General features: G+C 63.6%; 121 protein-coding genes, 2 tRNA genes and 2 riboswitches (1 of these 125 cut by a window edge). Of the genes, 49 read left to right on the forward strand and 74 right to left on the reverse strand.

Annotated elements, in window-relative coordinates:
- The first annotated feature begins 110 nt into the window (after nucleotides 1–110).
- Complete coding sequence (locus QKW60_RS13740; protein ID WP_282369490.1) at nucleotides 111–599, forward strand: hypothetical protein; 489 nt, start codon at nucleotides 111–113, stop codon at nucleotides 597–599.
- 16 nt (nucleotides 600–615) lie between these two features.
- Here QKW60_RS13740 and QKW60_RS13745 read toward each other — a convergent pair.
- The 4 genes from QKW60_RS13745 to QKW60_RS13760 form a co-directional block, all read right to left on the reverse strand.
- Nucleotides 616–691 (reverse strand) — tRNA-Thr (locus QKW60_RS13745).
- 178 nt (nucleotides 692–869) lie between these two features.
- Nucleotides 870–2,357 carry a heme biosynthesis protein HemY gene (locus QKW60_RS13750; protein ID WP_282369491.1) on the reverse strand — a complete coding sequence of 496 codons (1,488 nt, stop codon included), beginning with the start codon at nucleotides 2,355–2,357 and terminating at the stop codon, nucleotides 870–872.
- Between the two features lie 7 nt (nucleotides 2,358–2,364).
- Complete coding sequence (locus QKW60_RS13755; protein ID WP_282369493.1) at nucleotides 2,365–3,756, reverse strand: COG4223 family protein; 1,392 nt, start codon at nucleotides 3,754–3,756, stop codon at nucleotides 2,365–2,367.
- Between the two features lie 82 nt (nucleotides 3,757–3,838).
- Nucleotides 3,839–4,561, reverse strand: a complete 723-nt coding sequence (locus tag QKW60_RS13760; protein WP_282369494.1) for a uroporphyrinogen-III synthase — start codon at nucleotides 4,559–4,561, stop codon at nucleotides 3,839–3,841.
- A gap of 72 nt (nucleotides 4,562–4,633) precedes the next feature.
- On the opposite strand from QKW60_RS13760, the gene tsaD reads away from it, so the two are divergent.
- The 5 genes from tsaD to QKW60_RS13785 are packed head-to-tail and all read left to right on the forward strand — an operon-like array spanning nucleotide 4,634 to nucleotide 7,827.
- On the forward strand, nucleotides 4,634–5,728 hold the full coding sequence (tsaD, locus tag QKW60_RS13765; RefSeq protein WP_282369495.1) for a tRNA (adenosine(37)-N6)-threonylcarbamoyltransferase complex transferase subunit TsaD: 1,095 nt from the start codon (nucleotides 4,634–4,636) through the stop codon (nucleotides 5,726–5,728).
- Nucleotides 5,725–6,690: an NAD(P)H-dependent glycerol-3-phosphate dehydrogenase gene (locus tag QKW60_RS13770; RefSeq protein WP_282369496.1), complete on the forward strand. Its 966-nt coding sequence runs from the start codon at nucleotides 5,725–5,727 to the stop codon at nucleotides 6,688–6,690. The genes tsaD and QKW60_RS13770 overlap by 4 nt, the downstream gene beginning before the upstream one ends.
- A gap of 2 nt (nucleotides 6,691–6,692) precedes the next feature.
- Entirely contained in the window at nucleotides 6,693–6,962 is a 270-nt protein-coding gene (locus tag QKW60_RS13775) for a YciI family protein (protein ID WP_282369497.1), read from the forward strand.
- The gene (locus tag QKW60_RS13780) at nucleotides 6,962–7,375 is read left to right on the forward strand and encodes an EVE domain-containing protein (RefSeq protein WP_282369499.1); all 414 of its coding nucleotides are present in this window, start codon (nucleotides 6,962–6,964) and stop codon (nucleotides 7,373–7,375) included. The genes QKW60_RS13775 and QKW60_RS13780 overlap by 1 nt, the downstream gene beginning before the upstream one ends.
- 59 nt (nucleotides 7,376–7,434) lie before the next feature.
- Complete coding sequence (locus QKW60_RS13785) at nucleotides 7,435–7,827, forward strand: DUF1761 domain-containing protein (protein WP_282369500.1); 393 nt, start codon at nucleotides 7,435–7,437, stop codon at nucleotides 7,825–7,827.
- Nucleotides 7,828–8,043: 216 nt separating this feature from the next.
- Here the strand turns inward: QKW60_RS13785 and QKW60_RS13790 are convergent, their stop codons facing one another.
- The 3 genes from QKW60_RS13790 to QKW60_RS13800 form a co-directional block, all read right to left on the reverse strand.
- Complete coding sequence (locus tag QKW60_RS13790) at nucleotides 8,044–8,385, reverse strand: DUF2853 family protein (protein WP_282369501.1); 342 nt, start codon at nucleotides 8,383–8,385, stop codon at nucleotides 8,044–8,046.
- Nucleotides 8,386–8,554: 169 nt separating this feature from the next.
- The gene (gene ahcY / locus QKW60_RS13795) at nucleotides 8,555–9,985 is read right to left on the reverse strand and encodes an adenosylhomocysteinase (protein ID WP_419762686.1); all 1,431 of its coding nucleotides are present in this window, start codon (nucleotides 9,983–9,985) and stop codon (nucleotides 8,555–8,557) included.
- A gap of 32 nt (nucleotides 9,986–10,017) precedes the next feature.
- Nucleotides 10,018–10,440, reverse strand: coding sequence for a hypothetical protein (locus QKW60_RS13800; RefSeq protein ID WP_282369503.1), 423 nt, complete (start codon nucleotides 10,438–10,440; stop codon nucleotides 10,018–10,020).
- A gap of 115 nt (nucleotides 10,441–10,555) precedes the next feature.
- Here QKW60_RS13800 and QKW60_RS13805 point away from each other — a divergent pair, with 115 nt between their 5' ends.
- The gene (locus tag QKW60_RS13805; protein ID WP_282369504.1) at nucleotides 10,556–11,155 is read left to right on the forward strand and encodes an HD domain-containing protein; all 600 of its coding nucleotides are present in this window, start codon (nucleotides 10,556–10,558) and stop codon (nucleotides 11,153–11,155) included.
- Here the strand turns inward: QKW60_RS13805 and QKW60_RS13810 are convergent.
- On the reverse strand, nucleotides 11,144–11,359 hold the full coding sequence (locus tag QKW60_RS13810) for a hypothetical protein (protein WP_282369505.1): 216 nt from the start codon (nucleotides 11,357–11,359) through the stop codon (nucleotides 11,144–11,146). The two genes, QKW60_RS13805 and QKW60_RS13810, sit on opposite strands and share 12 nt — an antisense overlap.
- A gap of 97 nt (nucleotides 11,360–11,456) precedes the next feature.
- On the opposite strand from QKW60_RS13810, the gene QKW60_RS13815 reads away from it, so the two are divergent.
- Complete coding sequence (locus tag QKW60_RS13815; protein ID WP_282369506.1) at nucleotides 11,457–12,338, forward strand: LysR family transcriptional regulator; 882 nt, start codon at nucleotides 11,457–11,459, stop codon at nucleotides 12,336–12,338.
- Here the strand turns inward: QKW60_RS13815 and QKW60_RS13820 are convergent.
- Nucleotides 12,335–12,649: an H-NS histone family protein gene (locus QKW60_RS13820; RefSeq protein WP_282369507.1), complete on the reverse strand. Its 315-nt coding sequence runs from the start codon at nucleotides 12,647–12,649 to the stop codon at nucleotides 12,335–12,337. The genes QKW60_RS13815 and QKW60_RS13820 overlap by 4 nt on opposite strands.
- 94 nt (nucleotides 12,650–12,743) lie before the next feature.
- Nucleotides 12,744–13,298 carry an ActR/PrrA/RegA family redox response regulator transcription factor gene (locus QKW60_RS13825; RefSeq protein WP_282369508.1) on the reverse strand — a complete coding sequence of 185 codons (555 nt, stop codon included), beginning with the start codon at nucleotides 13,296–13,298 and terminating at the stop codon, nucleotides 12,744–12,746.
- Between the two features lie 214 nt (nucleotides 13,299–13,512).
- Here QKW60_RS13825 and QKW60_RS13830 point away from each other — a divergent pair, with 214 nt between their 5' ends.
- Nucleotides 13,513–14,547 (forward strand): LacI family DNA-binding transcriptional regulator, encoded by a 1,035-nt coding sequence (locus QKW60_RS13830; protein ID WP_282369509.1) that lies wholly within the window; start codon nucleotides 13,513–13,515, stop codon nucleotides 14,545–14,547.
- 4 nt (nucleotides 14,548–14,551) lie between these two features.
- On the opposite strand, the gene cobF is transcribed toward QKW60_RS13830, so the two are convergent.
- The 9 genes from cobF to cbiE all read right to left on the reverse strand — a co-directional run bounded on the left by cobF (nucleotide 14,552) and on the right by cbiE (nucleotide 21,378).
- Complete coding sequence (gene cobF, locus QKW60_RS13835) at nucleotides 14,552–15,304, reverse strand: precorrin-6A synthase (deacetylating) (RefSeq protein ID WP_282369510.1); 753 nt, start codon at nucleotides 15,302–15,304, stop codon at nucleotides 14,552–14,554.
- 70 nt (nucleotides 15,305–15,374) lie between these two features.
- Nucleotides 15,375–16,100 (reverse strand): CbtA family protein, encoded by a 726-nt coding sequence (locus QKW60_RS13840; protein ID WP_282369511.1) that lies wholly within the window; start codon nucleotides 16,098–16,100, stop codon nucleotides 15,375–15,377.
- Nucleotides 16,101–16,121: 21 nt separating this feature from the next.
- Nucleotides 16,122–16,292 (reverse strand): CbtB domain-containing protein, encoded by a 171-nt coding sequence (locus QKW60_RS13845; RefSeq protein ID WP_263739917.1) that lies wholly within the window; start codon nucleotides 16,290–16,292, stop codon nucleotides 16,122–16,124.
- A gap of 34 nt (nucleotides 16,293–16,326) precedes the next feature.
- Nucleotides 16,327–16,543: riboswitch (cobalamin riboswitch) on the reverse strand.
- A gap of 60 nt (nucleotides 16,544–16,603) precedes the next feature.
- Nucleotides 16,604–16,921: a DUF1636 domain-containing protein gene (locus QKW60_RS13850; RefSeq protein WP_282369512.1), complete on the reverse strand. Its 318-nt coding sequence runs from the start codon at nucleotides 16,919–16,921 to the stop codon at nucleotides 16,604–16,606.
- Nucleotides 16,918–17,640, reverse strand: a complete 723-nt coding sequence (cobA, locus tag QKW60_RS13855) for a uroporphyrinogen-III C-methyltransferase (RefSeq protein WP_282369513.1) — start codon at nucleotides 17,638–17,640, stop codon at nucleotides 16,918–16,920. Before cobA ends, QKW60_RS13850 begins: the two co-directional genes overlap by 4 nt.
- On the reverse strand, nucleotides 17,637–18,947 hold the full coding sequence (locus QKW60_RS13860; protein WP_282369514.1) for a cobyrinic acid a,c-diamide synthase CobB: 1,311 nt from the start codon (nucleotides 18,945–18,947) through the stop codon (nucleotides 17,637–17,639). The genes cobA and QKW60_RS13860 overlap by 4 nt, the downstream gene beginning before the upstream one ends.
- A 102-nt stretch (nucleotides 18,948–19,049) precedes the next feature.
- Nucleotides 19,050–19,835, reverse strand: coding sequence for a precorrin-4 C(11)-methyltransferase (gene cobM / locus QKW60_RS13865; RefSeq protein ID WP_282369515.1), 786 nt, complete (start codon nucleotides 19,833–19,835; stop codon nucleotides 19,050–19,052).
- A complete protein-coding gene (locus tag QKW60_RS13870) occupies nucleotides 19,832–20,194 on the reverse strand; it encodes a cobalamin biosynthesis protein (protein WP_282369517.1) in 363 nt (120 codons plus the stop codon). Before QKW60_RS13870 ends, cobM begins: the two co-directional genes overlap by 4 nt.
- Entirely contained in the window at nucleotides 20,191–21,378 is a 1,188-nt protein-coding gene (gene cbiE, locus QKW60_RS13875) for a precorrin-6y C5,15-methyltransferase (decarboxylating) subunit CbiE (protein WP_282369518.1), read from the reverse strand. The genes QKW60_RS13870 and cbiE overlap by 4 nt, the downstream gene beginning before the upstream one ends.
- Here cbiE and QKW60_RS13880 point away from each other — a divergent pair.
- Nucleotides 21,377–22,126, forward strand: a complete 750-nt coding sequence (locus tag QKW60_RS13880) for a cobalt-precorrin-6A reductase (RefSeq protein ID WP_282369520.1) — start codon at nucleotides 21,377–21,379, stop codon at nucleotides 22,124–22,126. The two genes, cbiE and QKW60_RS13880, sit on opposite strands and share 2 nt — an antisense overlap.
- On the opposite strand, the gene cobJ is transcribed toward QKW60_RS13880, so the two are convergent.
- The 7 genes from cobJ to QKW60_RS13915 are packed head-to-tail and all read right to left on the reverse strand — an operon-like array spanning nucleotide 22,102 to nucleotide 30,004.
- Nucleotides 22,102–22,836: a precorrin-3B C(17)-methyltransferase gene (cobJ, locus tag QKW60_RS13885; protein ID WP_282369522.1), complete on the reverse strand. Its 735-nt coding sequence runs from the start codon at nucleotides 22,834–22,836 to the stop codon at nucleotides 22,102–22,104. The two genes, QKW60_RS13880 and cobJ, sit on opposite strands and share 25 nt — an antisense overlap.
- Nucleotides 22,833–23,549 (reverse strand): precorrin-2 C(20)-methyltransferase, encoded by a 717-nt coding sequence (locus tag QKW60_RS13890; RefSeq protein ID WP_282369524.1) that lies wholly within the window; start codon nucleotides 23,547–23,549, stop codon nucleotides 22,833–22,835. Before QKW60_RS13890 ends, cobJ begins: the two co-directional genes overlap by 4 nt.
- 2 nt (nucleotides 23,550–23,551) lie before the next feature.
- Nucleotides 23,552–24,181, reverse strand: coding sequence for a precorrin-8X methylmutase (locus tag QKW60_RS13895; protein ID WP_282369526.1), 630 nt, complete (start codon nucleotides 24,179–24,181; stop codon nucleotides 23,552–23,554).
- Nucleotides 24,171–25,349, reverse strand: a complete 1,179-nt coding sequence (gene cobG, locus QKW60_RS13900; protein ID WP_282369527.1) for a precorrin-3B synthase — start codon at nucleotides 25,347–25,349, stop codon at nucleotides 24,171–24,173. Before cobG ends, QKW60_RS13895 begins: the two co-directional genes overlap by 11 nt.
- Entirely contained in the window at nucleotides 25,346–28,588 is a 3,243-nt protein-coding gene (gene cobN, locus QKW60_RS13905; RefSeq protein WP_282369529.1) for a cobaltochelatase subunit CobN, read from the reverse strand. The genes cobG and cobN overlap by 4 nt, the downstream gene beginning before the upstream one ends.
- 6 nt (nucleotides 28,589–28,594) lie before the next feature.
- Entirely contained in the window at nucleotides 28,595–29,644 is a 1,050-nt protein-coding gene (gene cobW / locus QKW60_RS13910) for a cobalamin biosynthesis protein CobW (protein ID WP_282369530.1), read from the reverse strand.
- Nucleotides 29,645–30,004: a DUF1636 family protein gene (locus QKW60_RS13915; RefSeq protein WP_282369532.1), complete on the reverse strand. Its 360-nt coding sequence runs from the start codon at nucleotides 30,002–30,004 to the stop codon at nucleotides 29,645–29,647.
- 89 nt (nucleotides 30,005–30,093) lie between these two features.
- A riboswitch (cobalamin riboswitch) is annotated at nucleotides 30,094–30,318 on the reverse strand.
- Nucleotides 30,319–30,355: 37 nt separating this feature from the next.
- Between QKW60_RS13915 and QKW60_RS13920 the strand changes: the two genes are divergently transcribed.
- The 5 genes from QKW60_RS13920 (at nucleotide 30,356) to QKW60_RS13940 (ending at nucleotide 34,359) form a co-directional block, all read left to right on the forward strand.
- Nucleotides 30,356–31,540, forward strand: coding sequence for an NnrS family protein (locus QKW60_RS13920; RefSeq protein ID WP_282369534.1), 1,185 nt, complete (start codon nucleotides 30,356–30,358; stop codon nucleotides 31,538–31,540).
- Between the two features lie 67 nt (nucleotides 31,541–31,607).
- Nucleotides 31,608–32,225, forward strand: coding sequence for a cob(I)yrinic acid a,c-diamide adenosyltransferase (cobO, locus tag QKW60_RS13925; protein WP_263739936.1), 618 nt, complete (start codon nucleotides 31,608–31,610; stop codon nucleotides 32,223–32,225).
- On the forward strand, nucleotides 32,225–32,569 hold the full coding sequence (locus QKW60_RS13930) for a Lin0512 family protein (protein WP_282369538.1): 345 nt from the start codon (nucleotides 32,225–32,227) through the stop codon (nucleotides 32,567–32,569). Before cobO ends, QKW60_RS13930 begins: the two co-directional genes overlap by 1 nt.
- Entirely contained in the window at nucleotides 32,566–32,910 is a 345-nt protein-coding gene (locus tag QKW60_RS13935) for a Lin0512 family protein (RefSeq protein ID WP_282369540.1), read from the forward strand. The genes QKW60_RS13930 and QKW60_RS13935 overlap by 4 nt, the downstream gene beginning before the upstream one ends.
- 3 nt (nucleotides 32,911–32,913) lie before the next feature.
- Complete coding sequence (locus tag QKW60_RS13940) at nucleotides 32,914–34,359, forward strand: cobyric acid synthase (protein ID WP_282369542.1); 1,446 nt, start codon at nucleotides 32,914–32,916, stop codon at nucleotides 34,357–34,359.
- A gap of 65 nt (nucleotides 34,360–34,424) precedes the next feature.
- On the opposite strand, the gene bluB is transcribed toward QKW60_RS13940, so the two are convergent.
- From bluB to QKW60_RS13965, 5 genes are read right to left on the reverse strand one after another with little or no spacing between them, the layout of a single operon-like run.
- Nucleotides 34,425–35,048: a 5,6-dimethylbenzimidazole synthase gene (bluB, locus tag QKW60_RS13945; RefSeq protein ID WP_282369543.1), complete on the reverse strand. Its 624-nt coding sequence runs from the start codon at nucleotides 35,046–35,048 to the stop codon at nucleotides 34,425–34,427.
- Nucleotides 35,048–36,022 (reverse strand): threonine-phosphate decarboxylase CobD, encoded by a 975-nt coding sequence (gene cobD / locus QKW60_RS13950; protein ID WP_282369545.1) that lies wholly within the window; start codon nucleotides 36,020–36,022, stop codon nucleotides 35,048–35,050. Before cobD ends, bluB begins: the two co-directional genes overlap by 1 nt.
- Nucleotides 36,023–36,036: 14 nt before the next feature.
- Nucleotides 36,037–36,960: an adenosylcobinamide-phosphate synthase CbiB gene (gene cbiB / locus QKW60_RS13955; protein WP_282369894.1), complete on the reverse strand. Its 924-nt coding sequence runs from the start codon at nucleotides 36,958–36,960 to the stop codon at nucleotides 36,037–36,039.
- 14 nt (nucleotides 36,961–36,974) lie between these two features.
- Nucleotides 36,975–37,796, reverse strand: coding sequence for a propanediol utilization protein (locus QKW60_RS13960; RefSeq protein ID WP_282369546.1), 822 nt, complete (start codon nucleotides 37,794–37,796; stop codon nucleotides 36,975–36,977).
- Entirely contained in the window at nucleotides 37,793–38,413 is a 621-nt protein-coding gene (locus tag QKW60_RS13965; RefSeq protein WP_282369547.1) for a histidine phosphatase family protein, read from the reverse strand. Before QKW60_RS13965 ends, QKW60_RS13960 begins: the two co-directional genes overlap by 4 nt.
- A 6-nt stretch (nucleotides 38,414–38,419) precedes the next feature.
- Here QKW60_RS13965 and cobU point away from each other — a divergent pair, with 6 nt between their 5' ends.
- From cobU to QKW60_RS13990, 5 genes are all read left to right on the forward strand, one after another.
- The gene (gene cobU / locus QKW60_RS13970; RefSeq protein WP_282369548.1) at nucleotides 38,420–38,926 is read left to right on the forward strand and encodes a bifunctional adenosylcobinamide kinase/adenosylcobinamide-phosphate guanylyltransferase; all 507 of its coding nucleotides are present in this window, start codon (nucleotides 38,420–38,422) and stop codon (nucleotides 38,924–38,926) included.
- Between the two features lies 1 nt (nucleotide 38,927).
- Nucleotides 38,928–39,947, forward strand: a complete 1,020-nt coding sequence (gene cobT, locus QKW60_RS13975; protein WP_282369549.1) for a nicotinate-nucleotide--dimethylbenzimidazole phosphoribosyltransferase — start codon at nucleotides 38,928–38,930, stop codon at nucleotides 39,945–39,947.
- The gene (gene cobS, locus QKW60_RS13980; protein ID WP_282369551.1) at nucleotides 39,944–40,693 is read left to right on the forward strand and encodes an adenosylcobinamide-GDP ribazoletransferase; all 750 of its coding nucleotides are present in this window, start codon (nucleotides 39,944–39,946) and stop codon (nucleotides 40,691–40,693) included. The genes cobT and cobS overlap by 4 nt, the downstream gene beginning before the upstream one ends.
- Nucleotides 40,694–40,788: 95 nt before the next feature.
- On the forward strand, nucleotides 40,789–42,162 hold the full coding sequence (locus tag QKW60_RS13985; protein WP_282369552.1) for an aspartate aminotransferase family protein: 1,374 nt from the start codon (nucleotides 40,789–40,791) through the stop codon (nucleotides 42,160–42,162).
- A gap of 8 nt (nucleotides 42,163–42,170) precedes the next feature.
- Nucleotides 42,171–43,562, forward strand: a complete 1,392-nt coding sequence (locus tag QKW60_RS13990) for a glutamine synthetase family protein (RefSeq protein ID WP_282369553.1) — start codon at nucleotides 42,171–42,173, stop codon at nucleotides 43,560–43,562.
- A 5-nt stretch (nucleotides 43,563–43,567) separates the two neighbouring features.
- On the opposite strand, the gene QKW60_RS13995 is transcribed toward QKW60_RS13990, so the two are convergent.
- Complete coding sequence (locus QKW60_RS13995; RefSeq protein WP_282369554.1) at nucleotides 43,568–44,344, reverse strand: ZIP family metal transporter; 777 nt, start codon at nucleotides 44,342–44,344, stop codon at nucleotides 43,568–43,570.
- A gap of 117 nt (nucleotides 44,345–44,461) precedes the next feature.
- On the opposite strand from QKW60_RS13995, the gene QKW60_RS14000 reads away from it, so the two are divergent.
- Entirely contained in the window at nucleotides 44,462–45,625 is a 1,164-nt protein-coding gene (locus QKW60_RS14000; protein WP_282369555.1) for an alpha-hydroxy acid oxidase, read from the forward strand.
- A gap of 45 nt (nucleotides 45,626–45,670) precedes the next feature.
- On the opposite strand, the gene QKW60_RS14005 is transcribed toward QKW60_RS14000, so the two are convergent.
- On the reverse strand, nucleotides 45,671–46,816 hold the full coding sequence (locus QKW60_RS14005; RefSeq protein ID WP_282369557.1) for an MFS transporter: 1,146 nt from the start codon (nucleotides 46,814–46,816) through the stop codon (nucleotides 45,671–45,673).
- A 187-nt stretch (nucleotides 46,817–47,003) separates the two neighbouring features.
- On the opposite strand from QKW60_RS14005, the gene QKW60_RS14010 reads away from it, so the two are divergent.
- The 4 genes from QKW60_RS14010 to QKW60_RS14025 all read left to right on the forward strand — a co-directional run bounded on the left by QKW60_RS14010 (nucleotide 47,004) and on the right by QKW60_RS14025 (nucleotide 50,075).
- Nucleotides 47,004–47,636, forward strand: a complete 633-nt coding sequence (locus tag QKW60_RS14010) for a 50S ribosomal protein L25/general stress protein Ctc (RefSeq protein WP_282369559.1) — start codon at nucleotides 47,004–47,006, stop codon at nucleotides 47,634–47,636.
- Nucleotides 47,637–47,789: 153 nt separating this feature from the next.
- Entirely contained in the window at nucleotides 47,790–48,479 is a 690-nt protein-coding gene (pth, locus tag QKW60_RS14015) for an aminoacyl-tRNA hydrolase (RefSeq protein ID WP_282369561.1), read from the forward strand.
- A gap of 56 nt (nucleotides 48,480–48,535) precedes the next feature.
- A complete protein-coding gene (locus tag QKW60_RS14020) occupies nucleotides 48,536–49,687 on the forward strand; it encodes a serine hydrolase domain-containing protein (RefSeq protein WP_282369563.1) in 1,152 nt (383 codons plus the stop codon).
- 10 nt (nucleotides 49,688–49,697) lie between these two features.
- The gene (locus QKW60_RS14025; protein ID WP_282369564.1) at nucleotides 49,698–50,075 is read left to right on the forward strand and encodes a DUF2237 family protein; all 378 of its coding nucleotides are present in this window, start codon (nucleotides 49,698–49,700) and stop codon (nucleotides 50,073–50,075) included.
- A 114-nt stretch (nucleotides 50,076–50,189) separates the two neighbouring features.
- Here QKW60_RS14025 and trpA read toward each other — a convergent pair whose 3' ends face one another.
- A complete protein-coding gene (gene trpA / locus QKW60_RS14030) occupies nucleotides 50,190–50,981 on the reverse strand; it encodes a tryptophan synthase subunit alpha (RefSeq protein WP_282369565.1) in 792 nt (263 codons plus the stop codon).
- Nucleotides 50,982–51,115: 134 nt separating this feature from the next.
- Here trpA and ychF point away from each other — a divergent pair, with 134 nt between their 5' ends.
- Nucleotides 51,116–52,213, forward strand: a complete 1,098-nt coding sequence (ychF, locus tag QKW60_RS14035) for a redox-regulated ATPase YchF (protein WP_282369567.1) — start codon at nucleotides 51,116–51,118, stop codon at nucleotides 52,211–52,213.
- Between the two features lie 47 nt (nucleotides 52,214–52,260).
- Here the strand turns inward: ychF and QKW60_RS14040 are convergent, their stop codons facing one another.
- From QKW60_RS14040 to QKW60_RS14070, 7 genes are all read right to left on the reverse strand, one after another.
- A complete protein-coding gene (locus QKW60_RS14040; protein ID WP_282369569.1) occupies nucleotides 52,261–53,457 on the reverse strand; it encodes an HlyD family secretion protein in 1,197 nt (398 codons plus the stop codon).
- Nucleotides 53,450–53,917, reverse strand: coding sequence for a hypothetical protein (locus QKW60_RS14045; protein ID WP_282369571.1), 468 nt, complete (start codon nucleotides 53,915–53,917; stop codon nucleotides 53,450–53,452). Before QKW60_RS14045 ends, QKW60_RS14040 begins: the two co-directional genes overlap by 8 nt.
- 71 nt (nucleotides 53,918–53,988) lie before the next feature.
- Nucleotides 53,989–54,333, reverse strand: coding sequence for a (4Fe-4S)-binding protein (locus QKW60_RS14050; protein ID WP_282369895.1), 345 nt, complete (start codon nucleotides 54,331–54,333; stop codon nucleotides 53,989–53,991).
- 89 nt (nucleotides 54,334–54,422) lie between these two features.
- Nucleotides 54,423–54,641 carry an HAD family hydrolase gene (locus QKW60_RS14055; RefSeq protein WP_282369573.1) on the reverse strand — a complete coding sequence of 73 codons (219 nt, stop codon included), beginning with the start codon at nucleotides 54,639–54,641 and terminating at the stop codon, nucleotides 54,423–54,425.
- Complete coding sequence (rsmD, locus tag QKW60_RS14060) at nucleotides 54,638–55,201, reverse strand: 16S rRNA (guanine(966)-N(2))-methyltransferase RsmD (RefSeq protein WP_282369575.1); 564 nt, start codon at nucleotides 55,199–55,201, stop codon at nucleotides 54,638–54,640. Before rsmD ends, QKW60_RS14055 begins: the two co-directional genes overlap by 4 nt.
- Nucleotides 55,202–55,214: 13 nt before the next feature.
- The gene (locus QKW60_RS14065) at nucleotides 55,215–55,841 is read right to left on the reverse strand and encodes a glutathione S-transferase family protein (protein WP_282369577.1); all 627 of its coding nucleotides are present in this window, start codon (nucleotides 55,839–55,841) and stop codon (nucleotides 55,215–55,217) included.
- A gap of 13 nt (nucleotides 55,842–55,854) precedes the next feature.
- A complete protein-coding gene (locus QKW60_RS14070; protein WP_282369578.1) occupies nucleotides 55,855–57,060 on the reverse strand; it encodes an NAD(P)/FAD-dependent oxidoreductase in 1,206 nt (401 codons plus the stop codon).
- Nucleotides 57,061–57,140: 80 nt separating this feature from the next.
- On the opposite strand from QKW60_RS14070, the gene QKW60_RS14075 reads away from it, so the two are divergent.
- Together QKW60_RS14075 and QKW60_RS14080 are read left to right on the forward strand one after the other, a co-directional pair.
- Nucleotides 57,141–57,626, forward strand: a complete 486-nt coding sequence (locus QKW60_RS14075) for a peroxiredoxin (RefSeq protein WP_282369579.1) — start codon at nucleotides 57,141–57,143, stop codon at nucleotides 57,624–57,626.
- Between the two features lie 3 nt (nucleotides 57,627–57,629).
- A complete protein-coding gene (locus tag QKW60_RS14080; RefSeq protein WP_282369580.1) occupies nucleotides 57,630–58,112 on the forward strand; it encodes a peroxiredoxin in 483 nt (160 codons plus the stop codon).
- A gap of 3 nt (nucleotides 58,113–58,115) precedes the next feature.
- Here QKW60_RS14080 and QKW60_RS14085 read toward each other — a convergent pair whose 3' ends face one another.
- From QKW60_RS14085 to QKW60_RS14100, 4 genes are read right to left on the reverse strand one after another with little or no spacing between them, the layout of a single operon-like run.
- Nucleotides 58,116–58,478: a 4a-hydroxytetrahydrobiopterin dehydratase gene (locus QKW60_RS14085; protein WP_336619166.1), complete on the reverse strand. Its 363-nt coding sequence runs from the start codon at nucleotides 58,476–58,478 to the stop codon at nucleotides 58,116–58,118.
- Nucleotides 58,479–58,506: 28 nt separating this feature from the next.
- Complete coding sequence (locus QKW60_RS14090) at nucleotides 58,507–59,685, reverse strand: GNAT family N-acetyltransferase (protein ID WP_282369581.1); 1,179 nt, start codon at nucleotides 59,683–59,685, stop codon at nucleotides 58,507–58,509.
- A gap of 43 nt (nucleotides 59,686–59,728) precedes the next feature.
- A complete protein-coding gene (locus QKW60_RS14095) occupies nucleotides 59,729–60,502 on the reverse strand; it encodes a glycerophosphodiester phosphodiesterase family protein (protein WP_282369582.1) in 774 nt (257 codons plus the stop codon).
- Nucleotides 60,502–60,966 carry a RidA family protein gene (locus tag QKW60_RS14100; RefSeq protein ID WP_282369584.1) on the reverse strand — a complete coding sequence of 155 codons (465 nt, stop codon included), beginning with the start codon at nucleotides 60,964–60,966 and terminating at the stop codon, nucleotides 60,502–60,504. The genes QKW60_RS14095 and QKW60_RS14100 overlap by 1 nt, the downstream gene beginning before the upstream one ends.
- 303 nt (nucleotides 60,967–61,269) lie before the next feature.
- Between QKW60_RS14100 and QKW60_RS14105 the strand changes: the two genes are divergently transcribed.
- Nucleotides 61,270–62,430 (forward strand): hypothetical protein, encoded by a 1,161-nt coding sequence (locus QKW60_RS14105; protein ID WP_282369586.1) that lies wholly within the window; start codon nucleotides 61,270–61,272, stop codon nucleotides 62,428–62,430.
- 8 nt (nucleotides 62,431–62,438) lie between these two features.
- On the opposite strand, the gene QKW60_RS14110 is transcribed toward QKW60_RS14105, so the two are convergent.
- Genes QKW60_RS14110 through QKW60_RS14135 form a run of 6 tightly spaced genes read right to left on the reverse strand, consistent with a single transcriptional unit; the run spans nucleotide 62,439 to nucleotide 66,829 of the window.
- Nucleotides 62,439–63,458: a hypothetical protein gene (locus QKW60_RS14110; RefSeq protein ID WP_282369587.1), complete on the reverse strand. Its 1,020-nt coding sequence runs from the start codon at nucleotides 63,456–63,458 to the stop codon at nucleotides 62,439–62,441.
- Nucleotides 63,455–64,528 carry a DUF2169 family type VI secretion system accessory protein gene (locus tag QKW60_RS14115; RefSeq protein WP_282369589.1) on the reverse strand — a complete coding sequence of 358 codons (1,074 nt, stop codon included), beginning with the start codon at nucleotides 64,526–64,528 and terminating at the stop codon, nucleotides 63,455–63,457. The genes QKW60_RS14110 and QKW60_RS14115 overlap by 4 nt, the downstream gene beginning before the upstream one ends.
- A 3-nt stretch (nucleotides 64,529–64,531) precedes the next feature.
- Nucleotides 64,532–65,014, reverse strand: coding sequence for a hypothetical protein (locus QKW60_RS14120; protein WP_282369590.1), 483 nt, complete (start codon nucleotides 65,012–65,014; stop codon nucleotides 64,532–64,534).
- Between the two features lies 1 nt (nucleotide 65,015).
- Nucleotides 65,016–65,429: a hypothetical protein gene (locus QKW60_RS14125; protein ID WP_282369591.1), complete on the reverse strand. Its 414-nt coding sequence runs from the start codon at nucleotides 65,427–65,429 to the stop codon at nucleotides 65,016–65,018.
- Nucleotides 65,430–65,431: 2 nt separating this feature from the next.
- Nucleotides 65,432–66,298: a DUF4150 domain-containing protein gene (locus QKW60_RS14130; protein ID WP_282369592.1), complete on the reverse strand. Its 867-nt coding sequence runs from the start codon at nucleotides 66,296–66,298 to the stop codon at nucleotides 65,432–65,434.
- Nucleotides 66,299–66,301: 3 nt separating this feature from the next.
- Nucleotides 66,302–66,829 carry a hypothetical protein gene (locus QKW60_RS14135; RefSeq protein WP_282369594.1) on the reverse strand — a complete coding sequence of 176 codons (528 nt, stop codon included), beginning with the start codon at nucleotides 66,827–66,829 and terminating at the stop codon, nucleotides 66,302–66,304.
- Nucleotides 66,830–67,017: 188 nt separating this feature from the next.
- Here QKW60_RS14135 and QKW60_RS14140 point away from each other — a divergent pair, with 188 nt between their 5' ends.
- Both QKW60_RS14140 and QKW60_RS14145 read left to right on the forward strand, forming a co-directional pair.
- Nucleotides 67,018–67,599, forward strand: coding sequence for a methylenetetrahydrofolate reductase C-terminal domain-containing protein (locus QKW60_RS14140; protein WP_282369595.1), 582 nt, complete (start codon nucleotides 67,018–67,020; stop codon nucleotides 67,597–67,599).
- Complete coding sequence (locus QKW60_RS14145; protein ID WP_282369596.1) at nucleotides 67,596–68,594, forward strand: methylenetetrahydrofolate reductase; 999 nt, start codon at nucleotides 67,596–67,598, stop codon at nucleotides 68,592–68,594. Before QKW60_RS14140 ends, QKW60_RS14145 begins: the two co-directional genes overlap by 4 nt.
- 84 nt (nucleotides 68,595–68,678) lie before the next feature.
- Here the strand turns inward: QKW60_RS14145 and QKW60_RS14150 are convergent.
- Nucleotides 68,679–68,755 (reverse strand) — tRNA-Arg (locus tag QKW60_RS14150).
- 118 nt (nucleotides 68,756–68,873) lie between these two features.
- On the opposite strand from QKW60_RS14150, the gene QKW60_RS14155 reads away from it, so the two are divergent.
- Complete coding sequence (locus QKW60_RS14155) at nucleotides 68,874–69,542, forward strand: DNA-3-methyladenine glycosylase I (RefSeq protein ID WP_282369598.1); 669 nt, start codon at nucleotides 68,874–68,876, stop codon at nucleotides 69,540–69,542.
- 3 nt (nucleotides 69,543–69,545) lie between these two features.
- Here QKW60_RS14155 and QKW60_RS14160 read toward each other — a convergent pair whose 3' ends face one another.
- Together QKW60_RS14160 and thpR are read right to left on the reverse strand one after the other, a co-directional pair.
- Nucleotides 69,546–70,007, reverse strand: a complete 462-nt coding sequence (locus QKW60_RS14160) for a GNAT family N-acetyltransferase (protein ID WP_419762687.1) — start codon at nucleotides 70,005–70,007, stop codon at nucleotides 69,546–69,548.
- 122 nt (nucleotides 70,008–70,129) lie between these two features.
- Nucleotides 70,130–70,672: an RNA 2',3'-cyclic phosphodiesterase gene (gene thpR, locus QKW60_RS14165; protein WP_282369599.1), complete on the reverse strand. Its 543-nt coding sequence runs from the start codon at nucleotides 70,670–70,672 to the stop codon at nucleotides 70,130–70,132.
- A 105-nt stretch (nucleotides 70,673–70,777) separates the two neighbouring features.
- On the opposite strand from thpR, the gene QKW60_RS14170 reads away from it, so the two are divergent.
- From QKW60_RS14170 to pseI, 4 genes are read left to right on the forward strand one after another with little or no spacing between them, the layout of a single operon-like run.
- Nucleotides 70,778–71,953: an MFS transporter gene (locus QKW60_RS14170; RefSeq protein ID WP_282369600.1), complete on the forward strand. Its 1,176-nt coding sequence runs from the start codon at nucleotides 70,778–70,780 to the stop codon at nucleotides 71,951–71,953.
- A gap of 50 nt (nucleotides 71,954–72,003) precedes the next feature.
- Complete coding sequence (pseF, locus tag QKW60_RS14175; RefSeq protein WP_282369601.1) at nucleotides 72,004–72,711, forward strand: pseudaminic acid cytidylyltransferase; 708 nt, start codon at nucleotides 72,004–72,006, stop codon at nucleotides 72,709–72,711.
- A complete protein-coding gene (gene pseG, locus QKW60_RS14180; protein WP_282369602.1) occupies nucleotides 72,689–74,224 on the forward strand; it encodes a UDP-2,4-diacetamido-2,4,6-trideoxy-beta-L-altropyranose hydrolase in 1,536 nt (511 codons plus the stop codon). The genes pseF and pseG overlap by 23 nt, the downstream gene beginning before the upstream one ends.
- Nucleotides 74,225–74,228: 4 nt before the next feature.
- Nucleotides 74,229–75,284: a pseudaminic acid synthase gene (pseI, locus tag QKW60_RS14185; RefSeq protein WP_282369604.1), complete on the forward strand. Its 1,056-nt coding sequence runs from the start codon at nucleotides 74,229–74,231 to the stop codon at nucleotides 75,282–75,284.
- On the opposite strand, the gene QKW60_RS14190 is transcribed toward pseI, so the two are convergent.
- Genes QKW60_RS14190 through pseB form a run of 3 tightly spaced genes read right to left on the reverse strand, consistent with a single transcriptional unit; the run spans nucleotide 75,275 to nucleotide 78,505 of the window.
- The gene (locus tag QKW60_RS14190) at nucleotides 75,275–76,372 is read right to left on the reverse strand and encodes a glycosyltransferase family protein (RefSeq protein WP_282369606.1); all 1,098 of its coding nucleotides are present in this window, start codon (nucleotides 76,370–76,372) and stop codon (nucleotides 75,275–75,277) included. The two genes, pseI and QKW60_RS14190, sit on opposite strands and share 10 nt — an antisense overlap.
- A complete protein-coding gene (gene pseC / locus QKW60_RS14195; RefSeq protein WP_282369607.1) occupies nucleotides 76,365–77,507 on the reverse strand; it encodes a UDP-4-amino-4,6-dideoxy-N-acetyl-beta-L-altrosamine transaminase in 1,143 nt (380 codons plus the stop codon). Before pseC ends, QKW60_RS14190 begins: the two co-directional genes overlap by 8 nt.
- Entirely contained in the window at nucleotides 77,507–78,505 is a 999-nt protein-coding gene (pseB, locus tag QKW60_RS14200; RefSeq protein ID WP_282369608.1) for a UDP-N-acetylglucosamine 4,6-dehydratase (inverting), read from the reverse strand. Before pseB ends, pseC begins: the two co-directional genes overlap by 1 nt.
- A gap of 399 nt (nucleotides 78,506–78,904) precedes the next feature.
- Between pseB and QKW60_RS14205 the strand changes: the two genes are divergently transcribed.
- From QKW60_RS14205 to QKW60_RS14215, 3 genes are all read left to right on the forward strand, one after another.
- The gene (locus QKW60_RS14205) at nucleotides 78,905–79,789 is read left to right on the forward strand and encodes a glycosyltransferase family 2 protein (RefSeq protein WP_282369610.1); all 885 of its coding nucleotides are present in this window, start codon (nucleotides 78,905–78,907) and stop codon (nucleotides 79,787–79,789) included.
- Between the two features lie 193 nt (nucleotides 79,790–79,982).
- A complete protein-coding gene (locus QKW60_RS14210; protein WP_282369612.1) occupies nucleotides 79,983–80,549 on the forward strand; it encodes a glycosyltransferase family 29 protein in 567 nt (188 codons plus the stop codon).
- A gap of 107 nt (nucleotides 80,550–80,656) precedes the next feature.
- The gene (locus QKW60_RS14215) at nucleotides 80,657–81,679 is read left to right on the forward strand and encodes an aspartate-semialdehyde dehydrogenase (protein ID WP_282369614.1); all 1,023 of its coding nucleotides are present in this window, start codon (nucleotides 80,657–80,659) and stop codon (nucleotides 81,677–81,679) included.
- A gap of 112 nt (nucleotides 81,680–81,791) precedes the next feature.
- Here QKW60_RS14215 and QKW60_RS14220 read toward each other — a convergent pair whose 3' ends face one another.
- From QKW60_RS14220 to QKW60_RS14245, 6 genes are all read right to left on the reverse strand, one after another.
- Nucleotides 81,792–83,513 (reverse strand): leucine-rich repeat domain-containing protein, encoded by a 1,722-nt coding sequence (locus tag QKW60_RS14220; protein ID WP_282369616.1) that lies wholly within the window; start codon nucleotides 83,511–83,513, stop codon nucleotides 81,792–81,794.
- Between the two features lie 101 nt (nucleotides 83,514–83,614).
- Nucleotides 83,615–84,073 (reverse strand): tetratricopeptide repeat protein, encoded by a 459-nt coding sequence (locus QKW60_RS14225; protein WP_282369617.1) that lies wholly within the window; start codon nucleotides 84,071–84,073, stop codon nucleotides 83,615–83,617.
- A gap of 78 nt (nucleotides 84,074–84,151) precedes the next feature.
- Entirely contained in the window at nucleotides 84,152–84,568 is a 417-nt protein-coding gene (locus tag QKW60_RS14230) for a hypothetical protein (RefSeq protein WP_282369620.1), read from the reverse strand.
- A 53-nt stretch (nucleotides 84,569–84,621) separates the two neighbouring features.
- On the reverse strand, nucleotides 84,622–84,933 hold the full coding sequence (locus QKW60_RS14235) for a DUF3240 family protein (RefSeq protein ID WP_282369622.1): 312 nt from the start codon (nucleotides 84,931–84,933) through the stop codon (nucleotides 84,622–84,624).
- Nucleotides 84,934–84,935: 2 nt separating this feature from the next.
- Complete coding sequence (locus tag QKW60_RS14240) at nucleotides 84,936–85,913, reverse strand: sodium-dependent bicarbonate transport family permease (RefSeq protein ID WP_282369623.1); 978 nt, start codon at nucleotides 85,911–85,913, stop codon at nucleotides 84,936–84,938.
- Nucleotides 85,914–86,015: 102 nt separating this feature from the next.
- On the reverse strand, nucleotides 86,016–86,663 hold the full coding sequence (locus QKW60_RS14245) for a carbonic anhydrase (RefSeq protein ID WP_282369897.1): 648 nt from the start codon (nucleotides 86,661–86,663) through the stop codon (nucleotides 86,016–86,018).
- 145 nt (nucleotides 86,664–86,808) lie between these two features.
- On the opposite strand from QKW60_RS14245, the gene QKW60_RS14250 reads away from it, so the two are divergent.
- The 3 genes from QKW60_RS14250 (at nucleotide 86,809) to QKW60_RS14260 (ending at nucleotide 89,480) form a co-directional block, all read left to right on the forward strand.
- Nucleotides 86,809–87,189 carry a hypothetical protein gene (locus QKW60_RS14250; protein ID WP_282369624.1) on the forward strand — a complete coding sequence of 127 codons (381 nt, stop codon included), beginning with the start codon at nucleotides 86,809–86,811 and terminating at the stop codon, nucleotides 87,187–87,189.
- Nucleotides 87,190–87,255: 66 nt separating this feature from the next.
- Nucleotides 87,256–88,641, forward strand: coding sequence for a leucyl aminopeptidase family protein (locus QKW60_RS14255; protein WP_282369625.1), 1,386 nt, complete (start codon nucleotides 87,256–87,258; stop codon nucleotides 88,639–88,641).
- Complete coding sequence (locus tag QKW60_RS14260) at nucleotides 88,638–89,480, forward strand: C40 family peptidase (RefSeq protein ID WP_282369626.1); 843 nt, start codon at nucleotides 88,638–88,640, stop codon at nucleotides 89,478–89,480. The genes QKW60_RS14255 and QKW60_RS14260 overlap by 4 nt, the downstream gene beginning before the upstream one ends.
- Here QKW60_RS14260 and QKW60_RS14265 read toward each other — a convergent pair.
- Genes QKW60_RS14265 through paaZ form a run of 3 tightly spaced genes read right to left on the reverse strand, consistent with a single transcriptional unit; the run spans nucleotide 89,461 to nucleotide 92,664 of the window.
- Nucleotides 89,461–89,808, reverse strand: coding sequence for a DUF2794 domain-containing protein (locus QKW60_RS14265; protein ID WP_263739572.1), 348 nt, complete (start codon nucleotides 89,806–89,808; stop codon nucleotides 89,461–89,463). The genes QKW60_RS14260 and QKW60_RS14265 overlap by 20 nt on opposite strands.
- A gap of 53 nt (nucleotides 89,809–89,861) precedes the next feature.
- Nucleotides 89,862–90,644 (reverse strand): PaaX family transcriptional regulator C-terminal domain-containing protein, encoded by a 783-nt coding sequence (locus tag QKW60_RS14270; RefSeq protein ID WP_282369898.1) that lies wholly within the window; start codon nucleotides 90,642–90,644, stop codon nucleotides 89,862–89,864.
- A 10-nt stretch (nucleotides 90,645–90,654) separates the two neighbouring features.
- Nucleotides 90,655–92,664: a phenylacetic acid degradation bifunctional protein PaaZ gene (gene paaZ, locus QKW60_RS14275; protein ID WP_282369627.1), complete on the reverse strand. Its 2,010-nt coding sequence runs from the start codon at nucleotides 92,662–92,664 to the stop codon at nucleotides 90,655–90,657.
- A 107-nt stretch (nucleotides 92,665–92,771) separates the two neighbouring features.
- Between paaZ and paaI the strand changes: the two genes are divergently transcribed.
- The 5 genes from paaI to QKW60_RS14300 all read left to right on the forward strand — a co-directional run bounded on the left by paaI (nucleotide 92,772) and on the right by QKW60_RS14300 (nucleotide 96,824).
- Entirely contained in the window at nucleotides 92,772–93,203 is a 432-nt protein-coding gene (gene paaI, locus QKW60_RS14280; protein WP_282369899.1) for a hydroxyphenylacetyl-CoA thioesterase PaaI, read from the forward strand.
- Nucleotides 93,200–94,399 carry a 3-oxoadipyl-CoA thiolase gene (pcaF, locus tag QKW60_RS14285; RefSeq protein ID WP_282369629.1) on the forward strand — a complete coding sequence of 400 codons (1,200 nt, stop codon included), beginning with the start codon at nucleotides 93,200–93,202 and terminating at the stop codon, nucleotides 94,397–94,399. The genes paaI and pcaF overlap by 4 nt, the downstream gene beginning before the upstream one ends.
- A gap of 9 nt (nucleotides 94,400–94,408) precedes the next feature.
- The gene (gene paaK / locus QKW60_RS14290) at nucleotides 94,409–95,719 is read left to right on the forward strand and encodes a phenylacetate--CoA ligase PaaK (RefSeq protein ID WP_282369630.1); all 1,311 of its coding nucleotides are present in this window, start codon (nucleotides 94,409–94,411) and stop codon (nucleotides 95,717–95,719) included.
- A gap of 4 nt (nucleotides 95,720–95,723) precedes the next feature.
- Nucleotides 95,724–96,311, forward strand: coding sequence for a TetR/AcrR family transcriptional regulator (locus QKW60_RS14295; RefSeq protein WP_282369632.1), 588 nt, complete (start codon nucleotides 95,724–95,726; stop codon nucleotides 96,309–96,311).
- Between the two features lie 135 nt (nucleotides 96,312–96,446).
- Nucleotides 96,447–96,824, forward strand: coding sequence for a hypothetical protein (locus QKW60_RS14300; RefSeq protein WP_282369633.1), 378 nt, complete (start codon nucleotides 96,447–96,449; stop codon nucleotides 96,822–96,824).
- A 132-nt stretch (nucleotides 96,825–96,956) separates the two neighbouring features.
- Here QKW60_RS14300 and zapE read toward each other — a convergent pair whose 3' ends face one another.
- Nucleotides 96,957–98,039 (reverse strand): cell division protein ZapE, encoded by a 1,083-nt coding sequence (gene zapE / locus QKW60_RS14305; protein WP_282369635.1) that lies wholly within the window; start codon nucleotides 98,037–98,039, stop codon nucleotides 96,957–96,959.
- Between the two features lie 152 nt (nucleotides 98,040–98,191).
- Here zapE and QKW60_RS14310 point away from each other — a divergent pair, with 152 nt between their 5' ends.
- On the forward strand, nucleotides 98,192–99,430 hold the full coding sequence (locus tag QKW60_RS14310) for an MFS transporter (protein ID WP_282369637.1): 1,239 nt from the start codon (nucleotides 98,192–98,194) through the stop codon (nucleotides 99,428–99,430).
- A gap of 65 nt (nucleotides 99,431–99,495) precedes the next feature.
- On the opposite strand, the gene QKW60_RS14315 is transcribed toward QKW60_RS14310, so the two are convergent.
- From QKW60_RS14315 to QKW60_RS14335, 5 genes are all read right to left on the reverse strand, one after another.
- Nucleotides 99,496–100,407: an ornithine cyclodeaminase family protein gene (locus QKW60_RS14315; RefSeq protein ID WP_282369638.1), complete on the reverse strand. Its 912-nt coding sequence runs from the start codon at nucleotides 100,405–100,407 to the stop codon at nucleotides 99,496–99,498.
- Nucleotides 100,404–101,024, reverse strand: coding sequence for an HAD family hydrolase (locus QKW60_RS14320; RefSeq protein WP_282369639.1), 621 nt, complete (start codon nucleotides 101,022–101,024; stop codon nucleotides 100,404–100,406). Before QKW60_RS14320 ends, QKW60_RS14315 begins: the two co-directional genes overlap by 4 nt.
- Nucleotides 101,025–101,079: 55 nt before the next feature.
- On the reverse strand, nucleotides 101,080–102,048 hold the full coding sequence (locus tag QKW60_RS14325; RefSeq protein WP_282369640.1) for a DMT family transporter: 969 nt from the start codon (nucleotides 102,046–102,048) through the stop codon (nucleotides 101,080–101,082).
- 263 nt (nucleotides 102,049–102,311) lie between these two features.
- Complete coding sequence (locus QKW60_RS14330; RefSeq protein ID WP_282369642.1) at nucleotides 102,312–103,319, reverse strand: MBL fold metallo-hydrolase; 1,008 nt, start codon at nucleotides 103,317–103,319, stop codon at nucleotides 102,312–102,314.
- 123 nt (nucleotides 103,320–103,442) lie between these two features.
- Nucleotides 103,443–104,348 (reverse strand): LysR family transcriptional regulator, encoded by a 906-nt coding sequence (locus tag QKW60_RS14335; protein ID WP_282369644.1) that lies wholly within the window; start codon nucleotides 104,346–104,348, stop codon nucleotides 103,443–103,445.
- A 117-nt stretch (nucleotides 104,349–104,465) separates the two neighbouring features.
- On the opposite strand from QKW60_RS14335, the gene QKW60_RS14340 reads away from it, so the two are divergent.
- A complete protein-coding gene (locus QKW60_RS14340; RefSeq protein WP_282369646.1) occupies nucleotides 104,466–105,446 on the forward strand; it encodes a zinc-binding alcohol dehydrogenase family protein in 981 nt (326 codons plus the stop codon).
- 95 nt (nucleotides 105,447–105,541) lie between these two features.
- On the opposite strand, the gene QKW60_RS14345 is transcribed toward QKW60_RS14340, so the two are convergent.
- Nucleotides 105,542–105,991 carry a YaiI/YqxD family protein gene (locus QKW60_RS14345; RefSeq protein WP_282369647.1) on the reverse strand — a complete coding sequence of 150 codons (450 nt, stop codon included), beginning with the start codon at nucleotides 105,989–105,991 and terminating at the stop codon, nucleotides 105,542–105,544.
- On the reverse strand, nucleotides 105,988–106,027 hold the final stretch of the coding sequence (gene sthA, locus QKW60_RS14350; RefSeq protein ID WP_282369648.1) for a Si-specific NAD(P)(+) transhydrogenase. It continues 1,385 nt past the right edge of the window; only the last 40 of its 1,425 coding nucleotides appear in the window; its start codon lies off the right edge, out of view — the gene reads right to left on this strand; it ends in the stop codon at nucleotides 105,988–105,990. The genes QKW60_RS14345 and sthA overlap by 4 nt, the downstream gene beginning before the upstream one ends.

The raw sequence follows: 106,027 nt of genomic DNA on the forward strand, positions 1-106,027 counted from the left end.
CCAGAGCCCCATCGCCTTCGAGCGAAAGGCCCGGGAAGTGAGCTAAACGCTCTCCACCAAAGCCGGGCAAGTCCACCTTTTGTGGCGTCAACCTTAGAAACTTAGCCCCGATGGGCGATCGGTGTAATTCGTCCTACAAGCTGGCGCTGGATATTTTGCACGATGGTGAGGGCAATAGGCTCGGTTGTCTTGATCCCTATGGTGACGTAGTAGCCGGTTTTTCTCTGGAAGATAGTGAAGTTCTGGGTGGTCCTGGAGGACAACAGATCTGGAGGGTGAATTTGATTCCAGACACACCGGTCGTCGCAAATTGGGATCGAGTATTCCAGATTCTACTTCGTTTGAAGGAAAGTCTAAAGGCTGAGTTCAAGGACTGGCTGGTAGATATGGGAGAATTCCTACGACAGCTTGGCTACAACTTGGATAGCATCGAAGACCTGAAGGCAGGTTTGGTGCGATACCGAAGCGCATGCAGCTTAGAAGCCTTACCCAGCATTGGCCGCTTGAAGGAAGGGGTTGCTTCTTTACTGCTGCGTGGCCTGGAAGAAGAGGCGCAACGTGAGCGCACACATAGTTTCTTGAGAGAGGCTCTCGCGTAGGTATTCTTGAGAAGGATGGTGCCGGTGAAGGGACTCGAACCCCCGACCCCATCATTACGAATGACGTGCTCTACCAGCTGAGCTACACCGGCATCCTTCTCTGTCACGGCCCTACTATGGCCCTACTAGTTACCGCGTGCCGCGCCTAACCAACTGGTCTCAAACGTAGTTTGCGAGCGGACCCGCTAATTACGAATGACGTGCTCTACCAGCTGAGCTACAGCGGCCTGGTGGCGGGCTGATAGCATCATCGGGCCCGGGTGTGTAGCCCTAATTTCGGGCTTTTTGACCGACCTCTTCATCGAGGATCAGGATGTCCTCCTCGGGCTCGGCATCCGATCCATCTGACGGTTCCCCGGTCAGTTCTGCGTTCCCGCCGGACGGTTTCCCGACGATCAGCGGAAGCATGTCTGCGCCGTTCGGCATCGGGGCTGACGCCTGTGCGGACTCGCGCCAGCTCAGCGTGTCAAAACCACCGCAATTGTCGCAGGTCGGGGTCCAGTCCGCATGAACGGCGTGGCACTTGTCGCAGATCCATTGCGGGCCCCTGCTTGCGGTAAGTGCCCGGGTCAGCCAGCCCCGCACCAGCGCGTCATCCTCGCCCTCGCCCCGCGCGATGGCCGCCATGATCGTCAGGCTGCGGGAGGTCGGATGGGTTTCGGCCAGATCGCCAAGCGCGCGGCGCGCGGCGGGGAAGTCTTCTGCCGCGATATTCAACTCAGCCCGCAGGAGACGGGATTCCTGGTGATCCGGGGTGGTAGAGAGGAGCGCCTCGAACCGCTTAAGGCGCTGGGCCGCGGTTTCATCCGGTGCGATCTCGGCGAAGGCCGCAGCAAGGTCCGGATGCGGTTGTGCCGACCATGCCTTTTTCAACACCCTGACAGCGTTCTTGGGCTTGCCGCCCTGTATGTAGCTGCGCGCGGCGAGGACTGCGGCCGGGATCAGGTCGGGTGAGAGGCGGTTCGCTTCGATCGCCGCCTCGCGGGCCTCGATTGTCGCCTCATCCGAGAAGACTTCCCGCGCCTCCTGCAGCGCCAGAACCGCGTCGCGGCGGCGATGCACATCGCGCGGCAAGAGACCCTGTTTCAACTTGGTCCCGATGACCTGCCGGGCGCCCTTCCAGTCACCGGCCGATGCCTGAAGCTGCAACAGCGTGTCCTGAACGCCCTCGTGTTTGGGTTTCAGGGAAAACGCCTTTTGCGCAAGTTTCAGTGCGGTGTCGGTGTCGCCTTCGGACAGTTTTTGCATCATCAGGCCGCGCACGCCGACGAAACGGGTGCGGTCATCGGCCAGAAGGCGTTTGTAGACCTCACCCGCCTTCCGGCTGTCGCCCGCAAGTTCGGCCGCCTGCGCCATGATCAGATTGGTCAGTTCCGGTCGCTGCAGATACTTTTCGGCCTTGGTCGCTTGTGAGATGGCGACGCGGCCCTCGCCCGAAGCCAGCGCCATCAGCCCGTCGGCCAGCGCCTGAAAGCCCTTGCGTTCACGATTACGGTCGAGGTAGCGGCTGACCGCCGTCTCATCGCCGTTCAGAAAACGCAGCACGGCGACGAGGAGGCCAAGGACCTTCAGAAGCAGCCACATCGCGACGAGCAGCAGCAGAAACGCGACGATCGCCTGGACCGGGCCGAGCGTGAATTCCATGTTGCCAAACGACATGCGGATCCCGCTACCGGTTTCGGTCAGATGCCCGATCGCAAGCGTCAGCGCCGCGACTGCGGCGACGAAAAGTACGATCTTGATGAAAGACCAGATCATGTCGCCCTCACTTCATTTCACTCGCAAGTGCAGCCACCGCATCGACAGCAGCCATCCGACGCTCCACCAGAGCCAGCCATTCCGCCATATGCGTCTGACCTGCCTCCGGCAACATTCCGACCTCACTGACCGCTGTGGCAAGGTCACCTGCGCCAAGGGCCGCCTCTGCACGGGATAGCACGGCGTCGGGATCGTCTCCTGCGCGTGGGCTGAGGGATCGCGCACCGGACTGGCTGCGCAGGAACGCTGTGATGCGCTCCATCGTACCGCCCCCCGCCGTTTCTTTCAGCGACGCCGAAAGCGCAGCCCGCGCTGCCGATGGATAGCCGTCGCGCAGCGCCGCCAGACTTGGCACGCCCTGGGCCTGATCAACAAGCACCTGTGGCGGCGCGACACCTGCTGCCTTCAGATCGGCCAGACCCTCTTCCAGCGATTTTCCGCTGTCGAGTGCAGCCTGCAAACGTCCGATGGCGGCTCTTGCCTGGGCAAGGCGGGCTGCATCGGCGGCTTCCGCGTGAAGTCGCGCCGTTTCCTCTTCAGCCGCTTCGATACGTTCAGTGGCCGAGCTGGCCGCGGCCGCGATTTGTTCCTGAGCAGCAGTTGTATCGGCCTTTTGCGCCGCGATTTCGGCGCGAAGAGCCTCCATCTCGCGCCCGAATGCTTCGAGAGCCGACGCCGACGCCGCACCGCCTTCAACGGGACGTTTCTCAATCTCCGCAAGGCGGTCATCGACGGCTGCAAGGCGCTGTGATTCGGTGTCGAGCCGGGCCGCCATGGCGTCCAGTATCCCACGAAGGGCTTGCAGGTCCTGCCCGGTCTGCTCTGCAAAGGCGGCCTGTGCATCTACTGCGGTCTGAACGGCCGGATCTGACCGGATGGCCGCAATCTCGGCGCTCAGCGCAGCGATACGATCGGTCTGAACCCTCGCGTCGGCCGCGATCGCGGCCAGTTGCTCGGCGGTAGTGTCCGCTGGCGCCCAGTAGCGCTGCAGAACGAAAGCCGACCCCGCCGCGCCAAGCCCGGCGGCTACAACACCGCCGAGCACCATTGCCCCGAAACTGCTGCGCGTCGCCGGTGCTGCGGCTTCCGAAATGGCCGGTGCGACGATTTCGGGCGCAGGGTCAAAAGGTTCCGAGCTGGATTCAGGACTGGTTTCGATCACATCTGGGCGGGCAACGTCCTCCTCGGTGGTGAGATCGGCGTCCGGGCCAACCTCCTCATCAGAGGGTGCCTCGTTCTCGATGACGGTTGCGGAGCTGTCCGGCGCTTCACCCTCTGCGTCTGAAACAGGTGGTTCGGTGGGCGTCTCTGCCCCCGTGTTCACGGCAGTTCCTTCGACCGCATCACCTTTTTCGGTATCCGTGGCCGAGTCGGATGTTTTCTTTCTTGAACGTGCCACGGAGTATTCCTTTTTCAATTCAAAGCGATGGAGGATTGGCAGCAGCCCCGTAGACTTAGCTTAGACGCCGGGGCCCGTGCTCTCAAGCTATGTTCGGTGCGTCAATAAGCGCGGCGAGTGTGTCGAGCATTGAAGATCCGTCCGGATGGGCGGCGATCTGGACGACCTCAGGGTTCAAAGCCGCCACGGCCTTGGCCACTGCCTCGCTCATTGCGGCGATACGGAGGTGGGCGGCACAACCGCCAAAGCGTTCCGCGGCGATCAGCGTTGAACGCGGTGAAAAGAGCGGCAGAAGAACCGGCGCTGGGGACGCAAGAAGTGTTACGGCCTGTGGCGTAGGGGTCAGGGTAAGTTGTTCGTATATGACAAGTGAAACAGTCTCAATTCCAGCTGAATTCAGCTCGGCTGCAACATCCCGGGCAACATGAACTCCGCGTGCAAACAGATATCGCTTTCCGCCATTTGCGGCCTTGATCGCGTTCACCAGCCCGGCCGCATCGCCGGTGCCAATCTGCACCGAAAAACCGGCGGACCGCGCAGCCTCTGCCGTTCGGCTGCCGACGCACCATGCGATTGCATTGCGCCTGTGGGTCAGTCCGGCATAGGCGGTCACCGCGTTCTGCGAGGTGAAGATGATACCATCGGTTTCGGGCGGTATGGGGCCAGGATCGCGCGTGCGGATATCCGTCAGTGGCGACACTACAACGGGCCAATCCGCCCCGAACCGGTCCCGGAACGCCTGCGCGAAGTGGCGCGACTGCTCCTCTGGCCGGGTCAGCAGAAGGGTCGGGCGGGTCTGGTCCAAAATCCCCCCGGGATTGTGCGGCATCTTTCCCGGTGTTACCTGCCCATGGAGCCTCACGCAACCGGCAGAGCCATGAACGAGACGATAACAGTGCTGGGCCTTGAGAGCAGCTGCGACGATACGGCAGCGGCGGTTGTCCGGCTGGCGGATGGGCAGGGGCAGATCCTGTCGTCGGTCGTCTATGGTCAGACGGCTTTGCACGCCGCGTTCGGTGGAGTCGTGCCCGAGATCGCCGCTCGCGCCCATGCTGAAAAGATCGACCTCTGTGTGGAAGAAGCGCTGGCAGCGGCCGGATTGGCTCTGTCGGCAATGGATGCCATCGCAGTGACTGCGGGGCCGGGTCTGATCGGCGGGGTTTTGTCGGGCGTCATGTGCGCCAAGGGGCTCGCCGCCGGAACCGGGCTGCCTCTGATCGGGGTCAATCATCTGGCCGGGCACGCGCTGACGCCGCGGCTGACCGATAGTCTGGCCTTTCCCTATCTGATGCTGCTGGTCTCCGGCGGGCATTGCCAGTTCCTGATCGCGCATGGCCCCGACAGCTTCACCCGCCTTGGCGGCACGATCGACGACGCGCCGGGCGAGGCGTTTGACAAGACCGCCAAGCTGCTCGGCCTGCCGCAGCCGGGAGGACCCGAGGTGGAACGCGCTGCGCAGGGTGGCGATCCCACGCGGTTTGCCTTTCCACGCCCGCTGCTTGATCGGACGGGCTGCGACATGTCCTTTTCCGGCCTCAAGACCGCGCTTTTGCGGACGCGGGATGCTGTGATGGCCGAAAGGGGCGGGTTGACGGTGCCGGACCGCGCTGATCTTTGCGCCGGTTTTCAGGCTGCGGTCGCCGACGTGCTGGCCGAAAAATCGCGCCGGGCCATCGCCGAGTACCTGACATTGGACCCCGCTGAACCGGTGCTGGCCGTCTCTGGCGGCGTGGCGGCAAATGCGGATATTCGGGCCGGATTAGAGACTGTTTGCGCCGCGGCCGGCCTGAAATTCGTCGCTCCGCCTCTGGCACTTTGCACCGACAACGCGGCGATGATCGCCTGGGCGGGGATCGAGCGGTTCCGGCTGGGTCTTTTCGACGGGATGGACCTTGCCGCCCGGCCGCGCTGGCCACTTGATACGTCACAACCGGCGTTGCTCGGTTCGGGCAAGAAGGGGGCCAAGGCATGAAGATCGGGGTTCTGGGGGCGGGAGCCTTTGGCACGGCGCTGGCGGTTGCATTGGCGCGCGAGGGGCGGGAGGTCGGGCTCTGGGCGCGCGACCGGGATCAGGCGGCCCGGCTTCAGACCGAACGCCGGAATGAACGGCGTTTGCCGGGTGTCGATTTGCCCGAAACAGTGTCTGTTTCTGCGGAAATCGCGTCCGTCTCGCAGGCTGAATCCCTGCTTCTGGCGGTGCCGATGCAGCAGATGGCGGGGCTTCTGATCCAGCACAGGGCTGCATTGGACGGGCGCGCGTTGATCGGCTGCGCCAAGGGGATTGACCTTGCCTCGGGCAGGGGGCCAACGCAGATCATCGGCGAAGCCTGCCCGAATGCGATGCCAGCAATCCTCACCGGGCCTAGTTTCGCCGCCGATATCGCACGGGGCTTGCCGACCGCGCTGACCCTTGCCTGCGGTGACGATGCGCGGGGGGCAGAACTGCAGGGGGCACTGTCCACTCCGGTGCTCAGGCTTTACCGCACCTCCGACACGGTCGGAGCGGAGCTTGGCGGGGCGCTGAAGAACGTGGTCGCCATTGCGGCGGGCGTCGTCATGGGGGCGGGGCTCGGCGACAGCGCACGCGCCGCGTTGATGACCCGCGGCTTCGCCGAGATGAACCGTCTGGCGCTGGCGCTTGGCGCGCGGGCAGACACGCTATCCGGCCTCTCGGGATTCGGCGACCTCGTACTTACCTGCACCTCTACCCAGTCCCGCAACTTCCGCTTCGGCCATGCGCTCGGCAAGGGAGAGGCGTTCGATCCCTCGACCACCGTGGAAGGTGCTGCGACAGCAAAAGCAGTGTCTGTTCTGGCGGAAAAGCGTGGAATTGACATGCCCATCGCGAATATGGTCGGTGCCCTTGTCGATCGGAAAATCACTGTGGCCGAAGCCGTCAGTGCGCTTCTGTCCCGCCCGCTCAGAAAGGAATGAACATGCTCTACGCCGTCATCTGCCGCGACAAGCCCGGCCACCTTCAGACCCGTCTCGATACCCGCGACGCGCATCTGGCCTATATCAAGGAAACCGGAATTGTCGCGATGGCCGGGCCCTTCATCGAAAACGGCGCGATGTGCGGGTCGCTGATCGTGCTGGAGACCGACGACCTTGCGGCGGCCGAGGCCTGGGCGGCGGGCGACCCCTATAAGGCAGCGGGGCTCTTTGAAAGCGTTACTGTGACCGAATGGAAGAAGGTGATCGGCTGATGTCTTACTGGCTTTTTAAATCCGAACCCGACACCTGGAGCTGGGACCAGCAGGTCGCGAAAGGGGACGGAGGCGAAGAATGGAATGGCGTCAGGAACTATCAGGCTCGCAACAACATGCGGGCGATGAAGATCGGCGACAGGGGGTTTTTCTACCACTCCAACATCGGCAAAGCCGTCGTGGGTGTGGTTGAGGTCTGTGCGCTCAGCCATCCGGACTCGACCACCGACGATCCGCGCTGGGACTGCGTGGACATCAAGGCCGTGGAGCCCCTGAATCGTCCTGTCACGCTGGACGAGATCAAGGCCGATCCCCGTCTGGCCGAAATGGTGCTGGTGAAAAATTCGCGCCTGTCGGTTCAGCCGGTGACAGAGGCAGAATGGAAGCTGATCCGGGAGCTTGGCGGACTGTAGACCGAATTGAAAATCAGCGGCATGATCATCTTACGTTGCGATCTTCAAAGGGGAACGCCATGGAACTCATCAGTGTGATCGTGGCCGGCGCTGCAGCTTATGCGTTCGGAGCTTTCTGGTACATGAAATGGGCGAAGCAGTGGATCGCCGCCTCGGGAATCGCCGTGGATCCTGATGGCAAACCTGCCAACAAAAGCGCGGCACCGTTCATTATCGCCGGGATCGCGATGCTGATCGTTGCCGGCATGATGCGGCATGTCTTCGGTATGGCGGGGATCGAGACGATCGGCGCCGGGCTGGTCGGCGGGTTCGGCTTTGGCGCATTCATCGCCCTGCCGTGGATCGTCACCAATTACGCCTATTCCGACCGACCGAAGACTCTGACCTATATCGACGGCGGCTATGCCGTCTTCGGCTGCACAATCATCGGTACGGTTTTGTCATTTTTCTGAAAATACAAAGGGTCCCGGCCACCCAACCGGGACCCTTTGCCACCCCACGTGCTCCCTTCGCACCACGCGTGAAACTGAAAAGGTCTCGGCCATACTGGCCTTGTTGAGATCAAGCTAGCCCTCGCGCCGGATTCGCGCAAGAAAAGCTTCCCAACAATTCCATTCAAAATCAGCACGTTATAGAAACGGGCCGTTAACATCCAGCCCGTCGACGCGTCATACGTAGACCGATTCCTTGCCGAAATGCTTCACCAGCATGTAGTAGACGACGGCGCGATACTTGTTGCGCTCGGACCGGCCGTAGGTGTCGATCACCGAGTTGATCGCCGCCATGAGCTGCGGACCGTCCTTAAGGCCCAGCTTCTTGATCAGGAAATTGTTCTTCACCGTCTCAAGTTCGCTGTCCTGACCGGCCGCCACAGTCGAGGCGTCGGCATCGTAGATCGACGGGCCGCAGCCGATCGTCACCTTCGTCAAAAGCGCCATGTCCGGCGTCATGCCGCATTTGCTCTTCAGGTCGTCCGCGTATTTCGCGATCAGTTCGTCTCTTTTGCCCACAGGTCCCTCCACTGTCACAATTTGGGTCTCAAAATGCAGGCCGCCCCCAGGACGGTCCCGAACGGGGCGAAGTAAACGACGAAACGCCCCGCCGGGTAAAGGAAAACCCGGCGGGGCGTCAGTATCGAGGGGAATTTCCGCCGAAAGCTCCCCCGGAGGGGAAGCGAATTCAATAGCGGTAGTGATCAGATTTGTAAGGCCCGGCCACCGCCACGCCGATATAGTCGGCCTGATCTTGCCGCAGTTCGGTCAGTTTGACACCGATCCGTGCGAGATGCAGGCGGGCGACTTTTTCGTCGAGATGCTTGGGCAGGATATAGACACCGGGATTGTATTCCGCACCCTTTGTCCAAAGTTCGATTTGCGCCAGAACCTGATTGGTGAACGAGGCCGACATCACGAAGCTGGGGTGACCCGTGGCGTTGCCGAGGTTCAGAAGGCGACCTTCGGACAGCAGGATGATCCGCGCGCCCGAGGGCATCTCGATCATGTCCACCTGGTCCTTGATGTTCGTCCATTTGTGGTTCTTCAGGCTCGCCACCTGAATCTCATTGTCGAAATGGCCGATATTGCCGACGATCGCCATGTCCTTCATCTCGCGCATATGCTCGATGCGGATGACGTCCTTGTTGCCTGTCGTGGTGATGAAGATGTCTGCGCTGTCGACAACATCCTCAAGCACAACCACTTCGTACCCGTCCATCGCGGCCTGAAGCGCACAGATCGGGTCGACCTCGGTCACTTTAACGCGGGCGCCCGCGCCACGCAGAGACGCGGCCGACCCCTTGCCGACGTCGCCATAACCGCAGACCACCGCGACCTTGCCCGCCATCATCGTGTCGGTGGCGCGACGGATGCCGTCGACGAGCGATTCCTTGCAGCCATACTTGTTGTCGAATTTAGACTTGGTGACGGAATCGTTCACGTTGATCGCGGGGAAGGGCAGCAGGCCCTTTTTGTGCAGGTCATAAAGGCGATGCACGCCGGTGGTGGTTTCTTCCGAAACGCCCTTGATCGCGTCGCGCTGCTTGGTGAACCAGCCTGGGCTTTCAGCTAGCCGCTTCTTGATCTGGTTGAAGAGGCAGACCTCTTCTTCCGAACCCGGCGTTTCGATCAGGCCGGTTTCGCCCGCCTCGACCCGCGCACCCATCAGGATGTAGAGCGTCGCGTCCCCGCCATCGTCGAGGATCATGTTGGCCGTGCCTTCGGGGAATTGGAAGATCTTGTCGGTGTACGCCCAGTAATCCTCCAGCGTCTCGCCCTTGATGGCAAAGACCGGCACGCCGCTTTCGGCGATCGCGGCGGCCGCGTGATCCTGGGTCGAGAAAATGTTGCACGACGCCCACCGGACATCGGCGCCAAGGGCAGTCAGCGTCTCGATCAGAACTGCCGTCTGGATCGTCATGTGCAGCGACCCGGCGATCCGCGCACCTTTCAGCGGCTTCGCGGTTCCGAACTCTTCGCGCAGAGCCATCAGGCCCGGCATTTCGGTTTCGGCGATATCAAGTTCCTTGCGGCCGTAGGACGCGAGGTTGATGTCTCTGACGATATAATCCTTGGGCACGGCGTTGCTCCTTTGCTTCGCCAGCCCGCTTATCATTGGGATGAGGCCGGAGCAACACAGCGGCGCGATCACGCGCCTTGCTGTTCGATCATATCCATCGGTACGCCGCCTGAACCATCGAATGTTCCCGTTCCCGCGACGCAGGCGATACCGTCCGAGCGCACAAAGACGCGCGTCCAAGTGCCGAGCATATCCGACCGCCACATCTCCAGTCGGCGTCCGTCACCCAGTTCGGCAGTGTCTTCGAGCGTTTCGTAAAAGTCGTAATAGAGTTTGCCGGTCAGTGTGGCATGCGTGTCGCAATAAGGTTCGGCGATATCCTGATTGTCACCGGTCGCTTCGATCATTTCGTAGACACTCAGATTGTTCGGCACAGTCGGCAGCGCGGACGGTCCTTTGAAAGATTCTGTGGGATCATTTGCCAAAGGTATTGCGGCCACCGCGATCCCGGCAGCGCTGACAAACAGTGACGCTATGATGATGCGTTTCATTGTGCCTCCTTCCGGTCAGACCGCATCCGATAACGTGCGAGTTGCGTCCGGGTTCCAACCGGCCGGTTTACTCCTGCGGCGGTCCGGCATAGGTCTCGGCTGATGGAGGACGGCGATGAAGAAACCCGCTCGCGCGTGGCAACGCATGCTTTCCGGTCGAAGGCTCGACCTGCTCGACCCGACGCCGATGGATATCGAGATTGAGGACATCGCCCATGGCCTCGCCTTCGTGGCGCGCTGGAACGGTCAGACGGTGGGGGACTGGCCCTATTCGGTTGCGGAACACTCACTTTTGGTGGAAGAGCTCTTCACCCGCGACAATCCCGATGCACCGGCCCGCTGGCGGCTGGCCGCGCTTCTGCATGACGCACCTGAATACGTGATCGGGGACATGATAAGCCCGGTGAAAGCTGCGGTCGGTCCTGGATATGGCGCGCTGGACGAACGGCTGACGGCGGCGATCCATCTGCGCTTTGGCCTACCGGCGGCGTTACCTGTTGCGATCAAGAAGAAGATCAAGCGCGCGGATCGTATATCGGCCTGGCTGGAGGCGGTTCAGATCGCGGGCTTTACCCGGCGCGAAGCCGACAAGTATTTCGGCGCGCCGGAACAGGCGATTGCGGGACTGACAATCGCACCGCGCGCACCGGCGGAGGTGCGCGCGGCCTTTCTTGAAAAGCATGCCGGCCTCATGGCCGAATGCCTACCGGGGTAACCACCGCCAGACCGGCGGGCATTCGTCGGCATCGAAATCATTTGGGTCGAGGCCGATATCGCGCAGAAGGCGGTCATCGAGGTGACGCACCTCAAAGCGTAGCTTGCGAATTTCCTCTGCCGGATCGACGCAGTGCCGCTTCGTGTCGGTCGGCCGGTGCTGGAAGGTGGCGATTCTGAAGGTGTCTGCCAGTGTCGTTAACATTTTTCTATCTCCATCTGAATTTCATGTCTTATGAATAAGCGGTTTTACGGTAATCTGAGAGTCAGAAGGATTTCATATATGGTAGCTTGAGTTACACATGGATCAGATAGACTGGCTTCATTATCCGCCTCTGCCGGCACTCCGGGCCTTTGAAGCTACAGTACGGCTCGGCGGGTTCAGCGCGGCGGGGCGATCCCTGAATGTCACGCATGCGGCCGTGTCGCAGCAGGTCCGCGCGCTGGAAGCCTTTCTTGGTTTTGCGCTGGTAAACCGAGATGGTCGTAAGCTCGCCGTCACGCCGGAGGGCGCACAACTCGCATCGGCATTGAACGAAGGGTTCGGCACGATTCAGACGACCATTTCGGCGCTGATGGCGGGAGGCGAAGACCGCCCCGTCACCATCACCGTGACACCCACCTTCGCGACAAACTGGCTTATGCCCCGCCTCGGTCAATTCTGGAGCAAGCATGCGGAGGTTCCGATCTCTCTAAGGCCGGATGCAAAAGTGCTGGATCTTCGGCGCGACCGGATCGACCTTGGGATACGTTTTGGGTTGGGCAACTGGCCGGGGGTGGAGGCCGAATACCTGACCTCCGCACGTTACGTTGTGGTCGGCGCGCCAAGGATCGTCGGCTCAGCAGGTCCCGTCGACCGGTCTGTGATGGCCGGGCTACCCTGGGTTCTGGAACCCGACTGGCCGGAACAGCGCAACTGGATTGATTGTTGTCTGGGCCTGGATCCGGCCGACCTGAACATCACCGAGTTTGCGAGTGAAGAACTGGCTTTGTCCGCCGCGCGGCAGGGCTACGGGCTTCATATTACCAGTGCCGCGCTGATCGAGGAGGATCTAAAATCGGGTGCGCTGCGTGTCGTATTCGACTCGGACGAAGACAATCCGGGATATTACATAGTTACCCCGCCCGGGCCGATCCGCCGGCCGGCCCGGCTATTCATCCGCTGGTTGCGGGACAGCGTTTAAATCGCCAGATCGTCCAGTTTTTTACCGGCTTTAAGCGCAGCTTCGACCCAACGCGGTTTGCGGCCGCGGCCGGTCCAGGTTTCAGACTTGTTGGCGGGATTGGCGTATTTCGGCTTGGCCGGTTTTCTTTTGCGAACCGTCGTCACTCCGACGAGTTCATTCAATGAAAACCCGAGCGCTTTGGCTTTTTCTTCAATAACAGCAAGCGCTTCGCGCTTTTTACGCTCTTCGAACCCTTCAATCTGACGCGCCACCTGTTTCTGAAGATCCTTCAGGTCTTTCAGCGACATTGAAGTCAGGTCGATTTTCACGGCTGCATTCCTTTTTATCGCGAATTGGCGTAGCCAGATAAAACCCGTGCACGTGGTGATGCAAGGGGCTCTGCGTATTTTTAATATTTTGACGTTATTTTGGGCTACGTTTCGCCAATATCCGCTGCAAGGTCCGCCGGTGCATGCTCAACCTGCGTGCAGTTTCCGAAATATTGCGGTCGCACAACTCGTAGACCCGTTGAATATGTTCCCAGCGGACGCGATCGGCCGACATCGGGTTTTCCGGTGGCGGTGGAAGCATATCGTCGCGCGATAACAGGGCATTCATGACATCGTCGGCATCGGCTGGTTTCGACAGGTAATCCACCGCACCGATTTTAACGGCCGCGACAGCGGTTGCGATGGCGCCATACCCTGTCAGCACCACGACACGGCAATCGGGACGCCGTTCGCGTAGGGTTTCAACAACATCGAGCCCGTTGCCATCGCCAAGCCGAAGATCGACGACCGCGAAGGCGGGTGGGCGCGCCTCGGCCTTGGCCCGCCCTTCGGCCACGCTTTCAGCGGTTTCCGGCAAGAAGCCGCGCTTTTCCATTGCGCGCGCAAGCCGATTCACGAAGGGGGCATCGTCATCGACCAGAAGCAGTGTCCGGTCCGATCCCAGTTCGGCAAATTCGTCCTCGGCCATTGATGTCCCCTCGTCAAGTTTACAACGGTTCTAAGGTGTTGCGTGGCGTGGGTCAATTTCAAGACGTGTCGGAGGACAGGCACCATTCTCCGAACGCGTCCGACACGTATGGATCATCGGCGGTTAGCGCTAAACAGCGCGGCGGTGCGTTTGCTTGGACAACCGGAATCTTTGACGCTAATCAGGAACAAGGCAAACATTCCGGGGATATCTGGTGACCAATAACGGCCTCGCTGAACCACGCAGAACCTTGACCTTACGCGACGTTTCCGAGGCGTCCGGGGTATCCGAAATGACCGTTAGCCGGGTGTTGCGCAATCGCGGCGACGTATCACCAGCCACGCGGGAAAAGGTGCTTGAGGCCGCCAAAGCGCTCGGTTACGTGCCGAACAAGATCGCGGGCGCCCTTGCCTCACAGCGTGTGAACCTCGTCGCCGTGATTATCCCGTCGCTGTCGAACCTTGTCTTTCCCGATGTCCTCAGCGGTATTTCCGCAGAATTGGAAGAAACCGGCCTGCAACCGGTTTTCGGTGTCACCAACTATTCCGCCGAAAAGGAAGAGGCGGTGCTCTATGAGATGCTGTCATGGCGTCCAACCGGCGTGATCGTGGCTGGCCTGGAGCATACCGAAGCCGCCCGTGCGATGCTCGAAAACGCTGGCATTCCGATTGTTGAGATCATGGATGTCGACGGCAACCCGGTCGATTCCGTCGTCGGTATTTCGCATAAGCGCGCGGGGCTTGAGATGGCCCGCGCCATCGTCAAGGAAGGCTATCGGAAGATCGGCTTCCTTGGCACCAAGATGCCCTACGACCACCGGGCGCGGAAACGGCTTGAAGGGTTTGAGGCCGGATTGGCAGAGGCCGGAATCGAATTGGCCGATCGTGAGTTTTATTCCGGCGGTTCTGCCTTGCAAAAAGGGCGCGAGATGACCGAGGCGATCCTCGCGCGCAATCCCGAACTCGATTTCATCTATTATTCGAACGACATGATCGGGGCGGGCGGGCTGCTCTACTGCCTGGAAAAAGGCATCGATGTGCCGGGCCAGATCGGGTTGGCAGGCTTCAATGGTGTCGATCTCTTGGATGGTCTGCCGCGCAAACTCGCGACCATGGATGCCTGCCGCCACGAAATCGGTCGCCGTGCAGCCGCCATCGTCGCCGGACGGTCGGAAACCGGACTTGTTGGCGGGGAACGGGTCGAACTGACGCCGGTTCTTGAACCCGGCGACACGATCCGCCGGAAGTGACCGGTCAGCCCCGGCGCAGGATATAGATATCCATGATCCAGCCGTGCCGGGCGCGCGCTTCGACCCTGGTCGTCACGATCCGGTCGGCCATGTCGCTAAGCGGCCCCGCCAGAATGATCTGCTCTTCCATACCGACATAGGCGCCCCACCAGATATCGACGCCCTCCGGTGCGATTGACTGGAACGAACATTCGCCGTCGAGCATGATCGCGAGCGTATCAACTCCCTCCGGCCAGCCTTCATCGCGCAAGCGCCGCCCGGTCGTCACGGTAAAGGGCGCGCCAATCTCGTTGATCGGGATCGCATGGGCGGCTGTCAGCGCCTGAAGCGAGGTGATGCCGGGGATTACGGTCATCCGCATTGGCAGGGTCCTCTCGACCCGACCCGCGATTCTCAGCGTGCTGTCGTAAAGCGACGGATCGCCCCAAACCAGCAGCGCAACGCGACCTGAATTGCCGATTTCCGCCTGAATAGTCTCTGTCCAGACCTCCGCGATCGCATCGTGCCAGGCATCGACCCGCGCCCGGTAATCGGCAATCGCCGGGTCGCGCACAGGCAGGTCGAATTCGACGAACCGCGTAGCCGGGTTGGTCACAACCTCGGCGCAGATCGAACGTCTGAGTTCGGCCAGATCCTCTTTCGCCTCACCCTTTCGGGGGATGAGAATCAGATCGGCCGAATTCAGCGCCTTGACCGCCTGAAGCGTCAGGTGATCGGGATTGCCCGTACCGATACCGATGAGAAGAAGCTCGATCATGATCCCCCAGATGGCAGAAGGCCCCGCGCGAGTCCATCGCACGGGGCCACTTAGTTTACTTCGGCAAGACTCAGGCCGTGTCTCGCGCCCAGATCCGCCCGGCGAGCCAGCCCATCACTGCCCAGACCGCCAGACCGACTCCCAACACGCGGGCGGAAAATGCGGCAGCAACCTCCGGTGGGGCTGAGCCGAAGAACTCACCCAGCTCAGGCGCCCCGATAACGTGGGGAGCAGCAAGCAGGGCGCCCGCGACCACCCAAACCAATAGGTTCCGGCCGTAAGCCAGCAGGGCAAGACCGGTTCCCGTGGCAAGGACCGTGCCCCACCACCAAACCTGTCGCGCGCCAAGATCGGCGGCAATGGTGCCCGGCAGTTCCGGCGCAAGCCCCATGGCCGGGGCAAGCTGGAACGCGACAAAGGCCCCGATTCCCCAGAGGATACCGTCCTGCGCCCTGATCTGGCGGCCAAAATGCTCGGCGAGCGCAAAGCCCGCGACCAATATCAGGCCATAACCCGCATAGATCAGCCCGGTGAACAGCACCGTGAGCCCGTTGCGCATCAGGGCCGAGCCATCGCCCCCTTCGTCGGTGTGATCTTGCGCGCCCTCACCCTCTGCGTGGTCGTGGCCTGCTTCGGCAGTGCCCTCGCCAACCCCGGCGAAATGCACCAGCGCACCCGTTTCATATTCTTCGCCCAGAAGGATCAACTCCTGCACGAATGCGAAATGCAGCAGGGCGCCAAGCAACCCCGCTGCAAAGCCGGCGATCAGCCCGCCGGCCAGCATACGTTGAATCATCAGTTGGACCGTCAGCCCGCCTTAGTGGCAGGGGAACCCGGTCGCGTGGCGCATGTCATGCGCGGCGTCGTGCAGCGTCGCCGACTGGGCATGGCCCGCGACGAACATCACGGTGGCGCCGATCAGGGCCACGAACAGAATGGACATGAGACCCGTGGAGGTCTTGGCGGCGGTTTGGTTCAGCGCGTTCATCTTTCTCTCCTTGCCGTCACACCCGACGGCGTTCGCGTTGCCTTCACGCATGGCCGGTCTCCTGACTTGCGGGTCTTCACAGCTTTCCGCCTTCCCGGAGATGACCCCCAGTGGCCGTTGGAAAGCCGCTCGCCGCTCACAGTCGCGGGGGCGGTTGGGGCTTTGGGTGCCGCCTTTGGTCCACCCTTCCCCATTCCCGTTTCGGTCCGGACGCTTTGCGCCTGTCGGACACCATGCATATCCCATGTGCCAGCAAGCATGCCGTCCGGTCAAGGCGGATTAACGCCATGAAGGGTGCGGATTGCGACCTTTCAACCCGGAATGCGCGCGATCGCCTTTTCCCGCAGCGACCCGAGCGGGCGCGCATCGGCAAGATTGCCGTCCTGCGATGCGGAATAGAGCCGCAGAAAGACCACAAGATTCGGGATATCCGCTTCGGTAATTTCTCCGAAAAGGTAGGCCGTCTTGCCTGCCGCCCGGAACGAGACCGTCGAGGGTCGCATACAGCCCGACATGCAGTCGACCTCTTGCAGGTCCGCATTGTTGCCGATTGCCGCCCGCATGCGTTTGGCCAATCCGCTCTGCCCCGCTGGGCAGGAGCGGCAGACAGTGACGGTAACGCCGCTCATCGTCCCTCGGCCAAGGGCCCGAGCAGGATCAGCGCCGGACCATCGGCCGCCTCTTCGGCGATCAGAGCCTCCATCGTTGCCAGTGTGCCACGTACGATCATTTCCGCAGGCGTAGAGACGCTTTCGGCCAGAAGTGCCGGAGTTTCAGCCGACATGCCCGCCCCCTGCAACCGGTGTGCCAGTTCGGCGAACGTGCGCTTGCCCATGAAGATCACGGTCGTCGCCGTCGGATCGGCAAGGGCGGCAAGGTTCAGGTCCTCCGGCAAGGCGCCCGTCACGTCGTGCCCGGTCACGAATTGCACCCGCCGCGCCGTCAGTCGCCGCGTCAGTGGGATACCCGCCGCCGCCGCCGCTGCCATGGCCGAGGTCACGCCGGGGATGATCTCATAATCGATCCCTGCCTCGCGGCAGGCGATGATCTCTTCTTCCAGCCGACCGAACAGCCCGCTATCGCCGGATTTTAATCGCACAACCCTCGCGCCGGATTTCGCATAGTCGACCAGAAGGCGGCTCACATGGTCCTGCTTGGGCGAGGCGCGGCCAGCGCGCTTGCCGACGCCGACCATATCCGCCCCCTCGCGCGCCTTGGCAAGGATCGGGCCAGAGGAGAGATCGTCGAACAGGACCGCATCGGCCCTTTGCAACCGATCGACCGCCTTTAGCGTCAGGAGTTCCGGATCGCCGGGCCCGGATGACACGAAACTCACGAACCCCGTCATGTCGCCTCCGCGATCAGATGAAAGAAGGTGCCGGTGGCATGGCCCCGGCGCGACCCGGTTTCGGGCACGGTATCGCCATTCGCATCGACGACCCGCGCCAGCGCCATATCGGGCTGGTCGAGAATCGTCGAGTAGTGAAATTCATGGCCACGCAGCCGCGCGCCCGGCCCGTGCCCGGGCACGGGCGCGGACAGTTCGGCCAAGCGGTAACCGAGATGCATCTTGCGTTTCTCGTATGAGGTGACGAGACCTAACAGCCCGGCCATTTCATGCCGCACACCTTCACGGTCGATGATCGCGGCCCCCATGGCCATGTAGCCACCGCATTCGCCATGCACTGGCCGGGTTTCGGAGAACTGTCTCAAACCTTGCCGAAACCGCGCTGCCGCTGCCAGTTCACCACCATGCAGTTCTGGATATCCACCCGGTAGCCAGCAGCAATCAGCACTCTCATCCGGCGCTTCATCGGCCAGCGGCGAGAACGGCAGAATCTCAGCCCCCGCCGCCCGCCAGCCGTCGAGAAGATGCGGGTAGACGAAGGAGAACGCAGCATCGCGGGCCAAGGCAATCCGTTGCCCCGGAGGTATGACCGCAACCGGTCCAGAGCCGACGAGCCGCGTGCCAGCTGCGGCCACCCGTATTGCGTCAAGATCGACATGCGCCGCCACGAACTCAGCCGCGTCGGCGATGATCCGGTCCAGTTCCGGCGTCTCTTCGGCCTGCACCAGCCCCAGATGCCGCTCCGGCACTTCGATCGAGGCCCGGCGCGGCAAGGCTCCAAAGACACGGATGCCCACCGCTTCCATCCCCACCCGCACCAGGGCCTCATGCCGGGGCGAGGCGACGCGGTTCAGCACCACCCCCGCCACGCTCACATCCTGCCGCATCTGCGAAAACCCAAGCGCCACGGCGGCGGCCGACTGTGCCTGACCCGACACATCCAGAACCAGCACGACCGGCCAGCCGGTCAGCGCCGAAAGATCCGCCGAGGCGCCGGTGCCGGATTCGCCGGCCTGCGCGACCCCGTCAAAAAGCCCCATCGAGCCCTCGGCCAGCACCAGATCGGCGCCATCCGCCGCCCCGATAAGCCCGGAAATCCGGTCTTCGCCCATCGCCCAGGTATCAAGGTTCACTGAAAACCGGCCTGACGCTGCGCGGTGAAAAGCAGGGTCTATATAGTCCGGCCCGGACTTGAAGGGCTGCACCTCAAGTCCGGCAGCCCGGAACGCCCCCAGAAGCCCCAGCATTAGCGTCGTCTTGCCGGTCCCCGACGCAGGAGCAGAAATGATCAGCCCGTCAGGTATCACCACGCCTCCCACTTTCTGTCTGGAAATACTCTCGGGGGGTACGGGGGGCAGACAGCCCCCCGCTTCGGTCGGCCCGCCCCAGGCGGGACGAAATCAAAGGGGTCACGTCCCCGTCTCCGGAAAGCGCGGATCAGTACCGACGGGCCTATAACGGCGATCGTAATCGCCCGCATAGAGCCTGCTTTCGTCAAAATCTTCCGCACCGATGGAGCGGCCGACAAAGATCAGCGCCGTGCGCTCCATCTCGGTGCCGACCGCCGTTTCCAGCGTCTCCAAAGTCGCCCGCACGATGCGCTGATCGGGCCAGCTTGCCCGCCAGATCACCGCGACCGGGCAGTCGGCACCGTAATGCGGGGTCAGCTCGGCCACCACCTTCTCCAGCACATGGACAGACAGATGGATCGCCAGCACCGCGCCGGTCCGGGCGAAGTTTTCCAGCGTCTCGCCCGGTGGCATAGAGGTCGCCCGGCCCGAGGTCCGGGTCAGCACGACCGACTGCACCACGCCCGGCAGGGTCAGTTCCGCGCCCAAAGCCGCCGCGCCCGCAGCGAAAGACGGCACGCCCGGCGTCACGTCATAGGGAATATCCAGCTCACGCAACCGGCGCAGCTGCTCACCCATCGCCGACCAGACCGACAGGTCCCCCGAATGCAGCCGCGCCACATCATGGCCCGCCTCATGCGCCGCGCTGATCTCGGCAATGATCTCATCGAGTGACAAGGGGGCCGTATTGACAATTTTCGCCCCCTCGGGGCAATGGCCCAGCACCGCCTCGGGCACCAAAGATCCGGCATAGAGACAGACCGGGCAAGACGCGATCAGGTCGCGGCCGCGCAGTGTCAGAAGGTCGGGGGCGCCCGGTCCGGCGCCGATGAAATGCACAGTCATTCGTCTCTCCCCATTGCGATGGCGGCCGTGGCCAGCCCGTCGCCAGATACCACACGCGGCCCCAGAAGCCGTGCCCCCGGCCCGGCGGCAGCCAGAGCCGCCGCCTCGGCCACCGATCCCGTGCCAAAGCGTTCGGCCACTTTCGCCGATTGTGTCAGCACCACTTCTGCCGCCAGTGCCTCACGTCCAAAACCGCAGATCACAAGCCCCAGTTCGGCGGCCAAAGCCTGCGCCACCGGCGCATCGACCTTGACCGAAGCGCTCGCCAACAGCTCTGCCCCGCCGCCCGCGCGTTCCAGCGCATCCATGAGCGAGGCCACGGTCGCCGCCCCGCGAAATCCGATCCCCGCAACCCTCATCTGGTGACACTCCACTGCACCACGGGCCGCGCCGGTTCCCAGCCGCGCAGGCGGCCTAGCGGCGCCGCGCTGGCAATCTCGATCCGCATCAGACTGCCGCCCTTTTCGGCATGGTAACGGGCCAGCAAGGCCTCGGACTCGATCGTCACCGCGTTGACGACCAGCCGCGAGCCTTCGGGCATCGCTGTCCATACAGTCTCTATTCGAGCCGAATTCGCCCCGCCGCCGATGAAAACCGCATCCGGTTTCGGCAGGTCTGCCAAGGCGGCGGGCCAATCCGCCTCTGTCACCTTCAGCCGGTGGCCGATCCCGAAGGCCGTCGCATTCGCCCGCACATTGGCCGCTCGGTCCGCCCGGCTTTCCACGGCCTCGGCCCGCGCCCCGGCTGCGGCAAGGCACCATTCGACCGCGACCGACCCCGAGCCCGCGCCCAGATCCCACAGCACCTCACCCGGACCCGGCGCCAGCGCCGACAGCGTCAGCGCCCGGACCGGACGCTTGGTCATCACCCCGTCCGAGGCGAAGAGTTCATCCGGTAGGCCCGAGGCACGCGGCAGGCCCGCCGCTCCCTCAGCGGCAATCGCCACCGCGACCGGATAGGCGGCGTCTGCGATGTCGAACCCCTCCGCAGTTGCCGCGCGGATGCGTTCCGAAGGCCCGCCGAGCGATTCCAGCACCGTCACGTGCGACGCCCCGAACCCCTTTGTCACCAGCCAGTCGGCCAGCGCCGTCACCGCCGCCCCGTCCCGCAGCAGACAGATCGCCCGCACCCCACGTGCCAGAACCGGGACCAACCGTTCGAACGGGGCGGCGTGAAGGCCAAGGCAAATCGCCTCTTCCAACCGCCAGCCCAGTCGCGACGCGGCCAGCGCAAAGGTCGAGGGCGCCGGATGCGACACCCATTCGCCGGACGAAAGATGCGCAGACAGCGACCCGCCCGCGCCGAACCAGAACGGATCGCCTGAGGCCAGAACTACGACTTTTCTGCTCTTTTCCGCCAAAACAGGGTCTATTTTGAGCGGCACCGGCCATTCCCGGCCACGCGAACCCGCACCGACCAGTTCCAGATGCCGCGGCCCGCCAAAGATGATTTCGGCCGTGTCCAGCGCGACACGACTTGCATCGGAAAGCCCGGCATGACCATCTGCGCCCAGACCAATGATCGTCAACCACGGATCAGACATGACGCGCGTCCTTCTTCTCGGCGGCACCAGCGAGGCGAGCCAGTTGTCCCGTCATTTCGCCACCCATAGGGTGGACGCGGTCTTTTCCTATGCCGGGCGCACCGATACCCCCGTCGAACAGCCGCTGCCGACCCGAGTCGGCGGCTTTGGCGGCGCTGACGGCCTTGCTGCCTATCTGAGCGCTGAAAGCATAACCCATGTGGTAGATGCGACCCATCCCTTCGCGGCTCAGATGAGCCGGAATGCAATTTCTGCCTGTGCAGACACGAACACGCCGCTTTGCGCCTTCGAGCGTAAGCCGTGGGAAGCGGGCGAGGGTGATGATTGGACCCATGTCCCCGACCTCGCCGGTGCGGTCGCCGCTTTGCCCGAGGAACCCTCGTGCATTTTCCTCGCCATCGGCCGCCAGAACCTTGGGGCTTTCGCCGTGAAGCCCTGGCATCACTACGTCCTGCGGCTGGTCGATGCGCCGCAGGGCAAGCTGCCCCTGCCGGATGCCGAGGCGGTGATCGCGCGCGGCCCCTTCACAGAGGATGGCGACCGGAAGCTGCTGAAATCCCGCCGGGTGAACCTGATCGTGGCGAAGAACTCGGGCGGCAGCGGGGCGCGGGCCAAGCTCGATGCCGCGCGCAGCCTCGGCCTGCCGGTGATCCTGATCGACCGGCCAGCCCTGCCGCCGCGCCGCACCGCGCGGAGCGTGGCGGAGGTTATGGCCTTTCTCGCTCACCGCGCCGACCTCGGCGTATAGACGAAGCGGCCGATACGGCGCGTGTCGCGGTTGCCGACGATCACGACCGTGCGCATGTCGGCCATCTCAGGCGTTGCCTCGGCAAGCGTCACGGTGTTCAGCGCCTCATCCGGTGTCGTGACGGCGCGGGCGAAGGAAATCAGCGTTTCGCCGCCCGCCTCTTCGCGCAGGATCTCCAGCGCGCGGGCGAATTGATGCGGGCGGCTTTTGGAGCGCGGGTTGTAGAAGGCCATGGCGAACCCGGCCTGCACCGCGAGGCGCAGGCGGTGTTCGACCAGATCCCACGGCTTGAGATTGTCCGAAAGATTAATCGCGCAGAAGTCGTGGCCCAGAGGCGCCCCAAGCCGCGCGGCGGCGGCCAGCATCGCGGTGATGCCGGGCAGAATACGGATGTCGTAGATCCCGGGGTCCGGGCGCTGTTCCAGCGCCTCGAAAAGCGCGGACGCCATGGCAAAGACGCCGGGATCGCCGGAGGAGACGATTACCACCCGCTTGCCCTCCGCCGCCATGTCGAGCGCATGACCGGCGCGGTCCAGTTCCACCCGGTTATCGGACGGGTGCAGGGTCAGCCCCTCGCGCGGGGCCACGCGGGCGACATAGGGAATGTAGCCGACCACATCGGTTGCCCCGGCGAGGGCCGCGCGGACCTCATCGGTCACAAGCGCCTCGTCCCCCGGGCCAAGGCCCGCAACCGCGATCCAACCGCTCATGGCCGCCGCCCCTGTCCGTGCACCACCGCGATGGAGAAATAGGGTACCTTGGCGGGCGCCTCGCTGATCCGATGAACGCGCTGGTCGGTCATCGTGCCGCGTTCCACCAGCCAGGCGGTCTCCAGCCGCCCGGCAGCGGTCAGGCAACGCTTCAGCTTGTCCAGATTGCGGCCGATCTTCATCACCACCAAAGCATCGGTGTCGCGGATGCGGCGGGTCAGTTCCTCCTCGCCCATCGTCGCCGTCACCACGGTCAGCACGTCATCGCCCCAGGTGATCGGCTCGCCGGTCGCGGTCCAGCAGCCGGACATGCCGGTGATGCCGGGAATGACCTCCACGGTGCTGGCTTCGCGCAGCCGCGTGTAGAGATGCATGAAGCTGCCATAGAAGAACGGATCGCCCTCGCAGAGGACCAGAACCGTCTCTGTTTCGGCCAAAACGGCCAATTTTTCGGCCCAGACCTCGTAGAACTCCGCCATCACCCGGTTGTATTCGGGATCGGAGAAATGGATTTCGGTCGTCACCGGGTATTCCATCGGATATTCGATGGCATCCGGGCGCAACATGCCATTGACGATCTTGCGCGCCTGGCCCTCATAGCCCGCCTTGCGGAAATAGGCGATATGGGTCGAAGAGCGCACAAGCCGGTCGGCCTTCACACTCATCAGATCGGGGTCGCCAGGACCGAGGCCGACGCAGATGACCTTGCCCATGCTCATTCCTTCCGGCTGGCGAGCGCGTTGACGGCGGCGACCGTGATCGCCGATCCGCCAAGTCGGCCCTTCACGATGACGGAAGGTACGGGCAGGACCGCCATCAGCGCATCCTTGGATTCGGCAGCGCCCACAAAGCCGACCGGGCAGCCGATGATCGCCGCCGGGCGCGGGCAGGCGGGGTCTTCCAGCATGTTGAGAAGGTGGAAGAGTGCTGTCGGCGCATTGCCGATGGCGACGACGGCCCCCTCCAGATGCGGCCGCCACAGTTCCAGCGCGGCGGCAGAGCGGGTATTGCCCATCTCCTTCGCCATCCCCGGCACGCGCGGGTCTTGCAACGTACAGATCACCTCGTTACCGGCGGGCAGACGGGGCCGAGTGATCCCCTCGCTGACCATGCGCGCATCGCAAAGGATCGGCGCACCGGCTTCAAGCGCTGCCCGGGCGGCGATGGCCATGCCGGGGGAGAAGCGGACATGTTCCTCAAGTCCCACCATCCCGGCGGCATGGATCATGCGGACGACGACGACCTCCTCTTCGGGGGTGAAGCGGGCAAGGTCGGCCTCGGCCCGGATCGTGGCGAAGCTTTCAAGGTAAATCGCGGCGCCGTCGGTCTGGTAGCTATGTGGCATGTTCGGTCTCGGTCAGAAGGGCGGGATTGGCAGTAAGCGTCGCGGGGATTAGTCCGGTCAGCGACGGGGTATCGGCGGCGGTGCCCATCCGGATCAGATCGACGCTGCCATCGGCCCGCCCGACCAGCACCAGCGGTGCGGGCGTGGGATGGGCGCAGCCCTTGGCGCAGCCCGAAACATGCAGCCGCGTGCCGGGCGCCAGCGAAGGGCAAAGCGCCTGCGCCAGCGGCCGTGTGGCGATCAGCGCCTGCGGACAGCCGGGCGCACCGGTGCAGGCGGTCACGCGCAGCATCGGGTCGGCGGGATCGGTGATCAGGCCGGGAATGCGCGGCGCTTCTGCCGCACCTTCGATCAGGATCATGCGCCAGGGCGTGACACGGAGTGGACCGATTTCAGCAAGAACAGACACTGTTTCGGCGGTCATCTGGCCGAATTCGAACCCGACGAGGAAACCCTGCGGCAACAGCCCTGGCAGGGGGGCCGCAGCAGCGGCGCGCGGCAGCGCCGGGATCTCGGTGAAGGCGTCCGGCAGCGTGGCACCCCGGGCAAGATGCGCCGCCATGCGGCCGCGGCCTTCGGGTGCACCGCCGGTTTCTAGGAACCATTCCGCGAGCCGGAGTGCCAGCCGCGCCGCCGTCGCGGGCGTCGCCTCGGTGCCGGTGGCAGCACCATCGGCGCGCACCAAAAGCCCGCCGCCGGGGCCGCGTTCGATGCGGATATCGGCGGAGGTCTCGGACAGGACCGGCTCGGCACCGCAATCGACGGCATAACCGAACTTGCCGGGCGTTGCCGGGGCGTCCGGGTGGCTAAGCGCCTCGGTCAGCGACCGGACGACCTCCTGCACCCCGTCGTCTTCCTGCCAATAGGGCGTGACGGTGATGTTGCGGCGGCTCTCGGCCTCGGTCGTCTCGTCGATCACGCCGAGGGCGGAAAGGCCCTCAATCAGCGGTCCGTGCGACGCCTCGGCGACTCCGCGGAGCTGGACATTGGCGCGGGCGGAAAGGTCGATGAGCCCGTTGCCAAAGCGCGCCGACAGGTCCGCGATGCCCTTGGCCTGTTCCGGCGTCAGCCGGCCGCCGCGCGGGCGCACGCGGACGACGAGGCCATCGCCCGACATCATCGGACGCAGGGCGCCGGGGCACCAGCCCTTGATGACCGGATCGCTCACTGCCCCGCCTCCATCGCGATAGAGTTGCGGCGGGTGATCCAGAGCCCGGCATCGCGGAGCGCCGCGAAACGGTCGCGCATCGCCTGCAGGGCGGCGGGGTTCTCGGTTTCCATGAAGGCCACGACCTCGTCGCGGCCCAAGGTCGCCTCGTGGTAGAGGTCGAAGAGATGCGCCGGAACCGCGCGGGCGAGATGGGCGAAGGCCGCCATATGATCGAGCGTTGCCGCAATCTCGGCCGCGCCGCGGAAGCCGTGGCGCATCATGCCATCGGCCCAGTTCGGGTTCGCCGCGCGGGCCCGGACGACACGGCCGATCTCTTCCGGCAGGGTCCGCGCACGGGGCGCATCTGGCCTTGTCGCGTCGAGATGGTAGAGCGCGGGCGCCGCGCCGCCGAGCCGTGCCACGGCGGCAGCGAACCCGCCCTCATGCGCGGCATAGTCGGAGGCCAAGAGCAGGTCGGTCTCGGCCAGGTCCTGGACATGGACGAAGCCGTTCGCGCCCTTCACCTTTTCTTCCAGCGCCGCGCGGGCGTGTTGCGCGGTGCCGGTCGCGTCAATGGCCCATTCGGAGCCCGCAAGCCAGGCCTCGCCGGCAGCCGCTTGTCCTTCGGGACCGTAATCCTCGATCGCCTCGCCCATGGCGAGGCCATAAAGCCCCGGCTTCGGTCCGAAGACGCGGGGTGTGGCGCGCAGATAGGGGTTGTCCTCGGGCGCTTCCTCGCGCTCCGCCAATGCGCCCGCAGCGGCTTCGAAAAGCTGGGCCAACCCTGGAAATACGTCTCTGAACAGGCCGGAAACGCGTAAAGTCACGTCGATCCGCGGGCGGCGGAGAAGGGCGAGGGGGATGACCTCGAAGCCCGAAACACGCTCGGATCCCTCGTCCCATTTCGGGGCGAGGCCCGCAAGATGCAGGGCCATCGCGAATTCCTCGCCCGCCGTGCGCATCGTCGCTGATCCCCAAAGGTCGATGACCAGCGATTTCGGCCAGTCGCCGTGGTTCTGCAGGTGGCGGCGCAAAAGCTCCTCCGCCAGTTTCACGCCCTGCGCATGGGCGGCGCGCGACGGTACGGCGCGGGGATCGGTGGTGAAGAGGTTGCGGCCCGTGGGCAGCACGTCGGAGCGGCCACGGAAGGGGGAGCCGGAGGGGCCGGCCTCGACACGGGCCCCGTTCAGCGCTGCGATCAGGCCCGCGCGTTCCTCGGCGCCGCATTGGCCGGTACCGAAGATGTGGAGGCCATCGCCATATTGGCTTTCCTTGATGTCGCAGACGAAGCGGTCGATGCGGGTGATCGCCTCGGCGGGCGAGGCATCCTCGGGGATGCCGAGATCGTCCTCGACGCCGCGTCCCTTCGCCTCATCCCGGATCGCGGCGATCAGCCGGTCGCGGCGGGCGGGGTCGAGCCCGTCGGCGGTGGAGTATTCGTCAAGCAGCCGTTCGAGCCGGGTCAGATCCTCCGGCACAGCGCTGTCCACCAGAGGCGGAGGCAGGTGGCCTATGGTGACAGCGCCGATCCGGCGCTTGGCTTGCGCGGCCTCGCCCGGGTCGTTGACGATAAAGGGGTAGATGACCGGCAGGGCGCCGGTCAGCGCCTCGGGCCAGCAATCGGCGGATAGAGCGACCGATTTGCCCGGCAGCCATTCGAGCGTGCCATGCGCGCCGATGTGAACGAGCGCATGGAGGCTCTGCGACCGGAGCCAGAGGTAGAAGGCGACATAGGCATGTCGCGGTGTGCGCGAAAGGTCGTGGTAATCGTCGGCCCGTGTCGTGACCTCTCCGCGTTCGGGTTGCAGGGCGACGACTGCCTTGCCCCTTCGGATCGCGTGAAAACGGAAATGGCCGTCCGTGACCGAAGGGTCGGTGGCAGGATCGCCCCAGGCGGCAAATAGGGCATCCTTCAGCGGGGCAGGTAGGGACAAAACAGTGTCTATATAAGCCGAAACGGACCATTCCAGCGTTTCCGCCGTAAGGGACTGACCAAGGTCCTTGCCCGCTTTCACGTCAAGGTTTCCGTCGGCAAGGGCCGAAAGGATGCCTTCTGCTGAGGCCAGCGCATCGAGGCCCACAGCATGGGCCAACTGATGCACCTTGCCGGGATAGGTAGAGAGGATCAGCGCGACGTTGCGGTCAGGCGCGGGCGTCATCGAAAGACGGTGCCAGCCCGCCACGCGGTCGGCCACGGCGGTAATGCGGTTCGGGTCGGCGCGGTGGGCGAAGCGAGAGAATTGCAGGTCCGGGTCGCGGCGCCCGGGGCTCTTGAAGCTGGCGATGCCCGCGAAGATCCGGCCATCGACCTCGGGCAGGACGACATGCATGGCGAGATCGGCGGGCGAGAGCCCGCGTTCCGCCTCGGCCCAGTCCTTTTTCCGCGCCGTCGAGAGGGCGACCTGAAAGACCGGGCAGCCCGGCGCGTCGAGCGGCGAGGCGGAGCCATCCGCACCTTTCGCCGAAAAGGCCGTCGCATTGACGATGGCGGCGGGAGCCAGCCGGGTGAGTTCGGCGCGCAGCCACGCGGCGGCGGAAGGGTCCTTCAGCGAGGCGGCATAGGCGCCGATGGCGGTAAAGCCGCGTTCCTCCAGCGCCGCGATCAGCGCGTCGACCGGGTCGGTATCGGCGGAGGTCAGGTAGGAGCGGTAGAAGGTGACAACAGCCAAGGGCCGGTCGGAAGTTTCGGGTGCCGGGGCAACGCCCTTGCCGGGCAGGTACCAGCCGAAAGCGGGCACCGTCTTGTCGCCGATCACCGGGCCGGCATAAAGGCCCGCCGCCAGCGCCATCTGCTGCAGGGCCGCCTGCGCTGCCACCGCACCGCCTGCGTCGCAAAGCGCTTGCAGCCGGCGCAGGGTCGATTTCGGCAGGGTGGACAACTCATCGAGCCGCGCGTCTTCCCGTCCGTCTGCGGGCAGCACCGCGAGTGCGATACCGTTGCGCCGGGCGAGGTCCTGCACCTGGGCCAGGCCATATGGCCAGTAGCTTTCGCCGCCGATCAGGCGGATGAGAATGCCCTTGGCGCCGGACAGGGTCTGTTCGGCATAGGTGTCGACCGACAGGGGATGTCGCAGGGCCACAAGGTTTGCCATCCGCACGGTCGGCAGACCGCCCGCCGCCCGATGCCAGCCCGCCGCGAAAGCGCCAAGGTCGCTGTCGGAAAAGGACAGCACCACCAGTTCGGCCGGGTCCTGACCCAGGTCGAACGGGGTGTCTGTTTCCTCCAGCCCATGGCTTTCGCGGAAGACGACATGCATGACAGATCAGGCCCCTACGGTTTCCGGCAGCAGAACCGCGCGGATCGCCGCCGGATCGACATCGTCATGCTCGCCAATCACCACGAGTTTTGATGCACGAGGCGTATCTCCCCAGGGTTTGTCGTACTGGGCACGGATGCGCGTCCCCACGGCCTGCACCAGCATCCGCATCGGCTTGCCGGTGACGGCAACATAGCCCTTTACCCGCAGGATGTTCTGTTCCCGCGCCAGCCGCACGATGGCGGCTTGCAACGCCTCGGGATTGGCCACCTCGGGCAGGTCGATGACCACCGTATCGAAATCGTCGTGTTCGTGGTCGTCATGCCCGTCGTGATGCGAGGGGCGGGCGTCGAGGTCGTCCTCGGCGGCCGCATTCAGCCCGAGGATCACGGCGGGGTCGATGCGGCCTTCCTCCATCGCAAGGATCGGCAGCTTGCGCGGCGCCTCGGCCTCGATCGCCGCACGGGCGGCGGCAAGGCCGGCCTCGCCCGCCAGATCGGCCTTCGACAGAAGCACGATATCGGCGCAGGAGATCTGGTCCTCGAAAACTTCCGACAGAGGCGTCTCGTGGTCGATGCTGTCATCGGCCTCGCGCTGGGCCTGAACCGCATCGACATCGGGCGCGAACCGGCCCGCCGCGACCGCCTCGGCATCGGCCAAAGCGATGACGCCGTCGACGGTGATGCGCGAGCGGATCGCAGGCCAGTCGAAGGCCTTCAGAAGCGGCTTCGGCAATGCGAGGCCCGAGGTTTCGATCAGGATATGATCGGGGCGCTCTGGCAGGGCCATCAGAGCCTCGATCGTCGGGATGAAATCGTCGGCGACGGTGCAGCAGATGCAGCCATTGGCCAGCTCGACGATATTCTCGGCCGGGCAGTTCTCATCGGCGCAAGATTTCAGGATATCGCCATCGACGCCCACGGTGCCGAATTCGTTGACCAGCACGGCCAGACGCTTGCCCTGCGGGTTCTGCATCAGGTGACGGATCAGCGTGGTCTTGCCCGCGCCGAGAAAGCCGGTGATGACGGTGACGGGGATCTTGTTGAGGTCGGACATTCAGGACTCCATCGGGGGAATGCGGGCAAGGCTTTGTTTGCGGAAGATCACCGGACGGTCCCGCCATGGCACGATACCGTCGGTCGTTGCGGCATAGGCGGCGACACCGGAGAGGATATCGGCGACATGTTCGTCCGGATTGAGCCCGCGATAGACATAGGACCAGCGACCGGGGCCGGAAATCGCGATGTTGCAGCCGTGATCGCAGGCCGACAGGCATTCGACCGGCACGATGCGGACGCCATCCGGCGCGCCTTCGGCCTGAAGCGCCTCCAGAAGCCGGGCGCCGGGGCGTACCTCGTCATCCGGGATGGACTGACCCATCCGGCAGGTCGTGCAGACATGAAGTGTTACGGTCACGGGTCGCCGGTCCTTCCATTTCGCGGAAAGGGGCGGGCCTGCGGGGGGCGTCACATTGCCCCGAGCCGGTCGCGGAATCCCCCGTCCGCCGTCACATTCCTTCGCTGGCAGGTCTCCCGGCTTGCGGATGTCGGAGCCTGACGGCCCCGGCGGCCCCACCCCCTTCCCGGCGTCCTGCCAGTGGGATCGGGGGGCCTCTCCGGTCACGGTCGCGGGGGCGGCTGCGCTTCGGCCCCGGACCATGTGTGGTCGCAAAGCCTGTCGCATTCCCTCTTCGCCTGCCTTAGGCAGGAACCAGCGCACCTCTCCTGAGGCATTGACGCGCATCTTGTCAAGCAAACACGGGCAGACATGGACGACAGCGAAGCCCCGACGCACAGGAACGACCCGGCAGGCGCCACCGGCGGCATCTTCGCGACCGCGCACCGGCCGATGTTTCTGCTGGCGGCCCTTTGGGCCGTTACCGTGATCGTCTGGCGCTACCGGGGCGAATCGGGTGGGCCGGTAGCAGATGCGCTGGGTTCGCCCGTTCTCTGGCACGCGCATGAGATGATTTTCGGCTTCGCGGGCGCGGCCTTTGCCGGTTACACGCTGACCGCCGCGCCAAGCTGGAGTCGCCGCGCCCCCGCCTCAGGTTTGCCCGTCGCCGTGTTGACCGTGCTCTGGATCGTGACCCGGATCGCGATTGCCGGAGTGACCGGGCTACCGCTGATGCCGATCGCCCTGATCGCCACCGCCTTCTTCGTCTGGCTTGCAGCACTTCTCGCGGGTGAGGCGATTTCGGGCCGGTCGGCCAAGGGCGCGCTTCAGGCTGTGTTCGCGGTGCTGCTCGGCGTGGCCGATCTGGCCATGATCCTCGGTCTGGCCGAACCCCGCGCCGCCATCCTGATCTTCGCGCTGGTCCTGTCGGTGATAGGGGGGCGTATGGTTCGAGCCCTTACCGAGAACCGGGTTCTGTCCGAAGGGGCGGCCCCGATCCCGCAGGCGGCGATCGCCGGGTATCTGGGCGCGACCGGCATTGTCGCCGCGCTGGTTGCGGACGCCACCGGCGCAGCGGCGATTGCCGGCGCCGCGCTGGTGATCGCGGCGGGGGCAGAGGCGCTGCGGTTGTTCCAGTGGCAGCGGGCAGCGGTGCGCCACGATGCGCTGGTCCTGATGCTGCATCTCGGCTTTGTCTGGCTGCCGGTTGGCCTCGCACTGACCGGTCTGGCGCTGCTGGGCGTTGAGGTTCTTGCCGCGCCCGATGCCCTTCACGCGCTGACCGCAGGGGCGATGTCCTGCCTGATCCACGCCGTCGCTGCCCGCGCCGTCGCCCGGCGGACTCCGGAACGGTTGGTCGCGCGATGGCCCGGCATCATTGCCTTTGCCTTTGTCTGGCTCGCGGCCTGCCTGCGTCTGGCGGAAGGGAGCTTTCTTGCGCTCAGCCCGTCGGCGGCGATGCTTTGGGTGGTGGGATGGTCCACTTATCTGATCACGCTGATCCCGAGCCTGCGCGGTGCACCACAGCGCCCGGTCTTCAGCGGGCCGCGTGCATGATGCAGCTCTCGCCATTGTCCGCACAATCGCCTATTGAACCCCGACCCGAGACCAGAAGGGACATGCCATGACCACGCCAGTGAATGACGCCGAACGCCACGCCCAGAAGATGGCCAAGAAGAAGGCCGCGCGCGACAAGATCATGGCGACGAAGGAGGGCGAGAAGGGCCTTATCATCGTCCATACAGGGGCCGGCAAGGGCAAGTCCTCATCCGGTTTCGGAATGATTCTGCGCTGCATCGCGCATGAGATGCCCAGTGCGGTCGTGCAGTTCATCAAGGGCGCGTGGTCCACCGGCGAACGCACGCTGATCGAGGCCAACTTCGGCCATCTCTGTCAGTTCTACGCGATGGGCGAGGGCTTTACCTGGGAAACCCAGGACAAGACCCGCGACATCGCTGCCGCCCGCAAGGGTTGGGAGAAGGCCAAGGAACTGATCCGGGATGAGAGGAACCGGATGGTGCTGCTCGATGAGATCAACATCGCGCTCCGCTACGATTATCTGGATGTGGCCGAGGTGGTGGCCTTCCTGAAAGATGAAAAGCCGGCAATGACCCATGTCGTGCTGACGGGCCGCAACGCCAAGGAGGAACTGATCGAGATCGCTGACCTCGTGACCGAGATGACGCTGATCAAGCATCCGTTCCGTTCGGGGATCAAGGGCCAGAAAGGGGTCGAGTTCTGATGGCGCCCAAACGTCTTCTGACCGAGTTCGGCATGGGCACCAGCCTGCGCCGACAGGACTATACCGAGGCCGCAGTACGGGCCGTGAAAGACGCGCTCTGGCACAATTCGATCAATTTGGCCGAGCTGTTCGGGCGACCCAAGGGTGACATGCTGATTGATGTCGAGATCGGCGTTCAGGCCCCGGACAGGGTCGATTCCACCGCAATCCTTGCGGTTTTCCCCTATGGCCAGCCGAAGGTAACGGTGGTGAAGGGTGGGCTTGATGTCCCCCGTGCCGATGGCCGCAATCCAACGGTGATCGCCAATGCCGCCATTTCCGTTTCGCTGGAGATGGGCGCATGAGCGATCAACGGTTCATCATTGAAATGGGCATGGGCAACGATCAGTACGGGCAGGATTACCAGAAGGCCGCCCGACGCGCGATCGAGGATGCGATCCGCCATTCCTCGATCCCCTTGTTCGACGCGCTCGACCTCGACCATGCAGCGATGCGGGTTCAGGTCACGGTCGGTGTGCAGAACCCCGATGCGATCGACTGTGCAGCTCTCACTGCTTGCCTGCCCCGCGGCAGAGTGACAGTTACAACCGCGCATGGCGGTCTCAATGTTACCAATCCCGACAGCGGCAATGTGATCGTAATCGCCACCGCCGCTGTCGAGGCCTTCCTGCCGCATCAGGGCTAAGGCATGACACGGGCGCTGATGATCCAGGGCTGCGGCTCGAACGTCGGAAAGTCGCTTCTGGTTGCGGGGCTTTGCCGGGTGGCGAAACGCCGGGGTCTCACGGTTGCGCCGTTCAAGCCGCAGAACATGTCGAACAATGCTGCCGTCACCATGGACGGGGGTGAGATCGGGCGGGCGCAGGCCTTGCAGGCACTGGCCTGCGGGCTGGAGCCGCATACCGACATGAACCCTGTCCTTCTGAAGCCTGAAACAGATACCGGCGCGCAGGTCGTGGTACAGGGCAAAAGGCTGACCACCGTCCGGGCTAGAGACTATTCTGCCCTGAAACCCCAACTTCTGCACTCTGTGCTTGAGAGTTTCCAGCGCCTGAAAACCGCCCACGACCTCGTCATTGTCGAAGGTGCTGGCAGCCCGGCCGAGGTCAATCTGCGCGCGGGCGACATCGCCAATATGGGCTTTGCACGTGCCGCCAACGTGCCTGTGGTGCTGGCGGGCGATATCGACCGGGGCGGGGTGATCGCCCAGATCGTCGGCACGCAGGCGGTTCTGGACCCCGAGGATGCGGAGATGGTCGCGGGGTTCCTGATCAACAAGTTCCGCGGCGACCCCAGCCTATTCGACGACGGCTACCGGCTGATCGAGGACCGCACAGGCTGGCGCGGTTTTGGCGTGCTGCCCTATTTCAAGGATGCCGCAAAACTGCCCGCCGAGGATGCGCTTGACCTTCGCGGAACCGCCGATGGCGGCCCCCTCAAAATCGCCTGCCTCGCCCTCAGCCGTATCGCCAATTTCGACGACCTCGATCCTTTGAAACTGGAGCCTTCCGTCAGCCTGACCATGGTCCGCGCGGGTGAGCCTCTTCCCGGCGACACGACCCTCGTAATCATCCCCGGTTCCAAATCCACGCGCGGCGACCTCGCCTTCCTTCGCGAACAGGGCTGGGACCTTGACCTTGGCGGCCATATCCGGCGCGGGGGTCATGTTCTGGGGATTTGCGGCGGGTACCAGATGCTTGGGCAAAGCATCGCGGACCCGGAGGGGATCGAAGGCCCGGCAGGCGAAGATAAGGGCCTTGGCCTTCTTGACGTCGCAACCGTGATGACACCGGACAAACGCCTGACCCGCACCCGCGCCATCCACGCGGTGAGCGGTGCGCCGATGGAGGGCTATGAGATCCATATCGGCCGGACTGAGGGACCGGACCGCGCCCGCCCGTTCGCCGTGGTAGACGGCATGCCGGAAGGCGCAACCTCTTCCGATGGTCGCATCTCCGGCAGTTACCTGCACGGCATGTTCACGGGCGATGCGTTCCGCGCCGCGTTTCTCGAACGCCTTGGGGCAGCCTCGACTGCCAGCTACGGAACCGGTGTCGAGGCGACGCTCGACGCACTGGCCGATCACATGGAGGCGCATCTGGATGTCGATGGTCTCCTCGCGCTCGCGCGCTGATCACTTTTTGTCTGAAAATACTCCGGGGGAATTGCCCGGAACGGGCAATGGGCGCAGCGCCCCCACTACCTGTCCAACCAATCCGTTGGCTGGTTTTCCTGCCAGCCAACCCGGTGCAGGAGCGGCGTGTCATCGGTGAATTCCGGCCAGCCAAGGCAAAGATAGGCGCTGAACTCCCACCCTACCGGCACCGCAAACAGGCGCTCTATCTCGGCAGGTTCCAGAATGGACACCATTCCTAACCCGAGGTTTTCCACCCGTGCGGCCAGCCAGAGCGTGTGGATCGCCATCGCGGTCGACTGGTGCAGCGTCTCGGGCATGGTGCGTCGGCCAAGGCCGCGCCCGGCCTTCGGATCGGTCACGGTGAAGACGGCAAGGTGTTCGGGTGCCGCATCGAGGCCCGCGAGTTTTAGCCGCATATATTCCGAGCGGGCGGCATCATCATACTCTGCGGCGGCATTGGCATTGCAGCGTTCGAACTCGTCTCGAATTGCACGGCGTAGTGCCAGATCCTGAACCCGTAAAACGCGCCAGGGTCTCGCATTTCCAACCGAAGGTGCAGCCGACATCGCCATTTTCAGGCGAGACAGGGTCGTTTCAGGCACAGGATCAGTTTTGAAATGCCGCACGTCGCGGCGCCATTTCAGGATACGCTCCAGCGTTCCCGCCTCATCGGTGGTGAACTGCATCAGTCTCCTCCCGCCATCAGGGCGTTGGCGACGCGCGCCCATTCTGCCTCACCTCCCGGCAGGCCGAGACGTATCCAGCCGGTCGAGTAGGGGAATATCCGCGACCAGATATGCGCAAGCGCCAGTCGCTCCTGTGCGACCTGCGCGTCGCCGGTATCATAGAGCCGGAACAGCGCCGTCCCGCCCTGAAAGGTCCAGCCCGCCACTTCGGCCAGCGCGTCCAGTCGCGCGGTTTCTGTCATCAGGCGTGCAGTCGTTTCCAGCGCCCATTGCCGATCGGCCAGTGCGGCGCTTCCCACTTCGATCGCAACACCGGACACCGGCCAAGGCCCGGCCATGTCAGACAGCGCCGCGATATCGGCATCGGCACCCAACACGAAGCCGAGCCTCAGACCCGCCAGCCCGTAGAACTTGCCAAAGGAGCGCAGCACGATCATGCCTTCATGCCCGGCCTGAGACGCCACGGACATCGCGGGATAGGGATCGGCGAAGCTTTCATCGACGATCAGGCGTCCGACACGGGACGCAAGCGCCAGCACATCCAAGGGCGGCAGATAGCGACCGTCGGGGTTGTTGGGATTGACCAGAACCGCCAGATCGGCCCCGGCAAGGTCTCCCGGTTCTGCAACCTCCTCGACCTGCCAACCTGCCGACCTCAGGGCGGCCGCGTGCTCGTTATAAGTGGGTGCCAGAACCCGCGCGTGACCCGGCGGGTCAAGACGCGGGACTATCTGGATTGCGGCCTGTGCGCCCGCGACAGGCAGGATCGCCGTCTTCGTGCCATAGGCACGCGCGGCGGCGATGCGCAGCCTCTCCATCGCTGCCTTCGTCGGCAAGGTGGTCCATGCGGCAGGGGACAGCCCCGGCAACGGATACGGCACCCGGTTGATGCCGGTAGAAAGGTCGATCCATCCGGCCGCCTGGCCGCCGAACCGCCCGATGGCCCCGTCGAGATTGCCGCCGTGATCTCGCATTGCCCCCATCCCCATCAGATCGACGCCGATACTGCGACCATCAGCGCCAGCGCAATCATCGCATAGCGGTAAGAGGCAAGGCCGCGCGAAATGTCCTCTGGCGTGGGATCGGGCGCGCCTTCGTTTACCCAGGACTCATCAGCAACACGGTCGCCGTAGATTCGCGGTCCCGAAAGCCTTATGCCAAGAGCGGCGGCAAGCGCCGCCTCGGGCCACCCGGCATTGGGCGACCGGTGATGGCCCGCATCGCGCCACATCGTCGCCAGCGCTTCCTTCGGCCGATTTGACGTCAGGGCGAACAGCAAGCCGGTCAGCCGGGCGGGAATGAGGTTCACCAGATCGTCGATCCGGGCCGAGGCCCAGCCAAAGGCCTCGTGGCGGGGTGTCCGGTGGCCGATCATCGAATCGAGCGTGTTGATCGCCTTGTAGGCGGCGATGCCGGGCAGGCCGAGGAGGACACCCCAGAAAACCGGTGCGACGATACCGTCCGAAGTGTTCTCAGCGAGGCTCTCAAGTGACGCGCGGGCCACCCCGGCCTCGTCGAGCCGCGAGGGGTCGCGCCCGACGATCATCGACACTTCGTGTCGCGCGTGCTCCAGATCGCCCGCAGCCAGCGGGCGCTCCACCGCAGCGACGTGATCATGCATCGATCGCATCGCCACGAAGGGCCACGCAAGTACACCGCCCAGAAGAACCCCAACCCAACCAGCTGGCAGAAACCAGGTCGCGATCCAGGCGAGTTCACCAACCAGTGCGGTAACCGCCAAAGCCGTGATGACACCCGCCAGCCTCCGCTGACCTGGGTCGACCTCATCGAGGTTGAGCCAGATATCGAGCCGCGAGATCAGCGCGCCAATCCATGTGACCGGATGGCCGATTGCGGCAAAGAAGGGCTTCGGCCAGCCGAGGACGGCATCCAGCGCGAGTGCCACAAGCATGATCAGCGCTCCCGTCACTTTTGCCCCCCGGCCGCAAACTGGACGATACCGCTGAATCCCATACGCCGCAGGCGGGTGGTGACATTTTCGGGCACGGTTCCGGGGCGAAACAGGAAAGCCCGGGCCGAACCGGTATGGGCAATGGCGAAGCCGAGTGCGCCGAAGGAGTCCGCGAGTCTTGCCGTCGGATCGCCTACCGGGCCGCGCAGCGCCAGCGTACGTTCGGCCGAGGTCGAGGCGATCCGCGCCAGGGCTGCCGCATCTCGGGCCCGCGCCGCCGCCCGCCAAGGTGAGATCAGGTCGGCGATGTCGGGGAAATCCATGTCGCGCGGATCGGTGCGGCGGTGTTCGCCAAAGAACCCGCCCACGACATCAAAGCGCGGGATCGGCGGCAGTCGGCTCAGCACTTCAGCCCGGCGAGAGGCCCAGAGAAGGCGCTCAGGCATTCCGAACATCAAGGGATCGCTTGCGCCTTCGGCCATGACGCAGGCGCGGGCAAGGTCGGGCGGCGGTACGTCCGCACCCGCGAGCAGGGCCAATGCCACGAGCGATGCGGTCGAAGCTCCTGCGCCGCCACCTGCTGGCATGCTTGCCGACAGGACGACCCGCCCCGAAAGCTTCAGCCCAAGCCGGTCGAGGAGGTCGAGCGCCCGCGTCGGTGTCAGCAATCTTTGCCCCGATCCGTGGATCGACAGGCCCGGCCCCGGCAGATGCCATGCCTCGACCGCGAGCGCGGGGCAGGGCAGCGAGATCAGCACAACGGGTCCCGAAGGCCCAAGCCGCCCCTGAATGAGTTCCCCAAGATGCCCGGCAACCCGGACCACGCCCTGTTTCATGCCGCCACCCAGTTCACCGTGCCAACCGACCAGCGGCCATCACCGAGAGGGGTCATGCGGGTCAGCGACAGTGGCGCGACCTCGAATCCAAGTGCCGCCGGGACGGAGCCAAGTGCCAGCGCCAGGCCCGCGCGGACCACCCCGGCATGGGCAACGATGGCGACACGCCCGCCCTGTGCCGAGCTCAGAACCGGCGCGATCCGGGTGCAGAGATCGGCGAAGCTCTCGCCCCCCGGCGGGCGATGCTTGGCAAGGTCGTCAGGTGGCATTGGCCCAAGATCGGGAAGATCGGCGAAGGCCATGCCTTCCCAGTGACCGAAATCCTGCTCCCAGAGCGTCGCGTCAGTCTGAGGCTCACCCAGATCGGGCCAGAGTGCGCCCGCCGTCTGGCGGCAGCGCAAGGCCGGGCTGACCAAAATCCGGTCGGGCCGCCCGATCCGGTCGCGCAGCGCCGCGATGCGGGGCGTATCCGAACAATCGGCGGGAACATCCATGCGGCCGCACAAGCGACCGCCGTGAAGCGCGGGCGCATGCCGGATCAGCATCAGCTCTGTCGCCGCATGGCCATTCACCGTCGGATTCTCCCTTTCACGCGCCGCCCGTTTCTGCTTTGTCATCGCGCCATGGGCAAGACGATACTCATCACTGGCGGCGCGCGATCCGGCAAAAGCGGCATCGCCGAGACGAAGACGCTCGGTCTCGGGCCACGCGCCGTCTATATCGCCACCGCCGAGGCGCATGACAGCGAAATGTCGGACCGCATCGCCGCCCATCAGGCGCGGCGCGGGGCGGAATGGGTGACCCATGCAGAGCCGCTGGATGTTGTCGGGGTGCTGAAGGCGACCGACGGGCAGGGGCCGCGCCTTCTCGACTGCCTGACCCTGTGGCTCTCGAACCTGATGTTTGCCGGGCGCGACTGGCAGGCTGCGGGGCACGATCTGGTCGCGGCGTTGCCTGCGCAGCGCGACCCGGTGGTCATCGTCACCAACGAGGTCGGCGGCGGCATCGTTCCCGAAAACAAACTGGCCCGGGAGTTCCGCGATGCGGCCGGGCTTCTCAATCAATGGGTGGCGGCAGAGGCGGACGAAGTCTGGCTCGCCGTTGCCGGACTTCCCCTGAAAGTGAAATGACATGAGCCTGCCGCGCATCGCCGCCCTATCCGACATCGCCAAAATTGCCGACCGGCTGCCCGAGGGCGACACTACAGCCGCCGAAGCGGCGCGCGCGCGGCAGAATTCGCTGACGAAGCCGCCGGGATCGCTGGGACGGCTGGAGGCTTTGGCCGAGTTCATGGCAACATGGCGCGGTACGGCGCGGCCCGAGATCTGGCGCGCGCAGGCGCTGGTCTTCGCGGGCAATCACGGCATCTGCGCGCAGGGCGTGAACCCCTATCCGCAGGAAGTGACCGCCCAGATGGTCGCGAATTTCGAAAACGGTGGGGCGGCGATCAACCAGCTATGTGCGGTCAATGGGGCCGATCTGTCAGTGATCGCGCTGGAACTGGACCGGCCGACGGGCGACTTCACCGAAGGCCCGGCGATGTCGGAAACCGACTGCCTCGACGCGCTCTGGCAGGGTGCTTCGGCGGTAGATGAGGGCGCCGATATCCTGATCCTCGGCGAAATGGGGATCGGCAATTCCACCGTCGCGGCAGCGTTGGCGGCAGCCTGCTTCGGTGGTGACGTCGCTGAATGGACGGGACCCGGAACAGGCTCTGACAAGGCCGGAATCGCCCGAAAAATTGATGCGATCGGGCGCGGGTTGAAGCGGCATGAGGGTGTCATCGGCAACGCGCCCGTAATCCTCGCCGCCCTTGGGGGGCGCGAACAGGCGGCGATCTGCGGCGCGGTTCTGGCGGCACGGGCGGCACGCATCCCGGTCATCCTCGACGGCTTCATCTGCACAGCCGCCGCCGCCGTTCTTTACGCGACCGACAAGCGGCTTCTGGATCACTGCCTTGTCGGCCATGCCTCGGCCGAGCCGGGCCACCGCAAGCTCCTCGCAGCGATCCACAAGCGCCCGGTGCTGGAGTTCGACATGCGGCTCGGCGAAGGCTCCGGCGCGGCATTGGCGCTGGGCATCGTGCGATCTGCCCTTGCCTGCCACAACGGCATGGCGACCTTCGGTGAGGCTGGGGTTTCGGAGGCATGAGCCCTTCGCGCACCGACGAGGTCCGGCTGGCTTTCATGCTGCTCAGCCGTCTGCCCGCCGGGCGGATAGACGGCGCTGCACCGCCGATGGCGGCCTCCTCGTGGGCATGGCCCCTCGTCGGCCTCGCGGTCGGGACCATTACCGCTATGATCTGTGGCCTCAGTCTCTGGCTCGGCCTGCCGCCCGTAATGGCCGCGTTTCTGGCGCTGGCCGCAGGCGCACTGGCCACCGGCGCGATGCATGAGGATGGGCTTGCCGATCTTGCCGATGGCTTCGGCGGCGGCGCTGACCGGGCGCGCAAACTGGAAATCATGCGCGACAGCCGGATCGGTTCTTACGGTGTTGTCGCCTTGATTCTCGCCCTGGGCTTCCGCGCCACGGGCATCACAACACTGGCAGAGGCTGGTTCGGCCAGCGCCGCGCTCATCGGAATCGCAGCGGCGAGCCGGGCGGTTCTGCCCACCGCACTGGTTCTGATGCCCGCCGCGCGCAGCGATGGGCTTGGGCAATCGGCGGCGAGCGATGACCCGATGCCCGCTATGATCGCCTTGGGCATCGGGTTCCTGTGCCTTCTGCCGCTTGGTTTTGGCACTGCGCTTCTTACCGCTGTTGTTATTGCATTGGCTGCGCTCATCCTCGCCGCGATCGCCATGCGCCAGATTGGTGGGCAGACCGGCGATGTGATGGGCGCGATGCAGCAAGTGACAGAGATAGCAGGTTGGGCGGTCTTGGTTGCAATGGTTTGATCAAATGAGCGCCTAACAGTGGCTAGAGACCTCATTTCTCCACTTCCAATTTGATCAAATTTAAGAGATAAGGGCGCGTCATTAGGAGTGACGTCATGGCCCGCAAACCCGTCCTTATCGCCGGTATCGACAAATCCAAACTGAAGAGCATCGCCAAACGCGAGGCGGAAGCCTTTGCCGCCGCCCGGCCAAAGACGAAAGCCGCGCTGGATGCGGGCGCGGGCACCTATCTCGATTCGGTGCCGATGCACTGGATGAAGGATTGGCCGATGCCCTTCCCGATGCTGGTCGCCAAAGCCGAAGGGGCAAGGCTGACCGATATCGACGGGCATGAGGTGGACGATTTCTGCCTTGGCGATACCGGGTCGATGTTCGGCCATTCTCCCGCTCCGGTTGCCAGGGCGATCCGCAAACAGGCGCGGAACGGGCTGACCTATATGCTGCCGACCGAGGCTGCGCTGGAGGCGGGCCGCCTGCTGACCAAGCGATTCGGCGACTTTAAATGGCAGATCGCCACGACCGCGACCGACGCCAACCGCTTTGCAATCCGGGTCGCCCGCGCGGTGACCGGTAAGCCCAAGATTCTGGTCTTCAACGGTTGCTATCACGGCACCGTCGATGACGCGATGGTGGAACTGTCGAACGGCCAGACGATCACCCGCCCCGGCCTGACCGGGCAGGTCACCGACCTGACGACGCTCGCTGCCTGCGCCGAGTTCAATGACCTTGCAAGTGTAGAGGCGGCGCTGAAGACGGGGGAGATTGCCGCGATCCTGACCGAGCCCGTAATGACCAATTCCTGCATGGTGCTGCCTGATCCGGGTTTCCACGACGGTTTGCGCAAGCTGGCCACCCAATACGGCGCGCTGCTGATCATCGACGAAACCCACACGATTTCCTCGGGCCTTGGCGGTTACACTGGCGTTCACGGGCTGAACCCCGATATCTTCGTCGTCGGCAAATGCGTGGCGGGCGGGATGCCGACTGCTGTCTGGGGGCTCAGACCGAAACTGGCCAGGGATTACATCCGCTACAATGCCGGTCGCGCCTCGGGTCATTCCGGCATGGGCACCACGCTGTCGGCCAACCCGATGCAGTTCGCCTGCCTGACCGCCAACCTGGTCGAGGTAATGACGTCCAAGAACTACGCGCGCATGGAGAAGGGCGCGGAAAGGCTCTATTCCGGCCTGAAACGGGTGATTGAGGCGCATGGCGCGCCCTGGCATGTCGTCCGCGTCGGCGCCCGGGTGGAGTTCATTTGCGCCCCCGGAGCGCTGAAAAACGGAACCGAAGCGGGTATGGCGCATATGCCCGAGGTCGAGGCGACCTTGCATACCTCGCTTCTCAATCGCGGTTGCCTGATCGCGCCCTTCCACAACATGATGCTGGTCAGCCCGGCGACGAAAAAGCGCCAGATCGACCGCCTCATCGCCGCCTTTGACGACATCCTGACCGAGCTTTTTGCCTGAGGACCATCATGACCAATACCTGCCCCTCGGGCGCGACCCTTGCCGAGGCTGAAGACTTTCTGGCCGCCCATCCGGAGATCGAGGCCGTGGACATCGTGCTGCACGATTCCAACGGCATCGGCCGCGGCAAGATCATCCGGCGTCACGAACTGCCCTCGCTCTATAAATCCGGGCGGCATATGCCGATCTCGATCCTCGGTCTCGATATCTGCGGCGAGGATGTGGATGAAACCGGCCTCATCTGGGATCAGGGCGACGGCGACCTGCGCGCCTGGCCTATCCCCGGCACTTTGAAGGTTCTGCACAACACCACCCCGCCCCGCGCCGAGGTGCTGATGTCGCTTTACGAGCTTGACGGGCAACCGATGACCTCGGACCCCCGTCATGCGCTTCAGCGGCAGGTCGATGCATTCGCCAAGCGGGGCCTGAAGCCCGCCGGTGCGTTTGAGCTTGAATTCTTCCTGCTCGCGAAGGATCGCGGCCCCGATGGTAAGGTCCGCCCCGCCGCCGACGTGCTTGACGGCCGCGACAGCCACAAGACCGAGGTCTATTCCGTCGACCACCTGCACGGGATGCTGCCGCTTTTCTCCGACATCTACGCTGCCGCCGGAAAAGCCGGGATCACGGCCGAGACGATGATCTCGGAATATGCACCGGGCCAGTATGAACTGACGCTTCACTACCGCGAGGATGTGATGCAGGCGGCCGACGACCTGATGCGGTTGAAGCGGATCGTCCGGGCGCAGGCCCGCGCGCATGGGGTTGTTGCCTGTTTTATGGCCAAGCCCATCGCCGACTACGCCGGATCGGGCATGCATTTCCACGTCTCGCTGATGAACGACAAGGGCGACAATGTCTTTGCCGAAAAGCCGAATTCAGGTTGGACAGACACGCTTTTGCATGCTCTCGGGGGGCTTCGCGCAACAATGGGCGAGGCGATGCTGGTTTTTGCTCCGCACCTGAACTCCTGGCGCCGCTTCGCCAATCAAAGCTATGCGCCCGTCTCGACAAGCTGGGGTGTCAACAACCGCTCCGTCGCCCTGCGTGTGCCCGCAGGCGAGGTGAAAGCAAGGCGGATCGAACATCGCCCCTCGGGCGTCGATGCCAATCCATATCTGGTGGCGGCGACGGTGCTTGCGGGTATCCTCCACGGGCTCGCCAACAAGATGGATCCCGGTCCTGAAACCACCGGCAACGGCTATGCCGAGGACGAGGGCGGCCCAACGATCCCACGCGACTGGAAATCCGCCATCGAGGCGGCGCAGGGCTCGGAGTTCCTTAAAGCGGCTTTGGGCGAGGACATGCACCGCACGTTCACCGCCGTGAAAGCCGCCGAATATGCCCGCGTGGCGCGCACGATTTCCGAGGTCGATTACGACCTTTACCTGCACACGGTCTGACCGGCTCAGCCGAGCGTCACGTCCAGAACCATCATCAGGATCAGGCCGAAGATCAGCCCTGCTGTCGCCCGGTCCTGGTGACCGTTCCGGTGCGTCTCGGGCAGGATCTCATGACTGATGATGTAGAGCATCGCACCCGCGGCAAAGGTCAGCCCCCAGGGCAGGAGGCCGGAAGAAACCGACACGGCCGCCGCGCCGAGGAAGGCACCTATCGGTTCGACCAGACCACTCAGAAATGCCGCGAAGAACGCCTTGCCCCGCGAATAGCCCCGACCCACAAGGGCGACGGCGACCGCCAGCCCTTCCGGCATGTCCTGAAGCGAGATACCGGTCATCACCGAGACCCCGTTGGTCACGTCCCCGCCGCCGAAAGCAACGCCGATCGAAAGGCCCTCGGGGAAATTGTGGATGGTGATGGCGATGACGAATAGCCAGATGCGTGCAAGCGCCGCAGCATCGCCGCCGCCCTCGGTTCCGGTGAAGAAATGCTCATGCGGCAGTGTTGCGTTCAGCCATGCGACGAAACCGGCACCCAGAGCAATTCCTGCCCCTGCGACAAGCGCTGCGATGACGAGTGAGCCGTAAAGTCCCTCGGCTGCCTCGATTCCGGGCAGAATCAGTGAAAAATACGCGGCCGACAGCATCACGCCGGCTGCAAAGCCCAGCATCGTGTCGCTGGTACGCTGCGACATGGTCCGTCCGATCAGGACTGGAATTGCCCCGACAGTTGTCGCCGCCATGGCGACAAGACCGCCGAGAAGTCCCCACCAGACCGCGTCCATACCTGCCCTCCAATTTCGCCGACACTCGAACCCGCAGTCGCGCCAAGTGCAAGTTGAAAACGCGTTGCATTGCGATGCGTAAATTGGTAAATAAAAATGACCAATTTTGAGGTACCCATGCCCGTCATCACCTGTATCGAGGATCTGAAACGCCTCTATCGCCGCCGGGCGCCACGCATGTTCTACGATTATGCGGAATCCGGAAGTTGGACGGAACAGACATTTCGGGAAAATGTCAGTGATTTTGCTGAGATCCGTCTGCGGCAGCGCATTGCAGTCGATATGACCGGTCGCAGTACCGCAGGACAGATGATCGGCCAGGATGTGGCAATGCCCGTTGCGCTTGCCCCGGTCGGCCTGACCGGCATGCAGAACGCCGATGGTGAGATCAAGGCGGCGCGTGCGGCGGAAAAGTTCGGCGTGCCCTTCACGCTGTCAACCATGTCGATCTGTTCGATCGAGGACGTGGCCGATCACGTCACGAAGCCATTCTGGTTTCAGATCTATACGCTCAACGATGACGATTTTAACCAGAAGATCATCAACCGCGCCAAGGCGGCGGGTTGCTCTGCCCTCGTGATCACGGTCGATCTTCAGATCCTTGGGCAACGGCATAAGGATCTGAAGAACGGCCTGTCGGCGCCGCCGAAATTCACCATTCCGACGATGCTGAACCTTGCTACCAAATGGGCCTGGGGCATCGAGATGCTGCAAACCAAGCGCCGTTTCTTCGGTAATATCGTTGGCCATGTCGAAGGCGTTTCCGATCCCTCGTCGCTTTCCGCCTGGACGGCGGAGAAGTTCGACCACGCCTTGAACTGGGACAAGATCCGCAAGCTCATGGATATGTGGGGCGGCAAGGTGATCCTGAAAGGTGTGATGGAGGCCGAGGACGCGCAGAAAGCAGCCGAGATCGGCGCCGATGCCATCGTCGTTTCGAACCATGGCGGACGGCAGCTTGACGGTGCGCTTTCCTCAATCCGGATGGTCCCCGAAATCGCGGCGGCGGTCGGCGACAAGACTGAGGTTTGGATGGATGGCGGTATCCGGTCGGGCCAGGACGTGTTGAAGGCGGTGGCGCTGGGAGCCAAGGGTGTGATGATCGGTCGGGCCTTCGTCTACGGGCTTGGCGCGATGGGCGAGGCGGGCGTGACCAAGGCGCTGGAGGTCATCCACAAGGAACTGGACACCTCGATGGCGCTTTGCGGGGAAACGCGGCTTGGAAGCGTTGGAAAACACAATGTTCTGATTCCGAAGGATTTCCACGACCGCTATCTCTGACCTGGTTTCAGGCAAAGTGGTTTGGAGCCCAACTTGGGAATTGCTTCACCCGCCGCGCTGCCGCAATGCCAGAACACAGGGCAGGATCGTCGCCATGACGATTGCCAGCATTGCAAAGGCAACGCGCAGCCCGGCCGCTTCGGCCACTACACCCATGATCGACGGGCCGATGAAAAAGGCAGAAAAGCCGACCATCCAGGCGCGTGAAATTGCGAGGCCGCGCTGATCAGGCCTCACCAGACGACCAAGGATCGAATTTGCTGAGGGCACCACGACCGCGACACCGAGCCCGAGGAGGCCAACCCCCATGACGCCGATTGACGGCGTTGGGGCGAGCGCCAGAACCAACGCGCCAGCGATCCCGGCGACTGCTGACCAAAAGACCAGCCGCACCTCGCCCAACCGCTCTGCCGCGACCTGACCCAGAAGGCGACCGATACCCATCATCAGACCAAAAGCTGCCGGACCGAAGCCGCCCTCGCCGGGCGGGCCGCCAAGCGTGCGTTCGATATGCAGCGCCGACCAGGTTTCGGTCGCGTTCTCGCTGATGAAAGACGCCATGAGCACGGCTGCGACGAGCAGGATCGGCCCCCAGGGTGTTCGCCCGTCCACCCCGTCCGGCGCGGGGTCAGCATCGCGCCAGTTCCGGTCTTCGTACATCAAAATGGCGAGCAGAAGCCCGACAGCCGCCGACCACGGCAAGACCTCTGTCGGACCGTATCCCGCCTTTCGCGCCAAGCTGACGGCAAATGCAGTGGCCGCGAAGGCCAGCGAGAACATCGCATGGCTGAGATTCATCAGATGCAGACGGTGGCGGTCCTCCAGCACGGAAAGCCGCATATTGGCGCCGATATCCAGAAGTGAAACGCTTGCCCCGATCACCGCCATGGCACAGCCGAAGCCGACGACGCCCCTTGGCCAAAGCGGGGCAAGCATGGCGGCAGCAAGAAGGGACCCCGCAACCGGAAGACCCCAGCGACCGAGAAGACACATGATGCGGGGCGCGAGCGCCATCGCCAGAATCCCGCCCGCTGCCGCCATCATCAGCGCAAGACCGAAGGCGGCATCAGATGCGCCGATGCCGGATTTGATATCCGGCACAAGCGCGGCGAAACTGCCCCAGAACACCCCGACCGCCGCCAGCGCGAGATGCTGTGCACGTGCAACCGAGATGACTGTTCCCACCGACATGACCGCCCTTCCTCCGCGCATCGGGCTAACATGGCGGCGTGGGGCCGGACAGTCACGAAATATTGCCATCCGTCAGCAGACCGGCGGGCAGAAGAATCTGCTTTTCATCCTGGCCGATCCGCTCTATACGCCCGCCTTCATGGGCATGCACCCTTGGAGGATGCCCGATTAACCTATGGAGAGACCAATGGCTGGTGAGATCCCCGATCTTATCGCCGCGGTACGGACGGGGACAGGCAAGGGGGCCGCTCGTCAAGCTCGTCGTGAGGGCAACGTACCCGGCATCGTTTATGGCGGCGGAAAAGATCCGATCGCGATCAACGTGAACTACAACATGCTTCTTAAGAAGCTTAAGGCAGGCCGCTTCCTTCAGACGCTCTTCAACCTCAAGGTTGAGGGCCAGGAAGACGTCCGCGTCATCTGCCGCAACGTCCAGCGCGACGTTGTGAAGGACCTGCCGACCCATCTCGACCTGATGCGGCTGAAGCGCACCTCGCGGATCGCGCTCTACATCCACGTCACCTTCGAGAACCAGGACAAGGCGCCGGGCTTCCGCAAAGGCGGCACGCTGGTTGTCGTGCGTCCGGAAGTCGAGCTGGAAGTGACCGCGGGCGATATCCCCGATCACATCACCGTCGACCTGACGGGCCGTGAAATCGGCGACGTTATCCATATCGGTGACATCGAACTGCCGGCCGGTGCCAAGCCGACCATCCAGCGGAACTTTGTCATCGCCAACATCGCAGCCCCGTCGGGTCTGCGTTCGGCCGACGCCGAAGGCGACGATGAAGGCGACGATGCCGAGGGCGACGAAGAATAATTCCTGTCTCTTCGCGGGACATATTAAATGGCGCGGGACCCTCGGGTCCCGCGTTTTCTATTTCATGCGCTGCTAAACCATGAGCCCCTCGGGCACATGGTTGCGCGGGTCAAAGTCGGGTTCTAGGGTGGCGGCGCAAGCAGAGAGGGTGTCATGCGGCTGATGGTCGGACTCGGTAATCCCGGGGCCAAATATTCGGGGAACCGTCACAATATCGGCTTCATGGCCGTCGATCGGATCGCTGCCGATCACGGTTTTGCCCCATGGCGCAGCAAGTTTCAGGGCTCGGTCAGCGAGGGGCGTCTTGGTTCCGAACGTGTGATTTTGCTGAAACCCGAGACCTTCATGAACCTTTCCGGCCAGTCGGTTGGTGAGGCGATGCGGTTTTACAAACTCGAACCGACGGATGTGACGGTCTTTCATGACGAACTGGACCTCGCCCCCGGCAAGTGCCGGGTGAAGGAGGGGGGAGGTCATGCCGGGCATAACGGGCTCCGCTCGCTCCACCAGCATATTGGCGAGGCCTATCAGCGGGTGAGGCTGGGCATCGGCCATCCCGGCCACAAGGATCGCGTCGCACCCTATGTGCTGTCTGATTTCGCCAAGTCCGATCAGGACTGGCTGGACGATCTTCTGCGCGGCATATCCGATGGGGCGGTCGCGCTCGCCTCTGGCGATGCTGCACGGTTCGCCAACGCCGTTGCCTTGCGAACCGCTCCGCCGCGCTCATCAAAGACGCCTGCTCCGTCCGACCCCGACGGGAAGGCGCCGGTGGCCGAAGAAACCGCGCCGGACGGCGATGTCCGTTCGCCCCTGCAACGCCTGCTGGACCGGTTCCGTTAGGTTACGCTTGCCTGCCGGGTGAACGGGTGGTTCGCTGCGCACCGGACGGAGGGCCTATGCGGAAGTTTCTGAGAATTGCAGGCAAGATTGCCGCTCTGGTACTGGTCGTGGCGCTTGCCGTCGCCATCTGGAAGCGCGAGGAAATCACCCGGCTGATGGCGGTGAACTCGCTCTTCACCGCCGAAAAGATCACCCGCAATTTCAGCCATATGAACGAGCTTTTCCTGACCCGGCCATTGTCGCGAGGCGATGGTCCGGTTTCGCCATTACCCGAAGGCCCCACGATGAAATTGCCGGAGGGGACCGCAAAATGGATCGAGGACCGGGCTGTCACTGCTCTTCTGGTGCTGAAGGGCGGCCGCATCGTCCATGAAAGCTACTATCGCGGCACCGGGGCCGGGGACCTGCGGATCAGTTGGTCGATGGCCAAGAGCTTTTTGTCGGTCCTGTTCGGGACGGTGCTTGAAGAGGGCGCCATCGCCTCGCTCGACGATCCGGTGCTGCGCTACGTGCCTGTACTGAAGGACACGGCTTATGATGGGACGACGATCCGGCAGGTCCTGAACATGACCACGGGCGTGAAGTTCGATGAAGATTATCTGGACTTTCATTCCGACATAAACCGGATGGGACGGGTATTGGCGCTTGGCGGGTCGATGGATGAGTTCGCCGCCAGCCTGCGGGAGCGGGAAGCGGAGCCCGGCTCACGCTGGGAATATGTTTCGATCGACACCCATGTCCTTGGGATGATCATTGCCGGAGCGACGGGACGCGACCCTGCAGATCTGATGGACGAGCGGATCATCCGGCCCATGGGATTCGAGGCAGAGCCATACTTTCTGACCGATGGCGATGGCACGGCCTTCGTCCTCGGGGGGCTCAACATGCGGACGCGGGACTATGCGCGATTCGGCCAGATGATCCTGCAAGGTGGTGAATGGCAGGGACGGCGGATCGTGGCCGGAGACTGGATCGCGGCGTCGATCAGACCTTCCGCACCGAATGGCGCGCTTTACGGCTATCAGTGGTGGATACCCGAGGATGCCTGGGGCGATGTCATGGCGCGGGGCATCTATGGCCAGTATATCTATATCTCACCCCGCCATGATACGGTGATCGTGGTCAATGCTGCCGACCGCAACTTCCGCGAGGACGAGGTCGAGGCGGAGAACGAGGCGATGTTCAAGGCGATTGCCGCGAGCAGATAGGGGTCGGGTGATGGAAAAGGACGCTGCGCTGAATGTGATGGGCGGTCGGCTTGAGCCCTGTTCGACCAATCCGATGACGGGCTTTTTCCGCGACGGCCATTGCAATACCTGCGCCGAGGATCAGGGCAGCCACACGGTCTGCGTGGTGATGACGGCCGAATTCCTCGCCTGGTCGAAATATGTCGGCAATGACCTGTCGACGCCGCGCCCTGAATTCCGATTTCCCGGGCTGAAGCCGGGCGACCGCTGGTGCCTTTGCGCGTCGCGGTTCCTGCAGGCCCATGACGAGGGCTGCGCGCCGCAGGTGCACCTCTCGGCAACGCACCGGCGCGCGACCGAGATCGTTCCGCTGCCGGTTCTGATGGAGAGCGCGGTCGGCCCGGTCTGATCTAATGGAGCGCCCGTTCCGGGCGCGAGACTTTCTCTCGCGGTTTCCGGTTCCCGGAAACCACTCGGATTGCCTCCGGCGGGAGGTATTTCTGAACAGAAGAAGTGGGGACGGTCAGGCGCTGTGGGCGCCGTCGGCCAGACCTTTGACGACGGCGAGGATCTCCGCGACCGGTTTTTTTTCCTCGACCATCTTGACGATGGCGGAGCCGACGACCGCGCCGTCGGCGACCGAGGCGATGGCTTTGGCGGTTTCGGGTGAACGGATGCCGAAGCCGACGATCACCGGAAGATCGGTCGCGGCCTTGATCCGCGCAACCTCGGGGCCGACATCGGTGGCCTCTGCTGCGGCGGCGCCGGTGATGCCGGTGATCGAGACGTAATAGACGAATCCGCTGGTGTTTTGCAGCACCTTGGGCAGACGCCTGTCATCGGTCGTGGGCGTCGCAAGGCGGATGAAGTTGAGGCCGGCTTTCTGGGCAGGGATGCAAAGCTCGTCATCCTCTTCCGGCGGCAAATCGACGACGATGAGACCGTCGACGCCCGCCGCTTTGGCATCGGCAAGAAACTTGTCCACGCCGCGCGAATAGATCGGGTTGTAATATCCCATCATCACGATGGGGGTTTCATCGTCGCCCTTCCGGAACGCGGCCGCCATGTCGAGCGTCTTCTGCAAAGTCTGCCCGCCTTCCAATGCGCGCTGACCGGCAAGCTGGATCGTCGGGCCATCGGCCATCGGGTCGGTGAAGGGCATCCCGAGTTCGATGACGTCGACGCCTGCGCGTGGCAGGCCCTTCATGAGCTCAAGGGATGTCTTTAGGTCCGGATCGCCCGCCATGATGTAAGAGACGAAGGCCTTCCGGCCCTCGGCTTTCAGCGCAGCGAATTTCTTTTCGATCCGGGTCATGGGGCTCTCCTACTCCGTTCCGCCGGTCTTGCAGAAAAGTCGCGGCGGAATCAATGGGGCATGGTTGTGTAGGGCTTGACCCCGTGCTGCCTTCCCCCATAGATGCGCCGGATTTCAACGGAAGGTGCGTGATCATGGGTTTCAGGATGGGTATCGTCGGGCTGCCGAATGTCGGCAAGTCGACCCTTTTCAACGCGCTGACCCGCACCGCCGCCGCGCAGGCCGCGAATTTCCCCTTCTGCACCATCGAACCGAATGTGGGCGACGTGGCCGTGCCCGATCCGCGGCTGGAAAAACTGGCGGCCATTGCCGGGTCGAAGCAGATTATCCCGACGCGGATCACCTTTGTCGATATCGCAGGCCTCGTGCGCGGGGCGTCGAAGGGTGAAGGCCTCGGCAACCAGTTCCTTGCCAATATCCGTGAGGTTGACGCCATTGCCCATGTGCTGCGCTGTTTCGAGGACGGCGATGTGACCCATGTCGAGGGCAAGATCGACCCGATCGCCGATGCCGAGACCATCGAGACAGAACTGATGATCGCCGATATGGAGAGCATTGAGCGGCGGCTGGCCAATATCGCTCGCAAGATCAAGGGTGGCGACAAGGAGGCGGCGGCGCAGGAGCGGCTGATGAAGCAGGCGCTGACGGCGCTTGAAAGCGGCAAGCCCGCCCGGACGATTGCCGTGGCCGATGAGGACCGCAAGGCCTGGGAGATGCTGCAGCTTCTGACCTCGAAGCCCGTTCTGTTCGTCTGCAATGTGGAGGAAGCTTCGGCGGCCTCTGGCAACTCTCTATCGGCCAAAGTGGCCGAGATGGCCGCCGCGCAGGGGGCAGGCTCCGTCGTGATTTCGGCAAAGATCGAGGAAGAACTGGCGCAGATGGATGCGGACGACGCGGCCATGTTCCTTGAGGAAATGGGGCTGGAGGAAGCGGGTCTCGACCGGCTGATCCGGGCGGGTTACGACCTTCTGGGCCTTCAGACCTATTTCACCGTCGGCCCGAAGGAAGCCCGCGCCTGGACCATCGAAAAGGGCACGCTCGCCCCGCAGGCCGCCGGTGTTATCCACGGCGATTTCGAACGCGGCTTCATCCGCGCCGAGACCATCGCCTACAATGACTACATCGCTGGCAACGGCGAGGCAGGCGCGCGCGAGGCGGGCAAGTTCCGCGTTGAGGGCAAGACCTATGAGGTCAAGGACGGAGACGTCCTGCATTTCCTCTTCAACGCCTGACACGCATCAACCGGAAACCCAATCTGTAAATGCACGCCGGTGACGGGTCAGTGACCCCCGCCACCCGCAAGGCCGATCCCCGAAAGCAGGGTACCCCAGACCTTCAGCCGCAGCCCGACCGCCTTGACGACGCCGGTGGCGGCGATGATGTGTCCGGTAAAGCCGCTCAGGTTGTTGGTGTAAGTCTGTATGATGCAGCCACTGCCATCGAGCATGATTTCCTCATGCTCGGGGTGCTCAAGCTCAAAATAGACCAGCAGCGATCCCCTGAACCTGAGGTTGGTGACATCCAGCAATCTGCCCCCCGGCACGACCTGACCCGCGGAAATGGCGGGCTGAATCTGCACGACGTGGGCAGGCAGGACCGCCCCGCGGAATGACAGGCCGACATTGCTGTCACACGCGATTTCGGCCGGCATTCCTTCGTAAAGCGTGGACCGCGCAACCTGCGAGAACCCCGCAACAATCCTGACCGGAACATTGTCCGGCCGGTCCGGGATGATCACCATGGCCGGGCTCACGATCAGTTGGGAGGCGGGGCTGCCCACACTCATCGCCAGTTGGGTCACGACACCATCGGTGAAGGAGTGCACCTCGGTATGATTCAAAGCGACCTTTGCGCTGGCGACGGCGGTTTCCGCCGATTTCCTCTGTGCGGGAATGGTCTGCTCGATATCCGTCTTTGCAAGGTCGATACCGGCCTGAGCAGCCGCGACACCTGCCTCGGCAATGGCGACGGCGGATTCCAGTTCACGCACCGCGTCCTGCGTGCCGACATTCCGGTCGCGCAGCGTTTTCGCGTTCTCAAGATTGATCTTCTGCAGAGTCAGCCCTGCCTCGGCCTCCGCCAGACCGGCTTCTGCGGCTTTCAGCGTTTCGCCTGCCTTGACTTCGGCGGCGGCGATCTTGTCAAGCTCGGCCTCCGCCTGCTTCAAGGCGGCTGCCTGGGCACCATTTTCGATCCGGAACAACAGATCGCCGGCGGCCACTCTCTGGCCGTTCTCCACGGCCAGTTCGGTCACGGGGCCGCTGGTCTGTGCCACGACCGACACGGTCCGGAACGGCAACAGCCCGGAATAGGATTTCGGATGAAAGTAGAAGATTACCGCAAACAGCAGGAATGCGAGAACGGCCCAGATGAACACGGCAGTACGCATGTTCCAGACTGTCATCGCCTCACCCCGGCGCTTCAGCTGGAAATAGCGGATGATGACGGGAAACGACGTGAACAGAAGCTCAAACATTCTGGGCTTCCTCCGATCCGGCAGAACTCTTGGGCGCCGCGTCAACGGATGGCCCTTCTGACGCCTCCGGCAACACGTCGACGGGTGCCGGTTCAGCAAGCGGTTCGTTTCTCAAATGGAACCGCGACCAGTCAGCCATCAGGGCCAGCAAGATCGCGCTGAGAGGCAGAAGAACGTGGAAATGATCAAGTGGGAAAATCTCGTAGAGCAGCGCGATGGTCAGCATGGTCGGAATGGTCTTTGCCAGTGGCGTTCCCTTCGCCTGGTGTTCGGCCCAGCGATCGAACGCGGCGTAGAGCGTCACAATTCCATAGATAGCCAGGCAAACGAATCCAAAGGCCACCCATGCCAGCACATCGCCGTCACCGGGAGCCACAAACCACGACGGAGAATCGTGGCCAAGACCCTGCTCATTCGCCATAAACCAGCCTTCCCAATAGACAAATGTAGAAAGCCACATCTAGCTTCACGCGAGTGTGAAGTCCATTTTTTTCAGCAGCACTGATTGCGCGCGCCAAGTCGCAAAGCGGATCAATCCCCGCTTTTCCAGCCTTGATCGCGGTGGCTGCCATCGCAATACGGCTTGATCCCTGACTTGCTGCAGCGGCAGAGGAGGAATTTACGGCGGCAGGCGCCCTGCCCCGGATGCGGCTCGGCGACCTCGGCCTCGCGCACGTAATAGGGACGGTCTCGGGCGACTTCGATGCGGGCGCGGTCGGCGACAAGATGCGTGACCGTATCGCCCAGCGCCAGCGCCAACGCGCCTGAGGGGCAATGGGCAATCACCGACTCCACAGCGTTGCGGCTGCCCTTGTACGGCTGCACCCATGGATTTTGGTTCGGATTGAAGACATCGGGCGCGATCTGGTCGCACAGGGAATGCCGGTCGCGTCGAGCGCGTCGAGAAAGGCTTCGATGCCGGGGATAAGCGGCGTGCCCTCGGCGAGGCGGGCGAAGATTTCATCTTAGATCTGCGGGACCCAGTCATCGGGCAGGACTTTACCGCGCGCCCGGACGGTTTCAGCAACCCCGCCGATTGTGCCGCCGAGGAAAAGGGTCGAGACCTCGGCATGTGTAATCTCGAAACCATGGCGGGCGAGGTTCGCCGCAATCACCCGGTCGGTGATGGGCTCGCTGTCGACGATCACCCCGTCGCAGTCGAAGAGGACGGCGGCTGGCCTCATGCGGCGGCTTCAAGAATGGTGATGACTGTCTCGCCATAACGGCGCTGGTCGCGCTGGGTAAACCCGTCGGGCGGGGTGGGGGCGACGTTTTCCTCCCAGACGATGAGCGCACCGGGGGCGAGCCAACCGCCCTCAAACAGCGAGGCCAGAGCCTTTTCGCCCAACCCCTTGCCATAGGGCGGGTCGAGGAAGACGAGGGTATAGCCGGGCCCGCGATTGGGGCCCATCCGGGTGGCATCACGACGCCAGACATCCGTCGTGCCCATCGCCTGCATCTTCTCGATATTCTGCCTGAGAAGCGCGCGGGCGGTGGTGCCGTCATCGACGAAGGCCACGCGGGCGGCGCCGCGCGACAGGGCCTCCAGCCCCAGCGCCCCGGTCCCGGCAAAGAGGTCCAGGACCCGGGCATCCTGCACCGGGTTGCCGTAAGGCCCGTTCATCAGGAGGTTGAAGATCGCCTCGCGCACCCGGTCCGAGGTGGGGCGCAGATGTGCGGCTGCGTCGCCCGACCCGACATCGGCGAGCTTCAAACCGCGTCTTTGGCCTCCGATGATGCGCATCACCTCTCCTCTCTCAACCCGCCCAGGGTCGGGGAGTTGTTTCCGCGAAGCTGTCGCGCGCAGCCATGCGGCCGACCATTGCCTCGATGCCGGGCCGGCCCCGCCAGGCGATCGGGCCACGCGACTCGGTCCAGAGCAGGAGACAGACAAGCGCGATGTCGGCAAGGCAGATATCGTCATCGCTGAAGCCCGTTGCGCCGATCCGCGCTTCGAGCCAATCCAAAGTCGCCGCTATCCGTTCCAAGGCACGTTTATCAAGATCGAAGCCAAGCCGGTTCGGGCCGGACGGCGCGAGGCCAGCCCAATCGCGGTACCGCAACGATGCGATCTGGTCGCCAAGGGCCAGGATCACAGAAAGGGTCTGCCTGTCAGCAAGACTGGGGTTGCGGTCACTGCCCCAGGATGATGGTCTGGTCCTTTGTTGAAGCAATGCGGCAAGTGCGATCTCAGTCGGGAACAGGGCCGTGCCGTCGCGCATGACGACAGGGACCTGACCGAGCGGATTAAGATCGAAGAATCCCGGCGGAGGCGGAAAATCCGTTACTTCGATCTCTTCCATGTCGAGCGCGAGTTCGCGCGACAACACGCGGACCATCCGCGCGAAGGGCGAGCCATCGACATAGTGGCAGATCAGGCTCATCGGACCGCCCGCGCTATTTCAGAAGCGGTTTGAGATCAGCCGAGGGGTCTGCAATCACCGCCGGATCGGGGGACTTGCCCGCCTCGATCAGACGTTTGCCGATCATATAGGCGCGGGCATCGTTCATCGCGTCGAGCGCGAGCAACTGATCGCCTTTGTAGTACCAGAAGCTGATGGCATTGCCCTCACCCTGCCGCGTGACGATCCGGTCGTAACCGGTATTCAGCCCCGCGATCTGCAGTTTCACGTCATATTGGTCGGACCAGAACCACGGTTTCGCCTCATAGGGTTTTTCCGCGCCCAGCATGTTTTCAGCGACGATCTCGGCCTGATCAATGGCGTTGCCAACGCTTTCCAGCCGGATACGGCCGCCTCGATGCGGGAAGGAGGCGCAGTCGCCCGCCGCCCAGATCGAAGGGTCCGAGGTTCGGCCAAGCGCGTCGGTGCGGATGCCGTTCTCGATCTCCAAGCCCGCCTCCTCGGCGAGGATCGTCATCGGCGTGATGCCGACACCGACGATGACGAAATCAACGGCGATTTCGGTGCCGTCCGACAGACGAGCGCCCGAGACATGGCCTTCGCCCGTCAGCCGGTCGAGGCCGGTGTTTTCGAGGATCTTCACGCCATGCTCGGCATGGGCCTTGCGGAAATAGTCCGAGGTTTCAGGCGCGGCGACGCGCTGCAGGATGCGCGGGGCCATTTCGATGAGCGTCACCGAAAGCCCAAGTTTCGCGCCGACCGCCGCAGCCTCCAGCCCGATATAACCGCCGCCGACGATCAAGAGCTTGCGGCCTGCACTGAATTCCGGCGCCATTGCGTCGACATCGGCCAGCGTCCGGACGGTGTAGACGCCTTTCAACTCGCCGCCGACCGCCGCTGGCAGGCGGCGCGGGCGTGAGCCGGTGGTGAGCGCGAGATGATCGTAAGAGATGCTTTCGCCATCCACGCGCACTGTCTTTGCGGTGCGGTCGATCGCGGTCGCCTGAGCGCCGAGCTTCAGCGTGACGTTCTGGTCCGCCCAGAAGGACGGCGCGCGCAGATAAAGCCGGTCGAGCTCCATCTCGCCAAGCAGGTAGCCTTTCGAGAGCGGCGGGCGCTGATAGGGCGGGGCCGGTTCCTCGCCGATCATGGTGATCGCCCCGTCATAGCCAAGCGAACGAAGCTTCGCCGCAAGCGATGCCCCGGCCTGGCCCGCGCCGATGATCACGATCCCGCCCATCTGCATTCTCCCTCTGGTCGCCGGTTGCGGCGACCCTATATCGTGGGTTCAGGGAAACGCAACGCGAGAGGACGACACATATGGCACTTTCCAAGGGCGACAGGCTGCCGGAAGCGACATTCGTTGAAATGGGTAAGGATGGCCCGAAGGAGGTGAACCTGTCCGAGCGATTGAAGGGCCGCAAGGTCGTCGTGTTCGGCCTGCCGGGCGCTTATACCGGCCCCTGCTCGACCATCCATATTCCGAGCTTCATCAAGACCGCCGCGGATTTCCGTGCAAAGGGCGTTGACGAGATCATCTGCATCGCGGTGAACGATCCCTTTGTTCTGAAAGCCTGGGGGGAATCGACAGGCGCGACGGCGGCCGGGATCAGCTTCCTTGGCGATGCCGATGGCAGCTTTACCAAGGCGCTGGGCATGGACTTCACCGCGCCGCAGATCGGCCTGATCGGACGGTCGAACCGTTACGCGCTGGTACTGGATGACGGTGTCATCACGGCGTCGAAAGTGGACAAGCCCGGCGTCTGCGATATCTCGACCGGTGAACACCTTCTGGCGGAGCTCTGATCCATGATCGAGACCGGCATGCGCCTGCCCGAGGCGCGGTTTCTTCGCATAGGCGCAGGCGGACCGGAAGAGGTTCTTCTGTCCTCGCTGGTCCGGGGCCGCAAGGTCGTGATCTTTGCGGTGCCGGGCGCGTTCACCCCGACCTGCGATTCCGCGCATGTGCCGAGCTTCATCCGCTCCATGGACGCCTATCGCGCCAAGGGCGTGGACGAGGTCATCTGCCTGTCGGTCAATGACGCGCATGTGATGCGGTACTGGGGCGAGACGACCGGTGCTGCTGCGGCGGGGATCACGATGCTCGCGGATGCCGATGGTGCCTTCGCCCGGGCGATGGGTCTTGCCTATGACAACCCCGCCGCAGGGATGTTCGGGCGGTCGCGCCGCTACGCGATGGCGGTCGAAGATGGCGTCGTCACGGCATTTGAACTGGACCCGCTCGGCCAGTGCAGCCTGTCGACGGGTGAGGCGCTGCTGGAAAAGCTCTGAGAGCTATTTGCGGGAGTGGATCTGGCAGAGGCAGGCGACCGGCTCACCGTGGTCGCGCTGCACCTCGGCCGCGCCCGCGAGCTTGTCCATGCGTTTCGCGAGCGTGACATCCAGCGCGGACAGCCCCGCGCAATCATGCGTGGTCAGCGTTACATCGACGACGTTGTAAATGTTTGACCATTCCGGATGGTGGTTCAGCTTTTCGGCCTGAAGTGCCGCGCGGGACATGAAGCCCCAGGCCTCGGAGAAGCTCTTGAACTTCCAGATCTTGCGGATCGCGTCGCGGTTTTCGACTGCGTTCCAGCCGGTTTCACCAAGGGCAGGCAGAGCGGTCTGGCGTTCGGCATCGGTCAGAAGTTCGGCCATGGCGGATTCCTTTTAATGTCTGTCGATATCACGTTCCGGTATTCGGTTTCCGGAACGGGCCGTAATCGGTGAGGATTTCAATCTCCTCGCCCACAGCACGGCTCTCGGCCTCAAGATAGCGGGCGACGGCCGCGCGGAAAGAGGGTTCGGCGATCCAGTGCAGCGAATGGGTTTCGACCGGCAGATAGCCGCGCGCCAGCTTGTGTTCGCCCTGCGCACCCGCCTCGACGCGGGCAAGGCCATGGGCGATGGCATGGTCGATGGCGCGGTAGTAACAGCATTCGAAATGCAGAAAAGGGTGATCCTCGATGGCACCCCAATAGCGGCCATAAAGCGTATCGCGGCCAAGGAAGTTCAGCGCGCCCGCGACGAGGTGGCCATCTCGTTCGGCAAGGATCAGAAGGACGTCGTCGCGCATCGCCTCCTGCACCTCATCGAAGAAGGCGCGGGTCAGGTAGGGGCGGCCCCATTTACGGCTGCCGGTATCCTGATAGAAGGCCCAGAAGGCATCCCAGTGGCCGGGTTCCAGCGCGTCGCCGGTCAGCGCCCGGATGGTGCCGCCGAACCCCATCGCTCCTGCCCGTTCCTTGCGGATCGCCTTGCGTTTGCGGGATGAAAGTTGGGCGAGGAAGGCGTCAAAATCGGCGTAGCCCCGGTTTTCCCAGTGAAACTGCTGGGTGACGCGGTGCAGAAGGCCCATCCGCGATCCGGCCTCCGCCTCCACACTCGTGCAGAAGGTGATATGAGCCGAAGACAGGCCATTGTCAGCGGCGATCTGGACCATCCCTTGCGTGAGCGCTGCAATGCCCGTCCCCTCCCATCCCGGACGGGTCAGAAAACGGCGACCGGTGGCGGGGGTGAAGGGCACGGCGGATTGCAGTTTAGGGTAGTAATTTCCCCCCGCCCGATGCAGTGCATCGGCCCAGCCGTGATCAAAGATGTATTCGCCTTGGCTGTGGTTTTTCGCATAGAGCGGCATCACGGCGATGATCTGTCCATCGGCCCGCGCGACAAGGTGATGTGGTTGCCAGCCTGTGCCCTGACCGACCGATCCCGACCGTTCCAGAGCCGAAAGAAACCGGTAGGTGGTAAAGGGGTCGATGGCGCGGCCATCCGTCGCTTCCGGGCAAGCGCAGGCATCCCAGTCGGCCCCGGCGATGTCGCCAAGGCCGGAGAGCGCGGTGATTTCGATGGCTGTCTGATCCATGGCCCTGCCTTCCACCTGACTTGGGGGCGGGGCCTGTCCTTCGTCAAGTCGTCAGCGCGGCATTGTACCCTTCGAAGGTGATGTTTCCGGCGATACGGCGGGCTTCCGCCTCTGCCTGTGTGGAACGGATTGTCCAGCAGAGCACCTCGGCGCCCAAGGCCTTCAGCTCGGCCACACGCGGGCGGTTGAGGTCGGCGGCCTCGTGCGAGATGAAGCTGGCGCCCACCCGGTCGTAATCCGGAATGTCCCGCAACCGGTCCCGCACGGCGGGGGGCAGAAGCGGCCAGTCTTCGGCTGTATAGGCCGAGGTGACGATGCCGCGCGCAATCTGTGGCGCGGCCTTGGCCAGTGCGGCCACCGAATGTGGGTTGAAGGACATCAGCGCGACGGGGCCATCATAGTCCCTAAGGGTATCAGCCACGGCCCGTTCCAGCGGCCCGACATCGGGGCCCATCGCGCCGTCCTGATCCTTGATCTCGATCAGCAGCGGCACCCGGCCCGCAACCAGATCGAGCATCTCCGCCAAAGTCGGGATACCCTCGTCCCCGCCGGTCAGGGGAAGCGCCCCAAGCTCTGCCGCCGTCCTGCCGCGGATGCGGCCCGGCTTGCCGGTCAGGCGCTTCAGGTCGTAGTCGTGAAAGACCATCGGCACACCGTCGGCCGATGGCTGGATATCGCATTCGATCCCGTATCCCGCCGCGATGGCCGCGCGGAAGGCGGCAAGCGAATTTTCAGGTTTTCCCAAGGCCTTGTCATGAAAGCCCCGATGCGCGATAGGGGCTTTCAGGAAGGCTTCCGGCAGGCGAACCGGCGTCATTACCGAACCTGGATGACCGCGTCGATTTCGACCGCGACACCCAGCGGCAGCGAGGGCGTGGAGACGGCGGCGCGGGCGTGGCGACCGGCATCGCCGAGCACCTCGACCATGAGGTCTGAGCAGCCGTTGATGACCTTCGGCTGATCGGTGAAATCGGCTGTCGAATTGACGAAACCACCAAGCTTCACCACCCGCACGATGCGATCGAGATCGCCGCCGAGAGCCGCCCGAGCCTGCGCCAGAATGGCGATCCCGCATTGCCGCGCGGCCTTGGCGCCGCCGTCGACATCCATATTGCCGCCGAGGCAACCCTTGATCAGACCGTCCGGCCCGGCGCTGATCTGGCCCGAGATGAAGAGCATGTCACCGGCCAGCACATAGGGCACGTAGTTGGCTGCGGGCGCGGGGGCGTCCGGCAGGGTGATGCCCAGTTCTGCAAGGCGTGCGTCGATCTTTCCGGCCATGATATACTCCTGTTCCGTTCGGCGCGGAAGCTAGCGGCGCGGCGGGTTCAAGGAAAGGGCAAAAGCGACCGCCCGGAACCCGGGTCAGCAGGCGCCGTATGGCGGCTGAAAGCGCAGCCAGTTGGCCCGTCGGCAAAGTGTCTGCGCTCTGTCGGCAAAACGTATGGCAACCGACCCGACGGACGCGGCAGACGAATGGCGGAAGCTGCGGGTATATCCCGGTGCTGGTCGGGTCGGGAAATCGGCACTGCCCTGTGGGGTCGATCCGGGCTATGCTGCCAGAATTGCAACCAATCTTTCACCATGCCCGTTCACGAGACGATTTCAGTCATTCCTCCGATCCTGCGCCAGCACGCTGAGGGCGCGGCGTTCCTCTGGTCGCAGCGGGTGCGGATGTTCCACGACCCGGCCTTTGGCGAGGTCGAGCTTGGCCGTCTTGACCGCCGCCTTGGCGCGCATATCGACGGGCTTCTCGCCTCCGGGATTGCCGCGCTGGGCGAAGCGGCGGCGCGGTTCGAGGATTTCCCCGAACCGGGCGAGATGTTCGCATGGTTCTTGGTGGCGCTGCTGGGTGGCGGGCCTGAGGATATTGCGGCGGCGCTGGAGAAGGTGGCGGACCATCCCGATTGCCGGAGCGGTCTGTCCGGTGCGATTGCCTGGGCCGGAGCCGGTGCCGTGCGCCCGCATGTGAAGCCGTGGTTCACCAGCACCGATCCCCTATTGCGCCTCTTGGCCATGACGGCCTGTTCGCATCACCGGGCCGATCCCGGCGACTGGCTGGACCGCTGCCTTGCCGATGAGGATCCGCAGGTCCGGGACCGCGCCTTGCGGCTATTGGGAGAGATTGGACGGGTGGACCGGCTGGGTATGGCGGTCGAGGCGCTGGAGGGGCCGCGCGGGCCCGGCCAGTTCGCCGCCGCCCGTTCGGCATTGCTGTTGGGCCGGTCTGGCCCCGCCCTTCCGGTGCTGCGGCGACTTGCCGCCGAGACCGGCCGAGTGGCGGATGCGGCGCTGGAACTTGCCGTTCTTGGCGGGCAGGGGGCCGAGGCGCGCGGCTGGCTCGGCGATCTGATGCGACGGCCGGAACGCGCCGGGGCGGCGCTGATGGCCGCCGGGGCGATCCGCGATCCGGGCGTGCTGGACTGGCTGATCGGCATGTGTGCCGATCCGGCCCATGCGGCGGGGGCGGGCCGCGCGATCCGGGCGCGGCTGGACTTCGATCTCGACGATACCGATGCGTTCGAGGCCGACCCGGCAAAACTCGCCCCCGGGTTCGCGGGACGCGATGACGGGCCATGGCCGGTGGCGGAGCGTGTCCGGGACGCAATCAAGACGCTTGCGGGCAAGGGGCGGTTCACCAGCCTGATCGCGCTGCGCCGCGACTGCCTTGTGGCGGCGATCGCCGCGCCGGGGCGGACGCTGGCAGACTGGCGGCATCGCCGTTCGTATCCAGCCTGGTCCTGAGAGTTTTCTCAGCCCGGCCCGCCGGTCAGGCAGGCGGCCGCCCTGAGACCGTCTTCCGAGGCGATCTCAAGCATGGCGCAGCGTCCCGGCGCATAGTCCTTGCCGAAGGCATCCGCCGCGACAGCGAGCGCGAGCGCGGCGGATGCCGAGCCGGTATCGCCGAAACTCATCGCCGGATAGGCTGTCGCCATATACTCGCGATGCGTCCGGTAGAAGCGGGCGCGGAAGATCAGCGCCTCCAGCGCGCCGTAGCGCTCGCCGTTAAAATTGCTGACGACGAATTCGACCGCGCTTTCGCCGTAACCCTCGGCGCTCGACGCGGCCTCCAGCGCCTTTTGCATCGCACGGCCCTGGCTTTGACGTTCGCCGAGCACATTTTCGGGTTCGTCGGCAAGGCCGGTCATGAGGATCTGCATCCCGGGCCCCGGGGTCGTTGTCAGCAGGACCGCGCCCGCCGCTTCGCCGGGTACCAGACCCTGCGCCGACCCGCCGTGCAGCCGTCCGGCCGCCCGGAAGCGGGCCATGTCGCTGGTGTTGATGAGGGAATCGACGCCCAGCAGAAGAATCCGATCCGCCTCGCCCCGCGCCAGTCGGGTGGCGGCGTCGGGCAGCGCGCCGATCAGCGCGGCGGGGCCTCCATCGACCAGCCGCGATCCCGTCGCGAAGGGCCCACCGAGCTTGTCATTCAGCGCGGCCCTGAAGCGGCGCGGGTCGCTTTCCTGCCAGCAGGGATGTCCGCGTTTCGACGAGGGCGGCGTGCAGAGCAGCAGCGTGCCCGCCCGGTCACCGTCCCCAAGCGCCTCGTTCCCCGCCCGGGCGGCGAGGTTCTGAAGCCATGTCGCGGGGTCGGGACGCAGCCGCCAGTCGGTCGGGATTTCGGCCACGATCTGCGGTGTGCCAAACTCGTCGGGCGAAGTGATCTCGCGGAAACCGTCGATCCCCGCGACGAAGGCGGCGGCGGATTGCGGCAGGGTCAGCCCGGCAGCCGTGACTGCGCCCGATCCGATGATGCGCAGGGCAGGCGTCATGGCAGCCAGACCGGTTCGCCGCTCAGAGTGCCGTCGCCGCCCAGCGGATTGACATAGGTCTTGCCCTTGCGCCGCGCGTTCAGCCAGACCGGCGAGACATGGCCGAGCGCGATCTCGGTCAGGCGCGGCACGTTGCGCAGCAGCCGGATCGGGTGCCGCGCCTTGAGCGTGACACGCCCCAGATCCGGTTCGAGAATGAGCGTATCGGGCGCGAGCGGGATCCGCTCCACCCGGTCGGCATGGATCAGGTGCAGCGGCGCGGCGAGGCGGGGCAGATGGAAGGACCAGCGCCCTTCGGGTGTCATGTTGATCAGCGTGACCGGGGTCCCGGGCGGCAGGCTGTCGGCCCATTGGTCTGGCGGCGCTAAGAGGTTGTGGCGCGGGTCGAAATCCGTGGGCGGCAGCGGCCACTGGCGGGCAAGCCATGCGGCGTCATAGGTTCCAGCCAGCGCCAGACGCGGCTGCCAGCCCCGGCCGACGGGGCCAAATCCGGCCGGGCGGGTTGCCCTGGCATCGCCCTTGTAGGCGATGTTCGCCAGATCGGTCCTGACCCGGGGATCGGCGGAACGCGCGCCTTTCCACCCGATTCCCACTGGATTGCGCGGTTCGCAGTCGCCGTCTTCGAGCGAGCCGCCAAAGCTCCGTTCCCAGACGATCGGCATGGTCCGGAACGGAACCGGCGCGCTTTCGCCACCCGCAATTGTGGCGCGGTCGCCGGTCACGGTCAGGACCTTGCGGACCGGTCCGGCCTGCAAACCGACATCGACGCGTTCGGCAGGCTTGCCGCCGGGCGCATGGGCTGCACCCAGCACGATCACCTCGCAGCCCGGCTTTTCCGGCGCGATGTCGGCCTCGTGCCGGACCGACGAGAGTGGCCTGTCGGCGTAGGGTTCGTCGGAAAAGGCGACGGGCAATTGTATCTCGGCGATCCGCAGCGCCCCGTTCCGTTCCGGGTCCTCGAAACTGGCCGAGATCATGATGAGAAGTACCTCCTGCCCCTCGGCATCGAACTGGACATGGGTCGCCGCCGCGAAGGGGGTCCGATTTTCCAGCCAGATGTCAAAGCCCATGGGTCAGCACCAGTTGCCGTCTTCATCAAGGCCGATGGGCCAGTAGGGCATGGCGGTAAGCAATGTGACGGCGTCGTCGCGGCGATCCTCGATCAGCCAGCCCAGCAGGAACGTTTCCGGGCGAACGGCATCCGGTTTCCCTGTGCCGATCCGGGCGCATTCGAGCCAGTATTTGCGCACCAGCCAGACGACTGCGGGATGGGACGCCGGACCGGCAACGCCGTTGGTTTCGATGACGTCAAGAATCGCTTCATCGACGGTCAGTCCGCTGGCCTGACGGTCTTCGACCTCTGCATTCCAGGTCTCGCCCGCGATCGCCAGAACCTCTTCAAGGTCACGCAGATAGTCGTGGTAGAGCTGAATATATCCGGGCGGTGCAGCCGCCTTTGACAGGTCTTTGGCTCCACCGTCCGGTCGCAGGTCGCGCGGCTGGTTCGTCAGCCTCCAAACGCCGTTTTTGATATTGTGATTGGCGATGAGCCGCATCTCAGCACGTCTCCAGATCGAGGTCTTCACCCACGGGAATGAAGTCAAAGTAACGAAGGAACTCGGCCGCGTCCGGGGCTTCACCGGCGATCATCTGAAGCAGCAGAACGATCGGGGGAACCGGCCCGGCCAGCGCATCTGGCGTGTCCTGCCCCCAGCCCGCCCCTTCAGCCGGTTCGGATTCCTCGATCGTATGATTCAGCGCCTCAACGCGAAAGTAGTAGTCACGAAACAGGCTGATGACGCGGGGATGGCTCGCGGGTCCGGAAGGCCACCGCGCCCGCACGATGCGGTCTCCGCCCGGACCGGCGTCCCGGACCATCTGGTCCCACCAATCTTGCAGCTCCGGCATCACCCGGCGCAGATCGGCGATCCATTCTTCGAGCAATTTGGCGTGGGCCGTGCTTACGTTCATCGTCAGATACTCAATCCAGGAATGTTCGCATTCATCGTGTCGTAGAGGTCGCGGCGGTCAAGCCGGCGCATATCATGCGCCTGCTGGTTGCTGTGCGCCTGACAATGAGGACTCACCGGCAGGTCTTTCATCCGATCCGCGAATTTTCCGGGCGCGTGGCACCCGCCCATCTCCCACGCGACCTTCTGAGGGGGCTGGTGGTCGGCAATCATGGTGACCTTGCCGGCTTTCTGCCGGGCGATCTTCTTGTCGATCCGCGCCAGTGCGCGGATGTTTTCGGGCGTTTGGACGCGCCGTGCGATATTGGCCCGGTCCTTCTTGCAGTTCCAGCAGGCCTGATTCTGAACCGCGCGGCGTTGCGCACCGGTCGTCGGCGTATAGTCCTGGCTGTAATCATAGTCACGCGGGCAATCGGCCTTCATGGCCGCCTTGCCGACAACTTTGCCAAAATCGACCATGGCCGAGAGGTCCACCGTGTTGGGCAAGGGGCTGGCGGTGTTCTGTTCCATCGGGTCGCCGTGACGGCAGACGCCCTTGCCCTCGGCCTTCACCACAAAGGACCACAGCTTGAAGCTGCCTTTGCCCTTGGTTTTGTGGGTGACGACGCCGCCGCCCTGTGTCCCCGCCTCGTTACCGGTGCTGGTCGAGACATGGGAGGCGTTTTCGAGCGCCGTAGGCGTACCCATGATCTTGACCGTCTTGCTGCCCTGCGCGAGGTCGGAGGCCTGCAGCATGTTCACGTAAGGAACCGGCACCGGCCCGGCAGGCGGGGGCGGGGGCGACAGGCAGACATCGCCGGGTGCTACGCCCTTGCCGCCACTGGCCTTGTGGAAGAACCCCATGTTCTCGGCATAGACGCTGTTGCCCATTGCCTAGCCCTCCTCGACAACGGGACGGGGGGCGAGCATCCGGGCAAAGCCGTTCCCGGCAAGGTCGTGGATGTCGGTGAAGCGAAGCTCGTGCACCTCCCAGTCATCGAGCCAGAAGACCGCAGCAGTGGAGGGCGGGGCAGGGGCAAAACCGGGCAGATCGGGTATCGCCCGTTTCACCCGGTTCGCGGTCCAGTTCGCGTCGATCGCCCGATCAAGCAGCAGAGAGGCCGCGTCGAACCAGGGATCGCCGGGCGCCGGGGTCTGGCCGGCGATCAGCGCGGCGGGCAGTGGGGTGCCGGTTTGGCTGCGGCTTAGCCGCCAGACACCGGCGGTTGGCGTGTCGTCGAATATCCCGGGGGCGGCGATGAGGCGCCAGCATCTGTGTTCGCCGGGACTGGCATCGGCGAAAAGGTGTCGCGACAGGGAAAGCCATTGTGACCAGCGTTGCCACAGCCGGTCAGTCCCCCCCAGTCGGATGGGCTCCGGCTCGGCCGGAAGGGCGCCAAAAAGGGCGACCGGTGGTGTCATCAAACAACCTGCGAAAAATCAGGGCGCAATGGTGGGCCCGCTGCCCCGTGTCGTCAAGTCCGGGAAACCGGCATCGCGGCGCTGAGGAAATTTCTTTGAAGACTCAGCCCATTCGTCTTGCATTCGCCTTGCGTGGCGGGAATTCTGGATGTGTCGCGGGCCCGCCCGCCGTCAGATGAGGAGCCGCCATGTATCGTGCCCGCCTCTTCGCGATCCGCCATTCACGCAAGTTCGAGTGGATATACAAACGCGTCGAGCAGGTCATGGTCGCACTGGACCCGGTCTTTGCGAAGATCGGGTACGGGCGGGTGGAGCGACCCATCGCGCTGGTCGAGCAGGGCATCAAGACGGTGCTCTTTGATTGCAAGATGTGCGGGCAATGCGTTCTATCGTCGACCGGCATGTCCTGCCCGATGAACTGCCCGAAGGAACTTCGGAACGGCCCCTGCGGCGGTGTGCGGGAGGGCGGCTATTGCGAAGTGAAGCCCTGGATGAAATGCGTCTGGTCGCTGGCCTGGGACGGTGCCGCGCGCATGAAGGACGGTGACAAGATCCGCGAGGTGCTGCCGCCGGTGGACCGCAGCCTGAAAGGGTCATCGTCCTGGCTGCGGGTCAGCCGCGAGAAGGCGGCAAAGCTGCGGGAGGCGCGTGAAGCGTCCCGCACCGCCGTCGCCGAGGCGTTCCCCGAGGCGCGGGCGATTGAACCCTCTTCCGCGCCCCTTGCCGAGGAACCGGCGAGCGCCGTCAACCGGGAGGTGCTGAAGAAATGAGCCCGTCCGACTATACCGATCAGGTCCCGGTCTATGCCCCGCCGCCCGAAGGCCATGTCTCGCATTCCCGCTTGGAACGCGTTTTGCGCGCGGGCCGGTTCGCGGTGACGGCGGAGTTGAACCCGCCCGACAGCGCCGACCCGTCCGATGTGTTTGACGCGGCCCAGCCTCTGGGTGAGGTGGCCGATGCCATCAACGCGACCGATGCCTCGGGCGCCAACTGCCACATGTCCTCCATCGGAATATCGGCACTTCTGACCCGGGCGGGCTATTCGACCGTCTATCAGATTTCCTGCCGCGACCGGAACCGGATCGCCATTCAGGGCGACGTGCTGGGGGCCGCCGCGATGGGGGTAACGAACGTCCTTTGCCTGACCGGCGACGGCGTCGGTGTCGGCGATCAGCCGGGCGCGAAACCGGTTTTCGATTTCGATTCGCTCACGCTACTCCGCACGATCCGCACCATGCGCGATCAGGGCATGTTCCTGTCGGGCCGCAAGATCACGCGGCCGCCGCAGATGTTTCTTGGTGCTGCCGAGAACCCCTGTATTCATCCCCAAGACTGGCGTCCCGACCGGCTGGCCAAGAAGGTGGAAGCGGGTGCAGAGTTCATCCAGACCAATTACATCTACGACATCCCGCTTTTCGAGAAATTCATGGCCCGCGTGCGTGACATGGGGCTCGACAAGCGTGTCTATATCCTCGCCGGTGTCGGCCCCTTGGCCTCGGCCAAGGCGGCGCGCTGGATGCGGTCGAACGTGCCCGGCATCCATGTGCCTGATCCGTTGATCGACCGGATGGAGAAGGCCGAAAAGCCCGGCGCGGAGGGCAAGAAGATCTGTATCGAACTCATTCAGCAGATCCGCGAGATCAAGGGCGTCGCGGGGGTTCACGTGATGGCCTACCGGCGCGAGCATCAGGTTTCCGAGATCATCCTGGAATCGGGCGTGCTGGAGGGCCGCAAATCACGGAGGCGGGCGGCGGGTCCGGAGTGATGTGCTTTGGCGACGGCTCGGCAGACACGAAATATGTGTTGCAGCAAACGTGGTGCAACCCAACGTGTCGAAACGCAAAAGCCGTGGCGATCCCGGAAGGACTCGAACCCTCAACCTGCTGATTAGAAGTCAGCTGCTCTATCCAGTTGAGCTACGGGACCGCTTCGCCTCCTTTACCGGCATAAACCCACCCCGCGCAAGGCTCACGCGGTGGTGTGTTGACCCTGATGCCAGGCCCGGCGATGACTGGGGGAAGGGCCCGGAAGGAGGGATCGGAAGTTGCGCAGTTTTGACGAGATTTTCGCCATCTCCGCCACCCGAAAAGGCGGCGCGGACACGCTGGAAGCGCTGTTGGACCGACCGCTTCCACCGGAAGAAATAGCGCGGTCAGGCGATGACCGATGGCTCGCCGCGATGGTCAAGTGCCTGTTTCAGGCCGGGTTTCACTGGAAGGTGATCGAGGCGAAGTGGGACGGGTTCGAGTCCGCTTTCGGGGGCTTTGTCCCCGCCAAGGTTGCGCTTTACGGCGATGCCGATATGGACCGGTTGCTGGCCGACGAGGGCGTCGTCCGCAATGGCGCGAAACTTGCGGCGGTCATCTCGAACGCGGTGTTCCTCACCGATCTGGCCCGCGATCACGGCAGCGCCGCCCGCTTTTTCGCGGACTGGCCGGATGCAGATTATGTCGGGCTGCTGGACCTTCTGGCCAAACGCGGCGCGCGGTTGGGTGGCGTCACCGGCCAGCGTGTGCTGCGGATGATGGGCAAATCCGCCTTCATCCTGTCAAGCGACGTCACCGCCCGCCTGATCGCCGAGGGGGTCGTCGACAAGGCACCGACATCGAAGCGCGACCTTGCCGCCGTTCAGGCGGCATTCAACGACTGGCAGGCCCAGTCGGGCCGCAGCCTGACCGAGATCAGCCAGGTGCTGGCCATGAGCATCGGCTGAGATTCAGTCGAGAGCGAGCGTCATGAAGACCGAATTCGGATCGGGCGTATAGCCTTCGAAGGGCGGGCATTCGGTAAAACCTGCGCGTTCGTAAAGCCCCCGCGCCGCCGAGAAGCCCGGCTGGGACCCGGTTTCAAGGCTCATGCGCGCATAGCCCGCCGCGCGGGCCTCGGCGATCAGATGTTCCAGCATCGTCCATGCCAGCCGGCGGCCCCGCATCTCGGCGAGGATGTGCATCGACTTGATCTCGGCATGGCGCCCGTCGATCCGTTTCAGCGCCCCCATGCCGACAGGCGCACCGTTGTCGCGCATGACGTAAAAGTCGATCCCCGGTGTGGCCAGCGCCCCGGCATCCATCATGTGCATGCTTTCGGGTGGCGTATCGGCATGCATCGCCTCGGTATGACGCTCCATCAGCAAAGCCAGTTCCGGCAGCAGCGGATTGTCGCGGGCGATGGTGATCATGTGGCCTCTGGGTGTCATTTGGTGTGGCGTGGCTTCGCCTGCGCGCAGCGCGAAAGACGGGTGTCGGATCGCGGTCACGCTAGAGCGGCGGCCGGGGGAAGTGCAAGGCGGGTTCTTGCGTTTCAGCCAAGATCGTAGCGCGCGAGTTCGTCGTAAATCGGCCCGCCCTTGCCAATGGTCGAGCGGAACAAACAGAAATGATCGACCCGGAACGGTGCGACGCGTGAACCCCCATATTTGGCGAGGAAGTTGCCCAGCCGTGCGAGATCGGTTGCGGACAGGTTCTTTCCGAAACGGACCAGCGTCACATGCGGCAGGAACCGTTCGCGCGGCAGCATCAGTCCCGCCCCATGCAACCGGCCCCGAATGCGCTGGTGAAGCTCTTTCAGCGGGGGGCACGGGGAGGTGCCGATATAGGCAAGCGCGGGTGCGCGGCCGCCGATCGCCCCAATCCCGGCAAGTTCAAGCTCAAAACCCGGCAGGGTGATTGTGCCTAAGGCTTCGTGAGCCGCCTCGAGAACAGGCTCTGGCTGATCGCCGAGAAAGGCGAGGGTCAGGTGCAAGTTCTCAATGGGCACGGTGCGGCCAACCGGGCATTCGGCTTGCAGATCGGACAGGGCATCGGCGGTGGTTTCCGGCAGGGGAATGGCAAGAAAGGCGCGCATTGAGGCTCACTTAGGAATACGGGGACGATCCAATCACAAACCGCCCCCCTTGTGCAGGGATTCGTTCTGACGCAGGGTCTGCGCCGGGCGGATACGGGCAGGAAAATGAAAGCAGGGCTGGCATTCTTGGTGGCGGGCTATGTGCTCAGCCAGTTCTACCGGGCCTTCCTGGCGGTGCTGACGCCGGTTCTGGGCCGCGAGATCGGCGCGAGCCCCGGCGACCTCGCCATTTCATCGGGCATCTGGTTCCTGATCTTCGCCGTGATGCAGATGCCGGTCGGGGCCGCGCTGGACCGGGTCGGGCCGCGTCTGACGGCGTCACTGCTTCTTGGTATCGGCGGCGGATGCGGGGCGCTGGTCTTTGCCGCCGCCGAGGGGCCTTGGGCGGTTCATGTCGCCATGGCACTGATCGGAATCGGCTGTTCGCCGGTCCTGATGGCATCCTACTACATCTTCGCGCGGATCTATTCCCCGGCGGTCTTCGGCACACTTGCAGGCGCCATCATCGGTGTCGGATCGCTCGGCAATATCGCGGGGGCCGCGCCGCTGGCATGGCTGGTTGCCGCCGTCGGCTGGCGCCCGGCGCTGATCGGGCTTGCGGCTGTCACCTTCGTCATCGCACTTGCCCTGTGGGTCTTCGTCCGTGATCCGGAACGGGCCGAGACACCGACGGCGGGGCGCGGTTCGGTTCTAGATATTCTCCGGCAACCGGGGCTTTGGGCGATCCTGCCCCTGATGGCGGTCGCCTATGCGCCTGCGGCGGCGATACGGGGGCTTTGGGCCGGCCCGTATCTTGCCGAGGTCTTCGGCGCGGACGGGCTGACAATCGGACGCGTGACGCTTCTGATGGCGCTGGCGATGGTCGCGGGCAACTTCGCCTACGGTCCGCTTGACCGGATATTCGGCACCCGGAAATGGGTGGTCTTCGCGGGCAACCTTGCCGCGGCCGTTTGCCTTCTGATCCTCGCCCTTTACCCCGGCGGCGGCATCTGGACGGCGGCGTTTCTGTTGTCGGCGCTTGGCCTATTCGGGGCATCTTTCCCCGCAATCATGGCGCATGGGCGGGCGTTCTTTCCGGCGCATCTGACCGGCCGGGGGGTGACATTCCTGAACATGTTCGGGATCGGCGGGGCGGGCATCCTGCAATTCGCCTCGCGGCCGGTCTATGAAAACGCCTCCGGTGCGCCGGAAGAGGTGTTCCGGCTGTTGTTCCTGTTCTTCCTTGTGCCGCTTGTCATCGGCATCGTGCTTTACCTGTTCAGCCACGACCGCACTGACTGAGGCTTTGCGCTATCTGCCCGGGCATCGTAACAGAGGGGAAAGGAGACCTCATGAGCGCCATCGCCATCCTTCCTGCCCGGGGCGGATCAAAACGCATTCCGCGCAAGAATATCCGCCCCTTCGTCGGGCGCCCGGCCATCGGCTGGCCAATCCATGCAGCACGGGACAGCGGATGTTTTTCGCGGATCGTGGTGACGACCGATGACGAGGAGATTGCCGAGGTCGCGCGGGCGGCGGGCGCAGAGGTACCATTTCTGCGCGATGCCGCGCTCGCGGATGATCATGCCGGCACGACCGAGGTGATCCGCGATGCAGTGCAGAGGCTTGGGCTTGGGCCCGACGCGCCCGTCTGCTGCATCTACCCAACGGCGTTCTTCGTGACGGCCGAGGATCTGCGCGTTGGGTATGACAGGTTGGCGGACGGTGCCGACTGGTGCCTGTCGGTTGGCGAATACCGCACCCCGATCGACCGGGCCTACCGGCGCGACGGGGCGCGGCTTGTGGCGCGCGATCCGGCCAAGATGCCGATGCGCTCACAGGATCTGGATCCCGCTTTTTTCGATGCTGGTCAGTTCTACTGGGCGCGGGCCGCGACGTGGTCGGACCCTGGGGCGCGGGTCTGGGACGGCGCGGCGGGCGTTATCCTGCCCGCAGAACGGTGCATCGACATCGACACCGAGGCCGACTGGCGGCTGGCCGAAAAGATGTTTGCGGTTCTGGGGCTTGGGGGCGGTGATGCGGTTCCTGATCCGCGCTGACGGTGATCTGAGGATCGGCGGTGGCCATGTGATGCGCTGCCTGACGCTGGCGGCCGAGGCGCGGCGGCGTGGGCATGACGTGGCCTTTGTCACCGCTGGCACATCGGGTTCAATGGTGGGCCGCATCCGCAGCGAAGGGTTTGAAGTGACCGAGATCACCCCGGTTCCGCGCGCCCCGGAGGACGATCCGTTGGCGCCTGCACATGCCGGATGGCTCGCTGCGCCGTGGCAGATGGATGCCGACATTACCGCGCGGGCTGCGCAGGCGTTTGGCACGGACTGGGTGGTCGCGGATCACTACGGGCTGGACGCGCGATGGGCCGGAAAGCTGCGGCAGGCTCGGCCCGGTCTTCGCATCCTCGCATTGGATGACCTCGACGACCGGTCACTGGGCGCTGATCTGGTGCTTGATCAGACACGGCTTGACGGAGCGCGACGCCATCCGGGCCCGGCGCAGATGATCGGCCCGGATTTCGCATTGTTGCGGCGGGAATTTGCCAGTGCCCGAAAGGGCGCACTTCACCGGCGGGGCGGTTCGGTGAAGCGCGTTCTGATCGCGCCGGGAATGGGCGACGCCGCCGGACTCGCCCCGCTCGCGCTCGATGCGCTGGCGGGTTTTCCCAATCTTGCCGTCGACGTGGTCATGGGATCGGCAAGTCAGAGCCGCGCCGAGGTCGAGGCACGGGTCGCCGGGCGACGGGGCGCGGCATTGCATCTCGACGCAACCGATATGGCAGGCCTGATGACCGACGCCGATCTTTGTATCGGTGCGGGCGGCATGACAAGCTGGGAACGCTGCTGCCTTGGTCTGCCGACGGTCGCGGTTGCGGTAGCCGACAACCAGAAACCCGCGCTTGCAGGACTGGCCGGGGCCGGGGCGGTCATCGCCCTTGATCTGGAGACAGCGCGGAGCGGCGGGCTCGAACCCGCAATTGCGCGGGCCATCGCGGAGGCATCCGCTCTCTCTTCTGCCGCGTCCCGCCTTTGCGATGGCGCGGGTGCGGTGCGTGTCACCGATGCGCTGGAAGGTGCGTTCCGGCCGGTGACGAAGGGTGATGCACGTCTTCTGTTCGACTGGCGCAACCGGCCCGATATCCGGGCCGTTAGCTTGAATACCGGAGAGCTGGTCTGGGACGAGCATGTCAACTGGCTTGAGCGCGCCCTGACCCGAACCGATGCCCTGTTCCTGATCTGGTCCGAGGGCGGCCGCGATCTTGGCCATGCCAGCGCCCGCGACCTTGGTGGCGGGATCTGGCAATGGAGCTTCTATATCGGTGCCGAAGACGCGCCGAAGGGCGCGGGCGGAAGGATGATGGCAACCTTCGCCCGAACACTGTTCGCAAAACCTGGCATCAATTCGCTGCGCGCCGAGGTGGTGGCGGACAATGCGGCCTCGGCGGCCCTGCATTGCCGTCTTGGCTTCCGCGAGACGGGCCGAGATGGCGGCGCGCTTGTCTTCACGCTCAGCAGATGCGATCACGAGGCGCTGCTGGGACTTGGCAATGAAGGGTAACGGGATGGCTGAGACATTCGTGATCGCGGGCCGGGCCATCGGGGCGGAGCATTCGCCCTATATTATCGCCGAACTCTCGGGCAATCATAACGGCGATCTCGGCCGCGCGCTGGCGCTGGTCGATGCCGCCGCCTCGACCGGCGCCGATGCGGTGAAGTTGCAGACCTATACCGCCGATACGATCACGCTGGATGTCGACCGGCCTGAATTCCACATCCATGGCGGGCTTTGGGACGGGCGGTCATTGCATGAACTATATCAGGAGGCTTCGACCCCCTGGGACTGGCATGAAGCCCTCTTTGAACGGGCGCGCGGCCACGGGCTTCATTGCTTTTCTTCGCCCTTCGATCCGACGGCGGTGGATTTCCTCGAAACGCTCGACGCGCCGGCCTACAAGATCGCGTCCTTCGAACTTGTCGATACACCCTTGATCCGCAAGGCGGCGGGCACGGGCAAACCGCTGATCATGTCCACCGGCATCGCCAACTATGCCGAAATTGAGGATGCAGCCCGTGCCGCGCGCGAGGGCGGCGCTGACGGCTTCGCGCTTCTGCACTGCATCTCGGCCTATCCGGCGAAGCCCGAGGAGATGCGGCTGGGCACAATCGAGGCTCTGTCACAGGCCTTCGGCGTGCCCATTGGCCTCTCGGACCACACGCTCGGCTCGGCCGTCGCTGTCGCGGCGATTGCGCGGGGGGCATGCATCATCGAGAAACACATGACGCTGGCGCGCGCCGATGGCGGGCCGGATGCCGAGTTTTCGCTGGAACCGGACGAGTTCCGCCAGCTTGTCGCCGATTGCCGGATGGCGCATGCCGCGCTTGGCCCCGCAAAACACGACCGCAAAGGCGTTGGCGGGGCGAATGCGCAGTTCCGCCGGTCGCTTTACGTGACCGCCGATGTCGCCAAGGGCGAGGTTTTGACCGAGGCCAATGTGCGGTCCGTCCGCCCGGGTCTGGGCCTTGCACCGAAACATCTGCCGGGTGTTCTTGGCCGACGTGCCGCCCGGTCGCTGAAGCGCGGCGAGCCGGTCGACTGGAGTATGCTCGCTCAGGACTGAGACTGGCGGGTGAGCATTCGGGTTTCGATGGCCTCAGCCGCGCGGTCGAGATTGTTATCGAGATCACCGAACCGGGCGCGCACCGCGTCATAGACCGGGTCGGGCCTGCCGATGCTGTCGATGAAAGCCTCCAGCGCCGCCAGATCGCCGATCTGCGGCAGTTCGGCAAAAAGCGGCAGGTTCTCGGCGAACACCGCAGCAGGCTTGCCGGAATAGAGGCAGTCGAGTGTCGTCGTCGAGGTCGGCGAGACCATCGCATGGGTCAGGTCCAGCGCATCGTGGATCGTCGCCTTGGCCAATGGCCCGGCGTAATAATGCGAGAACATGACGTTCGGATGCTTCCGCGCCAGCGCCTTGTCATGCGCCCGGTGATTGCGCCGCACCTTGCCGCGATGCGAACGGATGATGATGCCGAGATCTTTGTGACGGCTCAGCGCCTGATCCATCAGGTCGTAGAAATGGCCGATATGATCCTTTGTGTAACGTCCCGCGCCCCAACGGAAGGATTGGCAGACCAAGAGTCGCTTCGGGTAGCGGGCAACCCAATCGTTGACCTCTTTCCCCCAGCGGTTCTGGGGCAGGATATTCTGCTTCGTGAAACCCACGACCTCGACCCGCGCCGCGGTTTCAGGCGTGAAAAGGTCGCGGTTGTCGCCCATAGGTTCCCAGAAAAGCAGCTGCTGGGAATAGTACTCCATCGGCCCTTCGATCTTCCGGGCATTAACCCCGACCTGGTAGGCGCCGTGCTGAAGGAATATCGACTGCTGGCCGATCTTGGCCATATAGGTTCCGCGCTGCTTGCGCGTCGTCGTGTCCCAATAAGGATCGGCAATGGTCAGAACCGCGTCCGCCTCGCGGATGTCGCGCTGGTAGAGGAGCTTCATGCGAAGTTTCGAGGCGGGTTCGGGTGCGAAACCCTCACGCTCGAACACGCCGCGCAGGCGAATTTCCTTGCGCAGGAGCTTGGAGTAGACGAGCGCGCGAACCGTGACACGTCCCCGGCGGTGCAGACGCGCCAATACCGGATAGGTGCTCTCAAAATCCGGCATCCCGTTCAGATAGGCCAGCAGGAGGGGCTTTTCAGCCATCGAGCGCCCCGGCGAGCGCGGCCACGACCCGGTCCTGGTCGGCCTCGGTCAGGCCGGGATAGAGCGGCAGGCTGATGGCCCGGTCATAATAAGCTTCGGCCACCGGGAAATCGCCCCGGGCAAAGCCGCGCTTTTTCCAGAAGGGCTGGGTATGGACCGGGATGTAGTGGACGTTCACACCGATGCCCGCTTCGCGCAGGCGGGCGAAGACACGGGCGCGGTCCTCGACCTGAACCGGATAAAGATGCAGCGCCGAATGGCTGTCCGGGCTCTGGCGCGGCAGGGTCAACGCCATATTGCCCAGAAGCCGGTCGTAGCGGCGGGCAATCTCGTGCCGTTTCGCGACGAATTCAGTCAGCCGCGTCATCTGAGATGCGCCAAGCGCCGCCTGCAACTCCGTCATGCGGTAGTTGTATCCGAGCGCAACCTGCTCGTAATACCAGCCGCCCTCGGACATGCTTTCCATCAGCGACGGTTCGCGGGTGACGCCGTGCGAGCGGTGCAGCTCCATCCGGCTTGCCAATGCGGCATCGTTCGTCGTGGCGCAGCCACCCTCGGCAGTGGTGACGATCTTGACCGGATGGAAGGAAAACACGCAGATGTCGGAATGGGCGCAGTCACCGACCTGGCGGTCGCGGTAGCTGGCGCCAATCGCATGCGAGGCATCCTCGATCACCCGGAACCCGTAGCGCGTCGCCAACGCGCCGATGGCGGCCATGTCCGCGCTCTGACCGGCGAAATGAACCGGGATCACGATTTTTGGCAGCCTGCCCGCCGCCTCGGCGCGGATCAGCTTCGCCTCCAGCGCCTTGGGGCACATGACATAGGTCTCAGGGTCGATATCGACGAAATCGACGTCAGCGCCACAATAGAGCCCGACATTCGCCGAGGCGACAAAGGTATTGGGCACGGTCCAGAGCCAGTCACCCGGCCCGAGATCAAGCGCCATGCAGGCGATGTGCAGGGCCGAGGTTGCCGAGTTTACCGCGATGGCATGTCCGGCCCCGGTCGCCGCGCGGATTGCCGCCTCGAAACGCGGCACGGCGGGGCCCTGCGTCAGGAAGTCAGAGCGCAGGACGGCTTTGACGGCTTCGACGTCCTGATCCGAAATGTCCTGCCGACCGTAGGGGATCATCAATAGGTCCCGATCTTCTCGGCGTTCTTTGCGATCCACTTCTGCAGCGCCTCGACACTCATCCAGTCGGGATTGTTGTCCGACGCATAGTGGAAGCCTTCGGCAACCTTGCGCCCGTCCTTGATCCGCACGGGATCGCGCGACCAGTTGTGGATCGCCGGGATGATCTTGAAATGATCATCGTATTCGAACGTGTGGTCGGCATCTTCCGGCCCGATCATCTGCTCATGCATCTTTTCGCCGGGGCGGGCGCCGACAATGTCATGCGCCGCCTCGGGTGCCACCGCGCGGGCGATGTCGAGGATGTTCATCGAGGGGATCTTGCGCACATAGATCTCGCCGCCGACCATATCCTCCATCGCGTGCCACACCAGTTCCACACCCTGTTCCAGCGTGATCATGAACCGGGTCATGCGCGGATCGGTGATCGGCAGCTTGCCCTTGGATTTCAGCGACTGGAACAGCGGAATGACCGAGCCGCGCGACCCCATGACATTGCCATAGCGCACCACGGAAAAGCGGCACTTGTCAGCGCCGGAATAGGAGTTGCCGGCAACGAAGAGCTTGTCCGAGGCGAGCTTGGAGGCGCCGTAGAGGTTGATCGGGCTCGACGCCTTGTCAGTCGAGAGCGCGACGCAGCGCTTTACACCCTTGTCGATACAGGCGTCGATGATGTTCATCGCGCCGTTCACGTTGGTCTTGATGCATTCGAACGGGTTGTATTCCGCCGTCGGCACGATCTTGGTCGCGGCGGCATGGACGACATAGTCGATCCCGTCCATCGCCCGGTACAAGCGTTCACGATCGCGCACATCGCCGATGAAGAACCGCACTTCGGGCAGGTGGCCGTAAAGCTTGGCCATCTCCCACTGTTTCATCTCATCGCGGGAATAGATGATGATGCGAGCGGGTTTGTACCGCGCGAGCGTCATCGGCACGAACTGCGACCCGAAAGAGCCGGTACCGCCGGTCAGAAGAATTTTGGAACCCGTCAGCATGGCCTTGCTCCTTCGGAAAGTCCTGCGGCCTGACCCTGAAGCCCTGCATACCGCGTGACCCGTTTCCTAGCCCGGCCCATCTGCCTTGTCCACTGCCCGACGTTGGCGTCCGCAGGCTTTCACATATCGGCACCCCCGCCCCGACCGAGTTACGAAACAGGACCGACCCGTCCTACTCCGGCGCATCTTGCAATGGCTTCTTGTAAGCCTTAAGCGACGGCGTGTAGTCAGCGTAATTTCCAATGGTCCAGTCGAGGATCGCCGTGTCGATAGCCTTTGCGGTACAATGAATTTATGACCTGTATGACCCCGGTTGAGCTTTATTTCTCGCTCTACCGCGCCTCCGCCCAGCCGCGAGACCTAGGTGCCGCTCGGCACGATTTGGATTGAAGGCATGCCATGAAGATCAGCGTGGTTATCACTTGCTACAATAAGGCGAAGTATATCGCGCAGGCGATCCAGTCGGCTTGCGAGCAGGCGGGCGTGCATGAGATTATTGTCGTCGATGATTGCTCCACCGACCGCTCCGTCGCCATTGCCAGCGCAATTGGCGGTATTAAGCTCATTCCCAATGCTGCAAACAAAGGAGTGAGCGCCAGCACCCGGATCGGGGTCGAACATGCCCGGGCCGGTGGCGCCGAATACGTTATCCTACTTGATGGCGACGATGTGCTTGCAGTGGATTCTGTAAGGTATTTTTCAAAAGTGATCGAGCAGTCCGGCGTACCCGCCGTTTATTCGTCGGTCGCCCGCGACCGGGTCGATGACATGCGGCTGAAAGCTCAACCCTGTGACGTCGATGCTCGCTATCAGGTGGAAAGCGCTCCGCTCGATCTTTACATGAGCCGTCTGAGCCGACCGCTGGCAACCACCGCTTTATGTGCCCACCCTGACCTGATTGTCCGACATCTGGCTGACGGCGCGCGCGTGCAAGATCATCAGATTGCGTTCTCGATCTGTTACAACGCCGATCGGATCGCAGTCTCGGACGCTGTCACGCACTACTGTTCCCCCGCGCGTCCTGGCGACAACCTCAGTGAGGATGCGGTTGCAATTCTGACTGCCAGCGTCATCGTTTATGCCAATACCTTCGCGCTGGTTAAGTGTCACACTCTGTTCAAGTCCTACCAGAAGCGCGCATATACCCGTGGCCTGCGGCTCCGTCACTATGGTGTTCTGCCAATGTCCCTCTCGCTGATGTTATATGCTTTGACGCCATTCAAGGAGCTACTGCCGGTTCAAGTGCGACATGCTGTTATCATGAAAATCAGCCAATACGTGTGAATGGGGCAGTGGTATCGAGGGCGAAGTCCGTGGGCACCGCAATGCTGGACACCTTTCGTAAGACCCTGTCATCTTAAACACCGGAATGCTATCTCTTCGGTCCGCAAGATCGGGAGCGATACACTTGACCAAGCCGCGCACATCTCGAGGGAGGTTCCATATCGCGCGCCTGTTGCGGAGAGAAGCTCCTCTCATGGCCATGTCGGGCGCGCGCGAGGATCTGATGTCAAACCTCCTCGACAAGCGCGTGGCCCTCGTCGGAAATGCGCGGTCGCTGGCCGAGCGTGATGAAGGGGCCGAGATTGACGCCGCCGATCTGGTGGTCCGTATCAACCGGGCGCCGATGCCCGCCTCGCGGACGCATGGGACACGGACCGACTGGCTGGCGCTTGCAACCTCCATCGGGGCCGATGATCTCGACCGTATCAAACCTGACCGCATCCTGTGGATGTCGCACAAGCGCAAACGCCTGCCATGGACGGTCGCCACGTCCGACGGGTTCTACCTGCACCCGCTGGCCGACTGGGAATCCCTTCGCGACCGGCTTGGCGCACCGCCGACGACCGGGTTGATGATGATCGACCTGCTTGCATCCAGCGGCCTCGCATCCCTGCGCCTTCACGGCTTCGACTTCTTCGCCTCGCTCTCGCTGACCGGCTCACGCCGCGCCGATCAGGTGCCGCATGACTTCGCCGCTGAAAAGCGGTTTGCGGAGGCGCTGATGAACCGCGATCCGCGCGTCACACAGGCGGGGACGTGATACGCCTGCCGCAGCCGCGTTTTTCCTGCGCCGCGCCGCAGCAAGGCCTTTAACTGAGACGAGCAATAAGCTAAGGGGCCACGTCCTTAACGCAAGGAGACCCCGAGATGGGCTACAGAGTCGTTGTCGCCGGCGCCACGGGGAATGTGGGCCGCGAAATGCTGAACATCCTCGCCGAGCGGGAATTCCCCGTCGACGAGATCACCGCACTGGCGTCGCGCCGGTCGCTCGGCACCGAAGTTTCGTTCGGCGACAAGACCGTGAAGACCAAGGACATCGAGGGCTTCGACTTCACCGGCTGGGACATCGCGCTTTTCGCCATCGGCTCGGATGCGACCAAGAAATACGCGCCCATCGCCGCCTCGCAGGGCTGCGTCGTGATCGATAACTCCTCGCTTTACCGCTACGATCCGGAAATTCCGCTGGTCGTGCCCGAGGTGAACCCCGAGGCGGTGGAGCAGTACAAAAAGAAGATGATCATCGCCAACCCCAACTGCTCGACCGCGCAGATGGTGGTGGCGCTGAAGCCGCTGCATGACCGGGCGCGGATCAAGCGCGTCGTGGTGTCGACCTATCAGTCGGTCTCGGGTGCCGGCAAGGAAGGCATCGACGAGCTTTGGGACCAGACCAAGGGCATGTATGTGCCGGGTCAGGAAGTCGCGCCGAAGAAGTTCACCAAACAGATCGCCTTCAACGTCATTCCGCATATCGACGTCTTCATGGAAGACGGCCAGACCAAGGAAGAATGGAAGATGGTCGCCGAGACCAAGAAGATCCTCGACAAGACGATCAAGGTCACCGCGACCTGCGTCCGCGTCCCGGTCTTCGTCGGCCATTCCGAGGCGGTGAACATCGAGTTCGAGGACTTCCTCGACGAAGACGAGGCGCGCGACATCCTGCGCGAGGCGCCGGGCGTCATGGTCGTCGACAAGCGCGAGCCGGGCGGCTACGTGACGCCGGTCGAATGCGTCGGCGACTACGCCACCTTCATCAGCCGCATCCGCCAGGACGGCACGATCGAGAACGGGCTGAACCTCTGGTGCGTGTCGGACAACCTGCGCAAGGGCGCGGCGCTGAACGCGGTGCAGATCGCCGAGACCCTGGGCAATCGTTGCCTGAAGAAAGGCTGATCCCGAGGCCCACTAGGATGCGTGTTCACACGCAACGTGTAGATTTCTAACTGGCCGGACCCGTCGTTGGCTGGCCAGTATTCGTTTCGAGATAGTCTGTAGCCCGAGATACCTAGTTTTTGGGTAAGCCCAGGTAGTCCAGAATAGCAACCATCCACCCCATGGACTTGGGAAACTTCTTGGCGAGTCGGCGCAGCGACGGGCTCATTCGGCTCAGAATGTCGATGGTCCAACCGCCCAGCCAATAGGTCGCTTTCGGGAGTTCCGTTTCCCCTGTCTTTTGCATCCGGGCGGCAAAGGCCTTTGCCTTCACGCCGTTCCTAGCCTCCGTGAGGGCATTTTCTGATAAGGTCCGGACTACGTCGCGGGTGGAGGCGACCAGTCCCTTTGCCGAAACCTCGCTCATGCCCGGTCCTGTAGCGGCCGCAACCTCTTCGTGGTATTCGATCTTAATCTCGTCTGAAGCTTCTGGGGCGTCTGCGAGGATCTGATCTATCTCAATGAACGTAGTGCGCTCCTCAACGACTAAAGCTGCCGCAGGTTCCGCCATCGCAGCCTCAGCCTGATATTCGAGCCAATCTGGAAACCGGTTGATAAACGTTGAAATGGCGGCTGCAAACCCTTTCAACTCCGTTTCCGCCCCAGTTGGTAGCGTTTCGACAAAGGCACTGTCGAAGGACAACGCGACAATCCGCTGCCCATGTATGCCAAGGGCGATCTGGCGGCTTGCATCGTAGTGATCGCCAAGCGCCCGGTCAAATGCCCTAAGGACCGATGGTAAGGGGGCGTAGTTGGCGATATGAAAGCTTTCCCCGAAGCTCTCGCGAAACTCCTTCAAAACCTTCCAGCCCTGCTCGGCACGAGAAATGGCACCGGTACTGTGCAGTTTCGTGTGGGAGTTAATGAGAACGAGTTTCCCGGCCGTGATGGTAGTTTCGATCGGTGCGGAGTGTTTAAGGGGCAAGTTGGGCAAGAGCAGGTTCTCCCGCGGCTCGCTTTCATCTGCTTGCCCGATGGGTTGGTTAGTATCTTTTAGGTATTCTACTAGCCTTTTTGCACGGTCTCTTTCATCGCGAAGCTCAGATATTTCACCGATTTTGGGATCGATCCGGGCAGCAAGACAGTTGTCAAATGTAAGTCCGGTGCCGTTTGGGCTGACAGCCAGCCTCCGCAATTTCAGGATCGGTAGCAAGTTAGCAGCGGCAGTATCTCGAAGATCCAGTTTTGCGATATTTGTCAATTGAGCGAGAGGTCTGATATCCGCTACTGGTGTCTTACTAATGTCTAACTCCTGTAGTGCTCTCAACTCTGAAAGTGGATCGACGCGATCAATTAGAGTGTTCCTAAGGTTGAGCTTTGTCAATCGCTTAAGAAATAGGAGTGGAGATATGTCGAATACTCGAGTATCTGCTAGATTTAGATCATTAAGTTCATGCATCATTGAAAGCGGGTGAAGTTCCGCGACTTTGGTTCCGGCGAGTGAAAGATATTGAAGTCTCGTCAGTCTGGAAATCGCCGACAGATCATCGATATCTGAGCCGCTGAGATCGAGGTGGGTCAACCAAGTCAAATCAGATAATGCGTTGGATCTCCACAGCCGTGCGTTGCGAATATGAAGATGAGTTAACTGGCGCATCTCTTTTAGTGGGCTGATGTCGACAGGTAGGTTGTCGAGGTAGAGATGCTTGAGTTTTGTGAGGCCGACTATTTCTTGGGGGAGTAAATCGAGAAAGCGAAAACTACCTCCACTAAACGAAAGGCTGTCTAAACTCCCCCGCTTTGCCTCAGTGATCAACTTTCTCGCGGCCTGGAAAGCCTCGCCTGCCGCACTCATCCCTGCCTCCGCTTCGACACGCCTTCAAGATGGGGGGACAGTGACGGGCGGGCAAGGGGAATGATGATCTGATCGGCAGGGGCATTGCCGTGTGTGGAACTTCAGCTCTGCCCTTTCGCGTCCAGCGCGGCCCGGAGGTCGATCACCTCGTCGCAGGCTCCACAGATCGCAGCGATCAGTTTCAGGTTCTGCCGGGCGCGGTCGTAGTCGCCCATTTCCACAAAAAGTTCGCCCTGATATTCCAGCGCGCCGATATGTTTCGGGTTCACCTTCAGCGCGGCATCGTAGTAGCGTGCGGCCTCGGTCAGACGGTTCATCTTGCGGTTGGAATAGCCCATCAGGTTCAGGGCGTCGGCATTGCGCGGTTCGGTCTTTATGACCCCGGCGAGCAGTTTCAGCGCCTCGGGGTAGCGGCCGGCATCGACGGCGGCCTGCGCCTCGTTCATTCCGGCAGGGGCGGCCGATCCGGCAGTGTCACTGCTGCCTGCGGCAAAGGCAGGCGAGCAGGCCAACGCGGCTGCGATGGCGAGCGGTAATAGCGGCAAGCGGTTCAGGATCATGACGGGGTCTCCTTCTGCCCTTGCCGCGATCCTAGCACAGACTGGCGCGATGGCCATTCACGATCGGTGGCGCGAGGGTCAGGCGGCGGGTGGCGGCGCAAGGCGGGCGCGGCGCGCACCGCTCAGGTCGCCGGGAAACGCGGCGCCGAATTTCAGCACCAGTCCGGCGGGGCTGTATCCCAGATCCTCGACCCGCAGGATCGCCCGATCGCGGGGCCAGGTGTGTACGGCCAGCCCGCCATCCGGTACCCGGCGCAGGACATAGCCGCGTGCCCGCAATCTGCGTTGCAGTTCCAACCAGTCGGAGGATTGGTGAATCTCCCTGCGGATCACCTCCCGCTCTCCGCCGGCGCGGGTCGGGGCGTCCGACAGAACGATACGCAGCACTGCGTTGAGATAGTCGGATGGCTGACACCCGGCAGCGTCTGCGGCGCTGCCGAGAGCGGCAAGGACATCGTCGGGAAGATCGAGGGAAACGGAGCGATACTGTGTCATACCGCCAGATTCCGCGAATCTGGTTAACAGAAGATTGACCGTCTTTCGCGATGTCAGAACCGCTCGGCCCTAAGCACTTTGCAATCTGCAAGTGAGACGACGCCAATATGGCGCTCCACGACATTGAAGGCGGCATCGAGCAGGGCATCGACGCGTTCCGGCCGCACGATGCAGACCACCGCGACCATGCCGCCCGCGACCGAGACCTGACCATCGCGGCTCCACTGGCCCGATCGGCCCGATCCGCCAAGAACCGGCAGGACCGTAAAGCCCGTCACACCGGCCTCAACAATAGCGTCGGTCAGGCGGCGTTCGAGAGGCGCCTCGATAATGATCTCAACACGTTTGGCGTCATGGGTTTGCATTGTCAGCCTCCGGTCACTAATCCGGCGACGGTGACATAAAGCGGAATGCCGAGCGCCAGATTGAAGGGGAATGTCACGCCAAGCGACAGCGTCAGATAGATCGATGGATTAGCCTCAGGCAGGGCAACCCGCATTGCCGCGGGCACGGCGATGTAGGATGCGGAGGCGGCGAGCGTCATGAAGAGCGCGGTGCCGCCCGTGGAAAAGCCCAGCATCACGGCGACTGGAAGTGCGATGGCCGCGCCGATCATCGGCATGAGGCCCGCGAACACGACGGCACCGGCCGAGAGAAGCCCGCGCGACTGTTTCAGTCCGCGTCCCGCGACCAGCCCCATATCGAGAAGAAAAAGGCAGAGCACACCCTTGAATGGCGAGACGATGAAGCTTTCGATTTCGGCCATTCCGCGGTCGCCAGTGATGGCGCCGATCAGGAAGGCGCCGATCAACAGCACGATGGAGCCGTTCAACAGCACTTCGCGCCACAATTCCGCATCCATCCTCACGCCCGACTCGCTGCGCGCTGCAAGCCAGAGTGCCGCGACGATGGCCGGTGCCTCCATTGCGGCGGCGACGGCGACCATGTAGCCCTCGTATTCCATTCCACGGCTGGTCAGGATCGCCGTCGCTGAAACAAAGGTGACGATCGAGATCGAACCGTAGTGACCCGCGACCGCAGCGGCATCGACGCGCGACAGGCGTGTCAGTCCGCGCAGCAGCGCGAAGGCCACGACCGGGATGGCGAAGCTAAGGGCGATCCCTGCAACCAGGGCAAGGCCAAGCCGTGCATCCAGCCCATGTGCAGCGACGCTGACGCCGCCTTTGAAGCCGATGGCAAACAGCAGGTAGATCGACAGTGCCTTTGCCGCGGCTTCGGGCACCGAAAGGCTTGATCGCGCCAGCGCGGCAGCAAGGCCAAGTGCAAAGCTCAGGATGATCGGGGACAGCAGGTTCTGTCCCATGACCGAAAGAATCGCGTCCACCGTCACCGCCCCATGGCACGTTTGTGCCTAAATAGTCGGCCTTTTGGCCGAGACAAGAGGACGCCTGCAACAGGACGCTGATTACTGCCCGGAATACTTGTGTCAGATCGCCACGAACCGACCGCTCGCCGGGTCGAACTGTTCCAGCCCGCCTTCGCCGATATCGTTCCAGAGCCCGTGCAGGCTGATCTCGCCCGCCTCAACGGCGGAACGGACGAAGGGGAAGGTCATGAGGTTTTCCAGGCTGACCAGAACCGCCTGTTTCTCCAGCGCAGTCAGCCGTTCGGCTTCGGGCAGATCCTTGATCCGCTCATAGCCCGGGCGCAGGATGTCCATCCAACGACCGACAAAGCTCGTCTTTTCCTCCAGCGCCGGGGCGTGGCCCGAACACATGTCATGGCAGCCCTTGACCCCGCCGCAATAGGAATGACCGACGATGATCACATGTGCGACCTTCAGTGCGGTCACCGCGAATTCCAGTGCCGCCGACGTGCCATGCGCCTCTCCGTCGGGCTCGTAGGGCGGTACCAGATTGGCGACATTGCGGTGGATGAAGAACTCACCCTGATCGGCACCGAAAATCGAGGTCACATGAACCCGGCTGTCACAGCATGAGATGACCATGGCGCGCGGACGCTGGCCCTCTTCGGCCAGGCGGCGGTACCATGACCGGTTCTCTTCCCAGGTCGTCGCCTTCCAGCCGTGATAGCGTTGCACCAGGTAGGTGGGCAGCGGTTTCGCGTGATCCATGTCCCTCGCCTCGCAGTTGGTTCCGCCCGACATAGCGACCAGACGTATCGAATTCGAGGGGTTTTTTCCGCTGACCATCAAGATTTTCTTGAGAGGTGGCGTCCAGGCTGAACCAGCGCGTGGGGCGTGAAGTGGAGGGTGAAGGGTGGCGAAACTTGCCGTTTTGCACCACGAGGAAGGGGTTCGCGTGAATCCCGATTGCCTCGTGGCATTATACGCGGAACTGGGCGAAGCCGGGGCCGAGCGGGTCGTGGCGCGCGCAATGGAGGAGATGAATGCACGCTTGTCAGAGATGCAGCGCTTCGCCGATGACGGTGACCTCGTTGGGCTGATGCGCAGCGCACGGATCGTTGTGAAAATGGCCGATCAGATCGGGCTGACGAGTTTCACGATGGTTGCCTTGGATGTCATCGCCGCCACGCATGCCGGAGACCATGCCGGGCAGGCCGCAACGTTGGCCCGGCTTCTCAGAATCGGGGATCGTTCCCTCAATGCTGTATGGGATCTGCGCGACATGACGATCTGAGCATGACGGGGGTTGCGGGCACCGCGCGGGCGGATAGTCTGGCGCGGCAACTAACCCGAGCCCACCATGCCCTTTGCCTTTGCCGATCCAGACCAACCGTCACGCCCTGTCCATATCGTTGCGCAAAGTGATGCAGAAGCATTCCTTGCGGCGCGGGCTTCAAAAGAGCGCGCCTGGCTGAACGCCTCCGGGTTCGAGGGAAAACTCGGCCAGATTTGCCTGTTGCCGGGTCCCGATGGCAGCCCTGCCGCGGCCGTCCTTGGCTGGGGTTCACCGGCAGCCCGCCAGCGCGGCCGGTTCCATGCCGCGAAGGTCGTGGCCGATCTGCCGGACGGCAACTGGCATCTGGAAGGATCGCTGGACAGGACCGAGTTGGAAGAGGCCGCCCTCGGCTGGCTGCTCGCCGCCTACCGCTTCGACCGTTACAAATCCGCGAAAGCCCCGTCGGCCCGGCTGAAAGCTCCGGATGGGATCGATACGGCCCGCATTCTGGCGATCGCCGAAGGCGAGGCGCTGACCCGCGACCTGATCAACACACCGGCCGCTGATATGGGGCCGGGCGAATTGGAGAACGCTTTTCTGGCGCTGGCGGAAAGGTTCGGGGCGCAAACACGTGTAGTGCGTGGCGATGACCTGCTGGCGGAAGGCTTTCCGATGATCCACACGGTTGGCCGCGCCTCCAGCCGGGTGCCCCGGCTTCTTGATCTGCGCTGGGGGGGCGAGGGGCCGACCCTGACGCTCGTTGGCAAGGGGGTCTGCTTTGACACAGGCGGGCTCGACATCAAGCCAGCCTCTTCGATGGGACTGATGAAGAAGGATATGGGCGGGGCCGCGACCGTCATGGGGCTCGCACAGATGATCATGGCGATGGGGCTGAAGCTGAAGCTTCGGGTCCTCGTCCCCGCGGTGGAGAACGCGGTCGGCGGCAACGCGTTCCGGCCGCAGGACATCCTGGCCAGTCGCAAGGGGCTGACGGTCGAGGTCAACAACACCGACGCCGAGGGCCGTCTGGTGCTCGCCGACGCGCTGGCGCTTGCGGACGAAGAAAAGCCGGACCTGATCATCTCCATGGCCACGCTGACCGGTGCTGCTCGCGTCGCAGTCGGACCCGATCTGGCGCCGTTCTATTGCGACGATGGTGCCGTGGCGGCGGCGCTGGCGGCGGGAGGGGCGGTCGTCGCCGACCCACTGTGGCGGATGCCGTTCTGGGAGCCCTATGAGACGATGATCGAGCCGGGCATCGCCGATCTCGACAATGCGCCGTCGGGTGGCATGGCCGGGTCGATCACCGCCGCGCTCTTCCTGCGGCGGTTCGTGACCGAAAGCCCGCGCTACGTTCATTTCGACATCTACGGATGGCAGCCAAAATCCGAACCGGCCCGCCCCAAGGGGGGTGTCGGTCAGGGCGCCCGCGCGATCCTTGCGGCCCTGCCGAAGATGCTGCCGCTATGACCGACCGCCGTCTCACCCCAGCGAACGAACGCGTCGCGCATGTATCGCTGAAAGGCAAGGTCGAGGCGGCGCATTATGAAACGGGTGAGCCCGCACGGATCGTCGTCCCCCGTGCGGACCTTCTGGTTCAACCGCTGGGCGCGCGCGACCGGCAAGTGCTGATGGGGGAAAGCGTTCTGGTGCTTGAACGGCACAAGGGCTTTGCCTTCATCCTCGCCGACAAGGACCGCTATTGCGGCTACCTGCCGGAACCGGTCCTTGGCCCGCCGGTGGCCGCGACGCATTGGGTCTCAGCCCCCGCGACGCATCTTTACCGAGCGGCAGATATCAAATCGCCCGAGGCGGCGATGCTGAGCCTTGGCGCAAGGCTGACGGTCACCAAAACACACGAACGGTTTTTCGAGACCGCCGAAGGCCTCTTCGTTCCGCGCCCGCATCTGAGGGAGATCGAGGATTGGGCTGAAGACCCGGTCTCGGTCGCCGAAAGTCTTGTCGGCACGCCGTATCTGTGGGGTGGGAATTCACGCAGCGGGATCGATTGTTCCGGCCTTGTTCAGGCCGCGATGACCGCCTGTGGCATCGCCTGTCCCGGTGACAGCGACATGCAGGAGAACGCATTGGGCAAACGGCTCGGTTCGGGTTCCGACCGTCGGCGCGGGGATCTGGTTTTCTGGAGGGGCCATGTCGCCATGGCGGTCGATGACAAACGGCTGATCCATGCCAATGCCCACCACATGGCCGTTGCCTATGAAGGGATCGACGAGGCGATCGTACGCATCGCCAAGCAGGGTGATGGTGCTGTCACCTCTGTCCGGCGGCTCAGTCTACAGGACGTATGAGCTTGCGTTCGAGGATGCGCAGGACCGTCGGCAGGTCATGGCCGCGTTTCAGCACCTGTCCGTCCATACCCACGACCGCATACATTCCCTGACGGCTGCGCAGGCGCGGCCGTTTTTCAATCCGGTAAAGCGGGTGTTCCGCAGCCCGGCGAAAGACCGAAAAGACCGCCATGTCGCTGAGGAAGGAAAGCGCATAATCGCGCCATTCGCCCGCCGCCACCATGCGTCCGTAGAGACCAAGGATAGTGCCGAGTTCCAGACGGTCGAAGGCAACCTGCTCGGGCGGGGTTGCGGAGGCGCGAAACGGGATCGGCGGCTGGACCGTCATAGGCGAATCTTACCGCGCTTTTGCCGCAAATCAAGCGCCGGGATTGTTTGGGCTCAGGCGACCGGCTTTCCGGCGAAGCGATGGGCGAGCCCGGTATCCGCTGCCGGCAGCGGCGCATCACCGGTTTCCAGCCAGCGTTCAGATGTTGGCAGAAGCGCGTGATAGACGGTGCCGACACGGGACCGGAGCCCGCTCAGCCGCGCCGGAAGCACGGCATCGGGAAGGTCCCCATGGCGCAGCACGATCCGTCGCCAGCGATGGATCAGAATGATCCGCGCCGCCATCGCGTCCTGAGGGTCGAGGCGCGCGCCTTCCAACGCATCGAGGTCTGTGGCGAGCCGTTCGAGCGTCGCGAGACGGTCGGGAGGGCAAAGCGTTTCGCGCATTTCGGCACTCACCGTCAGCGCACCCGAAACGGCAAGTGCTGCCTCTGCCGGGACGTTCCCCGCCACCAGCCACAGCCCGCCGCCAAGAGATATCCCGCCCACATCATCGCCAAGCGCAATCGTCCAGCATTCTGGCTCTGCCCCGGGCGCGGCATAGATGGCCGCTGCCGCCGGACCGTATTCCGCCTGCCCTTGCCCGCTCAGCCGGTAATGGCTGGTCCTGCCATTTCGCTCGCGGATCAGCCAGCCATCAGCGACAAGCCGCGACAGGGCGGTGCGCAGGGCGCCCGGCTCCACCCCGATCCGCCCCAAGAGGTCCTGAAGCCGGGCCGCCGCGATCCGGCCGCCACGCGGCTGAACGGCATCGCCCATGACGGTGACGACCAGCGACCAGACCCTGAGGCGGCCTTCGGCATGCAGAGCGTCGATAAGGGGCGCAAGCGGGTCCATGGACACGGGTCTAACCTGACCGTGCCACCATCGTCAAAAGCTCGTATTCCGCGACAGGTTCACCGTTCTGGTTGGTGACGGTCGCGGCCCAGGCGACCTCGCCAAATTCAGCAGTCCGCCGCGTCTTGCGCTTGACCACGAGCCGCACCCGGATCGCGTCGCCGGGGTTGACCGGTTTCAGGAAGCGAAGGTGGTTCAACCCGGTATTGGCGAGGACCGGCCCCGGCGCCGGGTCGACGAACAGCCCAGCGGCGAAGGAGAGGATCAGATATCCATGCGCGACACGGCCCGGGAAGAAAGGATTGGCGCGGGCGGCCTCGTCGTCCATATGGGCATAGAAGGTGTCGCCGGTGAATTCGGCAAAATGTTCGATATCTGCTAGGGTTACGGTCCGGAACGGGGTTTCGATACCCTGACCGATCTCCAGATTGTCGAAATTCTGCTGGAATGGATGTGATCTACAATTCTTGAGTGCATTTGAATAAGCATACTCTCTCTGAACGCGAGACAAGATAGCCGGGCTGCCCTGTACCGCCACCCGCGCCATGTAATGCAGGATGCCCCGCACCCCGCCCAGTTCCTCGCCGCCACCCGCGCGGCCAGGTCCGCCATGGACCATATGCGGCAGAGGGGAGCCGTGGCCGGTCGCCTCGGCCGCACTGTCCCGGTCGTTGATATAGATGCGTCCATGCCAGGCCCCGGCTTCGGTCACATAGGCGCGTGCCACGTCGGGGTCGTGGGTGAAAAGCGATGAGACGAGGCTGCCGCCGCCGCGATTTGCAAGCTGCGCCGCATGGGAGACATCGCGGGACGGCAGGATCGTAGCGACGGGGCCAAAGGCTTCGACCTCATGTATGGCGCGTGCCGTATTGGGGTCATCGCAGAGGTAGATTTCTGGCGCGGCGAAGGCGCCTTCGGCAGGCGTGTCGGCATGACGGAACACCAGACGTGTCTCACTCGCAATTTCGGCGGCGCGGGCCGCGACATCGGCTTTCTGAGCCATCGAGACCAATGGCCCCATCCGCACCTTGGGATCGGCGGGGTCGCCGATACTCACCTGACTGAGCCGCGCGGATAGGGCGCCGACCACATCCTGCGCCATGGCTTCTGGCACGATCATCCGACGGACCGCCGTGCATTTCTGGCCTGCCTTTACGGTCATCTCGGTTGCAACTTCTTTGACGAAGAGATCGAATTCCGGTGTTCCCAGAACCGCGTCAGGGCCAAGGACGGCGGCGTTCAGACTGTCCTGCTCGGCGATGAAACGCGTGCCCGCCACCAAGTGGCGCGGGTTAGACCGCAGCGCCAACGCCGTCGCGGCCGAGCCGGTGAAGCTGACCACGTCCTGTGGGCCGAGCTGTTCAAGCAGGTCGCCCGTGCGCCCGACGACCAGCTGCACCGCACCTTCCGGCAACAACCCGCTTTCAACGATCATGCGGAACGCGGCTTCGGCCAGATAGCTCGTCTGGGTCGCGGGTTTCACGATGACAGGCATGCCGCCCAGCAATGCGGGGGCGAGTTTTTCCAGCATGCCCCAGACAGGGAAGTTGAAGGCGTTGATCTGCACCGCGACTCCCCGCATCGGCACCGCGACATGGCGGCCAAGGAAGGTGCCGTCGCGCGACAGCCGCTCTACCGGTCCGTCAAGATACATGTCCCCATCCGGCATTTCGCGCCGCGCCTTTGACGCCATCGTCAGCGCGGTCATGATGCCACCTTCGATGTCGATCCAGCCGTCCTTGCGTGTAGCGCCGGTCAGGGGATTGAGTGCGTAAAGCTCCTCCTTCCGCGCCTGCAGCATCAGCGCCATTGCTTTCACCATTCGCGCCCGGTCATGGATGTTCATCGCCCGCAATGCGGGGCCGCCGGTGCCCGTCGCCCAGTCGATTGCCGCGCCAAAGTCGATCCCCTCGGACCCGGCCCGCGCGATCGGTTCGCCCGTCACCGGGCTGTCGATCCGCGCCGCATTGGCCGAAGGGCCGATCCACTTCCCAGCGATGTAGGAGGATGGGGTGAGCATGGCTGGTCTCCTCTCGCCATCACTCTAGCGCAGCCAGGCGCGCGCGCAACACTCTTGACCGAGCGGTCGGATATGTAGCAGCATCGCGAAGAACCGGAGGGGCCATGATGACACCACAGGAACGGGCGGAGAAAAGTGCTGCCGCGATGTGGGCGGGCGATGCGGCCTCGAAACATCTCGGCATGCGCCTCGATGCGGTCGGGCCGGGGCGGGCGGTCCTGTCCTTCACGGTCGGACCTGAGCATCTGAACGGTCACGGCATCTGCCATGGCGGCTATATCTTCACGCTGGCCGACAGCGCCTTTGCCTTTGCCTGCAACAGCCATAACCGGCTGGTCGTGGCGCAGCAGAATTCCATCACATACCTCTCGCCGGGACGGGAGGGGGAGCGTTTGACTGCCGAGGCGGTTGAGGTCAGCCTGACCGGACGGTCGGGCATCTACGACGTCACCGTCACCGGCGGCGATGGCCGCAGGGTGGCCCTGTTCCGGGGATTGTCGCGGCAGATCGACGGCACGCATTTCGAGGAAGAGACATGAGAGAGGCATATCTCTGTGAAGGGCTCAGAACGCCCATCGGTCGCTACGGTGGCGCGCTGGCCCCGGTCCGCCCCGACGATTTGCTGGCGGGCGTGATCCGCGCAGTCATGCAGGCAACGGGCCTGCCGGGCGCGGCGGTTGATGAGGTCATGGCGGGCTGCGCCAACCAGGCGGGCGAAGACAATCGCAATGTCGCGCGCATGGCCGCGTTGCTGGCGGGCCTGCCCGACACCGTGCCGGGAGTCACTCTGAACCGGTTGTGTGGATCAGGGCTCGATGCGATTGGACAGGCGGCGCGCGCGGTACGGCTCGGCGAGGCGGAGCTGGTGCTCGCCTGTGGCGTCGAAAGCATGAGCCGCGCGCCCTTCGTGATGCCGAAGGCAGAGTCCGGGTTTTCGCGGAACGCCGAGATATTCGACACGACCATTGGCTGGCGCTTCGTCAACCCGGTGCTGAAATCGCAGTATGGCATCGACTCGATGCCCGAGACGGCCGAGAATGTGGCTGAAGAGTTTGGCATCGCCCGCGCTGATCAGGACGCATTCGCACTCAGGTCCCAGACCCGCGCACTTTCCGCCATCGCCTCGGGCCGTCTGGCCGAAGAAATCACGCCGGTGGCGATCCGGCAAAGGCGTGGCGATCCGGTGGTGGTCGCTGAGGATGAACACCCGCGTGAGACGACAGCTGAAAAACTTGCCGCGTTGCACACGCCGTTCCGCGACAATGGCAGCGTGACGGCGGGCAATGCCAGTGGTGTGAATGACGGCGCGGCGGCGCTGATCGTAGCCTCGGCGGAGGCGGTGAAGCGCCATGGCCTGACGCCAAAGGCGCGGATCAGCGGCATGGCCACGGCGGGCGTCGCCCCCCGTATCATGGGCATCGGCCCGGTTCCCGCCACGCAGAAACTGCTCGCCCGCCACGGCCTGACCATGGCCGATATCGGGCTGGTCGAACTCAACGAGGCCTTCGCCGCACAGGCGCTTGCCGTGATGCGCCAGCTAGGCCTGCCGGATGACGCAGAGCATGTGAACCCGAATGGCGGGGCCATCGCCCTTGGCCATCCCCTTGGCATGTCCGGCGCGCGGCTGGCGCTGACTGCGGGGACCGAGATGGGCAGGCGCGGTGCGGCGCGTGCGCTTTGCACCATGTGCGTAGGGGTCGGGCAGGGAATATCACTCCTGCTCGAAGCCCCCTGAGGAGGGGTGATGAAAGACCTGACACCGGACCGCAAGACGCTGGACCCGATCGAGATCGCAAGCCGCGACGAGATCGCCACGCTGCAACTGAGCCGGATGAAATGGTCGCTGAAACACGCCTATGACAATGTGCCCTTCTACCGGCAGGGCTTCGATGCGGCGGGGGTGCATCCCGACGATCTGAAAAATCTCTCTGACCTTTCAAAATTCCCCTTTACCGCCAAGGCCGACCTGCGCGCGAACTATCCATTCGGCATGTTCGCCGTGCCGCGCGAAAAGGTCGTCCGTGTCCACGTGTCCTCCGGCACGACCGGCAAGCCGACCGTCGTTGGCTACACACAGAAGGATATCGGAACTTGGGCGGAGTGCGTTGCCCGCTCGTTGCGCGCGGCGGGGACGCGGACGGGAGATGTCGTCCATGTCTCCTACGGATACGGGCTTTTCACCGGGGGATTGGGCGCGCATTACGGGGCCGAGCGGCTCGGTTGCACGGTGGTGCCGATATCGGGCGGGATGACGCCACGGCAGGTGCAACTGATCGAGGATTTCGGGGCGTCGACCATCATGGTCACGCCGTCCTACATGCTGGCGATCCTTGACGAATACAGGGCGCAGGGCCGCGATCCGCGCCAAAGCCCGCTACAGGTCGGCGTCTTCGGGGCGGAGCCGTGGACCAACGCGATGCGGGCAGAGATCGAGGCGGCCTTCGACATGCATGCGGTCGATATCTACGGGTTGTCAGAAGTCATCGGGCCGGGCGTGGCCAACGAATGCGTGGAAACCAAGGACGGGCTGCATATCTGGGAGGATCATTTCTACCCCGAGATCATCGACCCCGAAACCGGCGCGGTGCTGCCCGAGGGCGAGAAGGGCGAACTGGTCTTCACCTCGCTGACGAAAGAGGCGATGCCGGTCATCCGCTACCGCACTCGCGACCTGACGCGGCTGCTGCCGGGGACGGCGCGCACGATGCGGCGGATGGAGAAGGTGACGGGCCGCTCGGACGATCTGATCATCCTGAGGGGCGTCAACATCTTCCCCACCCAGATCGAAGAGCAGATCCTGAAGATCCGCACCTTCGCCCCGCATTTCCAGATTGAGCTTAAGCGCGAGGGACGTCTGGATGAGATGACGGTGCTGGTCGAGGCGGCGGAGGGGCATTCCGATGCGACCGAACGGCTGCAGGCCGCTGCTGCACTGAAAAAGGCCGTGCGCGATACGTCGGGGCTGAACATCGCGGTCAGCGTCGCCGACCCCGGTGGCATCGCGCGCAGTCAAGGCAAGGCGGTCCGCATCGTCGACATGCGACCGAAGGGCTGAGAATATGCCACGGGGACTGGCCCGCGATCACGACGACAAGCGCGCCGCAATCCGCGAAGGCGCGGCGGCCTATTTCGCGGCGCATGGTTTTGATCGCGCCTCGATGGCCGGGGCGGCAAAGGCCTGCGGCGTGTCGAAGGCGCTGCTTTACCACTATCATGCGTCGAAAGAGGCGCTGCTCTTTGACATCCTCTACGCGCATCTCTCCGGTCTGGTCGCGGTGGTCGACGCGGTGCCCGAAGGGCAGCCGGAAGCGCGGCTGCGGGGGCTTATCCGCGCGATCCTCATGAAATACCGGTACGCTGATGCCGAACACCGGTTACAACTCGATGCGCTGAAGGCACTTGCGCCAGACCAGCAGGCCGCGCTGCGAGGGCACCAGCGCCGCCTCGTCGGCACCCTTGCCGAAACGATCGACCTGCTGCGCCCCGGGCTGGCGGAGGACCGGCTGCAGGCCGCGACGATGTCGGTCTTCGGCATGCTCAACTGGTTCTTCCTCTGGCACCGGCCGGGCAAGGGGATCGGGCGCGAGGCCTATGCCGATCTGGTTGCCGATCTTGTGATCGGCGGGTTGCCCGGCATCGCAGATTGACGGTCTTCATCGCATGGCCGGCAATGTGGCATCCTCCACGTGATCTTTGCCCAGACTAAAAGCTCAAAACGAATCCGCGACGGGAACGAGAAACAGGATTAAAATGGCGAAAAATGCTTTGGGGGATTGTTTGTCATGACCAAGACGTTTGCCATTGTTTTTGGGATCAGTTCGGTTCTGGCGATGGGCGCTTATGCGCAGGAAGCAATGACAACCGAAGAACTCCTGACCCTCACCGACGGGGGCAAAGAGATCATTCTCGGCGGGGAAGGTCACGGATATAGCGGGACTCTGATGCTGAATGTCGACGGTACTGGCATTGGCAATGCAACGACCGACGCTGGCGATAAGCTGACGATCACGGGTACCTGGCATGTCGCGGATGGAAAATTTTGCCGGACATGGAAGGAATTTGACGGCGGCTCAGAGGTCTGTGAGGTCTGGAAAAAGACATCTGCCAGTTCGGTCGACGTCTACAAGGGCGACGCAAAACTCGGCGTCAATTCCTGGTGAAACTCTTCTCCTGACCTCTGCTGTCCCGAAATGCTTGGCTACTCAAGCCTGCAGGTCAAGGCTTGTACTGCGGACATAAATAGGGCAGCGACCCGGACAAGCCCGAGACTTAAGTCGGAACAGCGAGCGGCGTCATCGTCCCCACTCGACCCCCTGCATCTCCCGCAACCGGCTCGCCGTGCGTTCGAATTCGAAACTTCCGGTGCCCTCGACATAAAGCCGCTCCGGCTCGTCCGCGGCGGAGCAGATGAGGCGCACCTTGCCTTCGTAAAGCGCGTCGATGAGGGTAACGAAGCGTTTCGCCTCGTTGTAGTTCTCGGACGACAGATGCGGGATGTCTTCGAGGATCAGCACCCGGACCGCGCCCGCGACGGCGAGGTAGTCGGCGGGGCCGAGGGGGCGGCCGCAGAGATCCCAGAAGCCCGCCCGCGCGACCCCGGCATGGTAGTCGGGCAAGATCACCTCTCTGCCTTTTACGGTCAGCTTCAGCTCCGCATCGCCGCCGCCGCCTGTCAGTTCGGTCCAGATTTGCGCGAGCGCGGATTTGGCCCTTGCATCGGCGGGGGTGAAATAGACCTGTGCGCCTTCCAGCCTGTGCTGGCGGTAATCCGTCTCGCTCTCAATCTCGCGGACCTCCATCCGGTCCTTCAGAAGCTGGATGAAGGGCAGGAAGAGGGGCCGGTTGAGCCCGTCCTTGTAAAGATCGTCCGGCACGCGGTTCGAGGTGGTGACCACCGTCACCCCCCGGTCGAAGAGCATCTGGAAGAGCCGGCCCACGATCATCGCGTCGGCAATGTCGGTGATCTGCATCTCGTCGAAAGACAGAAGCCTGAGATCCTCGGCGATCTTCTCGGCCACGGGTCGGATTGCGTCGTCGACGCCGGTCTTGCGGGCCTCGTGCAAAGCCGCCTGCACTTCCTGCATGAAAGCGTGGAAATGAACACGGCGCTTGGCCTCGATATTCACATGGGCGTGGAAGAGGTCCATCAGCATCGACTTGCCGCGCCCGACCCCGCCCCAGAGGTAGAGCCCCTTCACGCCCTCAGGGGCCTTGGCAAAGAGCCCGCCGAGAAGCCCCTTCTTGCGGCCGTTCCCCGCCTCAAGCTCCTCGCGGATGCGCTGCAGTTCAGGTAATAGAGCGCGTTGGGCGGCGTCCTGCTTGAGCCCGCCCTCGTGCGTCATCCGGTCGTAGATTTCGGTCAATGTTTCGCCCATGGCCTTCGATAGCGTGGGCGCCAGTCGAGGGGAAGTCTGGTTGCGGTTTCTGTGGCCTACCGATCCATCGCGAACCGTAATTGTTCGGGTCACAATTCTCGATTTGACCGTTTTACGGCACTCGGCGAAAGTGCCGGCCCACAGGAGACGTCATGCAAAAGCGCGCCCAGATCCTCTTTCCGGCCCTGATTGCCGGGATCATCGTTCTCATGGTCTCGAACGCGATCCGGTCAAGCTTCGGTGTGTTCCAGATCCCGATTGCCGACGAGTTCGGCTGGCCGCGCGCCGATTTCAGCTTTGCCATCGCGGTCCAGAACCTCGCCTGGGGCATCGGTGCGCCGATATTCGGGGCCATCGCCGAGCGGTTTGGCGACAGGAAGGCCATCGTGCTCGGCGCGATCTGCTATGCGGCGGGGCTGGTCCTGTCGGCCTATGCAATGACACCGGGCCAACATCAGCTCCTGGAGATCCTCGTGGGCTTCGGCATCGCCGGAACCGGGTTTGGCGTCGTGCTGGCGGTTGTCGGGCGCGCGGCCTCCGACGAGAACCGGTCACTCTCGCTTGGCATTGCCTCGGCAGCGGGCTCGCTCGGGCAGGTCTTCTCGGCTCCGGTGGCAGAAATCTTGCTCGGGATCCTTCCATGGCAGATCGTCTTCATGATTTTCGCGGCGGCGATCCTGACGGTCATCGCCGTCCTGCCGCTGATGCGCGCACCGGAACGGTCGGACGGTCCGGTGGCGGAGGTGTCGATGGGCGCGGCGCTCAGGCAGGCGTTTCGCGATCCGAGCTTCACGCTGATCTTTCTGGGGTTCTTTTCCTGCGGCTATCAGCTTGGCTTCATGGTCGCGCATTTCCCGGCAATGGTGACCGAGATGTGCGGCCCGATCTCGCCCTCGGGACCGCTGGCCGCGATCGGCATCTCGTCGACCTCCGCCTTGGGCGCGGCGGCGATCTCGCTGATCGGGCTTGCCAATATCGCGGGCACGCTGACCGCCGGGTGGCTCGGCAAGATCTTCCCTAAGAAGTATGTACTGGCCGCGATCTATACCGGGCGGACGCTCTTTGCCGCGATGTTCATCCTGTTCCCGATCACGCCACTCACCGTGGTTCTGTTCTCGATCGGCATGGGGTCGCTCTGGCTTGCCACGGTGCCGCTGACTTCCGGCCTCGTCGGCCATATCTACGGGCTGCGCTATATGGGTACGCTCTACGGGATCGTGTTTCTGTCACATCAGATTGGATCGTTCATGGGCGTCTGGCTCGGCGGGCGTCTTTACGATGCCTATGGCGACTACACGCTCGTCTGGTGGATCGGCGTCGCGGTAGGGGCGTTCTCGGCCATCGTACACCTGCCGGTGCGCGAGCGGCGCATGACCCCTCTGCCTGCATGAACGTCTCGCATGTGTGTCTGGCCCCGGACGCCGCCAAGGTGTGAACTGGGGGCGGAAACTCCCGATCAGGTACGCGCGGCGTCAAGAATGTAGCGGGCCGTCATCAGGTCGAGATGCGCGCCGCCGCCGTTCTTGGCGATGGTGATTTCGTCGTCGGATGTACGCGTGAAGCTGCCTGCGGCGATGTCGTAGAAATCGGCGAGGATATCACCCTCGGCGATTGCGCCCGAGGCGATCGGGTCCATGATCTCGCCGATATGATGGATCGTCGTGGCGCGGGCATCGACAAAGACCCGGGCGCGCCGCATGGCTTCGTCATCCACTTCGCGCATGTCCGGCCGGTAAGCACCGATCAGGTCAAGATGGGTGCCGGGTTTCAGCCATTCGCCCTTGATCATCGGTGAGGTCGCCATCGTTGCCGTGGCGATCACGTCGGCCTTGCCGACGGCCGCTTGCAGATCGGGCTCGACCATCGCACCGGTCGCCTCGGCGAAGGCTTGGGCGGTTGCGGGCGTCCGGGTCCAGACATGGAAGCGCGCATTGGGGAAGGCCGCGGAGTAAGCCTCCACCATCGACTGGGCGACAGTTCCCGCGCCGACGAGGAGGAAGGTTTCCGCGTCCCTGCGGGCGAGGCGGCGGGCCGAGAGCAGGCTGTCGGCGGCGGTCTTCCACTTCGTCACCAGCGCGAAGTCGAGATAGGCCTCGGGGATGCCGGTCTGATCGGCAAAAAGCGCCACGGCGCCGTGCAGGTTCGGCACGTTGAAGCGCTGGTTGCCGGGATAGATCGTGGCGGCCTTCACAGCGAGACCCATGCCATCGATCCAAGCCGAGCGGGTCAGGAGCGTGTCGTCGCCGCGCCTGAGGACCGTATCGCCGACCTCTGCCTTCGGCAGCAGGTGGCCTGCCTCCAGCGCCTCGGTCAGCGCGAGCCAGTCCAGCTTCGCCTCGGCTTCAGGTCCGACGATATCAATGCTCATGCAGCTTCCCCTTCGTTCAACAATCCTTCGGCGACCAGGCGAGCGGCAAAGCCCTCCGGCCCTTCGAAATGATGCACCTGCCAGCCGCGCGCGGAAGCGGCGGCGATGTTGTCTGCCTTGTCGTCGGTGAAAAGGAGCCCGCCCGGCGGCAGGCCGCAATCCTCCTCGACGATCTCGTAGATGCGCGGTTCCGGCTTCAACACGCCCAGATGCGCCGAGACATAGGCGCGGTCGAATTCCGCGAAGAAGGGGTAGGGGCCTTTGGCGATCTCGAATGTCTCAGCCCCGAAATTCGTGAGCGCAAAGACCGGCACCCCCCGGGCCTTCAGCGCCCGAAGCAGCCTGACCGAATGCGGGATGACTGGCTGCGCCATGTCGGTCCAGTTGTGGTGCCACTTCACGATCATGTCGGCCCATTCGGGATGTCGTTCGGCAAGGGCGAAGATGGTTTCGCGGAAAGGTGCGCCCCGGTCTATCGACAGGTTTACATCGTCGATCCCGGTCTCGGAAAACATGCGCTCCCGCTCGGCACGCGGCATCAGCCGGTCGTAGAACCCTTCCGGGTCCCAGCCGATCAGCACACGGCCGATATCGAATATGACTGCTTGGATGGTCACTTCTCGTCCCTTTCGGCACATCTAGATCACAGGCTCTGCCGGTGCGAAACCCCTCTCAGCGGCGATAGCGTGGCGTGTCAGGAACGTCGGCATAACTGCTTTCCGCCTCGCGCCAGACCATGAAGAGGCCCGAACCGATGATCAGCGCGATGCCCGCCATTGCGACCAGATCCGGCCAGTCGCCGAAGACGAGAACGCCCCAGATCACGGCAAGCGGCATGGCGACATATTCGAACGGCGCAACCACGGCGGCCTCGGCGACGCGGTAGGCCTGACTGATCAGGAATCCACCAAAGGCAGAGGTGGCGCCAACGGCGAAAAGAATCCACCAGTCACGGCCCGAAGGCATCACCCATTCGCGGAAGAGAAAGTCGAGCGAGGCATTGCCGGTTCCAGCAAGGTGGCCATCGCCGATGGCGATCCCGGTCAGGCCCGAAATCACGATGAAGGTGAACTGGATGTAGAAGGACATCGACAGCGCGTTCTCGGTCCGGCCGATATAGCGGGTCAACATATGGAGCGTGGCATAGCCGAAAGCGGCGGCAATGGGCAGAAGGGCGGCGGGCTGAAAGACCGACGTGCCCGGGCGCAGGATGATGAGAACGCCGACAAGACCGACGGCTATCGCCGCCCAGCGTCTTGGCCCGACCTTCTCGCCAAGGAAGATCACCGAGAAGACTGTGATGATCAGCGGCGAGACGAAGAAGATCGCGACGCCATCGGCCAGAGGCAGCGACGCGAGGCCGAGAAAGAAGGTCATGTTGGCGAAGACGACGCATGCGCCCCGCGCCAGATGCAATGCCAGTCGCCGCGTCCTGAGGGCTGCGAAACCGCCCGACACCGGCAGGAGTACCGTCAGAAGCACGGCCATTCCGATCAAAGAGCGGAACAGCACAACCTCGTGCAGCGCATAGCCGTCCGACAGGAACTTGATCGCCATGTCATTGACCGAAAAGCAGAAGACCGCGCCAAGGGCGCAGAGGGCTCCGAGAAGCGTGGGGGTTTCGGATATCGTCTTCAGCATGGCGGGCATCTGATAGAGAAGTTTGGACGGGCGCAAGCGGGGATGCGCACTGGGCCGCGCTATGCCGCTGAGAGTCCATTGTGGCGGAATTCTGCGACGCAGCCAAAGGCCGCTTTGCCCGGTCCTACTTGTGACCGGGATACTCATAAATTCGGACTGAGCGACGCGCGCAGAGCGATTGCTGTGCCGCGAAATGAGACGGGCGCATTGTCCGCGCCCGCCCAATGTCACACAGAATACTCAAGACAGCCGCGTATTCAGCGTCAGTCGTCCCAACGGATATAGATCAACGCGGTGCGGACGTGGTCTTCCATCCAAACGTCAGCTCCGGCCAGACGATCGACCCAACGCTCCTCCAGTTCCGCGGTCGCCCGTTCGGCGACGACATCCAGGAACCGCTTGAACAGCAAATACTTATTGTCAAATCCGCCGATTTCTCCGGCCGTCTCGACAAAGATGCCCATCAAGTCTGTTTCGGCATGAACGCGTTTGACGGTATCATAGACGTCTTGCGTGAATTCTTGCGTTTCGACAACGTCCTGCCGGGTACCGGGATGCGACAGGTGGCCGCCGACGAACACGTCGAAATCGTAGGCGAGCAAAGTCTCAAAGACGTTCCGGTATTCGTGGAAGTTTGACGTGATGTCGAAACCCATGAACGGAACGTAACCTGGTGCGATCGTATCGACCGCCATCAGGAATTTGGCGTGGGGGATGTAGGCGATGACGTCGCCTTCGTCGGAATGGTAGTTGGCTTTTCTGAGCTCAATATGCAGGCCACCTTGTTCGAGAACCAGCTCGTCTTGAAACGTGGTGGTCGGCAAAAGCCGGTTCGGGTCGTTTTTCTCTGACAGGAACGCCGCAACCCCTGTCAAGGCGACGATATTCAAACCCTCGATCCCCGCGAATGCGGCAGACCCGCCGATATGGTCCTTGTGCGCGTGAGTATAGACGAGGCTGTTGATAGGCTGATCGGTAACTGCGGCGATCTCGCCCGGGATCTTGGCTGCGTAGGACTCGGGCGCATCAAGAACGACCACGCCAGCATCGGTCACCACAAAGGCTGATTGCCACACGCCGTCGGTCACCACATAGACACCGTCGGCGACTTCCCGCGTCTCAACGCCCTTGTCCGGATCAATCGCCCAGGCACGCTCAAGCGTTGCGGGCAGGACCGGCGCGTATTCGGATAACTCCTGCGCCTCCGCAGAGATTGACAGGCCGGTGAAGACGCTGAGTGTCATTGACGTGATCTTGGCAGATACTGTCATGGGATGTTCCTTTCTCGACGAAGTGATTGCGAATGCCGTAAACATAGAAGTTCCCGCATTCGGTAATTAGCGCGCTCGTTTGGAAATAACTTTTCCGTATTTGGGATGAATTGCTTCGCATCGTTACACCGGCAAATCCGGGAAGAGGGACACTGCCATCTGCACTGAGAATTCCTTGAACAGGCGCAGGGGACGAGAGATATGGCGGTTCCCAAGATGAAGAATGGACAGGTCGTCGGGGGTGAGGTGCCATTCAGGCAAGACCTCGACCAGTGATCCATCCTCGTAAAGCTGCGGTGAAACGATGGGGGGAAGCTCGCCAATCCCTGATCCGGATTTCAAGGCATTGGCCAGACCCGCATAGTCGTTCATGGTGATGTGGGGGCGAAAGGTTACCATTTTCGTCGTGGATCGGTTTTTTAGCAGCCAGCTGGCCTCGCGCTGCAAGAGCCCGAAAGTAAGCAACCGGTGCTGGCACAGATCATCCGGCGTCGCCGGGGCTGCATACCGCTCGAGGTACGCAGGGCTGGCCAGCAAACGGCAGCGATACCGAAGTAATCGTTTCGCAATCAGTCTGGAGTCGTTCAGTCGCCCAACGCGGAACGCCAGATCGATACCATCGGCAATATGATCGACAAAACGATCCGTTACGACGACCTGTATGTTGACGGCGGGATAGGATGCTTGAAAGCCGCTGATCAAGGGGGCGATCAGAGAGTCCGCGATGTTTGGCGGACAGGACAGCCTCAGGGTGCCGGACACCTCCGTCAACCGGTTCAACACGACCGCATCCACCGCGTCATGAACTTCTGCACCCTGCTGTGCAAATTGCAATATCTCTGCGCCGATATCCGTCAGGCGCAAATGCCGGGTCGATCTTTCCAGGAGTCGGACGCCAAGCTGGTTTTCCAGTTCGGCCACTTTCCGGCTGACGGTAGACAGAGGTATGCGCAGCCTGCGCGAGGCCTCGGAAAAGCTTTGGGTCTCGACGACGCGGGCGAAAATCATGAGTGCGTTAAGGTCATGCATAGCTGCCTCCCGAATTTGGGATAATGATTTCCGATCATACCGACTTATCGGAGAGGGCCAAGTGTTCGATACTGCCAAAGAGGCAGCGCGCTTGCTGCACAACTCGGGAGCAGATGTATGCCTGACACCATGAAAGCCGCCGTGATCTACGAAGCGGGAGGGCCTGAAGTTCTCAAACTCGAAGAGCGGCCCATTCCGACGCCCCAGATCGGTCAGGTCCTAATCAAGGTAAGGGCGTTCGGGCTTAACAGATCCGAGCTTTTCACCCGCCAAGGGCATTCGCCAAACGTGGCGTTCCCCCGCATTCTCGGCATCGAGGCCGTCGGCACTGTTGAACATGCCCCCGGTGGTGAATTCGAAGCCGGAGACGTCGTTGCAACCGCAATGGGCGGGATGGGGCGCGCGTTTGATGGTGGCTACGCGGAATACACGATGGTCCCTGCAAGCCAGGTTCAGAAGATTGACGTTGATCTTGGTTGGGACGTGCTTGGTGCCGCGCCAGAGATGCTGCAGACGGCATGGGGGTCGCTCTTCACGGCGCTGCAACTCAAGGAAGGCGATACTCTTCTGGTCAGAGGTGGCACAACCTCAGTCGGATTGGCGGCGGCCGCAATTGCCAGGAAACATGGTGCCATCGTCGCTGCCACAACGCGCAATCCCACGCGTGAAGCCATGTTGCGCGACAACGGAGCAGATCAGGTGTTCATTGACACGGGCCAGATCGCACAGCAGGTCCGCGAAGTCTTCCCCCGTGGGGTCAACAAGGTCCTCGAACTGGTCGGAGCCACGACTTTGGCGGATTCACTGCACGCGACGAGGCAGAACGGCACGGTTTGCATGACGGGAATGGTCGGCAACAAGTGGTCTTTTGACGACTTTAGCCCAATGGGCGTCATCCCGACTGCTGTGAACCTGACGACCTACTCGGGCGGCTCCGAAGATTTCACGCGCACGCCGCTCAATGAGCTTCTGGAGGACATCAAGGCCGGGACACTTCCGCTAAGAATAGGCAGGACCTTCGCTCTTGACGAAATCGTGGACGCACATCGTACGATGGAAAGTAACGATGCCGGAGGCAAGATCGTTGTCCTAACCTGAATGGTAATCTGGGCGGAAGCGGACGTTCCGATAGGAAAGCTGGACGTCAGCTTCGTCTGCTTGCTGCCGCTTGTAGCCGAAGCACGCCGTCCCTATCACCCCTGTCCCACCGCTCTCAGCAGCCGGTCGAGAGCCGAGGAAAACCGCGCCCGGTCCTGTTTGGAAAACGCCTTGCCGCCGCCCTGCCGGAACGGGTCGGCTGCGCGCAGGTCGGCCATCAGGTCGCGGGTGGCCAGCGCGTTGCCGATATTGGCGGAGGTCAGCGCCTCGCCATTGTGCTTCAGCACCAGCGCCCCGGCCTCCACGCATTTCGCGGCCAAGGGGATGTCGCCGGTGATCACAACATCGCCCTTGCCCGCCCGTTCGGCGATCCATTTGTCGGCCTCGTCCGGCCCCTCGGTGACAAAGATCGTCTCGACCAGCGGATGCGCGGACGGCCGGATGCCGCCGTTGCAGACCATCTTGACCGGCACCTTCAGCCGGTCGGCGGCGCGGATGCATTCCTCCTTCACCGGGCAGGCATCGGCATCGACGTAGAGCGTCATGCCTTGCCCTTGCGCTTGACCTTGAACTCCTCGGGG

Source organism: Albidovulum aestuarii, from assembly GCF_029961185.1.
Taxonomy (GTDB): domain Bacteria; phylum Pseudomonadota; class Alphaproteobacteria; order Rhodobacterales; family Rhodobacteraceae; genus Albidovulum; species Albidovulum aestuarii.

What these genes read in the sequence shown, in the direction of transcription:
- QKW60_RS13810 (WP_282369505.1), bottom strand. Translation starts at nt 11,359, where the DNA reads ATGTTAACGACACTGGCAGACACCTTCAGAATCGCCACCTTCCAGCAC.
- cobU (WP_282369548.1), top strand. Translation starts at nt 38,420, where the DNA reads ATGGGCAAGACGATACTCATCACTGGCGGCGCGCGATCCGGCAAAAGC.
- QKW60_RS14040 (WP_282369569.1), bottom strand. Translation starts at nt 53,457, where the DNA reads ATGTTTGAGCTTCTGTTCACGTCGTTTCCCGTCATCATCCGCTATTTC.
- QKW60_RS14115 (WP_282369589.1), bottom strand. Translation starts at nt 64,528, where the DNA reads ATGGGCTTTGACATCTGGCTGGAAAATCGGACCCCCTTCGCGGCGGCG.
- QKW60_RS14055 (WP_282369573.1), bottom strand. Translation starts at nt 54,641, where the DNA reads ATGAGGCCAGCCGCCGTCCTCTTCGACTGCGACGGGGTGATCGTCGAC.
- cobD (WP_282369545.1), bottom strand. Translation starts at nt 36,022, where the DNA reads ATGCGAGATCACGGCGGCAATCTCGACGGGGCCATCGGGCGGTTCGGC.
- QKW60_RS14255 (WP_282369625.1), top strand. Translation starts at nt 87,256, where the DNA reads ATGCCCTTTGCCTTTGCCGATCCAGACCAACCGTCACGCCCTGTCCAT.
- QKW60_RS13880 (WP_282369520.1), top strand. Translation starts at nt 21,377, where the DNA reads ATGACGCGCGTCCTTCTTCTCGGCGGCACCAGCGAGGCGAGCCAGTTG.
- QKW60_RS14295 (WP_282369632.1), top strand. Translation starts at nt 95,724, where the DNA reads ATGCCACGGGGACTGGCCCGCGATCACGACGACAAGCGCGCCGCAATC.
- QKW60_RS13985 (WP_282369552.1), top strand. Translation starts at nt 40,789, where the DNA reads ATGGCCCGCAAACCCGTCCTTATCGCCGGTATCGACAAATCCAAACTG.
- QKW60_RS13845 (WP_263739917.1), bottom strand. Translation starts at nt 16,292, where the DNA reads ATGAACGCGCTGAACCAAACCGCCGCCAAGACCTCCACGGGTCTCATG.
- cobA (WP_282369513.1), bottom strand. Translation starts at nt 17,640, where the DNA reads ATGACGGGGTTCGTGAGTTTCGTGTCATCCGGGCCCGGCGATCCGGAA.
- QKW60_RS14190 (WP_282369606.1), bottom strand. Translation starts at nt 76,372, where the DNA reads ATGGCTGAAAAGCCCCTCCTGCTGGCCTATCTGAACGGGATGCCGGAT.
- QKW60_RS14085 (WP_336619166.1), bottom strand. Translation starts at nt 58,478, where the DNA reads ATGGCCGAACTTCTGACCGATGCCGAACGCCAGACCGCTCTGCCTGCC.
- bluB (WP_282369543.1), bottom strand. Translation starts at nt 35,048, where the DNA reads ATGCAGTTCACCACCGATGAGGCGGGAACGCTGGAGCGTATCCTGAAA.
- QKW60_RS13840 (WP_282369511.1), bottom strand. Translation starts at nt 16,100, where the DNA reads ATGATTCAACGTATGCTGGCCGGCGGGCTGATCGCCGGCTTTGCAGCG.
- QKW60_RS13850 (WP_282369512.1), bottom strand. Translation starts at nt 16,921, where the DNA reads ATGAGCGGCGTTACCGTCACTGTCTGCCGCTCCTGCCCAGCGGGGCAG.
- QKW60_RS13785 (WP_282369500.1), top strand. Translation starts at nt 7,435, where the DNA reads ATGGAACTCATCAGTGTGATCGTGGCCGGCGCTGCAGCTTATGCGTTC.
- QKW60_RS14130 (WP_282369592.1), bottom strand. Translation starts at nt 66,298, where the DNA reads ATGGGCAACAGCGTCTATGCCGAGAACATGGGGTTCTTCCACAAGGCC.
- pth (WP_282369561.1), top strand. Translation starts at nt 47,790, where the DNA reads ATGCGGCTGATGGTCGGACTCGGTAATCCCGGGGCCAAATATTCGGGG.
- QKW60_RS14005 (WP_282369557.1), bottom strand. Translation starts at nt 46,816, where the DNA reads ATGTCGGTGGGAACAGTCATCTCGGTTGCACGTGCACAGCATCTCGCG.
- pcaF (WP_282369629.1), top strand. Translation starts at nt 93,200, where the DNA reads ATGAGAGAGGCATATCTCTGTGAAGGGCTCAGAACGCCCATCGGTCGC.
- pseG (WP_282369602.1), top strand. Translation starts at nt 72,689, where the DNA reads ATGCGGTTCCTGATCCGCGCTGACGGTGATCTGAGGATCGGCGGTGGC.
- trpA (WP_282369565.1), bottom strand. Translation starts at nt 50,981, where the DNA reads ATGACCCGGATCGAAAAGAAATTCGCTGCGCTGAAAGCCGAGGGCCGG.
- QKW60_RS14225 (WP_282369617.1), bottom strand. Translation starts at nt 84,073, where the DNA reads ATGATCCTGAACCGCTTGCCGCTATTACCGCTCGCCATCGCAGCCGCG.
- QKW60_RS13775 (WP_282369497.1), top strand. Translation starts at nt 6,693, where the DNA reads ATGCTCTACGCCGTCATCTGCCGCGACAAGCCCGGCCACCTTCAGACC.
- QKW60_RS13770 (WP_282369496.1), top strand. Translation starts at nt 5,725, where the DNA reads ATGAAGATCGGGGTTCTGGGGGCGGGAGCCTTTGGCACGGCGCTGGCG.
- QKW60_RS13920 (WP_282369534.1), top strand. Translation starts at nt 30,356, where the DNA reads ATGGACGACAGCGAAGCCCCGACGCACAGGAACGACCCGGCAGGCGCC.
- QKW60_RS14230 (WP_282369620.1), bottom strand. Translation starts at nt 84,568, where the DNA reads ATGACACAGTATCGCTCCGTTTCCCTCGATCTTCCCGACGATGTCCTT.
- QKW60_RS14270 (WP_282369898.1), bottom strand. Translation starts at nt 90,644, where the DNA reads ATGGACCCGCTTGCGCCCCTTATCGACGCTCTGCATGCCGAAGGCCGC.
- cobN (WP_282369529.1), bottom strand. Translation starts at nt 28,588, where the DNA reads ATGCATGTCGTCTTCCGCGAAAGCCATGGGCTGGAGGAAACAGACACC.
- QKW60_RS14125 (WP_282369591.1), bottom strand. Translation starts at nt 65,429, where the DNA reads ATGAACGTAAGCACGGCCCACGCCAAATTGCTCGAAGAATGGATCGCC.
- QKW60_RS14070 (WP_282369578.1), bottom strand. Translation starts at nt 57,060, where the DNA reads ATGGGCGGGATCGTGATCATCGGCGCGGGCCAGGCCGGGGCATCGCTT.
- QKW60_RS14310 (WP_282369637.1), top strand. Translation starts at nt 98,192, where the DNA reads ATGCAAAAGCGCGCCCAGATCCTCTTTCCGGCCCTGATTGCCGGGATC.
- QKW60_RS13780 (WP_282369499.1), top strand. Translation starts at nt 6,962, where the DNA reads ATGTCTTACTGGCTTTTTAAATCCGAACCCGACACCTGGAGCTGGGAC.
- cbiE (WP_282369518.1), bottom strand. Translation starts at nt 21,378, where the DNA reads ATGTCTGATCCGTGGTTGACGATCATTGGTCTGGGCGCAGATGGTCAT.
- QKW60_RS14105 (WP_282369586.1), top strand. Translation starts at nt 61,270, where the DNA reads ATGCCCGTTCACGAGACGATTTCAGTCATTCCTCCGATCCTGCGCCAG.
- QKW60_RS14325 (WP_282369640.1), bottom strand. Translation starts at nt 102,048, where the DNA reads ATGCTGAAGACGATATCCGAAACCCCCACGCTTCTCGGAGCCCTCTGC.
- QKW60_RS14120 (WP_282369590.1), bottom strand. Translation starts at nt 65,014, where the DNA reads ATGCGGCTCATCGCCAATCACAATATCAAAAACGGCGTTTGGAGGCTG.
- QKW60_RS14010 (WP_282369559.1), top strand. Translation starts at nt 47,004, where the DNA reads ATGGCTGGTGAGATCCCCGATCTTATCGCCGCGGTACGGACGGGGACA.
- QKW60_RS13990 (WP_282369553.1), top strand. Translation starts at nt 42,171, where the DNA reads ATGACCAATACCTGCCCCTCGGGCGCGACCCTTGCCGAGGCTGAAGAC.
- QKW60_RS13935 (WP_282369540.1), top strand. Translation starts at nt 32,566, where the DNA reads ATGAGCGATCAACGGTTCATCATTGAAATGGGCATGGGCAACGATCAG.
- QKW60_RS14210 (WP_282369612.1), top strand. Translation starts at nt 79,983, where the DNA reads ATGGCCATGTCGGGCGCGCGCGAGGATCTGATGTCAAACCTCCTCGAC.
- QKW60_RS14205 (WP_282369610.1), top strand. Translation starts at nt 78,905, where the DNA reads ATGAAGATCAGCGTGGTTATCACTTGCTACAATAAGGCGAAGTATATC.
- cbiB (WP_282369894.1), bottom strand. Translation starts at nt 36,960, where the DNA reads ATGCTTGTGGCACTCGCGCTGGATGCCGTCCTCGGCTGGCCGAAGCCC.
- cobO (WP_263739936.1), top strand. Translation starts at nt 31,608, where the DNA reads ATGACCACGCCAGTGAATGACGCCGAACGCCACGCCCAGAAGATGGCC.
- cobW (WP_282369530.1), bottom strand. Translation starts at nt 29,644, where the DNA reads ATGTCCGACCTCAACAAGATCCCCGTCACCGTCATCACCGGCTTTCTC.
- QKW60_RS14065 (WP_282369577.1), bottom strand. Translation starts at nt 55,841, where the DNA reads ATGAGCCTGATCTGCCACTATGTCGATGGCTCGCCCTTCGCGCGGATG.
- QKW60_RS14000 (WP_282369555.1), top strand. Translation starts at nt 44,462, where the DNA reads ATGCCCGTCATCACCTGTATCGAGGATCTGAAACGCCTCTATCGCCGC.
- tsaD (WP_282369495.1), top strand. Translation starts at nt 4,634, where the DNA reads ATGAACGAGACGATAACAGTGCTGGGCCTTGAGAGCAGCTGCGACGAT.
- QKW60_RS14340 (WP_282369646.1), top strand. Translation starts at nt 104,466, where the DNA reads ATGCCTGACACCATGAAAGCCGCCGTGATCTACGAAGCGGGAGGGCCT.
- QKW60_RS14160 (WP_419762687.1), bottom strand. Translation starts at nt 70,007, where the DNA reads ATGATCACCATCGCCCGCGACAATCCGCTGCTGCCGGAACTGGCTTTG.
- QKW60_RS14335 (WP_282369644.1), bottom strand. Translation starts at nt 104,348, where the DNA reads ATGCATGACCTTAACGCACTCATGATTTTCGCCCGCGTCGTCGAGACC.
- QKW60_RS14245 (WP_282369897.1), bottom strand. Translation starts at nt 86,663, where the DNA reads ATGGATCACGCGAAACCGCTGCCCACCTACCTGGTGCAACGCTATCAC.
- QKW60_RS14265 (WP_263739572.1), bottom strand. Translation starts at nt 89,808, where the DNA reads ATGACGGTCCAGCCGCCGATCCCGTTTCGCGCCTCCGCAACCCCGCCC.
- ahcY (WP_419762686.1), bottom strand. Translation starts at nt 9,985, where the DNA reads ATGATAAGCGGGCTGGCGAAGCAAAGGAGCAACGCCGTGCCCAAGGAT.
- QKW60_RS14300 (WP_282369633.1), top strand. Translation starts at nt 96,447, where the DNA reads ATGACCAAGACGTTTGCCATTGTTTTTGGGATCAGTTCGGTTCTGGCG.
- cobM (WP_282369515.1), bottom strand. Translation starts at nt 19,835, where the DNA reads ATGACTGTGCATTTCATCGGCGCCGGACCGGGCGCCCCCGACCTTCTG.
- QKW60_RS13815 (WP_282369506.1), top strand. Translation starts at nt 11,457, where the DNA reads ATGGATCAGATAGACTGGCTTCATTATCCGCCTCTGCCGGCACTCCGG.
- QKW60_RS14135 (WP_282369594.1), bottom strand. Translation starts at nt 66,829, where the DNA reads ATGACACCACCGGTCGCCCTTTTTGGCGCCCTTCCGGCCGAGCCGGAG.
- QKW60_RS14095 (WP_282369582.1), bottom strand. Translation starts at nt 60,502, where the DNA reads ATGACGCCGGTTCGCCTGCCGGAAGCCTTCCTGAAAGCCCCTATCGCG.
- QKW60_RS14020 (WP_282369563.1), top strand. Translation starts at nt 48,536, where the DNA reads ATGCGGAAGTTTCTGAGAATTGCAGGCAAGATTGCCGCTCTGGTACTG.
- QKW60_RS14075 (WP_282369579.1), top strand. Translation starts at nt 57,141, where the DNA reads ATGGCACTTTCCAAGGGCGACAGGCTGCCGGAAGCGACATTCGTTGAA.
- pseF (WP_282369601.1), top strand. Translation starts at nt 72,004, where the DNA reads ATGAGCGCCATCGCCATCCTTCCTGCCCGGGGCGGATCAAAACGCATT.
- QKW60_RS14090 (WP_282369581.1), bottom strand. Translation starts at nt 59,685, where the DNA reads ATGGATCAGACAGCCATCGAAATCACCGCGCTCTCCGGCCTTGGCGAC.
- paaI (WP_282369899.1), top strand. Translation starts at nt 92,772, where the DNA reads ATGACACCACAGGAACGGGCGGAGAAAAGTGCTGCCGCGATGTGGGCG.
- rsmD (WP_282369575.1), bottom strand. Translation starts at nt 55,201, where the DNA reads ATGCGCATCATCGGAGGCCAAAGACGCGGTTTGAAGCTCGCCGATGTC.
- QKW60_RS14170 (WP_282369600.1), top strand. Translation starts at nt 70,778, where the DNA reads ATGAAAGCAGGGCTGGCATTCTTGGTGGCGGGCTATGTGCTCAGCCAG.
- QKW60_RS14235 (WP_282369622.1), bottom strand. Translation starts at nt 84,933, where the DNA reads ATGCAAACCCATGACGCCAAACGTGTTGAGATCATTATCGAGGCGCCT.
- QKW60_RS13740 (WP_282369490.1), top strand. Translation starts at nt 111, where the DNA reads ATGGGCGATCGGTGTAATTCGTCCTACAAGCTGGCGCTGGATATTTTG.
- QKW60_RS14110 (WP_282369587.1), bottom strand. Translation starts at nt 63,458, where the DNA reads ATGACGCCTGCCCTGCGCATCATCGGATCGGGCGCAGTCACGGCTGCC.
- cobT (WP_282369549.1), top strand. Translation starts at nt 38,928, where the DNA reads ATGAGCCTGCCGCGCATCGCCGCCCTATCCGACATCGCCAAAATTGCC.
- QKW60_RS14220 (WP_282369616.1), bottom strand. Translation starts at nt 83,513, where the DNA reads ATGAGTGCGGCAGGCGAGGCTTTCCAGGCCGCGAGAAAGTTGATCACT.
- QKW60_RS14215 (WP_282369614.1), top strand. Translation starts at nt 80,657, where the DNA reads ATGGGCTACAGAGTCGTTGTCGCCGGCGCCACGGGGAATGTGGGCCGC.
- QKW60_RS13960 (WP_282369546.1), bottom strand. Translation starts at nt 37,796, where the DNA reads ATGAAACAGGGCGTGGTCCGGGTTGCCGGGCATCTTGGGGAACTCATT.
- QKW60_RS13995 (WP_282369554.1), bottom strand. Translation starts at nt 44,344, where the DNA reads ATGGACGCGGTCTGGTGGGGACTTCTCGGCGGTCTTGTCGCCATGGCG.
- paaZ (WP_282369627.1), bottom strand. Translation starts at nt 92,664, where the DNA reads ATGCTCACCCCATCCTCCTACATCGCTGGGAAGTGGATCGGCCCTTCG.
- ychF (WP_282369567.1), top strand. Translation starts at nt 51,116, where the DNA reads ATGGGTTTCAGGATGGGTATCGTCGGGCTGCCGAATGTCGGCAAGTCG.
- QKW60_RS14140 (WP_282369595.1), top strand. Translation starts at nt 67,018, where the DNA reads ATGTATCGTGCCCGCCTCTTCGCGATCCGCCATTCACGCAAGTTCGAG.
- pseC (WP_282369607.1), bottom strand. Translation starts at nt 77,507, where the DNA reads ATGATCCCCTACGGTCGGCAGGACATTTCGGATCAGGACGTCGAAGCC.
- QKW60_RS13870 (WP_282369517.1), bottom strand. Translation starts at nt 20,194, where the DNA reads ATGAGGGTTGCGGGGATCGGATTTCGCGGGGCGGCGACCGTGGCCTCG.
- paaK (WP_282369630.1), top strand. Translation starts at nt 94,409, where the DNA reads ATGAAAGACCTGACACCGGACCGCAAGACGCTGGACCCGATCGAGATC.
- QKW60_RS13895 (WP_282369526.1), bottom strand. Translation starts at nt 24,181, where the DNA reads ATGCCACATAGCTACCAGACCGACGGCGCCGCGATTTACCTTGAAAGC.
- QKW60_RS14080 (WP_282369580.1), top strand. Translation starts at nt 57,630, where the DNA reads ATGATCGAGACCGGCATGCGCCTGCCCGAGGCGCGGTTTCTTCGCATA.
- zapE (WP_282369635.1), bottom strand. Translation starts at nt 98,039, where the DNA reads ATGGGCGAAACATTGACCGAAATCTACGACCGGATGACGCACGAGGGC.
- pseI (WP_282369604.1), top strand. Translation starts at nt 74,229, where the DNA reads ATGGCTGAGACATTCGTGATCGCGGGCCGGGCCATCGGGGCGGAGCAT.
- cobS (WP_282369551.1), top strand. Translation starts at nt 39,944, where the DNA reads ATGAGCCCTTCGCGCACCGACGAGGTCCGGCTGGCTTTCATGCTGCTC.
- QKW60_RS14260 (WP_282369626.1), top strand. Translation starts at nt 88,638, where the DNA reads ATGACCGACCGCCGTCTCACCCCAGCGAACGAACGCGTCGCGCATGTA.
- QKW60_RS13800 (WP_282369503.1), bottom strand. Translation starts at nt 10,440, where the DNA reads ATGAAACGCATCATCATAGCGTCACTGTTTGTCAGCGCTGCCGGGATC.
- QKW60_RS13965 (WP_282369547.1), bottom strand. Translation starts at nt 38,413, where the DNA reads ATGACAAAGCAGAAACGGGCGGCGCGTGAAAGGGAGAATCCGACGGTG.
- QKW60_RS14100 (WP_282369584.1), bottom strand. Translation starts at nt 60,966, where the DNA reads ATGGCCGGAAAGATCGACGCACGCCTTGCAGAACTGGGCATCACCCTG.
- QKW60_RS13750 (WP_282369491.1), bottom strand. Translation starts at nt 2,357, where the DNA reads ATGATCTGGTCTTTCATCAAGATCGTACTTTTCGTCGCCGCAGTCGCG.
- QKW60_RS13825 (WP_282369508.1), bottom strand. Translation starts at nt 13,298, where the DNA reads ATGGCCGAGGACGAATTTGCCGAACTGGGATCGGACCGGACACTGCTT.
- QKW60_RS14315 (WP_282369638.1), bottom strand. Translation starts at nt 100,407, where the DNA reads ATGAGCATTGATATCGTCGGACCTGAAGCCGAGGCGAAGCTGGACTGG.
- QKW60_RS13930 (WP_282369538.1), top strand. Translation starts at nt 32,225, where the DNA reads ATGGCGCCCAAACGTCTTCTGACCGAGTTCGGCATGGGCACCAGCCTG.
- QKW60_RS14025 (WP_282369564.1), top strand. Translation starts at nt 49,698, where the DNA reads ATGGAAAAGGACGCTGCGCTGAATGTGATGGGCGGTCGGCTTGAGCCC.
- QKW60_RS14045 (WP_282369571.1), bottom strand. Translation starts at nt 53,917, where the DNA reads ATGTGGCTTTCTACATTTGTCTATTGGGAAGGCTGGTTTATGGCGAAT.
- QKW60_RS14345 (WP_282369647.1), bottom strand. Translation starts at nt 105,991, where the DNA reads ATGACGCTCTACGTCGATGCCGATGCCTGCCCGGTGAAGGAGGAATGC.
- QKW60_RS13940 (WP_282369542.1), top strand. Translation starts at nt 32,914, where the DNA reads ATGACACGGGCGCTGATGATCCAGGGCTGCGGCTCGAACGTCGGAAAG.
- QKW60_RS13805 (WP_282369504.1), top strand. Translation starts at nt 10,556, where the DNA reads ATGAAGAAACCCGCTCGCGCGTGGCAACGCATGCTTTCCGGTCGAAGG.
- pseB (WP_282369608.1), bottom strand. Translation starts at nt 78,505, where the DNA reads ATGCTGACGGGTTCCAAAATTCTTCTGACCGGCGGTACCGGCTCTTTC.
- cobF (WP_282369510.1), bottom strand. Translation starts at nt 15,304, where the DNA reads ATGATCGAGCTTCTTCTCATCGGTATCGGTACGGGCAATCCCGATCAC.
- QKW60_RS14145 (WP_282369596.1), top strand. Translation starts at nt 67,596, where the DNA reads ATGAGCCCGTCCGACTATACCGATCAGGTCCCGGTCTATGCCCCGCCG.
- QKW60_RS13890 (WP_282369524.1), bottom strand. Translation starts at nt 23,549, where the DNA reads ATGGGCAAGGTCATCTGCGTCGGCCTCGGTCCTGGCGACCCCGATCTG.
- cobJ (WP_282369522.1), bottom strand. Translation starts at nt 22,836, where the DNA reads ATGAGCGGTTGGATCGCGGTTGCGGGCCTTGGCCCGGGGGACGAGGCG.
- QKW60_RS14330 (WP_282369642.1), bottom strand. Translation starts at nt 103,319, where the DNA reads ATGACAGTATCTGCCAAGATCACGTCAATGACACTCAGCGTCTTCACC.
- thpR (WP_282369599.1), bottom strand. Translation starts at nt 70,672, where the DNA reads ATGCGCGCCTTTCTTGCCATTCCCCTGCCGGAAACCACCGCCGATGCC.